Annotated in this window: 103 protein-coding genes, 1 pseudogene and 1 riboswitch; of the genes and pseudogenes, 69 read left to right on the top strand and 35 right to left on the bottom strand. The window is 73.4% G+C overall.

Going from position 1 to position 106,734, the window contains the following annotated elements; all coding sequences use genetic code 11:
* Positions 1–178: 178 nt before the first annotated feature.
* Entirely contained in the window at positions 179–856 is a 678-nt protein-coding gene (locus tag ABZ783_RS30145) for a hypothetical protein (protein ID WP_357444025.1), read from the bottom strand.
* A gap of 69 nt (positions 857–925) precedes the next feature.
* On the opposite strand from ABZ783_RS30145, the gene ABZ783_RS30140 reads away from it, so the two are divergent.
* From ABZ783_RS30140 to ABZ783_RS30130, 3 genes are read left to right on the top strand one after another with little or no spacing between them, the layout of a single operon-like run.
* Positions 926–3,544 (top strand): valine--tRNA ligase, encoded by a 2,619-nt coding sequence (locus ABZ783_RS30140; protein WP_357444022.1) that lies wholly within the window; start codon positions 926–928, stop codon positions 3,542–3,544.
* Positions 3,541–4,875, top strand: coding sequence for a folylpolyglutamate synthase/dihydrofolate synthase family protein (locus ABZ783_RS30135; protein WP_357444020.1), 1,335 nt, complete (start codon positions 3,541–3,543; stop codon positions 4,873–4,875). Before ABZ783_RS30140 ends, ABZ783_RS30135 begins: the two co-directional genes overlap by 4 nt.
* The gene (locus ABZ783_RS30130) at positions 4,872–5,315 is read left to right on the top strand and encodes a DUF4233 domain-containing protein (protein ID WP_357444018.1); all 444 of its coding nucleotides are present in this window, start codon (positions 4,872–4,874) and stop codon (positions 5,313–5,315) included. The genes ABZ783_RS30135 and ABZ783_RS30130 overlap by 4 nt, the downstream gene beginning before the upstream one ends.
* A gap of 30 nt (positions 5,316–5,345) precedes the next feature.
* Here ABZ783_RS30130 and ABZ783_RS30125 read toward each other — a convergent pair whose 3' ends face one another.
* Positions 5,346–6,581 (bottom strand): VOC family protein, encoded by a 1,236-nt coding sequence (locus tag ABZ783_RS30125; protein WP_357444016.1) that lies wholly within the window; start codon positions 6,579–6,581, stop codon positions 5,346–5,348.
* Between the two features lie 142 nt (positions 6,582–6,723).
* Between ABZ783_RS30125 and ndk the strand changes: the two genes are divergently transcribed.
* A complete protein-coding gene (gene ndk, locus ABZ783_RS30120) occupies positions 6,724–7,149 on the top strand; it encodes a nucleoside-diphosphate kinase (RefSeq protein ID WP_357444014.1) in 426 nt (141 codons plus the stop codon).
* 53 nt (positions 7,150–7,202) lie between these two features.
* On the opposite strand, the gene sigJ is transcribed toward ndk, so the two are convergent.
* Positions 7,203–8,090: an RNA polymerase sigma factor SigJ gene (gene sigJ / locus ABZ783_RS30115; RefSeq protein ID WP_357444012.1), complete on the bottom strand. Its 888-nt coding sequence runs from the start codon at positions 8,088–8,090 to the stop codon at positions 7,203–7,205.
* On the bottom strand, positions 8,087–8,527 hold the full coding sequence (locus tag ABZ783_RS30110) for a carboxymuconolactone decarboxylase family protein (RefSeq protein ID WP_357444010.1): 441 nt from the start codon (positions 8,525–8,527) through the stop codon (positions 8,087–8,089). Before ABZ783_RS30110 ends, sigJ begins: the two co-directional genes overlap by 4 nt.
* A gap of 517 nt (positions 8,528–9,044) precedes the next feature.
* On the opposite strand from ABZ783_RS30110, the gene ileS reads away from it, so the two are divergent.
* The gene (gene ileS, locus ABZ783_RS30105) at positions 9,045–12,233 is read left to right on the top strand and encodes an isoleucine--tRNA ligase (RefSeq protein ID WP_357444008.1); all 3,189 of its coding nucleotides are present in this window, start codon (positions 9,045–9,047) and stop codon (positions 12,231–12,233) included.
* A gap of 133 nt (positions 12,234–12,366) precedes the next feature.
* Entirely contained in the window at positions 12,367–13,065 is a 699-nt protein-coding gene (locus ABZ783_RS30100) for a lysophospholipid acyltransferase family protein (RefSeq protein ID WP_357444006.1), read from the top strand.
* Between the two features lie 4 nt (positions 13,066–13,069).
* On the opposite strand, the gene ABZ783_RS30095 is transcribed toward ABZ783_RS30100, so the two are convergent.
* Both ABZ783_RS30095 and ABZ783_RS30090 read right to left on the bottom strand, forming a co-directional pair.
* Positions 13,070–14,539 carry a cryptochrome/photolyase family protein gene (locus ABZ783_RS30095; RefSeq protein WP_357444004.1) on the bottom strand — a complete coding sequence of 490 codons (1,470 nt, stop codon included), beginning with the start codon at positions 14,537–14,539 and terminating at the stop codon, positions 13,070–13,072.
* An 83-nt stretch (positions 14,540–14,622) separates the two neighbouring features.
* Positions 14,623–16,353 (bottom strand): hypothetical protein, encoded by a 1,731-nt coding sequence (locus tag ABZ783_RS30090; RefSeq protein ID WP_357444002.1) that lies wholly within the window; start codon positions 16,351–16,353, stop codon positions 14,623–14,625.
* Between the two features lie 207 nt (positions 16,354–16,560).
* On the opposite strand from ABZ783_RS30090, the gene ABZ783_RS30085 reads away from it, so the two are divergent.
* From ABZ783_RS30085 to ABZ783_RS30040, 10 genes are all read left to right on the top strand, one after another.
* Entirely contained in the window at positions 16,561–18,546 is a 1,986-nt protein-coding gene (locus ABZ783_RS30085; RefSeq protein ID WP_357444000.1) for a TIGR03960 family B12-binding radical SAM protein, read from the top strand.
* A 200-nt stretch (positions 18,547–18,746) separates the two neighbouring features.
* A complete protein-coding gene (locus ABZ783_RS30080) occupies positions 18,747–19,190 on the top strand; it encodes a hypothetical protein (protein ID WP_357443998.1) in 444 nt (147 codons plus the stop codon).
* Between the two features lie 11 nt (positions 19,191–19,201).
* Complete coding sequence (locus ABZ783_RS30075) at positions 19,202–20,641, top strand: hypothetical protein (RefSeq protein ID WP_357443996.1); 1,440 nt, start codon at positions 19,202–19,204, stop codon at positions 20,639–20,641.
* 10 nt (positions 20,642–20,651) lie between these two features.
* Positions 20,652–22,061, top strand: a complete 1,410-nt coding sequence (gene mycP / locus ABZ783_RS30070) for a type VII secretion-associated serine protease mycosin (protein ID WP_357443994.1) — start codon at positions 20,652–20,654, stop codon at positions 22,059–22,061.
* Between the two features lie 260 nt (positions 22,062–22,321).
* Positions 22,322–23,041, top strand: coding sequence for a TIGR03936 family radical SAM-associated protein (locus ABZ783_RS30065; protein ID WP_357444036.1), 720 nt, complete (start codon positions 22,322–22,324; stop codon positions 23,039–23,041).
* Between the two features lie 129 nt (positions 23,042–23,170).
* The gene (locus ABZ783_RS30060) at positions 23,171–26,203 is read left to right on the top strand and encodes an Rne/Rng family ribonuclease (protein ID WP_357443992.1); all 3,033 of its coding nucleotides are present in this window, start codon (positions 23,171–23,173) and stop codon (positions 26,201–26,203) included.
* A gap of 316 nt (positions 26,204–26,519) precedes the next feature.
* A complete protein-coding gene (rplU, locus tag ABZ783_RS30055; RefSeq protein ID WP_073838296.1) occupies positions 26,520–26,834 on the top strand; it encodes a 50S ribosomal protein L21 in 315 nt (104 codons plus the stop codon).
* A gap of 11 nt (positions 26,835–26,845) precedes the next feature.
* Entirely contained in the window at positions 26,846–27,100 is a 255-nt protein-coding gene (rpmA, locus tag ABZ783_RS30050; RefSeq protein ID WP_073838295.1) for a 50S ribosomal protein L27, read from the top strand.
* 87 nt (positions 27,101–27,187) lie between these two features.
* Positions 27,188–28,648, top strand: coding sequence for a GTPase ObgE (obgE, locus tag ABZ783_RS30045; protein ID WP_357443989.1), 1,461 nt, complete (start codon positions 27,188–27,190; stop codon positions 28,646–28,648).
* A 70-nt stretch (positions 28,649–28,718) separates the two neighbouring features.
* Positions 28,719–29,168, top strand: a complete 450-nt coding sequence (locus tag ABZ783_RS30040; RefSeq protein WP_357443987.1) for a GNAT family N-acetyltransferase — start codon at positions 28,719–28,721, stop codon at positions 29,166–29,168.
* A 50-nt stretch (positions 29,169–29,218) separates the two neighbouring features.
* Here the strand turns inward: ABZ783_RS30040 and ABZ783_RS30035 are convergent, their stop codons facing one another.
* Positions 29,219–29,878 carry a DUF6766 family protein gene (locus ABZ783_RS30035; RefSeq protein ID WP_357443985.1) on the bottom strand — a complete coding sequence of 220 codons (660 nt, stop codon included), beginning with the start codon at positions 29,876–29,878 and terminating at the stop codon, positions 29,219–29,221.
* Positions 29,879–29,997: 119 nt separating this feature from the next.
* Positions 29,998–30,480, bottom strand: coding sequence for a DUF4383 domain-containing protein (locus ABZ783_RS30030; RefSeq protein WP_357443983.1), 483 nt, complete (start codon positions 30,478–30,480; stop codon positions 29,998–30,000).
* A 211-nt stretch (positions 30,481–30,691) separates the two neighbouring features.
* Here ABZ783_RS30030 and ABZ783_RS30025 point away from each other — a divergent pair, with 211 nt between their 5' ends.
* The 4 genes from ABZ783_RS30025 to ABZ783_RS30010 all read left to right on the top strand — a co-directional run bounded on the left by ABZ783_RS30025 (position 30,692) and on the right by ABZ783_RS30010 (position 35,518).
* Positions 30,692–31,330, top strand: coding sequence for a cyclase (locus ABZ783_RS30025; RefSeq protein WP_357443981.1), 639 nt, complete (start codon positions 30,692–30,694; stop codon positions 31,328–31,330).
* The gene (locus ABZ783_RS30020) at positions 31,327–32,505 is read left to right on the top strand and encodes a zinc-dependent alcohol dehydrogenase (protein ID WP_357443979.1); all 1,179 of its coding nucleotides are present in this window, start codon (positions 31,327–31,329) and stop codon (positions 32,503–32,505) included. The genes ABZ783_RS30025 and ABZ783_RS30020 overlap by 4 nt, the downstream gene beginning before the upstream one ends.
* A 122-nt stretch (positions 32,506–32,627) precedes the next feature.
* Positions 32,628–35,057 (top strand): nitrate reductase, encoded by a 2,430-nt coding sequence (locus ABZ783_RS30015; protein ID WP_357443977.1) that lies wholly within the window; start codon positions 32,628–32,630, stop codon positions 35,055–35,057.
* A 2-nt stretch (positions 35,058–35,059) separates the two neighbouring features.
* Positions 35,060–35,518 (top strand): hypothetical protein, encoded by a 459-nt coding sequence (locus ABZ783_RS30010; RefSeq protein ID WP_357443975.1) that lies wholly within the window; start codon positions 35,060–35,062, stop codon positions 35,516–35,518.
* Here the strand turns inward: ABZ783_RS30010 and ABZ783_RS30005 are convergent.
* Positions 35,515–36,219: a response regulator transcription factor gene (locus ABZ783_RS30005; protein WP_357443973.1), complete on the bottom strand. Its 705-nt coding sequence runs from the start codon at positions 36,217–36,219 to the stop codon at positions 35,515–35,517. The genes ABZ783_RS30010 and ABZ783_RS30005 overlap by 4 nt on opposite strands.
* Complete coding sequence (locus ABZ783_RS30000; protein ID WP_357443971.1) at positions 36,168–37,475, bottom strand: sensor domain-containing protein; 1,308 nt, start codon at positions 37,473–37,475, stop codon at positions 36,168–36,170. The genes ABZ783_RS30005 and ABZ783_RS30000 overlap by 52 nt, the downstream gene beginning before the upstream one ends.
* A 132-nt stretch (positions 37,476–37,607) precedes the next feature.
* On the opposite strand from ABZ783_RS30000, the gene ABZ783_RS29995 reads away from it, so the two are divergent.
* Entirely contained in the window at positions 37,608–38,342 is a 735-nt protein-coding gene (locus ABZ783_RS29995) for an ABC transporter ATP-binding protein (RefSeq protein WP_357443969.1), read from the top strand.
* Positions 38,336–40,849, top strand: coding sequence for an ABC transporter permease (locus tag ABZ783_RS29990; RefSeq protein ID WP_357443967.1), 2,514 nt, complete (start codon positions 38,336–38,338; stop codon positions 40,847–40,849). Before ABZ783_RS29995 ends, ABZ783_RS29990 begins: the two co-directional genes overlap by 7 nt.
* On the opposite strand, the gene ABZ783_RS29985 is transcribed toward ABZ783_RS29990, so the two are convergent.
* Positions 40,821–42,068, bottom strand: coding sequence for a cytochrome P450 (locus tag ABZ783_RS29985; protein ID WP_357443965.1), 1,248 nt, complete (start codon positions 42,066–42,068; stop codon positions 40,821–40,823). The two genes, ABZ783_RS29990 and ABZ783_RS29985, sit on opposite strands and share 29 nt — an antisense overlap.
* 245 nt (positions 42,069–42,313) lie before the next feature.
* Between ABZ783_RS29985 and ABZ783_RS29980 the strand changes: the two genes are divergently transcribed.
* Positions 42,314–42,709 carry a hypothetical protein gene (locus ABZ783_RS29980; RefSeq protein ID WP_357443964.1) on the top strand — a complete coding sequence of 132 codons (396 nt, stop codon included), beginning with the start codon at positions 42,314–42,316 and terminating at the stop codon, positions 42,707–42,709.
* A 10-nt stretch (positions 42,710–42,719) separates the two neighbouring features.
* On the opposite strand, the gene ABZ783_RS29975 is transcribed toward ABZ783_RS29980, so the two are convergent.
* Complete coding sequence (locus tag ABZ783_RS29975) at positions 42,720–42,938, bottom strand: DUF397 domain-containing protein (protein WP_073838287.1); 219 nt, start codon at positions 42,936–42,938, stop codon at positions 42,720–42,722.
* Positions 42,939–43,004: 66 nt separating this feature from the next.
* On the opposite strand from ABZ783_RS29975, the gene pepN reads away from it, so the two are divergent.
* Positions 43,005–45,521, top strand: a complete 2,517-nt coding sequence (gene pepN, locus ABZ783_RS29970) for an aminopeptidase N (RefSeq protein WP_357443962.1) — start codon at positions 43,005–43,007, stop codon at positions 45,519–45,521.
* 50 nt (positions 45,522–45,571) lie between these two features.
* Here pepN and ABZ783_RS29965 read toward each other — a convergent pair whose 3' ends face one another.
* Both ABZ783_RS29965 and ABZ783_RS29960 read right to left on the bottom strand, forming a co-directional pair.
* Positions 45,572–46,771 (bottom strand): NAD(P)/FAD-dependent oxidoreductase, encoded by a 1,200-nt coding sequence (locus tag ABZ783_RS29965; protein ID WP_357443960.1) that lies wholly within the window; start codon positions 46,769–46,771, stop codon positions 45,572–45,574.
* Between the two features lie 157 nt (positions 46,772–46,928).
* Entirely contained in the window at positions 46,929–47,576 is a 648-nt protein-coding gene (locus tag ABZ783_RS29960; RefSeq protein ID WP_357443958.1) for a PadR family transcriptional regulator, read from the bottom strand.
* Between the two features lie 150 nt (positions 47,577–47,726).
* Here ABZ783_RS29960 and nadD point away from each other — a divergent pair, with 150 nt between their 5' ends.
* The 9 genes from nadD to ABZ783_RS29915 all read left to right on the top strand — a co-directional run bounded on the left by nadD (position 47,727) and on the right by ABZ783_RS29915 (position 56,205).
* Complete coding sequence (gene nadD, locus ABZ783_RS29955; protein WP_357443957.1) at positions 47,727–48,323, top strand: nicotinate-nucleotide adenylyltransferase; 597 nt, start codon at positions 47,727–47,729, stop codon at positions 48,321–48,323.
* Between the two features lie 110 nt (positions 48,324–48,433).
* Positions 48,434–48,838, top strand: coding sequence for a ribosome silencing factor (gene rsfS, locus ABZ783_RS29950; RefSeq protein ID WP_073838283.1), 405 nt, complete (start codon positions 48,434–48,436; stop codon positions 48,836–48,838).
* Positions 48,835–49,464: a histidine phosphatase family protein gene (locus tag ABZ783_RS29945; protein WP_357443954.1), complete on the top strand. Its 630-nt coding sequence runs from the start codon at positions 48,835–48,837 to the stop codon at positions 49,462–49,464. The genes rsfS and ABZ783_RS29945 overlap by 4 nt, the downstream gene beginning before the upstream one ends.
* Before the next feature lie 48 nt (positions 49,465–49,512).
* The gene (locus tag ABZ783_RS29940) at positions 49,513–50,364 is read left to right on the top strand and encodes a DegV family protein (RefSeq protein ID WP_357443952.1); all 852 of its coding nucleotides are present in this window, start codon (positions 49,513–49,515) and stop codon (positions 50,362–50,364) included.
* 131 nt (positions 50,365–50,495) lie between these two features.
* Positions 50,496–51,263, top strand: coding sequence for an SDR family oxidoreductase (locus ABZ783_RS29935; protein ID WP_357443950.1), 768 nt, complete (start codon positions 50,496–50,498; stop codon positions 51,261–51,263).
* A 118-nt stretch (positions 51,264–51,381) separates the two neighbouring features.
* Positions 51,382–52,260 (top strand): ComEA family DNA-binding protein, encoded by an 879-nt coding sequence (locus ABZ783_RS29930; protein ID WP_357443948.1) that lies wholly within the window; start codon positions 51,382–51,384, stop codon positions 52,258–52,260.
* Entirely contained in the window at positions 52,257–54,647 is a 2,391-nt protein-coding gene (locus tag ABZ783_RS29925) for a ComEC/Rec2 family competence protein (RefSeq protein WP_357443946.1), read from the top strand. The genes ABZ783_RS29930 and ABZ783_RS29925 overlap by 4 nt, the downstream gene beginning before the upstream one ends.
* A 131-nt stretch (positions 54,648–54,778) precedes the next feature.
* On the top strand, positions 54,779–55,759 hold the full coding sequence (holA, locus tag ABZ783_RS29920; RefSeq protein WP_357443944.1) for a DNA polymerase III subunit delta: 981 nt from the start codon (positions 54,779–54,781) through the stop codon (positions 55,757–55,759).
* Positions 55,756–56,205 carry a hypothetical protein gene (locus ABZ783_RS29915; protein WP_357443942.1) on the top strand — a complete coding sequence of 150 codons (450 nt, stop codon included), beginning with the start codon at positions 55,756–55,758 and terminating at the stop codon, positions 56,203–56,205. Before holA ends, ABZ783_RS29915 begins: the two co-directional genes overlap by 4 nt.
* 94 nt (positions 56,206–56,299) lie before the next feature.
* Here ABZ783_RS29915 and rpsT read toward each other — a convergent pair whose 3' ends face one another.
* Both rpsT and ABZ783_RS29905 read right to left on the bottom strand, forming a co-directional pair.
* The gene (rpsT, locus tag ABZ783_RS29910; RefSeq protein WP_357443940.1) at positions 56,300–56,566 is read right to left on the bottom strand and encodes a 30S ribosomal protein S20; all 267 of its coding nucleotides are present in this window, start codon (positions 56,564–56,566) and stop codon (positions 56,300–56,302) included.
* A gap of 113 nt (positions 56,567–56,679) precedes the next feature.
* The gene (locus ABZ783_RS29905) at positions 56,680–57,657 is read right to left on the bottom strand and encodes a phosphotransferase (RefSeq protein WP_357443938.1); all 978 of its coding nucleotides are present in this window, start codon (positions 57,655–57,657) and stop codon (positions 56,680–56,682) included.
* A 57-nt stretch (positions 57,658–57,714) separates the two neighbouring features.
* On the opposite strand from ABZ783_RS29905, the gene ABZ783_RS29900 reads away from it, so the two are divergent.
* The 8 genes from ABZ783_RS29900 (at position 57,715) to ABZ783_RS29865 (ending at position 65,487) form a co-directional block, all read left to right on the top strand.
* Entirely contained in the window at positions 57,715–58,320 is a 606-nt protein-coding gene (locus tag ABZ783_RS29900; RefSeq protein ID WP_357444034.1) for a DUF4240 domain-containing protein, read from the top strand.
* Positions 58,317–58,853 carry a DUF4240 domain-containing protein gene (locus ABZ783_RS29895; protein ID WP_357443936.1) on the top strand — a complete coding sequence of 179 codons (537 nt, stop codon included), beginning with the start codon at positions 58,317–58,319 and terminating at the stop codon, positions 58,851–58,853. Before ABZ783_RS29900 ends, ABZ783_RS29895 begins: the two co-directional genes overlap by 4 nt.
* Positions 58,854–58,946: 93 nt before the next feature.
* Positions 58,947–60,824: a translation elongation factor 4 gene (gene lepA / locus ABZ783_RS29890; protein ID WP_357443935.1), complete on the top strand. Its 1,878-nt coding sequence runs from the start codon at positions 58,947–58,949 to the stop codon at positions 60,822–60,824.
* Between the two features lie 312 nt (positions 60,825–61,136).
* The gene (locus ABZ783_RS29885; protein ID WP_073839853.1) at positions 61,137–61,418 is read left to right on the top strand and encodes a GlsB/YeaQ/YmgE family stress response membrane protein; all 282 of its coding nucleotides are present in this window, start codon (positions 61,137–61,139) and stop codon (positions 61,416–61,418) included.
* Between the two features lie 228 nt (positions 61,419–61,646).
* Complete coding sequence (locus tag ABZ783_RS29880) at positions 61,647–62,939, top strand: sugar ABC transporter substrate-binding protein (RefSeq protein ID WP_357443933.1); 1,293 nt, start codon at positions 61,647–61,649, stop codon at positions 62,937–62,939.
* Entirely contained in the window at positions 62,936–63,919 is a 984-nt protein-coding gene (locus ABZ783_RS29875) for a sugar ABC transporter permease (RefSeq protein WP_357443931.1), read from the top strand. The genes ABZ783_RS29880 and ABZ783_RS29875 overlap by 4 nt, the downstream gene beginning before the upstream one ends.
* Positions 63,916–64,746 carry a carbohydrate ABC transporter permease gene (locus ABZ783_RS29870; RefSeq protein ID WP_357443929.1) on the top strand — a complete coding sequence of 277 codons (831 nt, stop codon included), beginning with the start codon at positions 63,916–63,918 and terminating at the stop codon, positions 64,744–64,746. The genes ABZ783_RS29875 and ABZ783_RS29870 overlap by 4 nt, the downstream gene beginning before the upstream one ends.
* Positions 64,747–64,842: 96 nt before the next feature.
* Positions 64,843–65,487 (top strand): MOSC domain-containing protein, encoded by a 645-nt coding sequence (locus ABZ783_RS29865; protein WP_357443927.1) that lies wholly within the window; start codon positions 64,843–64,845, stop codon positions 65,485–65,487.
* A gap of 100 nt (positions 65,488–65,587) precedes the next feature.
* Here ABZ783_RS29865 and ABZ783_RS29860 read toward each other — a convergent pair whose 3' ends face one another.
* Both ABZ783_RS29860 and ABZ783_RS29855 read right to left on the bottom strand, forming a co-directional pair.
* Positions 65,588–66,454: a hypothetical protein gene (locus ABZ783_RS29860; RefSeq protein WP_357443925.1), complete on the bottom strand. Its 867-nt coding sequence runs from the start codon at positions 66,452–66,454 to the stop codon at positions 65,588–65,590.
* Positions 66,455–66,585: 131 nt separating this feature from the next.
* The gene (locus ABZ783_RS29855; protein ID WP_357443923.1) at positions 66,586–67,371 is read right to left on the bottom strand and encodes an enoyl-CoA hydratase-related protein; all 786 of its coding nucleotides are present in this window, start codon (positions 67,369–67,371) and stop codon (positions 66,586–66,588) included.
* 19 nt (positions 67,372–67,390) lie between these two features.
* Between ABZ783_RS29855 and hemW the strand changes: the two genes are divergently transcribed.
* A complete protein-coding gene (hemW, locus tag ABZ783_RS29850; RefSeq protein ID WP_357443921.1) occupies positions 67,391–68,614 on the top strand; it encodes a radical SAM family heme chaperone HemW in 1,224 nt (407 codons plus the stop codon).
* Positions 68,615–68,657: 43 nt separating this feature from the next.
* Here hemW and ABZ783_RS29845 read toward each other — a convergent pair whose 3' ends face one another.
* Positions 68,658–69,296 (bottom strand): DUF4870 domain-containing protein, encoded by a 639-nt coding sequence (locus ABZ783_RS29845; RefSeq protein WP_357443919.1) that lies wholly within the window; start codon positions 69,294–69,296, stop codon positions 68,658–68,660.
* A gap of 259 nt (positions 69,297–69,555) precedes the next feature.
* Between ABZ783_RS29845 and hrcA the strand changes: the two genes are divergently transcribed.
* From hrcA to ABZ783_RS29830, 3 genes are all read left to right on the top strand, one after another.
* Positions 69,556–70,578 (top strand): heat-inducible transcriptional repressor HrcA, encoded by a 1,023-nt coding sequence (hrcA, locus tag ABZ783_RS29840; protein WP_073839846.1) that lies wholly within the window; start codon positions 69,556–69,558, stop codon positions 70,576–70,578.
* A 73-nt stretch (positions 70,579–70,651) separates the two neighbouring features.
* Positions 70,652–71,794, top strand: a complete 1,143-nt coding sequence (gene dnaJ / locus ABZ783_RS29835) for a molecular chaperone DnaJ (RefSeq protein ID WP_198940665.1) — start codon at positions 70,652–70,654, stop codon at positions 71,792–71,794.
* Between the two features lies 1 nt (position 71,795).
* A complete protein-coding gene (locus ABZ783_RS29830; RefSeq protein WP_357444032.1) occupies positions 71,796–72,530 on the top strand; it encodes a 16S rRNA (uracil(1498)-N(3))-methyltransferase in 735 nt (244 codons plus the stop codon).
* A gap of 24 nt (positions 72,531–72,554) precedes the next feature.
* Here the strand turns inward: ABZ783_RS29830 and ABZ783_RS29825 are convergent, their stop codons facing one another.
* A complete protein-coding gene (locus tag ABZ783_RS29825) occupies positions 72,555–73,316 on the bottom strand; it encodes an SDR family oxidoreductase (protein WP_357443917.1) in 762 nt (253 codons plus the stop codon).
* 93 nt (positions 73,317–73,409) lie between these two features.
* Between ABZ783_RS29825 and ABZ783_RS29820 the strand changes: the two genes are divergently transcribed.
* The 8 genes from ABZ783_RS29820 to ABZ783_RS29785 all read left to right on the top strand — a co-directional run bounded on the left by ABZ783_RS29820 (position 73,410) and on the right by ABZ783_RS29785 (position 80,967).
* Complete coding sequence (locus ABZ783_RS29820; RefSeq protein ID WP_073839362.1) at positions 73,410–73,760, top strand: histidine triad nucleotide-binding protein; 351 nt, start codon at positions 73,410–73,412, stop codon at positions 73,758–73,760.
* A gap of 21 nt (positions 73,761–73,781) precedes the next feature.
* Positions 73,782–75,152 (top strand): serine hydrolase domain-containing protein, encoded by a 1,371-nt coding sequence (locus ABZ783_RS29815; protein ID WP_357443915.1) that lies wholly within the window; start codon positions 73,782–73,784, stop codon positions 75,150–75,152.
* Positions 75,153–75,290: 138 nt separating this feature from the next.
* A complete protein-coding gene (locus ABZ783_RS29810) occupies positions 75,291–76,349 on the top strand; it encodes a PhoH family protein (RefSeq protein WP_357443913.1) in 1,059 nt (352 codons plus the stop codon).
* Positions 76,350–76,367: 18 nt separating this feature from the next.
* Positions 76,368–76,841: an rRNA maturation RNase YbeY gene (gene ybeY / locus ABZ783_RS29805; protein WP_357443910.1), complete on the top strand. Its 474-nt coding sequence runs from the start codon at positions 76,368–76,370 to the stop codon at positions 76,839–76,841.
* Positions 76,817–78,223 (top strand): hemolysin family protein, encoded by a 1,407-nt coding sequence (locus ABZ783_RS29800; protein ID WP_357444030.1) that lies wholly within the window; start codon positions 76,817–76,819, stop codon positions 78,221–78,223. Before ybeY ends, ABZ783_RS29800 begins: the two co-directional genes overlap by 25 nt.
* Positions 78,216–78,602 carry a cytidine deaminase gene (locus ABZ783_RS29795; protein ID WP_357443908.1) on the top strand — a complete coding sequence of 129 codons (387 nt, stop codon included), beginning with the start codon at positions 78,216–78,218 and terminating at the stop codon, positions 78,600–78,602. The genes ABZ783_RS29800 and ABZ783_RS29795 overlap by 8 nt, the downstream gene beginning before the upstream one ends.
* Before the next feature lie 91 nt (positions 78,603–78,693).
* A complete protein-coding gene (gene era / locus ABZ783_RS29790; protein ID WP_357444028.1) occupies positions 78,694–79,593 on the top strand; it encodes a GTPase Era in 900 nt (299 codons plus the stop codon).
* 207 nt (positions 79,594–79,800) lie between these two features.
* Positions 79,801–80,967 (top strand): acyltransferase, encoded by a 1,167-nt coding sequence (locus ABZ783_RS29785; protein ID WP_357443906.1) that lies wholly within the window; start codon positions 79,801–79,803, stop codon positions 80,965–80,967.
* A gap of 112 nt (positions 80,968–81,079) precedes the next feature.
* On the opposite strand, the gene ABZ783_RS29780 is transcribed toward ABZ783_RS29785, so the two are convergent.
* A complete protein-coding gene (locus ABZ783_RS29780) occupies positions 81,080–81,853 on the bottom strand; it encodes a DUF4097 family beta strand repeat-containing protein (RefSeq protein ID WP_357443904.1) in 774 nt (257 codons plus the stop codon).
* 102 nt (positions 81,854–81,955) lie between these two features.
* On the opposite strand from ABZ783_RS29780, the gene recO reads away from it, so the two are divergent.
* The 4 genes from recO to ABZ783_RS29760 all read left to right on the top strand — a co-directional run bounded on the left by recO (position 81,956) and on the right by ABZ783_RS29760 (position 84,375).
* On the top strand, positions 81,956–82,831 hold the full coding sequence (gene recO, locus ABZ783_RS29775; protein ID WP_357443902.1) for a DNA repair protein RecO: 876 nt from the start codon (positions 81,956–81,958) through the stop codon (positions 82,829–82,831).
* Between the two features lie 8 nt (positions 82,832–82,839).
* Positions 82,840–83,640: an isoprenyl transferase gene (locus tag ABZ783_RS29770; RefSeq protein WP_357443900.1), complete on the top strand. Its 801-nt coding sequence runs from the start codon at positions 82,840–82,842 to the stop codon at positions 83,638–83,640.
* Between the two features lie 68 nt (positions 83,641–83,708).
* On the top strand, positions 83,709–83,894 hold the full coding sequence (locus ABZ783_RS29765; protein ID WP_357443898.1) for a hypothetical protein: 186 nt from the start codon (positions 83,709–83,711) through the stop codon (positions 83,892–83,894).
* A 250-nt stretch (positions 83,895–84,144) separates the two neighbouring features.
* On the top strand, positions 84,145–84,375 hold the full coding sequence (locus ABZ783_RS29760) for a thioredoxin reductase (protein WP_357443896.1): 231 nt from the start codon (positions 84,145–84,147) through the stop codon (positions 84,373–84,375).
* An 81-nt stretch (positions 84,376–84,456) separates the two neighbouring features.
* Here ABZ783_RS29760 and gndA read toward each other — a convergent pair whose 3' ends face one another.
* Entirely contained in the window at positions 84,457–85,899 is a 1,443-nt protein-coding gene (gndA, locus tag ABZ783_RS29755) for an NADP-dependent phosphogluconate dehydrogenase (protein WP_357443894.1), read from the bottom strand.
* A 440-nt stretch (positions 85,900–86,339) separates the two neighbouring features.
* On the opposite strand from gndA, the gene ABZ783_RS29750 reads away from it, so the two are divergent.
* Positions 86,340–86,582, top strand: coding sequence for a hypothetical protein (locus ABZ783_RS29750; RefSeq protein WP_357443892.1), 243 nt, complete (start codon positions 86,340–86,342; stop codon positions 86,580–86,582).
* A gap of 155 nt (positions 86,583–86,737) precedes the next feature.
* Here the strand turns inward: ABZ783_RS29750 and ABZ783_RS29745 are convergent, their stop codons facing one another.
* Entirely contained in the window at positions 86,738–87,433 is a 696-nt protein-coding gene (locus tag ABZ783_RS29745) for a hypothetical protein (protein ID WP_357443890.1), read from the bottom strand.
* Between the two features lie 154 nt (positions 87,434–87,587).
* On the opposite strand from ABZ783_RS29745, the gene ABZ783_RS29740 reads away from it, so the two are divergent.
* Complete coding sequence (locus ABZ783_RS29740; protein ID WP_357443888.1) at positions 87,588–88,787, top strand: histidine kinase; 1,200 nt, start codon at positions 87,588–87,590, stop codon at positions 88,785–88,787.
* Positions 88,784–89,434, top strand: a complete 651-nt coding sequence (locus tag ABZ783_RS29735; RefSeq protein ID WP_357443886.1) for a response regulator transcription factor — start codon at positions 88,784–88,786, stop codon at positions 89,432–89,434. Before ABZ783_RS29740 ends, ABZ783_RS29735 begins: the two co-directional genes overlap by 4 nt.
* A 9-nt stretch (positions 89,435–89,443) precedes the next feature.
* On the opposite strand, the gene ABZ783_RS29730 is transcribed toward ABZ783_RS29735, so the two are convergent.
* The 3 genes from ABZ783_RS29730 to ABZ783_RS29720 form a co-directional block, all read right to left on the bottom strand.
* On the bottom strand, positions 89,444–90,244 hold the full coding sequence (locus ABZ783_RS29730; RefSeq protein WP_357443884.1) for an energy-coupling factor transporter transmembrane component T: 801 nt from the start codon (positions 90,242–90,244) through the stop codon (positions 89,444–89,446).
* A gap of 34 nt (positions 90,245–90,278) precedes the next feature.
* Positions 90,279–91,694, bottom strand: a complete 1,416-nt coding sequence (locus ABZ783_RS29725) for an ATP-binding cassette domain-containing protein (protein WP_357443882.1) — start codon at positions 91,692–91,694, stop codon at positions 90,279–90,281.
* A gap of 122 nt (positions 91,695–91,816) precedes the next feature.
* A complete protein-coding gene (locus ABZ783_RS29720; RefSeq protein ID WP_357443880.1) occupies positions 91,817–92,401 on the bottom strand; it encodes an ECF transporter S component in 585 nt (194 codons plus the stop codon).
* A gap of 73 nt (positions 92,402–92,474) precedes the next feature.
* A riboswitch (TPP riboswitch) is annotated at positions 92,475–92,581 on the bottom strand.
* 88 nt (positions 92,582–92,669) lie between these two features.
* On the opposite strand from ABZ783_RS29720, the gene ABZ783_RS29715 reads away from it, so the two are divergent.
* The 5 genes from ABZ783_RS29715 (at position 92,670) to ABZ783_RS29695 (ending at position 97,929) form a co-directional block, all read left to right on the top strand.
* The gene (locus tag ABZ783_RS29715) at positions 92,670–93,494 is read left to right on the top strand and encodes an alpha/beta hydrolase (protein WP_357443878.1); all 825 of its coding nucleotides are present in this window, start codon (positions 92,670–92,672) and stop codon (positions 93,492–93,494) included.
* Positions 93,491–94,303, top strand: a complete 813-nt coding sequence (locus ABZ783_RS29710) for an AAC(3) family N-acetyltransferase (RefSeq protein WP_357443876.1) — start codon at positions 93,491–93,493, stop codon at positions 94,301–94,303. Before ABZ783_RS29715 ends, ABZ783_RS29710 begins: the two co-directional genes overlap by 4 nt.
* Positions 94,300–95,049 (top strand): SIS domain-containing protein, encoded by a 750-nt coding sequence (locus ABZ783_RS29705; protein ID WP_357443874.1) that lies wholly within the window; start codon positions 94,300–94,302, stop codon positions 95,047–95,049. The genes ABZ783_RS29710 and ABZ783_RS29705 overlap by 4 nt, the downstream gene beginning before the upstream one ends.
* A 207-nt stretch (positions 95,050–95,256) precedes the next feature.
* A complete protein-coding gene (locus tag ABZ783_RS29700) occupies positions 95,257–95,760 on the top strand; it encodes a DUF6328 family protein (protein WP_357443872.1) in 504 nt (167 codons plus the stop codon).
* A gap of 228 nt (positions 95,761–95,988) precedes the next feature.
* Complete coding sequence (locus tag ABZ783_RS29695) at positions 95,989–97,929, top strand: acyl-CoA dehydrogenase family protein (protein WP_357444026.1); 1,941 nt, start codon at positions 95,989–95,991, stop codon at positions 97,927–97,929.
* Positions 97,930–98,128: 199 nt separating this feature from the next.
* Here the strand turns inward: ABZ783_RS29695 and ABZ783_RS29690 are convergent, their stop codons facing one another.
* The 8 genes from ABZ783_RS29690 to ABZ783_RS29655 all read right to left on the bottom strand — a co-directional run bounded on the left by ABZ783_RS29690 (position 98,129) and on the right by ABZ783_RS29655 (position 102,788).
* Positions 98,129–98,299, bottom strand: a complete 171-nt coding sequence (locus tag ABZ783_RS29690; RefSeq protein WP_357443870.1) for a hypothetical protein — start codon at positions 98,297–98,299, stop codon at positions 98,129–98,131.
* Between the two features lie 9 nt (positions 98,300–98,308).
* Positions 98,309–99,004, bottom strand: a complete 696-nt coding sequence (locus ABZ783_RS29685; RefSeq protein WP_357443868.1) for a hypothetical protein — start codon at positions 99,002–99,004, stop codon at positions 98,309–98,311.
* Positions 99,005–99,068: 64 nt separating this feature from the next.
* The gene (locus ABZ783_RS29680) at positions 99,069–99,461 is read right to left on the bottom strand and encodes a Fur family transcriptional regulator (RefSeq protein WP_073839382.1); all 393 of its coding nucleotides are present in this window, start codon (positions 99,459–99,461) and stop codon (positions 99,069–99,071) included.
* Positions 99,462–99,504: 43 nt separating this feature from the next.
* A complete protein-coding gene (locus ABZ783_RS29675) occupies positions 99,505–99,807 on the bottom strand; it encodes a metalloregulator ArsR/SmtB family transcription factor (RefSeq protein ID WP_073839383.1) in 303 nt (100 codons plus the stop codon).
* A gap of 43 nt (positions 99,808–99,850) precedes the next feature.
* Positions 99,851–100,723 (bottom strand): metal ABC transporter permease, encoded by an 873-nt coding sequence (locus ABZ783_RS29670; RefSeq protein WP_357443865.1) that lies wholly within the window; start codon positions 100,721–100,723, stop codon positions 99,851–99,853.
* A 1-nt stretch (position 100,724) separates the two neighbouring features.
* Entirely contained in the window at positions 100,725–101,480 is a 756-nt protein-coding gene (locus tag ABZ783_RS29665; protein WP_357443863.1) for a metal ABC transporter ATP-binding protein, read from the bottom strand.
* Positions 101,481–101,546: 66 nt separating this feature from the next.
* Positions 101,547–102,485 (bottom strand): metal ABC transporter substrate-binding protein, encoded by a 939-nt coding sequence (locus tag ABZ783_RS29660; RefSeq protein ID WP_357443861.1) that lies wholly within the window; start codon positions 102,483–102,485, stop codon positions 101,547–101,549.
* A gap of 54 nt (positions 102,486–102,539) precedes the next feature.
* Positions 102,540–102,788 carry a DUF6703 family protein gene (locus tag ABZ783_RS29655; protein ID WP_357443859.1) on the bottom strand — a complete coding sequence of 83 codons (249 nt, stop codon included), beginning with the start codon at positions 102,786–102,788 and terminating at the stop codon, positions 102,540–102,542.
* Positions 102,789–102,815: 27 nt separating this feature from the next.
* On the opposite strand from ABZ783_RS29655, the gene ABZ783_RS29650 reads away from it, so the two are divergent.
* The 4 genes from ABZ783_RS29650 (at position 102,816) to dusB (ending at position 106,452) form a co-directional block, all read left to right on the top strand.
* The gene (locus ABZ783_RS29650; protein ID WP_357443857.1) at positions 102,816–103,157 is read left to right on the top strand and encodes an antibiotic biosynthesis monooxygenase family protein; all 342 of its coding nucleotides are present in this window, start codon (positions 102,816–102,818) and stop codon (positions 103,155–103,157) included.
* A 25-nt stretch (positions 103,158–103,182) separates the two neighbouring features.
* The gene (locus ABZ783_RS29645; RefSeq protein WP_241825636.1) at positions 103,183–103,743 is read left to right on the top strand and encodes a hypothetical protein; all 561 of its coding nucleotides are present in this window, start codon (positions 103,183–103,185) and stop codon (positions 103,741–103,743) included.
* Positions 103,744–103,848: 105 nt separating this feature from the next.
* Positions 103,849–105,228 carry a glycine--tRNA ligase gene (locus ABZ783_RS29640; protein ID WP_357443855.1) on the top strand — a complete coding sequence of 460 codons (1,380 nt, stop codon included), beginning with the start codon at positions 103,849–103,851 and terminating at the stop codon, positions 105,226–105,228.
* Between the two features lie 51 nt (positions 105,229–105,279).
* Entirely contained in the window at positions 105,280–106,452 is a 1,173-nt protein-coding gene (gene dusB / locus ABZ783_RS29635) for a tRNA dihydrouridine synthase DusB (protein ID WP_357443853.1), read from the top strand.
* Between the two features lie 191 nt (positions 106,453–106,643).
* Here the strand turns inward: dusB and ABZ783_RS29630 are convergent.
* Positions 106,644–106,734: pseudogene (locus ABZ783_RS29630) on the bottom strand (phytochelatin synthase); the annotation flags it as partial.

The following is a 106,734-nucleotide window of genomic DNA, read 5'->3' as shown; positions in this document are numbered from 1 at the left end:
GGAAGCTAAGCCCTCCAGCGCCGATGGTACTGCACTCGGGAGGGTGTGGGAGAGTAGGACACCGCCGGACAAACTTTCCAGTCAGGGTCACCCGATTTTCGGGTGACCCTGACTGCGTTTCCGGCGCGGGAATCGCCGGCCGCCGGACACGCCGTGAACGGTGTCCCGCAGCCTCTGGTCAGCGGCTCTGAATTCCCTCGCGCAGCTGCCGGAACAGCACGGCCGAACCGTCCACCGGACGGCCCGCGAACATCGCCATCACCACGCTGCCGTGGTCGGCCCAGCCGCAGACCGCGAAGTCGCCGCCGTCGCCGCTGGTCGAACCGCACTTCATCACCCCGCCCAGGCGGCCGGCGTCCACCTCGTGCAGCCCGCTCACCTTGCCGGTCTCGTCGGCCATCAGCCCGAAGAGGGTGTCCAGGTCCCGCTCCGGCTGCCAGAGCAACGTGGTGCCGCCGAACACGAGCACCGCCCGCTTGGCGTCGGCCGGGTCGCTGTAGACGGTGCCGAAGCTCCGGTCCAGGTCGATGTCGGCGGCGAAGCCGTTGCGGAGGTAGTCTGCGGTGGTGCGGGCGCCCTCGCTGTCGTCTCGGGTCAGCCCGGCGACCTTCGCAGGCGTATCCAGCGTGGTGTCCTTCTGGGCCAGCACCCGCCAGCCGCCGACGCCGAGCGCCCCCAGACCGGCCAACCCGACGGCCAGCGCCGCGCCCAGCACGATCCGGCGCCGGCGCGAGGCGGGACGCCGTTCGGGCTCCATCGCCGGATCCCGGCGGCTCAGCTGGATCGGCTCGTCGGTCAGGTCGACCGGCTCGGACCCGTCGTCCACCGGGCGCTCGGTGAGATGTGCGTCGGACATGTCCGCCACCGTACGCGAACAAGAGGTGGCGCACGTCAGGTCTCCAGAAGCGCTCCGTAGACTTTCAGGGTGACCGAGAGACTGGATGCCCGACGCCCCGACGCCCCCACCCTTGCCGGCCAGTACCAGCCCGGCGAGGTAGAGCAGCGACGGTACGAGCAGTGGGTAGCCGCCGGCCACTTCCGGGCGTCGGCGGAGAGCGACAAGCCTCCCTTCACCATCGTCATCCCGCCGCCGAACGTCACCGGCTCGCTGCACATGGGCCACGCGTTCGAGCACACGCTGATGGACGCCCTCACCCGCCGCAAGAAGATGCAGGGCTTCGAGGCGCTCTGGCTGCCCGGCATGGACCACGCCGGCATCGCCACCCAGAACCTGGTCGAGCGGCAGCTCGCCACGCAGGGCCTGTCCCGCCACGACCTGGGCCGGGAGAAGTTCGTCGAGCGAGTCTGGCAGTGGAAGGCGGAGTCCGGCGGCGCCATCCTGGGCCAGATGCGCCGGCTCGGCGACGCGGTCGACTGGGACCGCGAGCGCTTCACCATGGACGCGGGCCTGTCCCGGGCCGTGCAGACCATGTTCAAGAAGCTCTTCGACGCCGGGCTGATCTACCGGGCGAACCGGATCATCAACTGGTGCCCGCGCTGCCTCACCGCGCTGTCCGACATCGAGGTGGAGCACACCGACGACGAGGGTGAGCTGATCTCGATCCGCTACAGCGACGAGGTCGTGGTGGCCACCACCCGGGCGGAGACCATGCTCGGCGACACCGCGGTCGCGGTGCACCCGGAGGACGAGCGCTACCGGCACCTGATCGGCACCACGGTGGCGCTGCCGCTCACCGACCGGCGGATCCCGATCGTCGCCGACGAGCACGTCGACCCCAGCTTCGGCACCGGCATGGTCAAGGTGACCCCGGCGCACGACCCGAACGACTTCGAGATCGGGCAGCGGCACGACCTGCCGGCGCTGACGATCATGGACGAGCGGGGCATCATCACCGCGCCGGGCCCGTTCCAGGGGCTCGACCGGTACGAGGCCCGCCCGGCAATCGTCGCCGCGCTGCGTGAGCAGGGGCTGATCGTGGCCGAGAAGCGGCCGTACCTGCACGCGGTGGGGCACTGCTCGCGGTGCAAGACCACGGTCGAGCCGCGGCTGTCGCTGCAGTGGTTCGTCAACACCGCCCCGCTGGCCAAGGCCGCCGGCGACGCGGTCCGCGACGGCCGGGTGCGGATCGAGCCGGCCGAGCTGGCCAAGCGTTACTTCGCCTGGGTCGACAACATGCACGACTGGTGCATCTCCCGGCAGCTCTGGTGGGGCCACCGCATCCCCGTCTGGTACGGCCCGGACGGCGAGATCGTCTGTGTCGGCCCCGACGAGGAGCCCCCGACCGGCGAGGGCTGGCGGCAGGACGAGGACGTCCTTGACACCTGGTTCTCCAGCGGCCTGTGGCCGTTCTCCACCCTCGGCTGGCCGGAGCAGACCCCCGACCTGGCGAAGTTCTATCCGACCAGCGTGCTGGTCACCGGGTACGACATCCTCTTCTTCTGGGTCGCCCGGATGATGATGTTCGGCCTGTACGCGATGGACGGCGTGCAGCCGTTCGACGTCGTCGCGCTGCACGGCATGGTCCGCGACGAGCACGGCAAGAAGATGTCCAAGTCGTTCGGGAACGTGGTCGACCCGCTGGACTGGATCGACCGGTTCGGCGCCGACGCCACCCGGTTCACCCTGGCCCGGGGCGCCAATCCGGGTCAGGACGTGCCGGTCAGCGAGGAGTGGTGCCAGGGCTCCCGCAACTTCTGCAACAAGCTCTGGAACGCCACCCGGTTCGCCCTGCTGAACGGCGCACACACCGAGGGTCCGCTGCCGGCGGCGAGCGAGCTGTCGACGGTCGACCGGTGGATCCTGTCCCGCCTGGCGCACGTGACCGCCGAGGTGGACGAGCAGTTCGAGGCGTACGAGTTCGCCAAGGTGTGCGACCTGCTCTACCACTTCGCCTGGGACGACGTCTGCGACTGGTACGTGGAGCTCAGCAAGCCGGTGCTCGCCGAGGGCGGGGCGGCGGCCGACGCGACCCGCCGCGTGCTCGGGCACGTGCTGGACCAGCTGCTGCGCCTGCTGCACCCGGTGATCCCGTTCGTCACCGACGAGCTGTGGAGCGCGCTGACCGGCAGGGAGACGGTGCTCATCGCGACCTGGCCGGTGGCCGACCGTACCGGAGTCGACGACGCCGCGGAGAGCGAGGTCGGCACCCTGCAGCGGGTGGTGACCGAGATCCGGCGGTTCCGCTCCGACCAGGGGCTGCGCCCGACGCAGCGGGTGGCGGCCCGGCTCGACGGCCTCGGGCCGGCGGGCCTCGCCGCGCACGAGCCGCTGATCCGGTCGCTGGTGCGGCTGGACGCGCCCGGCGACGATTTCCAGGCCAGCGCCACCCTCGCCATGCCCGGCGAGGTGAGTGTCGCGCTGGACACCCGGGGCTCGATCGACGTGGCCGCCGAGCGGGCGCGGCTCACCAAGGACCGGGCGGCCGCCGAGAAGGAGGTCGCCCAGGCGCGGGCGAAGCTGGACAACCCGGCGTTCGTCGGCAAGGCGCCCGAGCCCGTGGTCGCCAAGATCCGTGAGCGGCTCGCGGTGGCCGAGGCGGACCTGGTCCGGATCGACGCCGCGCTGGAGGCGCTTCCCTCGTGACCGACCGTACCGAATTCGCCGCGGTGGAAGCCGCGCTCGGCGAGCGCGGCTTCACCCGCATGCACTTCGAGCTGGAGAAGATCGAGAGCCTGCTCGACCTGCTCGGCAGCCCGCAGCGGGCGTACCCGTCGATCCACCTGACGGGCACGAACGGCAAGACCTCGACGGCCCGGATGATCGACTCGCTGCTGCGGGCGTTCGGGCTGCACACCGGCCGCTACACCAGTCCGCACCTGGAGACCGTCCGGGAGCGGATCAGCCTGGACGGGGAGCCGGTCAGCGAGGAGCGGTTCGTCGCCACGTACCGGGAGGTGGCGCCGCTGGCCGAGCTGGTCGACCAGCGCTCCGCCGAGCCGCTGACCTACTTCGACATGACCACGGCGCTGGCGTTCGCCACGTTCGCCGACGCGCCGGTCGACGTCGCGGTGGTGGAGGTGGGGCTCGGCGGCGCCGAGGATTCGACCAACGTGATCCAGGCCGGGGTCGCGGTGATCACCCCGATCGGGCTGGACCACACCGAGTGGCTCGGCGACACCGTCGAGGACATCGCGCTGCACAAGGCGGGCATCATCCACAAGGGCGCCACCGTGATCGCGGCGGCGCAGGAGGAGGAGGCCGCCCGGCCGATCCTGGAGCGCTGCGCCGAGGTCGGCGCGACCGTCGCCCGCGAGGGCGCCGAGTTCGGCGTGCTCCGCCGGGCGGTGGCGGTCGGCGGCCAGGTGCTCACCATCCAGGGCCTCGGCGGGGTGTACGAGGAGATCTTCATCCCGCTGCACGGCGCGCACCAGGCACAGAACGCGGCCGTGGCGCTCGCCGCGGTCGAGGCGTTCCTCGGCGCGGGCGCCAAGCGGCAGCTCGACATCGAGGCCGTCCGGGAGGGCTTCGCCTCGGCCACCTCGCCGGGACGGCTGGAGAAGGTGCGTACCGCCCCGACGATCCTGCTCGACGGCGCGCACAACCCGCACGGGATGGCCGCCACGGTCACCGCCCTGCAGGAGGAGTTCGCGTTCAGCAAGCTGGTCGGCGTGCTCGCCGTGCTCGGCGACAAGGACGCGGCCAGCCTGCTGGAACTGCTGGAGCCGGTGCTCGACTCGATCGTGGTCACCCGCAACAGCTCGCCCCGCGCCATGCCCGCCGATGCGTTGGCCGCGCTGGCCCGGGAGGTCTTCGGACCGGACCGGGTGCAGGTCGCCGAGGAGATGCCGGACGCCATCGAGGCGGCCGTCGCCGAGGCCGAGTCCGACGTACCGGGCGAGCTGGCCGGGGTCGGCGTGCTGATCACGGGATCGGTGGTGACCGTGGCCGACGCCCGCCGGCTGCTCAAGCGATGACCGGCCCGGTGGAGGAGCGCCCCGGCGCCGAGGACCACCCGGCCACGCCTGCCCCGTCCTCGCCCGGTGGTCCGGGCGACGGCGAGCCGGGCCCGGGGGAGCGGCGGTCCGGGTTGCGGAACCCGGACAAGGCCGTCCGCGGGCTCGGCGCGGGGACGCTGGCGCTGGAGGCGTTGGTGCTGCTGCTGGCCATCCAGCCGATCCGGGTGGTCGGCGGGCACCTCAGCGGCACCGCGGTCGGGGTGATCGTGGCGCTGGCGGTGGCCTGCGTGGTGCTGGCCGGACAGATGAAACGGTCGTGGGCCTGGCCCGCCGGGACCGTGCTCCAGGGGTTGCTGATGCTGTCCGGGCTGCTGCACTGGTCGCTGCTCGTGCTGGGGGTCATCTTCGCCCTGGTCTGGGCGTACGCCCTGCACGTGCGGCGGGTCGTCCTCGGCTGAGCGCCCCGGCCGGGCCCCGTTCGGCGTGGCTCAGGCGTCGGCGAGGGTGCGCCACTGGGTGAGGGCGACGCCGTGGCCGTCCGGGTCACGGAAGGCCGCCGCCCACACCTCCAGCTTCGTGCCCCGGTTGACCACCCGCGGGGCGTACGTGAAGCGCACGCCGGACCCGCGCAGCCGCTCGTACGCGGCCTGGATGTCGTCGACCTCCAGGTTGACGTGGACCAGCCGGCGGCTGATCGGCGCGGCCCCGCTCACCTGGCGCAGCACCAGGCGGGTCGCCCCGGAGGAGAGGACGGCGTTGCCGGTGCCGCGGTCGAACTCCTCGAAGCCGAGGCGTCGGTAGAAGTCCAGCGACCGGTCCAGGTCGGTGACGAGCAGGGTGATCCCGACCCCGCTGATCGGGGTGGCCAGCTCCGCCGGCTCGTCCCCGGCCGGGCCGAAGATGGCCTCGTCCAGCTCCTCCGGGGTGGGCGGCGCCTCGGCGGCCGGTTCGTCCAGCGGGACGTCGATCGGGTCGACCGGCCCGGTGTCGAACCGCTCATCGGCGGGCGTGCGCGGGGCCGGGGTGGCCCGGCGGGGCAGCGGGCCGGCCGCCGGCTCGACCAGCTGGCCCTCCAGCACCACCGGGCCGCCCGGGCGCTGGTGCACCACTACCGGCTCGCGCGGCTCCGGTGCCGTGACGTCGTCGACCGGGTCCGGCGCGGGCGGGAAGTCGTCCCGGAAGTCCTCCTCCGGGCGGTCCGCCCACGGCGGGGCCTCCTGCGCGATCAGCACCTCGTCGACCGGGTCGGGACCGGCGTACTCGGGCGGGAGGTCGGCGACCGCGGCGGCCGTCTCGGCGTGGGTGGGCACCTCGTCCCACAGCACGCGGACGTGTCGCTGGTCGTCGAGGGCGACCCGGACCGGCAGGGCCTGGCCCAGGGAGGGCCACTTGGCGACCGGGACCCGCGGCTCGATGATCTTCTTGGACCGGGGCGGCAGCCCGGGCGCGTCGATCACCAGCTGGAGCTCGCAGCGGCCGAACGCGTACTGGGTGGGCGGCTCGGAGGCGCTGTGCACGTGGCCCAGGCCGACCACCCAGGTGCGCCCGCCACCACGTACGGTGGCCAGGGCGATCGCCAGCACGAGCAGCGCGATGCCGAGCGCCACGATCGCCCAGCTCGTCATGCCCAGCCCGAACAGCACGATGAAGGTCGCCACGGTGCCCAGCACCGCGCCGATCAGCTTGCGCACCGGCGCGATGGGTCGGTTCCCGCCATTCGCCACAGTGGACCTCCCGGGGTCTAGGGCCAGGCTAGGCCGTGTCGGCGACCGGGGGAAAGAGCGGCCGCCGCGTCGGCGCCGGGACCGGGTCGCTACGCTGACCGTACCCAGCCCGACCCGCTTCCGCGCACAGGAGGAACCCAGCGTGTCCAGCAGCAGCCCGGACGAGCGCACGCTCGTACTGATCAAGCCGGACGCGGTGCGCCGCGGCCTGGTGGGCGAGATCCTCGGCCGTTTCGAGCGCAAGGGCCTGCGGATCGACGCGTTGGTCTCCCGGACGATGGACGGCGACTTCGCCGACCAGCACTACGCCGAGCACGTGGACAAGCCGTTCTACCCGCCGCTGAAGACGTTCATGACCGGTGGTCCGCTGGTGGCCCTGGTGCTCTCCGGTGACCAGGTGATCGAGGTGGTGCGCGGGATGATCGGTAGCACGGACGGCCGCAAGGCCGCCGCCGGCACCATCCGCGGCGACTTCTCCCTCTCCAACCGGGAGAACCTGGTGCACGCCTCCGACTCGGTCGACAGTGCCAAGCGGGAGATCGCCCTCTGGTTCCCCGAGCTGGGCTGACGTCCTCGCCGACGGCCCTCGTCCCCCGCTGGGACGGGGGCCGTCGCGCGTGTTCAGCCGGGGACGCGGGTCAGCTTGTCGGGGTTGCCGACCAGGTAGACGCCGGTGATCCGGCCGTCGGCGGCGGCCACCGCGAGGGTGTAGCGGGTCCCGGCCGGCCAGCGCAGCAGCAGCGCCGGCGCGCCGTTCAGCTCGGCCGGCGTCGTCCGGATGCCGGGGCGGCGATCGTGGGCGTAGATGCCGGCGAAGAAGCGGGCGATCCGGTTTGCGCCGTGGACCGGGTTGCGCGCCGCGCGGACCCGGCCGCCACCGTCGGACCAGGCGGTGGCGTCGGCGGCGACGAGGTCGGTCAGCCGGGCCAGGTCGCCGTCGCGCGCCGCGGCGAGGAACGCCTCCAGCAGCCGCCGCTGCTCGGCCGGGCCCGCGGTGAACCGGCGCCGGTCGTCGGCGATCCGCGCCACGGCCCGGTGGTGCAGTTGCCGGCAGTCCGCCGCCGACCGGCCGAGCAGGTCGGCGATCTCGGCGTACGGCAGGGCGAACGCGGTGTGCAGCACGTACACCGCCCGCTCCGGCGGGGTGAGCCGCTCCAGCAGGTGCAGCAGCGCGGTGGAGAGGGTGTCCCGCAGTTCGACGGTGTCCAGCGGCCCGAACGGCGACGGTGCGGTCGGCACCGGCTCGGGCAGCCACGGACCGACGTACGTCTCCCGGGCCGCCTGCCGGGCGCGTAGCCGGTCCAGCGCCAGCCGGGTCACCACCCGGGACAGGTAGCGGCGCGGCTCGGCGACCGACTCCCGGTCGACGTCCAGCCAGCGCAGGTACGTCTCCTGGAGCACGTCCTCGGCGTCGTGCAGGCTGCCGAGCAGCCGGTACGCCAGCCCGAGCAGCATCGGCCGGTGCGCGGTGAGCGCACCGGCCGCCTCCGCCGCCCCGGTCGTGGTCACACCTCGAGCGGGGGTTCGTTCCGGGTGCTCACCGAGATTCGGTTCCACACGTTGATTGTGGCGATCGCGACGAGCAGGTCGGCCAGTTCCTTCTCCGACCAGACCTTCGCGGCGGCGTCCCACATGTCGTCCGGCACGCCGTGCTCGCCGAGCCGGGTGACCGCGTCGGTCAGCGCCAGTGCGGTCCGCTCCCGCTCGTCGAAGAACGGCGCGTCCCGCCACGCGGCGACCGCGAACAGCCGCCGGCTGGACTCGCCGGCGGCGAGCGCGTCCCGGCTGTGCATGTCGACGCAGTACGCGCAGCCGTTGAGCATCGACGCCCGCAGCTTCACCAGCTCCAGCACGGTGTGGTCCAGGTTCTCCCGGACGTACTTCTCCAGTCCGAGCACCGCCTGGTACGCCCCCGGCGCCACCGCTGCCATGTTGATCCGACTCATCCCGGCCTCCTCGTGTCGTCGGTACGCCTACCCGACGGATCCGGCCCCGGCCGGCGTGACGATGCGGCCCTGTGACGCTGCTCATGCGAGCTGCGCCGGGCCCGCTGACCCTCGTCGATCATGAGGTTGGCGGCCTCGGCGGCCTCCCGCTCCACCTCGCCGGCATCCCGGCTGGCCTCCGGCGGTGACGGTCTCGGGATCCGCCGCCAACCTCATGATCAAGGGGGGTGGGGTGATACTCGGGGGCGGAGCGGCCGCGGGGTCGAGTACGCTTGTCGGGACACAGGCGACGACCCGGCCATCACCGGCGAGCCTCCGGAAGAACGGCCGGGTGACCGGCCCAGTAGAACCGGACGGGACCGGCCCGTCACAGCCGGCCAACGAGCGGGCGGTCGCACCTTGACCGCCAAGCGGGGTGGTACCGCGGGCCTTGCCCGGCATGCCGGTGACGGCGTACCGGAAGGGTTCGTCCTCGCAGACCACACGACGAGTGAGCTGCTGAGGAGAGCGACCCCCGATGGCCTATCCGTTGCACGACCCGACCGCTGCCGGTGTCCCGGCGAGCCCGGACCTGCCCGCGGTGGAGCGCCGGGTCCTGGAGCACTGGACGGCCGACAAGACCTTCGAGGCCTCCGTCGAGGCACGGCCGGCCTCCGGCCGGCAATCGGAAACGGCGGCGGGCTCCGCTGGCGGCGGCGGAGCCGCCGACAACGAGTACGTCTTCTACGACGGCCCGCCGTTCGCCAACGGCCTGCCGCACTACGGCCACCTCTTCACCGGCTACGTCAAGGACGTGGTGCCGCGCTACCAGACCATGCGCGGCCGCCGGGTGGAGCGGCGCTTCGGCTGGGACTGCCACGGCCTGCCGGCCGAGGTGGTGGCCGAGAAGCAGCTCGGCATCACCAGCAAGGCCGAGATCCTCGACCTGGGCGTGGCCCGGTTCAACGAGGCGTGCCGCACCTCGGTGCTGGAGTTCACCCAGGACTGGGAGCGGTACGTCACCCGGCAGGCCCGCTGGGTGGACTTCGCCAACGACTACAAGACGCTCGACCTGGACTACATGGAGAGCGTCATGTGGGCCTTCAAGACCCTGCACGACAAGGGTCTGGTCTACGAGGGCTTCCGGGTGCTGGCGTACTGCTGGCGGTGCGAGACGCCGCTGTCGAACACCGAGACCCGGATGGACGACGTCTACAAGGACCGGCACGACCCGACCGTGTCGGTGTGGTTCGAGCTGACCCCGGACGAGGGTGCGCCGGAGCTGCTGCGCGGCCCGGTCCGGGTGGGCGTCTGGACCACCACGCCGTGGACCCTCCCGTCGAACCTGGCGCTCGCCGTCGGCCCCGACATCGAGTACGCGGTGCTGGAACGCGATGGCGCGCGGTACGTCGTCGGCGCCGCCCGGCTCGGCGCGTATGTCAAGGAGCTGGAGGGGTACGCGCAGGTCGGCACGGTGTCCGGCCGCGATCTGGTCGGGCGCCGCTACGTGCCGCTCTACGACTTCCTGGCCGAGCAGGCCGGGCCGAACGCGTACCAGGTGCTCGGCGCGGAGTTCGTCACGACCGAGGATGGTACCGGGATCGTCCACCTGGCCCCGGCCTTCGGTGAGGACGACCAGAACGTCTGCAACGCGGCCGGCATCCCGACCGTCGTCACCGTGGACGACCACACCCGGTTCACCGCGCTGGTCCCGCCGTACCAGGGCGAGCAGGTCTTCGACGTGAACAAGTCGGTGATCCGGGAGCTGAAGGAACGGGGGGTGCTGCTCCGGCAGGACACGTACACCCACTCGTACCCGCACTGCTGGCGCTGCGACACCCCGCTGGTCTACAAGGCGGTGTCGTCCTGGTTCGTGGCGGTGACCCAGTTCAAGGACCGGATGGTCGAGCTCAACCAGCAGATCAACTGGACGCCGGGGCACATCAAGGACGGCTCGTTCGGCAAGTGGCTGGCCAACGCCCGCGACTGGTCGATCAGCCGGAACCGGTTCTGGGGCTCGCCGATCCCGGTGTGGAAGTCCGACGACCCGAACTACCCGCGGGTGGACGTGTACGGCTCGCTGGCCGACCTCGAGCGGGACTTCGGCGTACGCCTGACCGACCTGCACCGGCCGGCGGTGGACGACCTGGTCCGCCCCAACCCGGACGACCCTACGGGTGCGTCGATGATGCGCCGGGTGCCGGAGGTACTGGACTGCTGGTTCGAGTCCGGCTCGATGCCGTTCGCCCAGGTGCACTACCCGTTCGAGAACCGCGAGTGGTTCGAGCACCACTACCCGGGCGACTTCATCGTGGAATACATCGGGCAGACCCGCGGCTGGTTCTACACCATGCACGTGCTGGCCACCGCGCTGTTCGACCGGCCGGCGTTCCGCAACTGCCTCAGCCACGGCATCCTGCTCGGCTCGGACGGGCGCAAGATGTCCAAGAGCCTGCGCAACTACCCGGACGTGTACCACGTCTTCGACTCGTACGGGTCGGACGCGATGCGCTGGATGCTGATGTCCTCGCCGGTGCTGCGCGGCGGCGACATGTCGGTCACCGAGGCGGGCATCCGGGACGCGGTACGCCAGGTGCTGCTGCCCTTGTGGAACGTCTGGTACTTCTTCTCGCTCTACGCGAACGCGGAGGGCTACCAGGCGAAGCGGCGGGTGGATTCCACCCACCTGCTCGACCGGTACGTGCTGGCGAAGACGAACGAACTGGTGTCGACGGTCCAGACGCAGATGGACACGTACGACATCTCCGGCGCCTGCGCCACCGTCCGGTCCTACCTGGACGCGCTGACCAACTGGTACGTGCGTCGCTCGCGGGACCGGTTCTGGTCGGGTGACGCGGAGGCGTTCGACACGCTGTGGACGGTGCTGGAGACGCTCTGCCGGGTGGTGGCGCCGCTGGCGCCGCTGACCGCGGAGGAGATCTGGCGCGGCCTCACCGGCGAGCGGTCGGTGCACCTGACCGACTGGCCGGCGGCGGCCGAGTTCCCGGCCGACCACGAGCTGGTCACCGCGATGGACGCCACCCGGGCGGTCGCCTCGGCGACGCTGTCGCTGCGCAAGGCCAAGGGGCTGCGGGTGCGGCTGCCGCTGTCGAAGCTGACCGTGGCCTCGTCGCGGGCGGACCAGTTGCGCCCCTTCGCCGACCTGGTCGCCGACGAGGTGAACGTCAAGCAGGTGCAGTTCACCGACGAGGTGTCCGCGTACTGCCAGCAGGTGCTGACGGTGGTGCCCCGGGCGCTCGGCCCACGGGTCGGCAAGGCGGTCCAGCAGGTGATCAAGGCCGTCAAGGCGGGCGAGTGGGAACTGGTCGACGACGCCCCGGTCGCCGCCGGGGTCACCCTCGCCGAGGGCGAGTACGAGCTGCGCCTGGTCGCCGCCGACGCCGAGCACTCCGCGCCGCTGCCCGGCGGCGAGGGCGTGGTCGTGCTGGACACCGAGGTCACCCCGGAGCTGGCCGCCGAGGGGCTGGCCCGGGACGTGGTCCGGGTCGTCCAGCAGGCTCGCCGGGACGCCGACCTGGACGTCTCGGACCGGATCGTGGTGGCGCTGTCGGCGTCCGAGGAGGTGCGCGCGGCGGTGTCCGCGTACACCGACTTCGTGGCCCGGGAGGTGCTGGCCGACACGGTCGACTTCGCCGAGGGGATCGAGGGCTTCGCCGGCGAGGTCGGCGAGGGCGAGCGGGTGACGGTCGCCGTGCGGCGGGTATGACCTGCTGAGGGTGGTGGTCCGGCGGGCTGAGATCCGGCGGGCCACCACCCGGGCGGCCGGCCACCCGAGAGGGCCGGCATGGGGCCGTCCGCTACCGTGACACCGCCTGTCCCGTACGACCGCCGGAGGACCCGTGCCCCTGCTCTACACCATCGGCAAGCTCGCCGTGGCGCCCACGATCCGGTTGGCCTTCCGTCCAACCGTCGAAGGGCTGGAGCACATCCCGGCGACCGGTGGCGCCATCTTCGCGGGCAACCACCTGTCGGTCGCCGACGAGCTGCTCCTCGGCACGGTGGTGCCGCGGCACCTGGCCTTCTGGGCGAAGTCGGAGTACTTCAAGGGCACCGGCGTGAAGGGTGCGTTCTCCAAGTTCGTGCTCACCGGGCTGGGCGCCATCCCGGTGGAGCGGGCCGGCGGCCGAGCGGCGCTGTCGGCGTTCGACGCCGCCATCCCGGTGCTCAAGGCCGGTGACCTGGTCGCCGTCTACCCGGAGGGGACCCGCTCTCCGGACGGTCGGCTCTACCGGGGCCGCACCGGCGCCGCCCGGCTGGCGGTGGCGGCCGGCGTGCCGATCATCCCGGTCGGCGTGACCGGCACCGACAAGGCGCAGCCCATCGGCACGCGGGTGCCCCGGCCCGGCCGGGCCGAGATCGCCATCCGGTTCGGCAAGCCGCTGGACGTCACCGGCCGGTCGGACGACCGGACCTCGCTGCGCGCGATCACCGACGAGCTGATGAGCGAGATCCAGAAGCTCACCGGCCAGGAGTACGTGCCCCGCTACGCCCCGCCCCGCGCCCAGCCGGCGGTCAGCGGCGAGCCGCCGACCGCCTGAGCCGTCACGGCGGATCGTTGCCGCGGCGCTTCTCCTGAACGACCACCGCGGCCAGGTCGCTGAGGCCTTCCAACTGCTTGATGGTCCGGGCCAGCCGGGCGTTGGCCGGGATCCGCGGGCGGTTGGTGGACAGGAACGCCCAGTAGCCGGCGGTGAACGGGCACGCGTTCTCGCCGAGCCGCTCTCTCGGGTCGTAGCGACAGCCGCCGCAGTAGTCGCTCATCCGGTTGAGGTACGCGCCCCCGGCGACGTACGGCTTGGTGGTCATCCGGCCCAGGTCGGCGTACTGGCTCAGGCCGATCACGTTGCCGGTCATCACCCACTCGTAGCCGTCCACGAACCGGGTGTGGAACCACTCGGCCAGCTCCGCCGGGCGCCAGCCGCGCTGCAGGGCGTAGTTGCCGAGCACCATCAGCCGGGGGAGGTGATCCGCCCAGCCGCGGTCGCGGACGCCGGTGAGCACGTCGGACAGGCAGTTCGCATCGACCACGTCGGCGTCCAGCTCGTTCCACCAGGCCGGCAGCGACCGCCGCGTGGCCAGCTCGTTGCGGTTGCGCCGGGCCGGCTCGAAATACCAGTACATGTGCCAGACGTAGTCCCGCCAGCCCATGATCTGCCGGACGAAGCCCTCCACGCCGGCCAGCGACGCGCCCTCCGTGCGGTACGCCTGCTCGGCACCCCGGACCGCCTCCATCGGGTCCAGCAGGCCGAGGTTGAACGCGGCGGACAGCACGCTGTGTGCCAGCCAGGGGTCGCCGGCGAGCATCGCGTCCTCGTACCGGCCGAACGCGGCGAGCCGATGCCGGAGGAAGTGCCGCAGCCGGGCCTTCGCCTCCTTCGCGGTGGCCGGGAAGTGGCGGGGACCGTCCCGGCCGACGAACCGGATGCCCTCCCGCTCCCAGCGGTCCAGGTCGGCCCGGACCTCCGCGTCGATGTCGTCCTCCCTCGGCCTCGGCGGGGCCGGCACGCCCGGCGCGCCGTCCTTCGGCGGCGGCTCGCGGTGCTCCGGGTCCAGGCTCCACCGGCCGCCCACCGGGTCGCCGCCGGCCATGAGCACCCCGTGCCGCTCGCGGGCGAAGCGGTAGAACGGCTCCATCCGCAGCGCGCCCCGGCGGCCGTCGGCCCAGTCGGCGAAGTCCGCCAGGCTGGTCGCGTACCCCCGGGCCGGCAGCACCGTGACCCGGTCCAGCCTGCGGACGAACTCCAGCGCCCGACGAGAGGTCGGGTGGCACACCTCCAGCGGCTCGCGGACCTTGCTGAGCGCCTGCCCGTACGTCTCGGCCCGCAGGAAGATCGCCTGGTCACCCAGTTCGGCGGCCCGGTGCCGCAGCGCGGAGAGGATCAGATGGGCCTTCTGCCGGTGGTAGACGCGACGCCGGAAGACCGCCTTCGACTCGATCAGCAGGACCGGTTGCTTCCGGTCGTCGAGGAAGTGCGGCCCCAGCTGATCGGCGAAGAGCCAACGGCGCGGCATGTCGCGATTGTGAGTCAATCACCCGTTATGGGCGGCGCGACGCGAGCGGCTTTATGTGATCGATACCTTGCACAGCGCGAGATTCACGACTGCTTCGGGGTCACCACCTGCTGTCGTAGGTCGTTCAGCAGGCGGCCGCTGTCGTCCACCGAGAGCCGGGTGAAGACGCCGGTGGTCAGGCTGCCGTGGTCGACCGAGGTGCACACCACCACCGCGTCGCCGTCCGACCGGCCGACCGCGCAGCGCTCGTACCGGCCCCGGACACCGGTCTCCACCGCTACGGCGTCGCCCAGCGCGTACCGGTCCCGGAGGCGGTCGATCTCGGCGTCGGCGTCCGCCTCGGGGCTCAGCCGGAACCCGGTGCCGCCGAAGAGGGTCACCCGCTTGCCGTCCTTGTTGGTGTAGATCCCGGCGAAGGTGTCCTCGGCGAGCAGGTGCGCCTGGCGTACCTGGGTCTCCAGCTCGGCCGCGTCGGCCTGGCTGCGCTGGTCCTGCCGCAGCCGCAGGTCCCTGATCTGGTCCGGCAGGGCCGCGCTGGCCGGGTACTGGGCGCGGAGCGGCTGGGCCCACCAGAGGGGCAGGCCGCAGCAGCAGGCGACGGTCAGCAGCAGCACCCAGGGCCAGCGGCGCCGGCGGCGGACCGGGACGGCCACGTACCCCTTGGGCGGTTGGAATCCGGGCGGCGGTGCGGCCGGGCGGCGGCGCTGCTGCGGCGGCGCGGGTGGCGCGGGCCGGGGCGGCGACACCGGGGCCGGCGACGGCGACACCGGGCGGGCGGCGACCGGCGGCGGGGTGACCGGCGGGCGCGCCTGCGGGAACGGGGCGTGCGGGTGCGCGACCGGTGGGTAGGGGGCGTGCGGGTGGGCGACCGGCGGCGCCGGACTGGCCGGCGGTGCGGCCGAATAGGGCAGGGTGTGGGCCGGCGGCGGGTAGGACAGGGTCGGCGGCAGCGCCGGGAAGTCGGCCGAGTGCAGGTCCCAGCCGGTGGTGTCGACACCCTCCCAGGGGTCGACCGGGACCAGGTGTTCGGGCGAGTCCACCGGCGGCGGCGGGGTGGGCTCTGCGGACTCGCCCCAGGACCGCTTGCGTGGCGGCGGGGCCGGCACCGGCGCGGACCCGCTCCACCGGGGCGCGGGCGGCTCGGCGCGGGTCTCCACCCGGGTCGGGTCCGGTCGGTCCGCCTCCCGCGCCGGGTCGGGGCGGTCCGCCTCCCGCGTGGGGTCGAGGCGGCCGGGGACCGCGGCCGAGCCGGCCGGGCGGTTCGCAGCGGCCGGGCGGGGCGGTACGGCGGCCGAGCCACGCGCCGGGGAGACCGGCGGGTCGGCCGGCGGCGCCGGCACCTCGGTGCCCGCCGACGCGTCGTCGCTGCTCGTTGGCGGCGTCGGCGCCCCGGCGGCCCGGTCGTCGGTGTCCAGGTCGCTCGAGGCGGGCTCGTGCGGGTCGGGCGGCGCCGGTTCGCCGGTGGCCGGCGCCGGTTCGTTGGTGGCCGCCGGGTTGGCGGTCGGTGCCGGTTCGCGGGGGGCCGCGGGCGGCTCGCCGGGTCCCGGCTCGGCAGGGTCGCCGGCCGGGCCGGTCGGTGCCGGTTCGCCGGTGGTCGTGGCCGGGTCGGCCGGGGCCGGTTCGTCGGTGGCCGGGGGTGGCTCGTCGGCGGGCGTGCCGCCGTCCGGTGCCGGCGCCGGCGGCGCAACCGGATCGGTGGCCGGGGTGGCCGCCGGTACGGGGGCGCGGGTCGGCCCGTCGGTGCCCGGATCCCCGCCCGTGGCCGGGGTGCTCCCGTCGGCCGGCCGGTCGGTGCCCGGCTGCGGCTCCGGCATCGCGGCTGTCTCCTCTCGCGCCGGTTGCGAGGCTAGTACCGGCGTGCCACCGCCGACGAATCCGCTCGTCAGCCCGTCCCGTCGCCGATCTCGGACGGCTGCCGTGCGCCCGCGGACGGGGACGTGTCCAAGATCCAGAAGGGCCGGGCGGTGGGCTGCTGCGGTGCGCCGTGGTGGCCGGTGGCGCACCGCGTACCCTTGGGCATCATGAGTGCCCCGTCCACGACGCCGCGTCCCGTCGCGGCTCATTCCGTTTGGCCCCGGCTGGAGCCGCTGCTGCCGCAGGTGACCAAGCCCATCCAGTACGTCGGTGGCGAGCTGGGTGCGGTGGTCAAGGACTGGGACGCCGCGGTCGTCCGGTGGGCGCTGATGTATCCGGACGCGTACGAGGTGGGCCTGCCCAACCAGGGCGTGCAGATCCTCTACGAGGTGCTCAACGAGCTGCCCGACGTGCTCGCCGAGCGGACGTACGCGGTCTGGCCGGACCTGGAGAAGCTGATGCGCGCCCACGGCGTGCCGCAGTTCACCGTCGACGCGCACCGCTCGGTGCGCGACTTCGACGTGTTCGGCGTCTCCTTCGCCACCGAGCTGGGCTACACCAACCTGCTCAACGCAATCGACCTGGCCGGCATCCCGCTGCTCGCCGCCGACCGCACCGACGCCGACCCGGTGATCGTGGCCGGCGGGCACGCCGCGTTCAACCCGGAGCCGATCGCCGACTTCGTCGACGCCGCGGTGCTCGGCGACGGTGAGGAGGCGGTGCTGGAGATCACCGGCATCGTCCGGGAGTGGAAGGCCGAGGGCTGCCCGGGTGGGCGGGACGAGCTGCTGCTGCGGCTGGCCCGCACCGAGAGCGTCTACGTGCCGCGTTTCTACGACGTGGACTACCTGCCGGACGGCCGGATTCAGCGGGTCGTGCCGAACCGCCCCGACGTGCCGTTCCGGGTGCACAAGCGCACGACCATGGACCTGGACGCCTGGCCGTACCCGAAGAAGCCACTGGTCCCGCTCGCCGAGACGGTCCACGAGCGGTACGCGGTGGAGATCTTCCGGGGTTGCACCCGCGGCTGCCGGTTCTGCCAGGCCGGCATGATCACCCGCCCGGTGCGGGAGCGCTCGATCACCACGGTCGGCCAGATGGTGCAGCAGGGGCTGGAGTTCTCCGGCTTCCACGAGGTGGGCCTGCTGTCGCTGTCGTCGGCCGACCACTCCGAGATCGGCGACATGTGCTCCGGCCTCGCCCAGCAGTACGAGGGCACCAACGTCTCGCTGTCGCTGCCGTCGACGCGGGTGGACGCGTTCAACATCGACCTGGCGCAGGAGCTGTCCCGCAACGGCCGGCGTACCGGGCTGACCTTCGCCCCCGAGGGCGGGTCGGAGCGGATCCGCAAGGTGATCAACAAGATGGTGTCGGAGGACGACCTCATCCGCACCGTGGTCACCGCGTACACCAACGGCTGGCGGCAGGTGAAGCTCTACTTCATGTGCGGCCTGCCGACGGAGACCGACGAGGACGTGCTCCAGATCGCCCGGATGGCCCACGAGGTCATCAAGGCCGGCCGGGCGGCGACCGGGTCCAAGGACATCCGGTGCACGGTCTCCATCGGCGGGTTCGTGCCGAAGCCGCACACCCCGTTCCAGTGGGCGGCGATGGAGCGGCCGGAGGTCATCGACGCCCGGCTCAAGCTGCTCAAGCAGGCGATCAACGCCGACCGTTCGCTGGGCCGGGCGATCGGCTTCCGCTACCACGACGGCGAGCCGTCGCTGATCGAGGGCCTGCTGTCCCGAGGTGACCGCCGGGTCGGCGCGGTGATCCGCAAGGTCTGGGAGGATGGCGGCCGGTTCGACGGCTGGAGCGAGCACTTCTCCTACCAGCGCTGGGTGGACGCCGCCGCCGCGGTGCTGCCGGCCTTCGGGGTGGACCTCGACTGGTACACCACCCGGGAGCGCGACGAACTGGAGGTCCTGCCCTGGGACCACCTGGACTCGGGCCTGGACAAGGACTGGCTCTGGCAGGACTGGCAGGACGCCCTGTCCGAGTACGAGCAGGACGACTGCCGGTGGACCCCGTGCTTCGACTGCGGGGTCTGTCCGGCCATGGACACCGAGATCCAGATCGGCCCGACCGGCCGTAAGCTGCTGCCGCTGACCCCGGTCAACGGCCTGAACCTGCCCACCGGCGCCCCGCAGTAGCGCCGCCGACGCGTCCGGAGCGCCGGGACCTCACCAAGGTCCCGGCGCTCCGCCGTTCCCGGCGCCGGTCAGCAGGACCGTCGCCGGTGATCCCATCTGGTGCCGTGACCCCGGGGTGGGGGTGCCTGGATTGGCGGCGACTCGATACGCTGCGTCCGACATGGACCGATCGGCGGGTCGGCAACGGGGAGGACAGCAACATGGGTGACATCAGGCCGCCGGCCACCGGCGACCTCCACGTCAGTGTCGAGGACCTGGACGCCGCGGCGGAGTACGTCGAGCGCTTGAAGCAGTACGTCGACGACACCATCGGCTACGAGATGGAGCGCATCAAGGAGCGGATGAAGGGCGACAGCAACAACGCCCAGACCGTCCCGAACGGCACCCCCTTCGGCGCGTACGAGGACGCCCGCATGCAGTGGCAGGCCCTGACCAGGTCGACGGCCAACATGGAACTCCACCTCAAGGCGATCTCCAACAAGCTCGCCGGGCTCAAGAAGGGCACCGAGGACATCGCCAAGGCGTTCCGGGACGCCGAGGCGCGCAACGCGGCCAACGGCAAGGAGATCGAGCGGATGCTGGAGTCCGCCACCCCGCCGCCCGCGCCCGGCGGCACGCCCACCACCTACCCGTACACGGCCTGAGGGGAACGGTCATGGCAGGAGGAACCTGGGAGAGCTGCGTCCGCGAGGTGACGCTGTCGGCGGACCCGGAGACGGTCGGCTCGGTGAGCGTGGGGTGGAACAACCTCTCCACGGCGCTGGGCCACCTGCGGGACTCGCTGGTCGGGCGGTCGTTCGTCGGCCCGGTCGCGCCGGGCACCGAACGCCCGCACGTCGACGGTCTGCCCGCGATGCTCGCGGGTTGGAAGGGCAGCGGCGGCGACGCCTACCGGGAGCACCTCGGTGACATCGGCAAGGACATCGAGAAGCTGATCACCGACGCGAGCAACGTCAGCGGCGCGCTGTCCCGGATCGAGGGCGACATCCGCAAGGCGGTCGCCAGCATCCCGATCCCGCTGATGGACGACTTCGGCTGGAACGAGTGGAGCCTGCCCAACGGCACCGAGCTCGACGACGCCCGGGACGGCGAGAGCTCGTCCGGCTTCCTCGCCGCACTGCGCAAGGACTACCAGAACAACCCCGCCTCGTACGCCGACGGCGCGTTCCGCGACAAGGCCGACGACCTCGAAGCGACCATGAAGGTCGACGGCAACGCCGAGGACCACAAGCGGGGCGGCTGGTGGGACACCAAGTCCCACCTGGACAACTGGTACCGGGACAACCAGCAGGCGGCCACCACCGCGATGTCGCCGCTGCCCACCGCCGTGGAGACCGAGCGGCCCAGGCTGGTCGTGTCGGCACCCGACGAGGCTGCCTCGGACGGCTACACGCCCGACGACCGGAAGCCCCCGTCCGGATACCCCGGTGGAGGTGGCGGCGGCGGAGGTGGCGGCGGCATCGGTGGCGGCGGCCCCTCCATCGGCAGCACGGGCATCGGCGGCGGTGGCGGCGGTTCGTACGGTGGCGGCCCGTCGTCCATCGCGCCCACCGGTGGCGGCTTCGGGGGCGGCCATGGCGGCGGAGGCACCGGCTCCCTGACGCCGCCGTCGACCGGCTCCGGCTACCCGGGCACCGGCAGCCCCGACTACGGCAGCGGCCTGGCCGGCGCCGGTGGCCCGACCACCACCGCCTACGGCGGCCCGAGCGGCCTGGGCAGCCCGGCGCTCGGCGGTGGCAGCGGCTTCAGCGGGGGCGGACCGGGCGTGGGCTCGGCCGGCGGGTTCGGTGGTGGCGGCGTCGGCGCGGCCGGCGGGATCGGCATGGGCGGCATCCCGGGCATGGTCGGCGGCGGCAACGGCAAGGTGCCGCCGATGACCAGCGCGGCCAGCGCGCTGCGCAACGCGGCCGGCGCCGGCGGCGCGGGTGGCCCGCGGGGCGCGGGGATGATGGGCGGCGGCATGATGGGCGGTGGCATGGGCGGCCATGGTGCCGGCGGGCATGGTAGCGGGGCTGCGGAGCACTCGTCGTGGTTGACTGAGGACGACGATCCGTGGGGCACCGGCGACGCCGGGTCCCCGGGCATCCTGCGATGAGGACGGACGGATGAGGTTGCACGTCGGCGCGCTCCGGCCGGCCGTGGCCGGCCTGCTGGCCGGGCTGATGGTGCTGGGGGCCGCCCAACCGGCGGCCGCCGCGCCGCGCCGGGCCGAGCAGTGGTACCTGGACGAGCTGCGGATCGAGCAGGTGCACAAGCTCGCCACCGGGCGGGGCGTGATCGTCGGGGTGGTGGACAGCGGCGTGGACGCCACCCACCCGGACATCCGGGGTCAGGTGCTGCCCGGTGGCCGCAGCTACGGCGCCTCCGGCGACGGGCGAGCCGACGAGCAGGGTCACGGCACCCACATGGCCGGCATCATCGCGGCCACGAACGCCAGCCGCGACGGCGTGGACGGCGTCGCCCCGGGCGCGAAGATCCTGCCCATCAAGCTCAAGGCGGGCAAGGGCGCCAACCCCAGCGGGGCGTCGGCCCGTGGCATCCGGATGGCCGTCGACGGCGGCGCCAAGGTGGTCAACCTCTCCTACGGTGGGCCGGGCTACGCCGACCCGGAAGTGGAGAGCGCGATCAAGTACGCGCTGGACCGGGACGTGGTCGTGGTGGCCGCCGCGGGCAACACGGCCAAGGGGAGCGTCGCCGTCGACCAGCCCGCCAACGTCCCCGGTGTGATCGCGGTGACCGGCACGACCCGGGGTGGCGCCTTCTGGGGCGGCTCGGTCCGGGGGCCGGAGGCGGTGATCGCCGCGCCCGGCGACGGCATCTACAACATCGGTCCCGAGCACGGCTACGGCTGGGGTGACGGCACCTCGGACGCCAGCGCGATCGTCTCCGGCATCGCGGCGCTGATCCGGTCGAAGTACCCGAACCTCGACGCCCCCAACGTGATCAACCGGATCATCGCAACCGCCCGGGACGCCGGCCCGCCCGGTCGCGACCCGGAGTACGGCTTCGGGCGGATCGACCCGGTCGCCGCGCTGACCGCGAACGTGCCGACCGTCTCCGCGAACCCGCTGCTCGAGGCGGCCGCCCCGGCCAGCCAGGCCCCCGGCCAGGCGGCCGAGGACGACAACTTCGACGTGACCAAGTACGGCGACCGGGGCGGCCCCACCGACCAGCAGGTGATGGTGATCGGCATCGGCATCGCCGTGGTGCTGGTGGTCCTGCTGGCGCTGGCGATCTTCCTGATCTGGAACCGGCGCCGGTACCGGCGCGACGCGGCCCGCGGGGCCGGCGCGGCGGACGAACTGCACGACGGGATCCCGCCCGGCGGCTACGGCCCGCCCGGCGCCCCGCCGGTTCCGGCCGGCTACCACCCGCCGGGCGCCACGGCCGCCCCCGGCTACCCACAGCCGGGTGGCGCGCCCGCCCCGGGCGGCTACGCCCCGCCCCCCGGGAGCATCCCGTCACCCGGGCCGCCCGGGACGTACCCGCCGCCCGGGGGCGGCAACCGCTCCTGATCGGTGCACCGTTCACCGTCGTGGCCGGCCGGGTGACCTGCGCGTCACCGGCCGGCCACCGGCGTGTCCGGGGTGGGCGGTAGGGACCCGGCTGCCCGGTTCGCACCGGCTTTCCGGACTCCTCCGGCCGCCCCGGCTGCGTGCCGCCCGGGGGGCTGCGCCAGGATGGGACGGACACGCAGGCAGCACCCGAGGAGTTCACGATCGCCAGAAAGCCTCAACCCGAGGGCGGCCAGGCGCCGGTCGTCCAGCGGGTCCGGATCCGGTACGCCAAGCGCGGGCCGCTGCGGTTCACCTCGCACCGGGACTTCGCCCGAGCCTTCGAGCGCGCGCTGCGCCGGGCCGGCGTACCGATCGCCTTCTCCCAGGGCTTCACCCCGCACCCGAAGATCTCGTACGCCTCGGCCGCGCCGACCGGCGTCGCCAGCGAGGCCGAGTACCTGGAGATCGGCCTGCGCGAGCCGGTCGACCCGGAGCAGCTGCGGATCGCCCTGGACGCCGCGCTCTCGCCCGGGCTCGACGTGCTCGACGCGGTGGCGGCCACCGGCGGCAGCCTGCCCGACCGGATCGAGGCGTCGCGCTGGCGGATCGAGCTGCCCGAGGTCGACCCGGCCGAGCTGGAGCGGGCGGTGGTGGCCTTCACCGCCGCCGAGGAGATCCAGGTCGAGCGGATGACCAAGCAGGGCCGGCGGACCTTCGACGCGCGGGCCGCCGTCATCAGCATCGATGTGCTGGCCTCGTCCGAGACGCCTTCCGGGGCGACGGCCGTACCGTGTGCGATACTCGAAGTGGTCGTACGGCAGGTCACCCCGTCCGTACGGCCCGATGACGTCCTTTCCGGCCTCCGCGTGGTGGCCGACCTGGAGCCGCCGGTCTCACCGAGGGTGATTCGGCTGGCACAGGGCACGCTGACCGCGCAGGGCGAGATCGTCGATCCGTTGGATGCGGATCGCGACGGGGCAGCCATCGGAGAGCGCTGACCGACGGTCGGCGCTCTGGCAGGCAGACTTCGGCGGTCGCGCACCTGCGCCCGGCGGAAACACCTTTTGCGGCGACCCTGCGTGGCAGCGCTCACCCGCGCCCGGGGTAGCCAGAACTGGAGAACGTCCATGCTCGAGAACGAGCCCGAGGGCGGCGAGCGGACCGGTTCGGAACCGGCCGAGGCAACCGCCAACAGCACCGACAGCACTCCCGAGGCCAAGCCGGCGCGCAAGCGGACCAGCCGGCGCAAGGCCGCCCCGCTCAACCAGCCGGAGCAGATCGACGCACCGGCCGAGGCCCCGACCGGCGCCGGCACCACCAGCGGGGAGGCCCCGCAGGCCGAGGTCTTCGCCCCGGTCGCCGGCGAACTGGACGCCGCGCCCAAGACCACCCGGCGGCGCCGCAAGGCGACCAGCGCGAAGGCGGTCGAGGAGCCGATGGTCGCCACCGGCGTGGAGGCGACCTCCGACGAGGTCGTCCCGCCGGTCAAGGTGACCCGCAGCCGTCGACGGAAGGCCACCCCGCCGCCCCCTGAGACCCTCGAGGAGTCGCCCACCGAGGCGCCGGCCGAGGCCGCCGCGGCCGCCGAACCCGAGCCGCAGCGGGACGAGGAGGGCGGCGAGCCCGCCGAGCCCTCGGCCGTCGCCACGCCGGTCGAGGAGGCCGAGGACGAGGAGGTCGAGGGCGAGCCGGCCCCGGCCCGCGAGTTGGCCGGCGCGCCTACCCCGACCGCAAAGGGCGTGGCCGAGGTGCCGCCGGCCGCCGAGGCGACGCCGGCCCGCGCCGGTGGGCCGGAGGACCGGACCGGTGAGATCGCGCCGGGCGCCGCCGTGCCGGGGGCCGGGCAGCCGGCCGAGGAGGAGCCGGCGCCGACCACGCGTCGCCGCCGGGCCGCGCTGTCCGCGCCGACCGTCCTGTTCATGGCGCCGCAGCCCGAGGAGGCGCCGATCGTCCGGACCACCGCCCCGGCCGTTGAGGAGCCGGCCGAGGAGCCGGTGGAGACCGGCCGGCGGCGCCGGCGCGGCCGCCGCGAGGCGGAGCCGGTCGAGGTCGAGGTCGAGGCCGAGGAGGAGCCGACCGTCGAGGCCGAGGAGGCCACCGAGGCGGAGGAGGACGAGGAGGAGACGGCCGCGGGCCGTCGCCGCCGCCGTCGGGGCCGCCGCGGCCGGGGCCGGGGCAAGGGCGGCGTGGAGGACCTCGAGGAGGAAGAGGCCGAGGAGGCCGTCCAGGCCGAGAGCGCCGAGGCCGAGGCGGACGAGGCCGAGGAGGAGGAGACCGAGGGCGACGGGATGACCCGGCGCCGGCGTCGCCGTCGCCGCCGTGGCGCGGGCGACGTCGAGGTCGCCGCCGAGGACGGCGTCCCCACGGTCGTCAAGATCCGCGAGCCGCGTCGCCCCGTGGACGAGGTGCAGGGCGTCTCCGGCTCGACCCGGCTGGAGGCCAAGCGGCAGCGCCGCCGGGACGGCCGGGAGCAGCGGCGTACCCGGCCGCCGATCCTCAGCGAGTCGGAGTTCCTGGCCCGCCGGGAGGCGGTCGACCGGGTGATGGCGGTCCGCCAGCGCGGCGACCGGACCCAGATCGCCGTCCTCGAGGACGGCGTGCTGGTCGAGCACTACGTCACCCGGAACTCCGCCGGCACCATGGCCGGCAACGTCTACCTGGGCAAGGTGCAGAACGTCCTGCCCAGCATGGAGGCGGCGTTCGTCGACATCGGCCGCGGCCGCAACGCCGTGCTGTACGCCGGCGAGGTCAACTGGGACACCACGGGCCTGGAGGGCCGGGCCCGCTCGATCGAGCAGGCGCTCAAGTCCGGCGACTCGGTGCTGGTGCAGGTCACCAAGGACCCGATCGGGCACAAGGGCGCGCGGCTGACCAGCCACATCGCGCTCTCCGGCCGGCACCTCGTGTACGTGCCCAACGGCAACGCCTCCGGCATCAGCCGGAAGCTGCCGGACACCGAGCGCAAGCGGCTGCGGGACATCCTCAAGAAGCTGGTGCCGGACGGTGCCGGGGTGATCGTGCGGACCGCCGCCGAGGGCGCCAGCGAGGACGAACTGGCCCGGGACGTCAAGCGGCTCCAGGCGCAGTGGGAGGACATCCAGGCCAAGTCGGCCGAGGGCGGCGCCCCGGTGCTGCTCTACGAGGAGCCGGACCTGGTCATCCGGGTGGTCCGGGACCTGTTCAACGAGGACTTCCGCGATCTGGTCATCGAGGGTGAGCAGGCGTACGGCATGGTCGAGTCGTACCTGTCGCACGTCTCGCCGGACCTGGTCGCCCGGCTGCGCCGGCACGCCGGCACCACCGACGTCTTCGCCGAGTACCGGATCGACGAGCAGATCCTCAAGGGGCTGGACCGCAAGGTCTTCCTCCCCTCGGGCGGGTCGCTGGTGATCGACCGGACCGAGGCGATGACCGTCATCGACGTCAACACCGGCAAGTACACCGGCTCCGGCGGCAACCTGGAGGAGACGGTCACCCGCAACAACCTGGAGGCGGCCGAGGAGATCGTGCGCCAGCTGCGGCTGCGCGACCTCGGCGGCATCGTGGTCATCGACTTCATCGACATGGTGCTGGAGTCGAACCGGGAACTGGTGCTGCGCCGGCTCACCGAGTGCCTCGGCCGGGACCGGACCAAGCACCAGGTCACCGAGATCACCTCGCTGGGCCTGGTGCAGATGACCCGGAAGCGGATCGGCGCCGGCCTGCTCGAGGCGTTCAGCGAGACCTGCGAGTGCTGCAAGGGCCGCGGCGTGATCATCCACACCGAGCCGGTGCCGGAGAAGCCGCGCGGCGGCGGTGCGGGGGAGAAGGTCAAGGCGGTGGCCTCGGCCGTCACCACCCCGGCCACCGAGGAGAAGGGCGGGCCCTCCCGGCGCCGGGGCCGCAAGGCCGCGCCGGAGAAGACCGTCGCCGAGGTGACCGACGCCCAGGCGGACGCCGACTACCACGACACGATGGGCTACGACCTGTCCCGGTACGAGACCGAGATGCCGGCCGCCCCGGCCGTGGCGGACAGCCAGGAGGGCGACTCGGCCCGGCTGGCCGCGCCGGACGACCCGGACGCGCTCGGCGAGGGCGAGACCGACGAGGAGGGCGCCGAGACCGGCCTCGGCCGGCGGCGCTCCCGGCGGGGCGGTGCCCGGCGGCGTACCCGCCCGTGAGGCGCTGACCAGCGCGGCGTACGGCAGGGCCCCTTTCCCGAGCAACAGAGTCCGGGAGAGGGGCCCTGCCGTTCCGTCGCCCCGGTCGGGACGGCGCCGAGACGCGTTCGACCGGCTCCGGCAGCGCCGCGATGAGCTGTGTGTGGGCTGACGGGCGGCCCGGTTTGGGTGCCGGGCCTGGTATGGCGTACGCTGGCCTGCGGCGCACTTTGGTGTGCCGAGTTCCCGCGTGCCCGCGCCGCCGGTGTCACAGCTACCCGGCGAGTCGCCGTGGGAACGACCGCCAGCAGCCTCAACGACAGGGAGTCCGCCTCCGATGTACGCGATCGTCAAGACCGGCGGCAAGCAGTACAAGGTCGCCGAGGGCGACGTGATCGAGGTCGAGAAGCTCGCCGGTGTCCCCGGCGACGCGGTGAAGCTCACCGCGGTGCTCCTCGTCGACGGTGACGACCTGGTGACCGACGCGGCGCAGCTTGCCAAGGTTGCGGTGTCCGGCGAGATCGCCGCGCACACCAAGGGCCCGAAGATCCGGATCCACAAGTTCAAGAACAAGACCGGCTACCACAAGCGCCAGGGTCACCGCCAGCCGCTGACCCAGGTCAAGGTGACCGGCATCTCCAGCGGGAAGTAGGTCGTCCTCCAATGGCTCACAAAAAGGGTGCGTCCAGCTCGCGTAACGGTCGTGACTCCGCGGCCCAGCGGCTCGGCGTGAAGCGCTTCGGTGGTCAGGTCGTCAACGCCGGCGAGATCATCATCCGTCAGCGTGGCACCAAGTTCCACCCCGGTGACCTGGTCGGGCGCGGCGGCGACGACACGCTCTTCGCGCTGGCCGCCGGTGCGGTCCAGTTCGGCACCAAGCGCGGTCGCAAGACCGTCAGCATCGTGCCGCAGCAGTAGTTCGCAGGCGTCGCGGGCCGTGGACCTCGGGTCCCGGCCCGCTTCGCTTTTCTCACGCGGGGTGGCCCCGCTGGAAGGATTGAGATCGTGGCGATGTTCGTTGACCGGGTCGTCCTGCACCTGCAGGCCGGCGACGGCGGGCACGGCTGTGTCTCGATCCACCGGGAGAAGTTCAAGCCCTTCGGTGGCCCGGACGGCGGCAACGGCGGCCACGGCGGCAGCATCTCGCTGGTCGTCGACCCGCAGGTGCACACGCTGCTCGACTTCCACTTCCGGCCGCACGTGAAGGCCGAGAACGGCAGGGGCGGCGCCGGCTCGAACCGGGACGGCGCCAACGGCCAGGACCTGATCATCAAGGTGCCGAACGGCACCGTCGTGCAGACCCCCGACGGTGCGGTGCTGGCCGATCTGGTCGGCGCGGGGACCACCTTCGAGGCGGCCCGGGGTGGCCGGGGTGGCCGGGGCAACGCCTCGCTGGCCAACGCCCGGCGCAAGGCACCCGGCTTCGCCGAGCTGGGCGAGCCCGGCGACCGGCTGGACGTGGTGCTGGAGCTGAAGAGCGTGGCCGACGTCGGCCTGGTCGGCTTTCCGTCGGCCGGCAAGTCGTCGCTGATCTCGGTGATCTCCGCCGCCAAGCCGAAGATCGCCGACTATCCGTTCACCACCCTGGTGCCGAACCTGGGCGTGGTCCGGGTGGACAACCACACCTTCACCGTCGCTGACGTGCCGGGCCTGATCCCCGGCGCGGCCACCGGCAAGGGGCTGGGCCTGGAGTTCCTCCGCCACATCGAGCGCTGCGCCGTGCTGGTGCACGTCATCGACACCGCGACGCTGGAGCCGGGCCGGGATCCCCTCGCGGACATCGACGCCATCGAGGCCGAGCTGGCCGAGTACGGCGGCCTCGCCGACCGGCCCCGCCTCGTCGCGCTCAACAAGATCGACGTACCGGACGGCCGGGACCTCGCCGAGATCGTCCGGCCCGACCTGGAGGCGCGCGGCCTGCCGGTCTTCGAGGTCTCCTCGGCCACCCGCGAGGGGCTCAAGGAGCTGACGTACGCGGTGGCCGAAGTGGTTGAGCAGGCCCGCAGCGCGGCGCCGCCGGCCGAGCCCACCCGGATCGTGATCCGCCCCAAGGCGGTCGACGACGCCGGCTTCACCATCGAGGCGGAGGAGGACGGCTCGTTCACCGTCCGCGGCACCCGCCCCGAGCGGTGGGTCCGGCAGACCAACTTCGACAACGACGAGGCGGTGGGCTACCTGGCCGACCGGCTGGCCCGGCTGGGCGTCGAGGAGAAGCTGGCCAAGGCCGGCGCCAACCCCGGCGACCTGGTCCGCATCGGCGACCGGGAGTTCGACTGGCAGCCGACCCTCTACGCCGGCGTCGACTTCGTCCCGGGCAACCGGGGCACCGACATCCGGCTGGAGGAGAAGTCGACCCGCGCGTCGGCGGCCGAGCGGCTGGAGGCTCGCAAGGCCCGCCGGCAGCGCCCGGCCGACGAGATCGAGGCGGCGGCGCAGGACGCGGACGACGACGAGGACTGGGAGTAGTCCCTTTCCGTCCGTGATCGGGTCGTTGGCCGGAAACCTCCGCGAAAGCCGGCCGACCTACCGTGACCGAATGCTGATCGAAGCCCGTCCCGCCAACGATCCCGAGCTTGCCGCCTTGGTCGCCGCCCAGCAGCGTGAACTGCGGGACGTCGACGGGGTGCCGGCCGGCCGGGTGACGGTCACTCACGACGACATTCGTCACCTGGCGGTGGTGGTCGGCGGCCGGGCAGTCGCCTGCGGCGGGATCCAGTCGCTGGATGCCGAGACCGGCGAGCTGAAGCGGATGTACGTCCGGCCGGCGTACCGGGGGCGGGGCATCGGGCGGCAGTTGCTGGCCGCCCTGGAGGAGTTGGCCTTCCGGCAGGGGCACACCATGCTGTGCCTGCAGGCCGGCACCTACCTCCCGGCCGCCATCGGCCTCTACCGGTCCTGCGGCTACCAGCCCATCCCGGGGTACGGGGAGTACGTCCACAACCCGTACCGCGTGTGCTTGGCCAAGCAACTGCCGGTGGCCGCCTGACGGCTGGCGGCGGTGGCCACCGTGCGGCTGGCGGACCTGCGGTGGCCGGGTCAGGCGCCCGTCTCGGCGTGCGCGGCGGTGACCGGCTTCGACTCGGGGCTGGCGTGCTGGCGCAGGAAGACGCTCAGCAGGATCAGCACGCCCACGGCGAGGAACTCGCTCTGCCAGTTCTGCATGGACTGGAACCAGAAGTCGCTGGTGCCGAGGAACTGCCAGGCGCTGATCGGGGCGGCCCCGCTCTGCAACGCCTGCTCCTCGTTGTACTGGGCCACGCCGCCGAACAGGTGGCCGAGGAACGAGCCGACGAAGATCAGCAGCAGGGCGAGGGACAGGCTGTTGCGGTAGACCACGAGTGGGAGGCCCCCGGCGCGGACCGGCCAGGGCGAGTCGGGCGTGGCCCGGCGCTCGTCGTCCTCCGGGCGATCGCCCTGGTCCTCCGGCTTCGACTCGGCCGACCCCTTCTGCACCAGGTACGCGGTGAGCAGCACGTAGCCGCCCATCTGGAGGAACTCCGACTCCCAGTTCTCGAACACCGCCTCGGCGAAGTGCCCGGTGCCCAGGTACGCCCACCAGCTCAGCGGCGCCGCCCCGTACTGGGTCAGCTCCTCATTGTGCGTCTGCCAGCCGAACACGCTCTGCAACAGCAGGAAGATCAGGAACGCGCCGAGCATGGCGACCGTGAGCGAGTTCTCCCGCAACCACCGCGGCATCGCTGGACCTCCTCGTCCCGGGGGCACTCCCCGTGGCGGTCCTCCTGCCCCGGCCAGTGACCGCGCAAACCCCGCGGAGGGTGCCGCGCCAGCCGCCCCCGATCGGGTGAACGCACAGGTCAGGGCCGGTCGAACGGGGTGTCCAGCCGGCCGCCGGTGCCCGCGCGGGGGGACAGCAGCAGCCCCAGGAGCAGCATGCCGAAGCCGAGGAACAGGTGCAGCCAGTTGTCGGCGTCGTTGAACGGCACGAAGTTCGCCGGGCTCTCCCGGTCGACGCCGAAGCCGTACAGCCAGACCACCAGATAGACGGCGCCGCCACCGGCGAGGAACAGCCGCGCCCCGCCGACCCGGCGGGCCAGCACCAGCCCGACCAGGCCGAAGACCAGATGAATGAGGTTGTGCAGGATCGACACCTGGAACAGGTAGAACAGCTTCGCCTGGGAGTGGTGGCCGGCGAACGCCAGGTCGCCGGAGTGCTCGGTGACACCGGGGATGAAGCCGAGCACGCCGACCAGCACGAAGACGGCGGCCACCAGGAGGGCGACCTTCTGGATCGCCGGCCGCTGCCCGGCCGGGGCGGGTCCGCGCACGTCACGTGCCATCGCTGTCACCTCCGTTGCTCAGCCGCCGCCCGCGCGGGGCAGACCCACCATTGTGAGATCGGGGCGGGGCGGCTCCGCAGAGAAATGACGAATCAGGCATGGGCCGGACGCCGGGTGGGTCGATGGCACATCGGCCGCCGTTTCGACGCCTTCTCGCCGGGTAGCGCTGCGGGACGCGGGCGCGCTCCGGCGCCCGGGTGGAGGAGGCGTGATGACCAGCAGTGGGATGAGGTGGGTGCTCGGCGGCGCCGCCACCGTGACCGGGTTCGGGGTCGGCCGGATGGTGGCCCGGCGGCGGCGCCGGCACCAACCCGACCGGGAGGGGGGCTGGTACGTCGTCCACCGGGGGATCACCGTGCACCGGCCGAGGGATGCGGTGATCGGCTTCTGGACGGATCAGGAACGGCTGGACCGCGGGCTGGCCGAGTGGGCGACCCTGGAGCGGCTCGACGACAACCGGTGGCGCTGCGTGGCCAGCGACCCGGCCGGCGGCGGCACCGAGTGGCGCGCCGAGCTCACCGTCGACGGTCCGGGCCGGCTGACCTGGCGGGTGACGGAGGGGCCGGTCGCCCAGCGGGGCCGGGTCGAGCTGGTCCCGGCGCCGCTGGACCGGGGCACCGAGATCCGCGCCGAGCTGCGCTGGCGGTCCGGCCGGATACGCAGAGTGCTCGGCCTGGCCAGTCGGCACGACCCCGACCTGGCCCTGCGCAGCGCACTACGCCGGATCAAGTCGCTGATCGAGACCGGCCAGGTGCTCGACACCCGGCACGACCCGTCGGGACGCAGCCCGAAGCAGGAGCAGGCGACGGACCGGATCCGGGAGACGCTGATGGTGGGGGGTCGCCCGTGAAGGCGCTGTGCTGGGAGGGCGTCCGCAAGCTGGCCGTACGCGACGTGCCGGAACCGACGATCCGCTCGGCTGGCGACATCATCGTCAGCGTCCGGGCGAGCAGCGTCTGCGGCTCGGACCTGCACCTGATCAACGGCTACCTGCCGGCGATGCGGGAGGGTGACATCCTCGGCCACGAGTTCATGGGCGAGGTGGTGGAGACCGGCCCGGATGTCCGCCGGATCAAGGTCGGTGACCGGGTCGTGGTCGGCTCGGTGGTGGCCTGTGGCGGCTGCTGGTACTGCCGTACCGAGCAGTACTCGCTCTGTGACAACTCCAACCCGCAGCCGGTCTTCAGCGAGAAGTTGTGGGGCCACGCGCCGGCCGGCATCCTCGGCTACTCGCACGCGGCCGGCGGCTACTCGGGCAGCCATGCCGAGTACATCCGGGTGCCGTTCGGCGACGTCGGGGCGTTCACCGTCCCCGAGGGGGTGCCGGACGACTCGGTGGTGTTCGCCTCCGACGCCATGCCGACCGGCTGGATGGGAGCCGATTTCTGTGGCCTGAAGGGCGGCGAGGTGGTCGCGGTCTGGGGCGCCGGCGGGGTGGGCCAGATGGCCGCCCGGTCCGCGCAGATCCTCGGCGCCGAGCGCGTGATCGTCATCGACCGGCTGCCGGATCGGCTCGCCGCCGCAGCGCAACGGTGGGGCGTCGAGACGATCAACTACGCGGAAACCGACGTGCTGGAGGCGCTGCGCGAGCTGACCGCCGGGCGCGGGCCGGACGCCTGCATCGAGGCGGTCGGCATGGAGTCGCACGACGTGGGGCCGAGCTACGCCTACGACAAGGGGAAGCAGGCGACCCGGCTGACCAGCGACCGGCCGACCGCGGTCCGGCAGGCGATCATGGCCTGCCGCAAGGGCGGCACGGTGAGCATCGTCGGGGTGTACGGCGGTCTGGTCGACAAGTTCCCGCTCGGCGCGGCCATGAACAAGGCGCTGGTGCTGCGGATGGGGCAGATGCACGCCCAGCGCTACATCCCGATGCTGCTGGACCGGATCGCGGTCGGCGAGGTCGATCCGGGGTATCTGGCCACCCATCCGATGTCCCTGGAGCAGGGGGCCCGGGGCTACGAGATCTTCGAGAAGAAGGAGGACGGCTGCCTGCGTACCGTCCTGCACCCGCGGGCGGCCTGAGCACTTCTTTCGATTCGGCCCCCACGCGGCGGGGTACAGCAGGCGGCATGCCTGCCCAGACCGAAGAGACTCCGTCCCGTTCCGGTAGCGCCAGCAGAGCCCTGCCGAAGGAGGGCTGACCGATGGTGGATCGGATCGCCGACCCGTGGGGGCCGCGCACTCCGTACGGGCCCGGAGAGCGCTGGCCGGTGCGGGTGGACACGTTCCTCGCCGACGGGCACACCGAGGCGGACGTGCAGCGCTGGGTGCCGAGCGCGTCTGTCCTGCACTCCAACGGCGACGCGATGGACATCGCGGTGGTCGACGACCGGATCGCCGGCGTCCGGGGCCGGGCCGGGGACCGGATCAACCACGGCCGGGTCGACCCGAAGGACCTGTACGGCTGGCAGGCCAACCACGACCCGGACCGGCTGCGCCGGCCGCTGGTCCGCGAGGGCGACCGCCTGGTGGAGACCGACTGGGACACCGCGATGGGCCGGATCGTGGCCCGCTCGAAGGAGCTGCTGAAGGGGCCGGGCGGCTGGGGCCACTTCGGCTTCTACACGAGCGGTCAGCTCTTCCTGGAGGAGTACTACACGCTCTCGGTGATCGGGAAGGCCGGGATCGGCACCCCGCACATGGACGGCAACACCCGGCTCTGCACCGCCACCGCCGCCTCGGCACTCAAGGCGTCGTTCGGCACCGACGGGCAGCCCGGGTCGTACACCGACGTGGACCACTGCGACGCGATCGCGCTCTGGGGGCACAACGTCGCGGAGACCCAGACGGTGCTCTGGATGCGGATGCTGGACCGGCGGCGCGGGCCGAACCCGCCCACCATGCTGGCGGTCGACCCCCGCGCCACCCCGGTGGCCCGGGAGGCCGACGTGCACCTCGCGCTGCGCAACGGCACCAACGTCGCGCTGCTCAACGGCCTGCTTCGCGAGCTGATCCAGCGCGGCTGGTACGACGAGGAGTACGTCCGGGCGCACACCGTCGGCTTCGACGAGCTGAGCCAGGTGGTCGAGGACTATCCGATCGCCAAGGTCGCCGAGATCTGTGACCTGCCCGCCCGCGACATCGAGCGGGCCGCCGAGCTGCTCGGGCACTCGGAGCGGCTGCTCTCCACCGTGCTGCAGGGCTTCTACCAGTCCAACCAGGCCACCGCGGCATCCTGCCAGGTGAACAACCTGCACCTCATCCGCGGCATGATCGGCCGACCCGGAGCCGGGATCTTCCAGATGAACGGCCAACCGACCGCGCAGAACAACCGCGAGTGCGGGGCCGACGGCGACCTGCCCGGCCTGCGCAACTGGGAGAACCCCGAGCACGTGGCCCAGCTGGCCCGGCTCTGGAACGTCCAGGTCGACACCATCCCGCACTGGTCGCCGCCGACCCACGCCATGCAGATCTTCCGGTACGCCGAGCAGGGCTCGATCAAGCTGCTCTGGATCTCGGCGACCAACCCGGCCGTCTCCCTGCCCGACCTGGCCCGGATCCGCCGGATCCTGGCGCAGCCGGAACTGTTCGTGGTGGTGCAGGACCTCTTCCGCACCGAGACCGCCGAGCTGGCCGACGTGGTGTTGCCGGCGGCCACCTGGGGCGAGAAGACCGGCACCTTCACCAGCGTCGACCGGACCGTGCACATCTCCGACCAAGCGGTCGACCCGCCCGGGGAGGCCCGCGCCGACCTGGACATCTTCCTCGACTACGCGCGCCGGATGGACTTCCGGGACGCCGACGGGAACCCACTGATCAGGTGGACCGACCCGGAGTCGGCGTTCGAGGCGTGGCAGGAGTGCTCGCGCGGCCGACCCTGCGACTACAGCGGGATCACCTACGAGCGGCTGCGCGCCGGCGGCATCCAGTGGCCGTGCAACGACGCGCACCCGGACGGCACGGAACGGCTCTACCCCGACGGCGTCTTCAACACCGACCCGGACTACTGCGAGACATACGGCCAGGACCTGCTGACCGGGGCGGAACTGCTGCCTGACGAGTACCGCGCCAAGGAGCCCCGTGGGCGGGCGTTCCTGCACGCGGCGCCGTACCAGCCGTCCCCCGAGGTGCCCAGCGACGCGTACCCGCTGCTGCTCACCACCGGCCGCACCGTCTACCACTTCCACACCCGCACGAAGACGGGTCGGGCCACCCAGCTGGTGCATGCCGCGCCGGAGGTCTGGGTGGAGCTCAACCCGGACGACGCCGGGAAGCTCGGCGTGGGGGAGGGGGATCTGGTCCGGGTCGAGTCGCCGCGCGGCCTGGTCCGGGCCCGGGCCCGCATCTGCGGGGTACGCCCCGGCGTGGTGTTCGTCCCCTTCCACTACGGCTACTGGGACGCGGACGGCGACGGGCACACCCGGGCGGCGAACGAGCTGACGATCACCGTCTGGGATCCGGTCTCCAAGCAGCCGATCTTCAAGGTGGCGGCGGTCCGGGTGGTGAGGGAGGCGGACTCGGGTGGCCGCCCCTCGCCCGCGCCCACGGTCGGCGGTCCAGCCCCGGTGGACGGGTCGGACGTCCCGGCCACGGTCGGCGGGCCGGCCGCCGAAGCGTCAGCGAGGGAGGAGTGACCATGCATCTCGCGCACTATCTCGGGCTGCTGCACAAGGCCCAGGCCCGCCTCGGCGACGCGTTCGGCGAGGTCGGCGAGGCGCATCGCGAGGAGCCGGACGTCTTCCACCTCTGCCAGCGACTGGCCGCCGAGTGCCGCCGGCACGCGGACCAGCTGGAGCCGTTCGCCCGCCGGTACGCCGAGGACGCCCCGGCTGAGCCGGACCGGCTGCACTCGCAGCTCTTCTCCGGCACCCGTACCGGCGGGCTCGGGCTGCTGCGGGACCTGCAGGACCTCTACCTGATGGCGGCGGAGTGCGACATCAGCTGGACGGTGGTGGGGCAGGCCGCGTACGGGGCCCGGGACGAGGAGCTGCTGGGGGTGGTGAAGTCCGGCGAGCAGGAGACCGCGACCCAGCTCAAGTGGCTGCGTACCCGGATGAAGCAGGCGGCCCCGCAGGCGCTGGTGGTGGCCGACTAGCTGTGCCGCCCATTGCGGTTGGGGACGCGGCGGGCGGGTGGTTGGCCGCGCAGGTAGGCGAGGACGGCGAGGACTCTCCGGTTGTCCTCCCCGGTCGGTGGCAGGTCGAGCTTGGTGAAGATGCTGGTGATGTGTTTGCCGATCGCGGCCTCGCTGACCACCAGCGTCCGCGCGATCGCCGCGTTCGACCGGCCCTCCGCCATGAGCGCCAGCACCTCACGCTCCCGTTCGCTGAGCCGCTGCAACGGATCCCGGCGCCGACGGAGCAACTGCTGGACCACCTTCGGGTCGATGATCGTGTCACCGGCGGCGACGCGGCGCACCGCCTCGGCGAACGTGGTGACATCGGCGATCCGGTCCTTGAGCAGGTAGCCGACCCCGGCGTCGCTGCCGATGTCCAGCAGCTCCCCGGCATAGGTCAGTTCGATGTACTGGCTCAGCACGAGCACCGCGAGATCCGGGTACGCCGTGCGCAGGGCGATCGCCGCGCGCAGCCCTTCGTCCGTGAAGTCGGGTGGCATCCGTACGTCGGTCAGCACCAGGTCCGGCCGGTAGGCCGAGACGGCGGAGGCGAGCGCGGCGGCGTCCCCCACGGTCCTGACCACGTCGTACCCGAATCGGCTGAGCAGGCCGGCGATGCCCTCCCGGATCAGGACACCGTCCTCGGCGAGGACGACTCGGATCGGCTGGTCCGATGGCATGACAGCTCCACGCGTAGCAGGGTCGGCCCGCCGAGCGGGCTGGTCAGCGTCAGTCTGCCGGCCACCACCGCGATCCGGTCGGCGAGGCCGGTCAGCCCGCTGCCCCGGGCCGCGTCGGCACCGCCGCAGCCGTCGTCGGCCACCTCGACGACCAGCCGGTCCGCCTGCATGCGACCGCTGACCTGGATCCGGGTCGCGCCGCTGTGCTTGGCGGCGTTCGCCAATGCCTCGCAGACCACGAAGTAGGCGGCCGTCTCGACGGCAGATGGTGGGCGGGTCGGCAGCGCGATGTCTACCTCGACGGGGATCGGCGAGCGGTCGGCCAGTTCGGCGACGGCGGCGGGCAGGCCCCGGTCGGTGAGGATCCGCGGATGGATGTCCCGGATCAGGTCACGCAACTCCTCCAGTGCCAGGTTCGCCTGGTCGTGCGCCCGCTGGACCAGCGCTGGCACCTCGGCGGGCGTGGCCAGCCGGGCCAGTCCGAGGGTGATGCCGAGGGCAACCAGCCGCTGTTGCGCGCCGTCGTGCAGGTCGCGCTCGATGCGGCGCCGCTCGGCGTCGAACGCGTCAACGAGCCGCGCGCGTGACCGGGTCAGGTCCTGTACCCGCCGGACGAGTTCGTTGTCGCGGGGTGCCAGCAGCGCCCGGGCGAGCGCGGCGCGTGCCGCACCGTACCCGGTGACCAGATACGCCGCGGGCACCAGCAGAACCACGCCGATCGGCACCGCCGCCCACGCGGCGGCGGGCGAGGCCAACAGTACGGCCTTGAGCAGCTTCACCTCACCGTCTCCGCCGAGGGCCTGCGCGGCGGGCGCGGTGAGCAGTGAACCGGGTACGCCGAGCGCGCAACCGACCACCAGCAGATCGAGCGGCCAGAGCAGGGTGGCCAGCAGGACTGTGTAGCCCAGTTCGCGCCAGGTGGCCGGCTCGCGGTACCGCTGGCGCAGCCAGGCGCGCAGCCCAGGGCGTTCGGGCACCTGGTGCGGGTCGGCGAGCGGCTCGGCCTCGACCAGCCACAGCCGGCGGCGCTCCACCGCTCCTACGGGAAGCCCGACCAGCGTGGCGGCGACCAGCAGCGGCACGCCGACCAGCGCGACGGCCGACACCACACCCAACACGATGAGGGTGGCCAGGACCGCGAGCACGACGACGCCGACCGGCAGCCCGCTCAGCAGGTACGCTGTCGCCCGCCACGGCCAGGTCGACGCCACCAGGTCGCGGCGGTGCATCGCCTTTCCGGCGCTCCGAACGGGCATGCGGGTGACGGTACGGCCGGTCGACGCCGGCCCGGAAGCCGGCCAGCCCGAGGGTGGGGTAGCAGAAGTTCTACCCCGAGAGTCGACCGCGACCTACTGCCCCGGCCCCGGCGAACCGGTGTGCTTGCCGACATGGATGAAACAGTGCGGCTGCGGTGCGTGCGCCGGACGTACGGCACCGGGGCCGGCGCGGTCACCGCGCTCGACGACGTGACGATCGGCTTCGCCGCCGGGACCTTCACCGCGATCATGGGTCCGTCCGGCTCCGGCAAGTCGAGCCTGCTGCAGTGTGCGGCCGGCCTCGACCGGCCGGACAGCGGCAGCGTCGTGGTAGCCGGCGTAGAGCTGACCGGGCTCAGCGAGAAGCGGCTGACCCTGCTCCGGCGGGAGTCGATCGGGTTCGTGTTCCAGACGTTCAACCTCCTGCCGATGCTCACCGCCGCGCAGAACGTGGCACTGCCGGCGCGGTTGGCCGGGCGGCGACCCGACCGTGCCGCGATCGCCCGGGCGCTCGCCGAGATGGGGCTGGCGGGGCGGGAACGTCACCGGCCCAGTGAGCTGTCCGGGGGTCAGCAGCAGCGGGTCGCCATCGCCCGCGCGCTGGTCACCCGCCCCGCGGTGGTGTTCGCCGACGAGCCGACCGGCGCCCTGGACAGCGGCGCCAGCCGGGACGTACTGGCCAAGCTGCGCGACCTCGTCGACACCCAGCGACAGACGATCATCATGGTGACCCACGATCCGGTCGCCGCCGCGCACGCCGACCGGGTCGTGTTCCTCGCCGACGGCAGGCTCGTCGGCGAGCTGACCGCACCGACGGCCGAGACCGTCGCCGCCCGGATGACCCGGTTGGAGCTGGCCGCGTGCTGAGCCTCGCCGTGCCCACCCTCGTCACCCGGTGGGTCACCCTGGTCAGCACCTTCATCGCGCTCGCCGTCGGGGTCGGCCTGGTGGGCGCGACAGGCCAGGTCATCGGGGGTACGCGCGCCGCGCTGCCGCGCCCCGCCCAGCGGTACGCCGCCGCGCCCGTGGTGGTCAGCCCGGTCGACGAGTTGCGGGTGACCACCGTCAACGGCGCCGCCGCCAGGCCCCTGGCCGAGCCGCGCGGATTGCCGGCGGAGCTGGTCGCCCGCCTCGGCGCGCTCGGGCCGGTCGTCGTCGACCGCACGTTCTACGCCCAGCTCCGCGACGGTGGTGCCGACCAGGTCGGGCATCCGTGGTCGGCAGCAAGCTGCACGCCGTACCGGATGATTGCCGGACGCCCACCGGCGGCGGCCGGCGAGATCGTGGTCGCCGAACGGGCCGCCCCGGTCGGAGCCCGGGTGACCGTGCTGACCGGCGCGGGTGCCCGCGCGTACACGGTGGTCGGGGTCACCGCCGCGGTGCCCTTCGAACGCGCCGTCTTCTTCACCGACGCCGAAGCCGCGCGGATCTCGCCCCGGATCGACGCGCTGGTGGTGTCCGCGCCCGCGCAGCGCGTCCGGCAGGCGCTCGGTGCCGCCGACGCGGTGCTACACACCGGGTCGGGGCTGCGCCGGCTCGATCCCGACCTGCGCCGCGACGCCGAGGCGCTGACCGCGGCGAACGCGCTCGCCGGTACGGCCGGCGGGATCGCGGTCTTCGTTTCGATCTTCGTGGTCGCCGGCACGTTCGCGTACGCGTTGGCCCAGCGCCGGCGGGAACTCGCCCTGCTCCGGATGGCCGGTGCCACCCCCGGACAGGTACGCCGGCTGATCTTCGCCGAGGCGGCGGTCGTGGCGATCCTGGCGTCCGCCGCAGGCTGGCAACTGGCCCGGCTCAGCGGCCCTCGGCTGGCCGGCTGGCTGGTCGAGCTCGGCCTCGCACCGCCCTGGTTCACCGCGTCCCGTTCGCTGATACCGCTGGTCATCGCGTTCGCGCTGGGGATGGCCGCCGCGGGGATCGGAGTCTGCTCCGCCGCCTGGCGGGCCGGGCGGATCCGGCCGGTGGAGGCGATCCGCCAGGCCGTGGTCGAATCGGGGGCGATGAGCGTGGGGCGCTGGATCGGCGGACTCGGCGTGCTCGTTGGGGCCCTGGCCATGCTGCTATGGCCGCTGCTCGACGCGCCGGCCGATGCGCTGAAACGCAAGCAGTACACCCCCATGATCATGCTGTTGGTGGTGGCCTTCGCGCTGCTCGCTCCGGTGCTCGTACCGTGCGTAGCGCGGCTGTTGGCCGGCCCGCTGGCGAACCGTGGCGGCGTCACCGGGACAGTGGTGGGCCAGACCGTGCTGACCGCGGCCCGGCGCACGGCCGCGACAGCGGCACCCGTGCTGCTCACCGTGGGCCTGGCCGCCGGACTGCTCTCGGTCACCGCGACCGTGGACCGGGCCCGGGCCGTCGAGCGGCGGGCGCAGCTCGCTGGTGACTACCTGATCCTGCCCGCCGGTACGCCGGGCCTCAACCGCGAGGTGGTCGACCGGGTGCGCCAGATCCCGGGCCTGCGAACCCGGGTGGTCTACCCGACCTCGGTGTACGACGTGGAGGACGGCGAGGCGCTCATCCGACACGCCGCCCACGCGACAACCGGGGACGCCCCGCTCGACCTGCTGGCCCTCCCGGCGCTCGACGGATCCCTCGACGATCTGCGCGACGACACCATCGTGGTCGACCAGGAATGGGGCCGCCGGGTCGGCGAGCCGGTACGGATCTGGCTCGGCGACGGCACGCCCGTGTCGCTCCGGGTCGCGGCGGTGATCCGGGACGGTGCGGGCGGCAACGGCGCCTACCTGACCGGCCGCTACGCCGGCGCCGCGCTCGCCGAGCGCGTACAGGTGCAGCTGCCGACGGACGTTGACCGGGCGGCGGCGGAGCGGGCCCTGCGAGCCGCGATCGCCGGGCTGGGGGCGACCATGACCACGCCGGACCAGTGGTCGACCGCGACCGCCGCGCACCGCAACCGGGCCAGCGCGGTCGGGCTGCGGGTCGTGCTCGGAATCGCGCTGCTCTACGCGATTCTCGCCATCACCGGCACCATGCTCATGGCGGCCCGGGACCGCGCACGTGATCTGGCCCTGCTGCGGCTGGCGGGCGCGACGGCGCGCCAGATCCTCTGGATCGTCGCCGCGGAGGCCCTCCTCGTGGTGGCGTTGGGCGTGGCGCTCGCCGGCGGCGTCGCCGGACTCACCCTCGGCGGCCTGTGGGTGGCACTACTGCAACTGGTCGGCCCGGCCGCGGTCGTAGTGCCCTGGCAGCCGGTCGCGGGGGTGGTGGCGGCCTCGGCGCTGGTCGCGCTGCTCAGCTCGGTGCTGCCGGCCGCGCTCGGACTGAGCGCTCTCGGTCGGCGGCGGCCCGGGCCACGGCGGCCGGCTCCCGCGCGCGGCCGGAGGTTCACTCCGCCCGGCGTACCCCGTCGATGAGGAACCCGCTGGGCGGCTGGGCGGGCATCCGGGTCAGGTCGAGCGCCAGGTCCTGCGGCGGGACCCGGTAGCTCATCGCGCAGGTCAGGTTGGTGACCGCCCGCTTCATCAGCTCGATGGTGAGCCACTCGCCGGGGCAGCGGTGGCCGGTGAAATGGTCGCCACCGCCCTGCGGGATGAAGCTGAACGGGTCGCCCCGCCAGCCGGTGAACCGCTCCGGCCGGAACTGTTCCGGCTCCGGCCACAGCTGCGGGTGGTGGTTGGTGGCATACAGGTCGAGCACCACCCGGCGACCCTGCGGGAAGTGGTGCCCCTGCCACTCGAAGGAGCGCCGGACCCGGGCGATCACCACCGGGAAGAAGGGGTAGTAGCGCCGTACCTCCTGCACGAAGTTCTCGGTGGCCGTGTCGTCGCCGCGGACCCGTTCCCGCCATTGCGGATGGTCGTGCAGGGCCAGCGCGGCGAACATCACGAAACGCCCGACCGCGACGGTCGGGCGGACGACGTTCAGCAGCTCCACCGCGGCGATCCGGCGGGGCAGCGGCTGCCCCTGCTCGTCGCGGTGCCCGGCGACCATCCGCAGCGCGCTGCCCTCCGGCGCGGGCAGGGCCCCCGACCGGGTCCGCTCGATCAGGTCGCCGATCCAGCGTTCGGCGCGGCGGCGGCCCAGCAGGCCCCGCCAGTGCCGCGGACCGACCGCGGCCGGCGCCTCGATCATCGCGTGCAGGTCGGCGCTGCGGCGCACCACGTCAGCGCCGGCCAGCGGCACGCCTGTCCAGGCGCAGACCGCCCGGGTCAGCATCCGGCCGACCTCCTCGCAGAGCGCCACCGGGCCGGCTTCCGCCCAGACCGGGATCCGGGCCCGCCACTCGTCGTCGAAGAGCTGCCCGAGTTGCCGGATGGCGGCGGACGTCATCATCGACATGAGCATCGCCTTGCGTGCCTGGTGCGCCGCACCGTCGAGCCCCTGGACGCCGCCGACCCCGGTGAGGGTGAGCTGCCCCCGCATCGGCATGGCCCCCCGGCGGACGAACCGGTCGTTGTCGTAGAACAGCTCGGCGGCCGGGCGGCCGCGCAGGCAGATGGTGGGCTCCAGCAGCAGCCGGGTCTGGAAGAGGTCGCTGCCGTACCGGTCGCAGCGGTCGCCGACGAACCGGTAACCCTCGCGGAGAAAGGCCAGCGTGCTGTCCGGACTGCGGTCGGTGGGGACGGTGCTCATCTGCTGCTCCTGACGCGGCTCGGCGACGGTGCCCGTCTACCCGTGCCGGGGCGGGCGAATCCCGCCCGTTGGGGCGTTGGTGTAGCAGCTGCGGCGGGCCCTGGGAGGGGCCAGCCGAGAGCACCGGAGCTGGCCCCTCCCAGGGCGCGGAAAAGCTGGTTGGCTCAGCCCGGAGACCGGCGGCGGGCCGGTCGCGGATCCGCCGGGCGCGACCGGCGGCGGTCACCGGCGACGGGGGAGGACGGATGCGGGACAACAGGGCGGCGCACTGGCGGCAGCGGCGGGCGGTGACCGGGCTGAGCGTGCGTCCCGGCGACCGCGAGGAGTCACTGATCGCACCGCCCCGGCGGTCCGGGGCCCGACCGCCCCGGTTCTTTACCGTGCACCTCGGCTTCGAGGCCGTCGATCCGGCTGTCGCCCGGGAGCTGGCCGTCGCGTACGCCGAGGCGCTGGGGCTGCTCCGCCCGGAGCTGGCGCTCGGCGCCGCGGCGCTCTCCCCGGCCGACGCCTGGCACCGCGCGGAGCGGCTGTTCTGCGGGGCGCTCGGGCCCGACGGCGAGCGGTGCGCGGACGTGGCCGGCCACCCGGGCTTCCACCACGCGCCCGGCCCCGGCGGTCTGGGTTGGGGCGACGGTGACTGAGCGCCGGGGCTCACTCCAGGTCGAACTCGCCGTCCTGGGCACCCGCGACGAAGGCGTCCCACTCGCCCTGGGTGAAGACCAGCACCGGCCCGTCCGGCTCGGCCGAGTTGCGCATCCCGATCAGGTCGTCGACGAAGGCCACCTCGACCGCGCCTTCGGAAGCGTCACCCTCGGCCCGCTGCCAGATCGCCCGGGAGAGGTCGAAGTCGCCCTTGGGGTGCTGACCCATGTCGTTCCTCCATCGCCACGCGTCACCGGGGAGCCCGTCCGGATCCCCATCGGGCAGGATAAGCGGATGCCGAGCCTGACCCGTGTAGAGGCGACCGCGCGTGGCGCGTTGATTACCGTCGAGTCCTACCAGGTGGACCTCGACCTGACCGGTGCGGGCGAGCGGTTCCGCTCGACCGTCACGATCCGGTTCCGGGCGACCCCCGGCGCCGACACCTTCGCCGAGGTGAAACCCGTTAACCTCCTCGGCGTACGCCTCAACGGCCGGGACCTCGACCCGGCCGTCCTCGACGACAACCGGTTGCCGCTGACCGGGCTGGCCGCGGAGAACACCCTGACGGTCAGCGCCGAGATGGCGTACTCGAACACCGGCGAGGGCCTGCACCGGTTCGTCGACCCGGCCGACGGCGAGACGTACCTCTACGCCATGTCCTTCCTCGACGACGTGCAGCGCATCTTCGCCGCGTTCGACCAGCCCGACCTGAAGGCGCCGGTGACCCTCTCGGTCACCGCCCCGCCGGAGTGGACCGTGGCCGCCAACGGGCGGCTCGCCGAGCGGCCGGCGCCCGGGCGCTGGGAGTTCGCCCCCACCGAACCCCTGGCCACCTACTTCTTCACGCTGATCGCGGGCCCGTGGCACGTCCGCCAGGACGAGCACGACGGCATCCCGCTCGGCCTCTACTGCCGGCGGTCGCTGGCCGCCCACCTGGACGCCGACGCCGACGAGATCTTCACGGTCACCCGGCAGTGCCTCGACCGGTTCCACCAGCTCTTCGCCGAGCGCTACCCGTTCGGCAAGTACGACCAGGCGTTCATGCCGGAGTTCAACGCCGGAGCAATGGAGAACCCGGGTCTGGTCACCCTGCGCGACGACTACATCTTCCGCTCCGCGGTCACCGACACGCAGCGGGAGCTGCGGGCCACCACGATCGCGCACGAGATGGCGCACATGTGGTTCGGCGACCTGGTCACCATGCGCTGGTGGGACGACCTCTGGCTGAACGAGTCCTTCGCCGAGTACCTGGGCACCCGGGTCACCGCCGAGGCCACCCGGTTCGACCGGGCGTGGACCACGTTCGCGATGCGCCGCAAGGCGTGGGGGTACGCGGCCGACCAGCGCCCCTCCACCCACCCGGTGGCCCCGGCGGAGGTGGCCGACGCCGCCCAGGCCCTGCTCAACTTCGACGGCATCTCCTACGCCAAGGGCGCCAGCGTGCTGCGCCAGCTCGTCGCCTGGGTCGGCGACGACGCCTTCCTCACCGGCTTGAACGCGCACTTCGCCAAGCACCGGTTCGGCAACGCCACCCTCACCGATCTGCTGGAGAGCCTGAGCACGGCGAGCGGGCGGGACCTGGCCGACTGGGCCGCCCGCTGGCTGCGCCGCCCGCAGGTGAACACGCTGCGGATGGTGACCGCGGTGGACGCCGACGGCCGGTGGAGCGAGGCGGCGGTGGTGCAGACCGCGCCGGAGGCGTACCCGGTGCTGCGCCCGCACCGCATCGGCGTGGCCCGCTACGCCCCGGACGCCCCGGTGCACCGCTTCGAGGTGGACCTGGACCCGGACGCCGACGGCGGTCGCACCGAGCTGACCGAGCTGATCGGGCAGCCGGCCGCCGGCCTGCTGCTGCCCAACGCCGGTGACCTCACCTTCGCCAAGATCCGGCTCGACCCCGCCTCCGCGGACGCGGTGCCGATGCTGCTCGCCGGGCTGGACGACCCGCTGGCCCGGGCGCTGCTCTGGGGCGAGGCACTGGACGCCGCCACCGACGGCGAGCGTCCGGTGGCCTCGGTGGTCTCGCTCATCGCGGCGGCGCTGCCGGCCGAGACCGAGGTGATCATCGCCGAGGACGTGCTCACCCTCAGCCGTGGCCTGGTCGACCGATACCTGGAGCCGCTGGCCCGGGCCGCGGCCCTGCTTCGGATCGCGGAGGCGTGCGCCGCGTTGTTGGCCGGCGCGCCGTCCGGGGGCTCGCTGCAGCTCGCCGCGGCCCGGGGCCTGATCGGCGCCACCGCCGACGCCGGGCTGCTCGCCGGTTGGCTGGCCGGCGACGGCGTGCCGGAGGGGCTGGCCGTGGACGCCGACCTGCGCTGGGCGCTGCTGCACCGGCTGGTCGTGCTCGGTGCGGCCGGCGAGCCGGAGATCGCCGCCGAGGCGGCCGCCGACCGCAGCGCCACCGGCGCCGAGCGGGCCGCGAGCTGCCGGGCCGCGCTGCCCGACGCCGACGCCAAGCGGGCCGCCTGGGAGATCATCACCAGCAACACCGAGCTCTCCAACCGGCTCGTCGAGGCGACCGCGGAGGGCTTCTGGCAGCCGGAGCAGGCCGAGCTGACCGCCGGATACGTCGAGCGGTACTTCGCCGACATGCCGGCGGCGGCGCGGCTGCGTACCCCCTGGATGGCCGACCGGGTCGCCACCCTGGCCTTCCCCCGCTACGCCGTGGCGCGGTCCACCCGGGACCTGGCCGCGGCGCTGCTGGCCCGCGACGACCTGACGCCGGGCCTGCGCCGGCAGGTCGTCGACCGGGACGACGATCTGCGCCGCGCGCTGGTGGCGCGCACGGCGGTGGCCGCCGCCTCGGCCTGACCGGTTCGTGGGTGGCGCGCCGAAACGGGCGCGCCACCCACGGCGCGGGTTCAGCGTGCGGCCGTCGTCACGGGGGCGTCCCAGTCGATGACGTACCGCTGCTCGGGGCCGAGCGTCTTCTCCGGGTTCATCGCTATCCGCATCAGCATCGGCATGAGCACCGGCATCAGCGCCCGGGCCACCGGGCCCGGTGCCTTCGTGCGGTTGATCTTCGCCGCTCGCGCGGCGACCGCTTCCACCCGGCTGCGGCGCAGCTGCTCGTAGGCGGCGAACGCGGACGGGATGTCGGGCAGGTCCCGCAGGCAGCGGGCCAGCTGCACGGCGCTCTCGATGGCCAGCGAGGCACCCTGGCCGGAGCTGTTCGACGGCGCGTGCGCCGCGTCGCCGACCAGCACCATCCGCCCGCGGTGCCAGTGCCGCACCGGCGGCATGATGTGCAGCGAGCCCACCACCTGCAGTTCGTCCTCGCGGCTGGTGAGCATGAGCTCGCGACCCGGGTCGTCGTCGGCGTACGCGGCCCGCAGCGTCCGCATCCAGTCGGCCGGTGGCACGGCGCGGGCCTCGGTGAGGCTCATCGGCCGTTGCTGCGGCAGGTTGACGCCCCACCGGGTGCCGCCGCCCGGCTCCGGCCAGTAGAGGTAGTAGCCGCCCCGGCCGAAGGCGAAGGTCATGGTGCCTGGTTCCACCTCGACCTCGTGCCGGGCCACCGCCTCGAAGCCGAGCAGCCCGGTGAACTTCGGCCCGACGGCGTCCGGGTCGATCAGGGCGCGCACCACCGACCGGATGCCGTCGGCGCCGATGAGGACATCCGCCGTCGCCGTGCTGCCGTCGGCGAACCGGGCGGTGACGCCGCTGCCCGTCTCCCGCACGTCAACCAGGCGCTTCCCGTGCTCGATGACCACCCCGTCGGCGTGGGCGCGGTCGTGCAACACGCGGTGCAGTTCGTTGCGGTGCACCACCTGCAACGGCGGCACACCCGCCAGACCCGGCAGGGCGATGCGCTTGCGCCCTACCGCCATCACCATTCGAACCATCGGATTGCCGATCGCGGTCACGGCCCGGTCCGCGTCGACGGCGCGCAGCGCGGCGACGCCGTTGGGCGCGAGCCCGAGCGTGCCGCCGGCGCCGTCGGTGGTGCTCGGGTACGCCTCGTACACGGTCGCGGTGATGCCCGCCCGGTGCAGCGCCAACGCGGTCACCGGGCCGGCGATGCCGCCGCCGATCACGATCGCTGTTCGCACTGTGGTCATGCTTCCCTCCCAGGGATCGTCGGTTGCGATGCGTACGAACCGACCTGGAGGGAGCCCAGCTATCCTCATGGTTGCCGCTTCGGGCCGGGCACCTTCGGGTGTCGGTTCGAGGTAAGGGCCCCGGCCTGGTGTTGGCGCACCGTGCCGGGGCCGTCCATCACGGTGCGGAGCCGCTCCTCTCCCCGGGCCCGTCCGGCTCGGCCGGCAGCACGCCGGTCTCGTGGAAGGCCCGCCACTCGGCCAGGCCCGGGTAGCTGCCCGAGCCGAGCTCGGCCAGCAGGGCGCGGACCCAGGCCACCTCCGCCTCCCGGATGGCCAGGTCGTATTCCGACTCGACCAGGAACAGGCGTGGCAGGGCGCGCAGGTGCTCCGCGAGGGCGGCACGTTCGGCCCCGACCTCCTCCTCCAGCAGCGTCAGCCGCCGGCGCAGCAGGGCCGTCGCCTCCTCGGGATGCAGCACGGCGAGCACCGACAGGCCGGCGCGGAAGCGGGACTGCTCGGCGACCGGGGTCGAGACCAGCTCGCGGGTCCAGTCGACCAGCTCCGCCCGGCCGGCGTCGGTGATGCGGTAGACGGTGCGCTCAGGGCGCCGACCCGCACGGACGCTCTCCACGGCCGCGATCAGGCCGTGCCGCTCCAGATTGCGGACCACCGTGTAGAAGGACCCCCACTTGATGCCCATGTCGTGGTCCTTGCCCCAGCCGCGCAGCGTGGTGGCGATCTCGTACGGGTGCATGGGCCGCTGGACCAGGGCGGACAGCACGGCCAGGGCCAGCAGGTTGCCGACCTTCCGTCGCCCCGACATGCCGCCTCCCATGATGCTCGCTGCCGATTACTCGCAGACGAGTATATGGCCAACCGGACGATCGGGGAAGCCCCGGCCGGAACCGTCCGAAGCGCGGGCGCCGGCAAGGGGCGAGACTGCCGACGCCCCGCACCGGCCTACGATCGCGGGGTGGAGGAAGACATCAGGCGGATCGGGATCATGGGCGGCACCTTCGACCCGATCCACCACGGTCACCTGGTGGCGGCCAGCGAGGTGGCGGACCGGTTCGGCCTGGACGAGGTGGTCTTCGTCCCCACCGGCCAGCCCTGGCAGAAGGCGGACGAGGTGGTCAGCTCCGCCGAGGACCGCTACCTCATGACGGTGATCGCCACCGCCTCCAACCCCCGCTTCCAGGTGAGCCGCGTCGACATCGACCGCGGCGGCCCGACGTACACCGTCGACACCCTGCGCGACCTGCACGCCGAGTACGGCCCGAAGGTCCAGCTCTTCTTCATCACCGGTGCGGACGCGCTGGAACGCATCCTGTCCTGGAAGGAAGTGGACAAGATGTTCGAGCTGGCCCACTTCATCGGGGTGACCCGCCCCGGGTTCGAACTCACCGACAAGCACCTCCCCGCGGACACGGTCAGCCTGGTACAGGTCCCGGCCATGGCCATCTCCTCGACCGACTGCCGCGCCCGGGTGGCCCGCGGTGAGCCGGTCTGGTACCTGGTGCCGGACGGTGTGGTGCAGTACATCGCCAAGCGGCGCCTCTATCAGCGGTGAAATCTTCCCCAACGCGAGCGTTTGTCCGGGTAATCGGCCAGAACTGACAAGTCGTCGCGCGGCCCGGTGTGAGAGGCTTGGAGGATCGCACGGTTGATCGAAGGAGAACGGTGACAGTTTCCGAACGCGCTCACGAGCTGGCGATGGCCGCCGCCCAGGCCGCGGCCGACAAGAAGGCGCAGGACATCGTCATCATCGATGTGGGCGACCAGCTCGCCATCACCGACGCGTTCCTGCTGGCCGCCGCTCCGAACGAGCGCCAGGTGCTCGCCATCGTCGACGCCATCGAGGAGCGTCTGCTGGAGCTGCCGGAGAAGGCCAAGCCGGTCCGGCGCGAGGGCGAGCGGGGTGGCCGCTGGGTGCTGCTCGACTACGTCGACATCGTGGTGCACGTGCAGCACACCGAGGAGCGCGAGTTCTACGCCCTCGACCGGCTCTGGAAGGACTGCCCGCAGATCCCGTTCGTGGACCGAGACCTGGCCGACTCCACCGCAGGCACCGCCAGCGCGGAATGACCCGCCTGATCATCTGGCGGCACGGCAACACCGACTGGAACGCCGCCGACCGGGTCCAGGGGCAGACCGACGTCCCGCTCAACGACCTCGGTCGCGAGCAGGCCCGCGCCGCCGCGTCCGTGCTGGCCGCGCTGCGCCCCGACGCCATCGTCGCCAGCGACCTGCGCCGGGCCGCCGACACCGCCGCCGCCCTCGCCGCGCTGACCGGGCTGCCGGTACGCACCGACGCCCGGCTGCGGGAGCGCCACTTCGGCCAGTGGCAGGGCCTCGCGCTCACCGAGGTCGCCGAGCGCTTCCCCGACGAGTACGCCCGCTGGCGCGCCGGCGACCCCGACCCGGGCGCCGGCATCGAGCACCTCGACGACCTGGGCAAGCGCCTCGGCGCCGCCATGCAGGACGCGGCCGACCTGGCCGTCGGCGGCACCGTCGTGGTGACCACGCACGGCGGCGGCGCCCGGCAGGGCGTCGGCTACCTGCTCGGCTGGGACCACGCCGTGCTGCGCAGCGTCGGTTCGCTGGCCAACTGCCACTGGACCGAGCTGCGCCACAACGACGTCCGGGGCTGGCACCTGCGCGCGCACAACGTCGGGCTCATCACGCAGCCGGCGCTGACCGACGCGGTCTGAGTCATCCGGCCCGGGCGTGCCGGGCCGGCATCGGCTAGCGTGCCGGTCATGCCCGTCGCGGTCGTCACCGACTCCACCGCCTACCTCCCGCCCGAGCTGGTGCGCGCGCACCGGCTCACCGTGGTCCCGTTGACCGTCGTGCTCAACGGCGCCGAAGGGCGGGAGGGGGTCGAGACGTTTCCGGACGACGCCGCCCGGGCACTGAGCGGCCGACGGGTCTCGGCCAGCACCTCCCGCCCGGCTCCGGAGCAGTTCGCGCAGGTCTACCGCGAACGGCTCGCCACCGGCGCCGCCGGCGTGCTCTCGGTGCACCTGTCGGCCGAGCTGTCCGGCACGGTGGAGGCCGCCCGGCTGGCCGCCGCCGAGTTCGGCGACCGGGTCGCCGTGGTCGACAGTCGCTCGACGGGGATGGGCCTGGGCTTCCCGGCGCTCGCCGCCGCCGCGGCCGCCGCCGAGGGCGCGGACCTGTCCGGGGTACGCCAGGCGGCGGTCGACGCCATCGCCCGGACCACCATCTTCTTCTACGTGGACACCCTGGAGTTCCTGCGTCGGGGTGGCCGGATCAACGCGGCCGAGGCCCTGCTCGGCACCGCCCTGTCGGTGAAGCCGATCATGCACATGCCGGACGGCACGATCGCGCTCCGGGACAAGGTCCGTACCGCCAGCCGGGGTGTGGCCCGCCTGGTCGACCTGGCCGTCGAGGCGGCCGGCGACGCCGAGGTGGACCTGGCGGTGCACCACCTCGCCGCCCCGCAGCGCGCCGAGCAACTGGTCGCGGCGCTGACCGAGCGCCTCGGCGCCCGCCTGCACGACACGTACGTCACCGAGGCCGGGGCGGTCGTGGCGGCGCACGCCGGACCGGGACTGGCCTGCGTGGTCATCCACCGCCGCCCCTCCTGACCGACGCCGCCTCCACCCGGGTGCCGGCGCCACCCCGGCGAGGTGGCGGCATCCAGTGCACGCGGACACCGCAGTTTCGTCGATGCGGCTCCGGATAGCGCGCGGCCCTCCGGGCCCGGGAGAATGACGTCGTGTCGTACGTGGTGACCGGCGGGGGCCGGGGCGTCGGACGGGCCATCGTGGAGCGGCTCGCCACCGACGGCGGCACCGTGGTGGTCGTCGAGCAGGACCCGGACGCGCTGCGCTGGCTGGCCGAGCATCCCGCCGCCGACCGGCTGCGGCCGGTGCTCGGCGACGCCGCCGACGAGGAGGTCACCGGGCGGGCCGCCGACCTGGCCGAGGCGGCCGACCCGCTGGCCGGCTGGGTCAACAACGCCGCCGTGTTCCGGGACGCCGCCCTGCACACCGCGCCTGCGGCCGAGGTGTTCGAGTTGATCGCGCGGAACCTGCGCCCCGCCGTGGTCGGCGCCGGCACCGCGGTACGCCGATTCCTGGCCGCCGGCACCGGTGGCGCGATCGTCAACGTCTCCTCCCACCAGGCCCGCCGGGCGGTGCCGGGCGCCCTGCCGTACGCCACGGCGAAGGCCGCCCTCGAAGGGCTCACCCGCTCGCTCGCCGTCGAGTACGGCGTCCGGGGCGTACGGACCAACGCCGTCGCGCTCGGCTCGATCCACACCGAGCGGCACGCCGCCTTCCTCGCCGCACGGGAGCCGGCCGAAGCGGAGTGGATCACCGCGGAGCTGGCTCGGCTGCACCCGCTGGGCCGGATCGGGCGTACCGGGGAGGTGGCCGAGGTGGTGGCGTTCCTGCTGTCGGAGCGGGCCAGCTTCGTCAACGGGGCGACGGTGCCGGTGGACGGCGGCCGGGCGGTGTTCGGCGTCGACCCCGAGGCGAGGTGAGCATGGACCGATAGCACGGTTCGGGCATGATCAGGTCGTCGTCCACAGGGGATCCGCCTGTCCACAGCCTGCCTGGTCCTTCCTGAACACCACCCGTCGTGCGACCTAGCCTCGCGCCGTGTCAGACGACGACGAGAGCGCGGTGCGCCGGCGGCTGTCCCGGCTGTTCACCCGGGACGCCCGCCGCGAGCCGGACTGGCCGACCTTCGACCTGCTCCCGGCGGCACCCGCCACGCCCCGGCCGCGCGTACCCGGGGAGCCGGGCCGGCGCTCCGATGCGGTCGTGCCGCCGGTCACCGGCTCCGCCGAGGCGGACGAGCCGGAGCCCAGCCCGGACCCGCCGTCGCGGCTCTCCCGGCTGCCCGGGCCGGGCGCGTTCGATCCCGGTCGGCGGGGCGTCCGGGCGCTGGCCCTCGTCGCCGTCGTCGTGGTGCTGGTGGCCGGGATCTGGGCCTGGCGGGCCCGCCCGCACGCCGAGCCGGTCCGGCCGGTGTCGACGGTGGCCGCCGCGGACGAGCCACTGCCGTCCCCGGTCGCCTCGTCCGGGGCGAGCGGCGAGGTGGTGGTCGCGGTCGCCGGCAAGGTACGCCGTCCGGGCCTGGTCCGGCTGCCCGCCGGCTCGCGGGTCGGCGACGCCCTCGAGGCGGCCGGTGGCGCGCTGCCCGGCGTGGACGTGGCCCTGCTCAACCCGGCCCGCAAGGTCACCGACGGCGAGCTGATCCTGGTCGGCGTGGCCGCACCGCCCGGCCAGCCGGCGCAGCCCGGCCAGGCGGCGGGGCCGGCAGCCCCCGGTGGGGCGCCCGCCGGTCCGGTCAACCTGAACACGGCCACGCTGGCCCAGCTCGACGCGCTGCCCGGCGTCGGCCCGGTGCTCGCCCAGCGGATCCTCGACCACCGGGAGCGGCACGGCGGCTTCCGGTCGGTCTCCGACCTGCGCCAGGTCGAGGGCATCGGCGACGCCCGGTACGAGCAGCTCAAAGAACTGGTGACGGTGTGAACCCCGCGACCGACACCGGGGCTCGCGAGGTACCCGATCTGCGGCTGGCCGGGCTGGCGGTGGCCGCCTGGCTGGCCGCCCTGGCCGGCCTGCACCTCACCGCGGCGGCGACGGCCACCGTGGCCGCGGTCGCCGGCGGCCTGGCCACCCTCCTCGGTCTCCACCTGTGCGGCCTGCTGGGCCGGCCGGCCGCCCCGGTCCGCCGGCTCGGCTGGGTCGCGGTGGCCGTGCTGCTCGGGGTGGTCTGCGGCGCGACCGCCACCGCGGCCCGGGTCGCGGTCCGCGACGCCGCCCCGGTGCGGGCGCTCGTGCAGGAGCGGCCCCTGGTCACCGTCGAGCTGGTGGTCCGGGACGACCCGCGCCCGATCCGGGGCGTCGCCGGCCGGCCGGCCACCGTGCTCCTCCGCGCCGACCTGCTCCGTCTGACCGACTCCACCGGCCGGCAGGTGGCCGGATCGGTGCGGGGCCTGGTGCTGGCGAGCGATCCGGCCTGGCGGACCCTGCTGCCGGGGCAGCGGGCGACCGCACGGGGAAGGCTGATGGCCCCGCGCGGCGGGGATCTGACCGCGGCGGTGCTCTCGGCGACCGGGTCGCCCACCCTGCACGGCCCACCGCCCTGGGTGCAGCGGGCCGCCGGCGCCCTCCGGGCCGGGCTGCAACGCGCGTGCGAGCCGCTCCCCGACGAGCCGGGCGGGTTGCTGCCCGGCCTGGTCGTGGGCGACACCAGCCGCCTGCCGCCGGCGGTGGAGGAGGACTTCCAGACCACCGGGATGACCCATCTGAACGCGGTGTCCGGCTCGAACGTGGCCATCGTCGTCGGGGCGGTGCTGCTGCTCGCCCGCTGGGCCCGGGCCGGTCCCCGGACCGCCGCCGCGCTCTGCGTGTTCGCCCTGATCGGGTTCGTGATCCTGGTTCGGCCGTCGCCGAGCGTGGTCCGCGCGGCGGCGATGGGAGCCATCGGCCTGGCCGCGCTCGCCGCCGGGCGATCCCGGGCCGCGCTGCCCGCCCTCGCCGCCGCGGTCACCGTGCTGGTGCTGGTCGACCCGGAGCTGGCCGGGGACCCCGGTTTCACGCTCTCCGTGTGCGCCACCGCCGGGCTGCTGCTGCTCGCTCCCGGGTGGCGGGACGGCCTGCGCCGGCGGGGCGTACCGGCAGGGCTGGCCGAGGCGCTCGCCGTGCCGGCCGCCGCCCAGCTCGCCTGCGGTCCGGTGATCGCCGGCCTGTCCGGCACGGTGAGCCTGGTCGCGGTGCCGGCGAACCTCCTGGTGGTGCCGGCCGTCGCGCCCGCCACCGTGCTCGGCGTGCTCGCCGCCGTGGCGTCGCCGGTCTGGCCGGCGGGTGCCGAGTTCGCCGCCTGGCTGGCGAGCTGGCCGGCCTGGTGGCTGGTGACGGTGGCCCGGCAGGGGGCCCGGTTGCCCGCCGGGACGCTGCCCTGGCCGGGCGGGGTGACCGGCGCCCTGCTGCTGGCCGCCCTGAGCGTGGCCCTGCTGCTCGCCACCCGCCGGCCGCTGCTCCGCCGGCTCGTCGCGGTCGGCGCGGTCGCGGCGGTGCTCGGCGCGCTGCCCGTCCGGCTGCTGGCCGCCGGCTGGCCACCGGCCGGCTGGGTGGTGGTGGCCTGCGCGGTGGGGCAGGGCGACGCCGTCGTGCTGCCGGTCGCCGCCGGCCGGGCGGTGGTGGTCGATGCCGGCCCGGACCCGGCCGGGGTGGACGGGTGCCTGCGCCGGCTCGGCGTACGGGAGGTCCCGCTGCTGGTGGTCAGCCACTTTCACGCCGATCACGTGGGTGGCATCGCCGGGGTGTTCCGGGGCCGGCGGGTGACGGACGTGGTGACTCCGCAGTGGGCGGAGCCGCCCTACGGCGTGTCCCAGGTACGCGCCGCCGCGCGCGATGGCGGCGCCGCGCTGCGTGCCGTGCCGGCGGGCTGGCGGTGGCGGGCCGGGGGAGCGGAGCTGGCCGTGCTCGGTCCGCCGTACCCGCTGCGGGGCAGCCGGTCGGATCCGAACAACAACTCCCTGGTGCTGGCGGCCACGGTGGCCGGGGTGCGGATCCTGCTGCCGGGCGATGCCGAGACGGAGGAGCAGCGGGCCCTGCTGGAGAGCCTGCCGCCCGGTGGTGTCCGGGCCGATGTGCTGAAGGTGGCCCACCACGGGTCGGCCTACCAGGATCCGGAGTTCCTGGCGGCGGTCCGGCCCGCCGTCGCCCTGGTGTGCGTGGGCGCGGACAACGACTACGGGCACCCCAACCCGGGCCTGCTGGACCGGCTCACCCGGGCCGGCGCGCGGGTGCTGCGGACCGACACGGACGGGGACGTCGCCGCGGTCCGGGACGGCTCCGGCCTCGCGGTGGTGGCCCGGGGCGTGGGGCCGGGACGCCGGGGTGGCCGGTGACCCTGGCGGATCGAAGCGGATTGCTCGGATAGCAGGCGGATCGACTCAAATGTCTGGATTCGCGCTGAGTGCAGGCTGTGCCGTCACAGTCACCGATGAGCAGGCACGATCCGGTCGGGGGCCGTGCGAATATGGGCGACGTGACCCCCGCCAGCCTGCCTCCTATTCTGCTCGTTCTCGGCGACGAGGAACTGCTCGCCACGCGAGCGGTCTCCGAAGCCGTCGCCCGGGCCCGCAGCGTCGACCCGGACGTGGACGTCCGCGAGTACCAGGCCGGCTCCCTGACGGTGGGCGAGATCGCCGAGATGCTCAGCCCGTCGCTGTTCGGCGGCCGCCGGGTGCTCGTGCTCCGCTCCGGGCAGGACGCCCGCAAGGATCTGGTCACCGCGCTGCTGGCATACGCGAAGAACCCGGACCCGGACGTGCAGCTCGTGGTGTTGCACCTCGGTGGCGCGAAGGGGAAGGCGTTCGCCGACGGGTTGCGTGCGGCGGGCGCGACCGTGGTGCCCGCGGCGAAGCTCAAGGGGCACCGCGAGCGGGTGGCCTTCGTGCGGGACGAGATCCGCCGCAGCGGGGGCAGGTGCACCGAGGACGCGGCCGAGGCGCTGATCGCCGCCGTCGGCACCGACCTGCGGGAGCTGGCGGCCGCCTGCGCCCAGCTCGTCGCCGACACCGACGGCCGGATCGGGGCGGACACGGTGGCCCGCTACTACCGGGGCCGGGTGGAGGTGACCGGCTTCACCGTCGCCGACGCGACCATGGTCGGTGACGTCCCGGCCGCCCTGGAGGCGTTGCGCTGGGCGCTGCACGTCGGTGTCGACCCGGTGCCGATCGCCGACGCGCTCGCCGACGGGGTCCGGACGGTGGCCCGGGTCGCCTCCGCCGGGCGGGGCAGCCCCTATCAGCTGGCCAGCAGCCTGGGCATGCCGGCGTGGAAGATCGAGCGGGCCCAGCGGCAGGGCCGGGGCTGGACCCCGGAGGGCCTGGTGGCGGCCATGCGGGCGGCCGCCGAGTGCAACGCGGCCGTCAAGGGCGGCTCCGACGACCGGGCGTACGCGCTGGAGCGGGCGGTCTTCTCGGTCGTCGCGGCCCGCCAGGGTGGCGCCCGGTGACCCGACCCGCCCGGTCCTGGGCGATGGTCCCGACCGACGCGGAGCGGTACCGCCCGCTCTACGCCCGGGTCCTCGGACTGCGCTTCGTCAACCCGGGCGGGGTGCTCTGCTTCCTCTTCTTCGAGGGGGCGGTGGCGCTCGCCGTGCTGCTCGCCCTCGCCGAACTGGTCACCTGGTGGGCCGTGCTGGTGCTGCCGGCGGCGGTGGCGGTGATGGTGAAGCTCAACGACATGGTCGCCGAGATGGTGATCCGCACCGCCGCCCAGGTGCCGGAGCAGGAACGGGACCGCTTCCGCCGGCAGATCGAACCGGTGGTCGGGCGGGCCCGCGTGCCGTCGACGGCCCGGGCGCTGCCCGGCGCGGCCCACCCGGGCGACCCGGCGCTGCGAGCCGCCCACCCCGGCGACCCGGCGCTGCGAGCCGCCCACCCCGGCGACCCGCGGTGAGATGGGCGGAAGGCCGCCGAGGGCCCGGAACGTAGACAGCCGGAAGCCCCGGGGCGGGTGCCCCGGGGCTTCCGGTCAGGTCTGAAGGCGCTCGTCAGGCCGAGAACGAGGCGACGCGCTGGGCGATCGCCGACTTCCGGTTGGCCGCCTGGTTGGCGTGGATGACGCCCTTGCTGGCAGCCTTGTCCAGCTTGCGGGTGGCATCCCGCATCAGGGTGGTGGCCAGCTCGGTGTCGCCAGCCTCGGCAGCCTCGTGGAACTTCCGGATGGCGGTCTTCAGCGACGACTTGACCGACTTGTTACGCAGCCGGCGCTTCTCGTTCTGCCGGTTGCGCTTGATCTGGGACTTGATGTTCGCCACGCGACAGCCTCGTCTTGATAGCTCGGGTTGGTCTGCTTTCGCGCACGACGAGCATGCGTCATCGCCGCGCGAAAAGCCAGGTTACCAGGTCGGCCGGGACGAGCCAAAACGGCTCAGGTCCAGCCCCGCCGTGCGGCCAGCCAACCGAGTGCCTGCTCGCCGCTCCACAGCTGGTGGGCGCGGATGTGTGGGGAGGCGGTCGACGGCCCGGTGGCGGCGCTGGTCAGGAAGTATCCGGACAGCGCTGCGAGGGTCACGTCCAGCGCGTCGGCGGGGGCGTCGGCGGCCGCCGGGTGGGTGGCGAAGGCGACGTCCACGGCCAGGCCGCTGGCGTACCCGGTGATCAGCAGGCTGACCAGATCGAACCAGGCCGGCCCGTGACACAGCCAGGTCCAGTCGCAGAGCCACGCCCGGCCGGCCGGGTCGATCAGGAGGTTGTCCACCCGCAGGTCGCCGTGGACCAGCCCGCCGGTGGCGGCGTACCCGGGAAGGCGGGACTCCAGCGCGACCAGCTCCGGGAGCGGGGCCCAGGCCGGCAGCTCCGGCGCGGGCTCGCGGCCGGCGGCCACCTCCCCCCACCAGAGGATGTCGTCCCGGGCCAGGTCGGCGAGGCGGGGCAGCCCGAGCGCCACCAGTTCCGCCGGCGGCTCGGCGAGCGCGGCGGCCACCTCGGCGTACGCGGCGAGGGCGGCGTCCAGCTCGGCCGGGTCCCAGGGCAGCCGGGGGGTCCGCCCGTCGACGGCGTCCAGGGCGAGCGCGTACCAGCCGGCCTCGGTCAGCGCCCAGCGCGGGCGGGGGACCGGCAGCCCGGCGGGGAGCCGGGCCAGGATCGCGGCCTCGTGGAAGTACCAGTCGGCCAGCTGCCGCTGGGTGTCCAGCGCCGCCGCCTTGACGAAGGTCCGGCCGCGGTCGGGACCGGTGAGCACCGCGGCGAAGCCTCGGGTGAAGCCGGCGCCGGCCACCCGGACCGCCACCGGGGGCCCGCCGAGCCGGGCGGCCACCGCCGCCCGCAGCCCGGCCGGCAGCCCGGCCCAGTCGGGACGGACGGCGGTCGCCTCGTACGGCACCGGGGGCAGCGAGATCGGTGGCACGTTCCCATGCTGCCGGACGGAGTGTCGTACCGCGCTGGCAGCATCCGGGCCGTGGAGATGGACGAGTTCTGGGCGCTGGTCGAGGCGTCCGCCGACGGCGCTCGGACGCCCGACGAGCGGCTGGCCTGGCTCACCGACCGGCTGGCCGCCCGGCCCGCCGCCGAGGTGGTCGACTTCGCGCTGCGGCTGGACGAGCTGCGGGGTCCGGTCGACACCTGGCGCCTCTGGGGTGCCGCGACGCTGCTCTTCGACGGGTTCTGCTCCGACGACAGCTTCCACTACTTCCAGCCGTGGCTGATCGGCCTCGGCCGGGAGGCGTACCACCGGGTGGTGGCCGATCCGGACGCGCTCGCCGACCTGCCGCAGGTCCGTCGGCTGGCCGGCCGTCCCCGGGGAGACTGGGCCGACGACGAGTGGCCGGACTGGGAGTGCCTCGACTACGTGGCCGACGAGGCGTACGAGCGGATCACCGGCGCGCCGGAGAGCCTGGACGACGCGGTGTCGGCCCGGGGCCGTGAGCTGCGCAGTTCGCCGCAGCCGGGGGACGAGGCGTGGGCCGTGTCGGACCTGGCCGAGCTGAGCCGCCGGTACCCGCGACTCGCCGCGCTGTTTCCGCTGTCCGGCCGGGGCCGGGGGTCGGTCTGGGAGACTGCCACGCCATGAGGACCGACGACTTCTGGCAGCTGATCGACCGCGCCCGCACCGGCGGTGGGGGCGAGCCCGCAGCGGTCGCCGCCCGCGCGGTCGCCCTGCTCGCCGAGCGGGACCCGGCGGAGATCGTCGGGTACGCCCACCACCAGCGGCGGGTGCTCGCCGCCTCCTACCGGGTCGATCTCTGGGGCGCGGCGTACCTGATCAACGGGGGCGCCTCCGACGACGGCTTCGAATACTTCCGGGGATGGCTGATGGCCCAGGGCCGGGCGGTCTTCGCCAAGGCCGTCGCCGACCCGGACTCCCTGGCCGAGCTGCCGCAGGTCCGGGCCGCCGCGCTCAGCGGCGAGGAGTTCACGTGCGAGGACATGCTGGCGGTGCCCTGGGAGGCGTACCGGAAGGCGACCGCGACCGAGCTGCCGACGGACCGTGACCCGGTGCCCGTGCCCGACCTGAACGACTTCTGGGACTTCGACGACGAGGAGGAGGCGCGGCGGCGGCTGCCCCGGCTCGCCGCCCTCTTCGTGGAGCCGCCGGAGGAGTGACGGGGGAGGACCGGCTTTCCCGGCGACGTGGGAGCATAGAGGGGGCCGGCGCCGCGCCGGCCCGCTCACGTCAGCCGACCAGAACGGACCGCTGTGCCACCGACGCTCGATCCCGGCGCGAACGCTCCTGGTGCCACCGACCCGGCGCGCATCAGGAATTTCTGCATCATCGCCCACATCGACCATGGGAAGTCGACCCTGGCCGACCGGATGCTGCAGCTCACCGGCGTGGTCGATCCGCGGCAGATGCGCGCCCAGTACCTCGACCGGATGGACATCGAGCGCGAGCGCGGCATCACCATCAAGAGCCAGGCCGTCCGCATGCCGTGGACCATCCGGGAGGGCGACCGGGCCGGCGAGACCGCCGTGCTCAACATGATCGACACCCCGGGCCACGTGGACTTCACGTACGAGGTGTCCCGGTCCCTCGCCGCGTGCGAGGGCGCGATCCTGCTGGTCGACGCCGCGCAGGGGATCGAGGCGCAGACCCTGGCCAACCTCTATCTGGCCCTCGAGAACGACCTGCACATCATCCCGGTGCTCAACAAGATCGACCTGCCGGCCGCCCAGCCCGAGAAGTACGCCGAGGAGCTGGCCCACCTGATCGGCGGCGACCCGGCGGACTGCATCAAGGTCTCCGGCAAGACCGGCGAGGGCGTGCCGCACCTGCTGGACGAGATCGTCCGGCAGTTCGTGCCGCCGGTCGGCGAGGCCGAGGCCCCGGCCCGCGCGATGATCTTCGACTCGGTGTACGACGTCTACCGGGGCGTGGTCACCTACGTCCGGGTGATCGACGGCCGGATCGAGGCCCGCGACCGGATCAAGATGATGTCCACCGGCGCCGTGCACGAGCTGCTGGAGATCGGCGTCATCTCGCCGGAGATGGTGAAGGCCGGCGCGCTCGGCGTCGGCGAGGTGGGCTACCTGATCACCGGTGTGAAGGACGTGCGCCAGTCCCGGGTGGGTGACACGGTCACCATCAACACCCGGCCGGCGACCGAGGCGCTGGGTGGCTACAAGGACCCGAAGCCGATGGTCTACTCCGGCCTCTACCCGATCGACGGATCCGACTACCCCAACCTCCGTGAGGCGCTGGACAAGCTCAAGCTCAACGACGCGGCGCTGACGTACGAGCCGGAGACCTCGGGCGCGCTCGGCTTCGGCTTCCGCTGCGGCTTCCTCGGCCTGCTGCACTTGGAGATCATCCGGGAGCGGCTGGAGCGGGAGTTCAACCTCGACCTCATCTCCACCGCGCCGAACGTGGTCTACCGGGCCATCCAGGAGGACGGCGAGGAGATCGTGGTCACCAACCCCAGCGAGTACCCGACCGGCAAGATCGCCGAGGTGTACGAGCCGACGGTCCGGGCCACCGTGCTCACCCCGAACGACTACGTCGGCGCGGTGATGGAGCTGTGCCAGGGCCGCCGGGGCAGCCTGCTCGGCATGGACTACCTCTCCGCGGACCGCGTGGAGCTGCGCTACACCCTTCCGCTGGCCGAGATCATCTTCGACTTCTTCGACCAGCTCAAGAGCCGCACCAAGGGGTACGCCTCGCTGGACTACGAGCCCTCGGGCGAGCAGGCGTCCGATCTGGTCAAGGTGGACATCCTGCTGCACGGCGAGCCGGTGGACGCGTTCAGCGCCATCGTGCACAAGGACAAGGCCTACAACTACGGCACGACGATCGCGGCCAAGTTGCGCACCCTGATCCCGCGCCAGCAGTTCGAGGTGCCCATCCAGGCCGCCATCGGCAGTCGGGTGATCGCCCGGGAGACGATTCGCGCCATCCGTAAGGACGTGCTCGCGAAGTGCTACGGCGGTGACATCAGCCGTAAGCGCAAGCTGCTGGAGAAGCAGAAGGAAGGCAAGAAGCGGATGAAGATGGTCGGCCGGGTGGAGGTGCCGCAGGAGGCCTTCATCGCCGCCCTCTCCTCCGACTCAGGGGACGGCAAGCCCGCCGGCAAGAAGTAGGCCCTCGCCGTACGCCGACGCATGGCCGGCGCCCCGCCACGGTGACCCGGATCCGGGTCCCGCGGGCGGGGCGCCGGCCTTTCGCGTACCCGGAGGTGAATTTCGCGCTGCGGACGCCTGCCGTCCGATCCGGTCGGCACCCCGCGCCACCTGCGCGATCGCCCCTGTTGAGGAAGCGGACCGGGGTCGGGCATCGATCGGGTGGCAGCCGTCCGGCGGCGAGTCGGTTTGGGTTTTCGGCCGGTCGGGAATTTAGCGGTCACGACAGACAACACGCGACAACGTGTGACAGATCTTAGGAGGAGAGCGACCATGACCGTCACCGGAATCATCACCGCGCTCATCGTCGGTCTGATCGTCGGCGCGCTGGGTCGCCTGGTCGTGCCGGGCCGCCAGAACATGCCGATCTGGCTGCACATGCTGATCGGCGTGGGCGCGGCGCTGCTCGGCACGGTGCTGGCCCGGGCCCTGGGCATCGCGACCGAGACCGCCGGCGTCGACTGGATGGAGTTGCTGGTCCAGGTGGTGCTGGCCGCGATCGCCGTGGCCCTGGTGGCCGGGATCGGTGGCCGGCGCAGCGTCTCGCGCTACTGACCCACACCCCAACCCCCGAAAAACGCTGAAGCGGGCGCCCGACCTGGTCGGGCGCCCGCTGGCGTGTCCGGCCTGACCTGCCCGGACGTCACCCCTGCCGCCGGAGCCGCGGGCTGCGATACCGTCGCCAGGCCCCCGCCCGCACACTGCCCCCTGTCGTAAAGGAATTTTTCCTACTAAGGTGCGGCGGAGAAGGTTAGTGCCAAACGGCGCGAGGGAGATATAGGCGTGAACAGGTGGAAGCGGCTGGCGCCGGTCACCGCCATCGTGGCCTCGGCCGCGATGGTGCTCGCCGGTTGCGGTGGCTCCGGGGACGACGAGAAGGCCGCGGACAACAGCAAGCTGACGGTCTGGATGATGGGCGAGGGCGGCGACGCCCAGACCAAGTTCCTCGACAGCGTCGAGGCCGAGTTCAAGAAGAAGCACCCCGAGACCGACGTGGTGGTGCAGTACATCCCCTGGCTGGAGGCGCCGAAGAAGTTCCAGGCCGCCCTGGCCGGCGGTGAGGGACCGGACGTCACCGAGCTGGGCAACACCGAGACCCAGGGCTGGGCGGCCCAGGAGGCGCTCGCCGACGTGACCGACAAGTTCAACGGCTGGACCGAGGGCAAGGACATCCTGCCCGACCTGGTGAAGAACGCCCAGCTCGACGGCAAGCAGTACGGCGTGCCGTGGTACGCCGGCGTACGCGCCATCTACTACCGCACCGACTGGTTCGCCGAGGCCGGCGTGCAGCCGCCGACGACCTGGGAGGAACTGGTCGCCGCCGCCAAGACGGTGCAGGCCAAGAAGCCGGGCAAGTACGGCATCGCGCTGCCGGGCAACTCGGAGCTGCCGTTCTACTCCTTCCTCTGGGCCGCTGGCGGGGAGATCGCCACCAAGCAGGGCGACACCTGGAAGTCCGGCTACAACACCCCGGAGGCGCAGCGGGCGGTCAAGTTCTGGACCGACCTGGTGACCGTGCACAAGGTCGCCCCGCCGGCCGCCGCCGGCTGGAACGAGGTCGACGCCCGGACCCAGTTCGCGACGGGCAACGCCGCCATGGCGTTCGCCGGTAGCTGGCAGGGCGGCGCGATGAAGAAGGACAACCCGGACATCGAGAAGGTGTGGGGCACGTTCCCCATCCCGGGTCCGGACGGCAAGCCGGCCCCGGCCTTCGCCGGCGGTTCCGACATCGCCCTGTGGAAGGACAGCAAGCGGCAGGCCCTGGCCTGGGACTACCTGACCGTGCTGCTGAGCAAGCAGAAGGACCAGGAGTTCGCCAGCAGCCTCGGCTTCTTCCCGGTCTACAAGGACCTCGTCGGCGGCGGCAACTACGCCAACGACAAGGTGATGGGGGCGTTCGCCACCGCCATGCAGAACACCAAGCTGACCCCGCTCACCCCGAAGTGGGTCGAGGTCAGCCGGACCAAGACGGTGACCCAGGCCATGAACAGCTCGGTCATCAAGGGCCAGAAGACGGTCGAGAAGGCCACCGCCGACGCGGCCACCGAGATGGAAAGCATCCTCAACGCCAAGTGACGACGCTGACCGAGGCCACCGGGACGGGCGCCGCGCGGGAGACCCCCGCGCGGCGCCGCCGCCGGGTGGACCATCTCCCGTACCTGTTGCTCCTGCCCTGTCTGGCGGTCATCGCGGTCCTGCTGCTCTGGCCGCTCGGTCAGGTCGTGATGATGTCCTTCTACAAGTTGGACAGTGTCCGACAGTTGCGGGGGGACCGCGAGTGGCCGTGGGTGGGCCTGGCCAACTACGCGCAGATCCTCGGCGATCCGTTCTTCCGTACGGTGCTGCGCAACACCGTGCTCTTCGCCGTGGTGACCGTGGTGCTCACGATGATCATCGGCACCCTGGTCGGGCTGCTGCTCAACCGCCTCGGCAAGAAGATGGCGACCTTCGTCGCCAGTTGCGTGATGCTCGCCTGGGCCACCCCGGCGCTGACCGGCACCATCGTCTGGAAGTGGATTTTCGACGACACCAGTGGCCTGGTCACCTGGCTGTTCAACAAGCTGCCGGACGGGCTCTCCACCACGCTCTTCGGGCGCAGTGACTGGACCGGCTACGGCTGGTTCAACGACCCGCTGCTGTTCTTCGCGATCCTGACCCTGGTGGTCGTCTGGCACTCGTTCCCGTTCATCGCGGTGAGCGTGCTGGCCGGGCTGAAGAGCGTGCCGAGCGAACTGCAGGAGGCGGCCCGGGTGGACGGGGCCGGGCCGTGGCGGGTCTTCTGGTCCGTCACCTTCCCGATGCTGCGCCCGGTCTTCGGCATCCTGGTGGTGCTCTCCACCATCTGGGACTTCAAGGTCTTCACCCAGCAGTTCGTGCTGGCCGGCGGCACCCAGGACCGGTCGACGTTCATGCTCTCGATCTACTCGTACGCGGAGGCCTTCTCGCCGCCGCCCAAGTACGGCCTCGGGTCGGCGATCGCGGTCATCCTCACCCTGATCCTGCTCGCGGTGACCGCCCTGTACGTCCGCATGGTGCTCCGGCAGGAGGACGAGTGAAGAAGATCGCCCTCAACGGTGCCGGCCTGCTGGTCGCGCTCTTCGCGGCGTTCCCGGTCTACTGGATGGTCGCCACCTCGCTGAAGCCCAACCGGGAGATCTTCTCGGCGACCCCGCGTCCGGTGCCGGCCGAACCCACCCTGCAGCACTACCGGGAGATCCTCACCGGGAACCTGATCCCGGGCGTGACGTTCACCGACTTCTTCCTCAACAGCGCGCTGGTCGCGGTGGCGACCGTGCTGCTCAGCGGGCTGGTCGCGCTGCTCGCGGCGACCGCGGTGGCCCGGTTCCGGTTCCGGCTGCGGACCACCTTCCTGATCCTGCTGCTCGTGGTCCAGATGATCCCGCTGGAGGCGCTGGTCATCCCGCTCTTCCTGATGATCCAGCGGCTCGGGCTCTACAACACCCTGCCCAGCCTGATCCTCACGTACCTGGGCTTCTCGCTGCCGTTCGCGGTGTGGATGCTGCGCGGCTTCGTGGCCGCGGTGCCGAAGGAACTGGAGGAGGCGGCGGCGATCGACGGTGCCAGCCGGGCCCAGACCTTCCGCCGGATCCTCTTCCCGCTGGTCGCGCCCGGGCTGGTGGCGACCAGCATCTTCTCCTTCATCACCGCCTGGAACGAGCTGATCTTCGCGCTGACCTTCGTCAACGACCAGCACAAGTACACCCTGCCGGTGGCGATGACGTTCTTCTTCGGCCGGGACGACACCGCCTGGGGTTCGGTGATGGCCGCCTCCACACTGTTCACCCTGCCGGTGATCGTCTTCTTCCTGCTGGTGCAGCGCCGGATGGTCTCCGGCCTGGTCGCCGGGGCGGTCAAGGGCTGAGGTGCACCGAACGGCCCCTGCTTGACGCGTCCCGTCGAGCAGGGGCCCGCTCGGCGCGGTTCCGGCGCCCCGAGTGGTGCCCGTAGGCTGACCGCCATGACGGGCAGGCTGGCGGCGGTGAACCTCGGCGTGGTGACCGAGGCGGAGTGGGCGGGCGACCCGAGCGGCCGCAGCGGGATCGACAAGCGGCCGGCCGACGGCCCGGTGCTGGTCCGGTTCGACGGGGTCGCCGGCGACTTCATCGGCGAGCGGGCCCACCACGGCGGCCCCGACCAGGCGGTGTACGCGTACGCCGCGGAGGACGCCGACTGGTGGGCCACCGAGTTGGGCCGGCCGCTGCGTCCGGGTGCCTTCGGCGAGAACCTCACCACCTACGCGGTGGACGTCACCGGGGCGGTCATCGGCGAGCGGTGGGCGGTCGGCTCCGCCCTGCTGGAGGTGACCAAGCCGCGCACCCCGTGCACCACCTTCGCCGGTTTCTGGGGCGTACCTGACCTGATCAAGCGGTTCACCGTCCGGGCCTCGCCCGGGGCGTACCTGCGGGTGCTGCGCGAGGGGGAGATCGGCGCGGGCGACCCGGTGGAGGTGGTGGAGCGCCCGGCGCACGAGGTGACCATCGGCGAGGTGTTCCGGGCGACCACGCTGGAGCCCGAGCTGCTGCCCCGGCTGGCCGACGTGCCGGAGCTGCCCGAGCCGATCCGGGCGAAGGTCCTTCGCCGCCTGGGCGCCGCCGGCCGCTGACCGGCGCGCCCTCGCCGGCCTGCAACCGCTCACCGACTGCCACCTGGCGCTCGCCGGCGGCGTCGGCCCCGGCTGGCGGCCGCGCTGCCCGGGCCCCGGGTCACGTGGCGGCGAAGACCTCCGCCAGCACCTGGGTCGACGCGGCCCGGCTGCCCTTCACCTTGTCCCAGGTGCCGTGCTCGGCGGTCCACTCCAGGTCGCCGAAGCGGACCCGCTTCACCCCGTGGTCGTCGGCGTGGGAGACCAGCCAGTGGGCGTACCGCCAGCCGTTGCGGCTGTCCGCCGCCGGGACGGCGAACCCGGTCAGGTCGGTCGGTGGGGTGAGGCCGGACAGCCCCCAGTCCAGGGTCAGGCTCTCCACCAGGGCCGTCGCCGCGGCCGGACCGCGCATCGTCGGCGTCAGCCCGACGGTGCAGGCCACCGCGGCGGTCGCGTCGCCGAGCAGCGCGCGGGTGAGGACCTCCGACTCGTCGGCCCACTTCTGGTACGCCTCGGGGTAGGCCGACCGCTGCACCCGCTGCGCGGCCTCGGTGACCCGCATCTCCTCCCAGCCCCGGACCTTCTTCAGCGCGGCATAGAACTTCCTCGCCGCGTAGCGCGGGTCCTGGACCTGCTCGGGGGTGCCCCAGCCCTGGCTCGGGCGCTGCTGGAACAGGCCCAGCGAGTCCCGGTCGCCGTGTGCGATGTTGCGCAGGTGCGACTCCTGGTACGCGGTCGCCAGCGCCACCACCACGGCTCGCTCGGGCATCTGCCGCTGCACCCCGATCGCCGCGATCGTGGCCGCGTTGGCCATCTGCTCGGCGCTGAGCACCACCCGCCCGTCGGCCTGCACGGTGCAGGTCCGGCTGGCCATCGGCAGGCGGAGGTGCTGCCCGAACTGCTTCGTGACGAACCAGACGCCGAGCAGGGCGACGATCGCCACCACCACACCGCCTGCCACGACTGCAACCCGAGTTCGCACCCGCACCCCCTGTCCCGACAGTCCGACAAGCGTACGTCCCGCGCCGCACCAACCGGGTCGTCCGACCGGTTGTCTCCCGTTCCGTCACCGCCCCGCCACCGACCGCGTCCGGCCCCACGTGCGGAGACCCGTCGGCCTCAGTCTCCGGTGGGCACCCAGGCGGCGGGCCGCTTCTCCCGGAACGCGGCCACGCCCTCGCGACCCTCGGCCGAGAGGAAGTACCCGGTGGACCGCGTGGCCAACTCGGCGATCTCCGCGCGCAGGTCGGTCGCGGCCGGCCGGCGCAGCAGCTCCTTGGTGCCGGCGAGGGCGTTCGGCGCCCCCTTCACCAACGAGGCGCAGTAGCGTGCCACCGCGGCGTCCAGGTCGTCCGCCGGCACCGCGGCGGTGACCAGGCCGATCTCCGCGGCCCGCCGACCGTCGAAGGTGTCGCCGGTCAGGTACAGCTCGGTGGCGGCCCGGGGGTGCAGCCGCGGCAGCACGGTCGCCGAGATCACCGCCGGGATCACCCCGATCCGGACCTCGGTGAAGGCGAACGTCGCCTCCTCGGCGCAGACCGCCAGGTCGGCCGCGGCGATCAGCCCCAGCCCACCGGCCCGCGCCGGCCCGGCCACCTTCGCCAGCACCGGCTTCGGGCACTCCCGGACCGCCACCAGCACGTCGCCCAGCATCCCGGCCGGCACCGTCCCGCTGGCGTACGCGGCGGCGGTCTCCTTGAGGTCCGCCCCGGAGCAGAAGACCGGCCCGGTGTGGTCCAGCACGATCACCCGGACCGCGTCGTCGGCGACCGCCGCGGCGAGCCCGGCCAGCAGCTCGGTCATCAGCGGGGTGGAGAGCGCGTTGCGGTTGTGCGGGCTGTCCAGGGTGAGGGTGGTCACCCCACGGGCCGTGGCGACCCGCACGAGAGCGTCCGGAGAGGTCATGCCGGGCACACTAGTGGCCATGCCCGGCGTCCTTCCAGAAGGCGAATCCGTCCCGCGTGACGGATCGCTGCCCGCTGCCGCCCGCCGCGCCGTCGGCGCCCGCGGCTTCGGGGTGTACGTGCACGTCCCGTTCTGCGCCAGCCGGTGCGGTTACTGCGACTTCAACACGTACACGGCGGCCGAACTGGGCGGCGGGGCCAGCCGGGAGAGCTACGCCGACACGGTCCTGGCCGAGCTGGCCCTCGCCGGCCGGGTGCTGGGCGACAGCCCGCCGCCCCGGGTGGACACCGTCTTCGTGGGCGGCGGCACGCCCACCCTGCTCCCCGCCGACGACCTGGCCCGGATCCTCGACGGCATCGACCGCACCTGGGGGCTGGCCGCCGACGTCGAGGTGACCACCGAGGCCAACCCCGAGTCGGTCACCCCGGAGTCGCTCAAGACGCTGCGGGCGGCCGGCTACACCCGGATCTCGCTCGGCATGCAGTCCGCCGCGCCCGGGGTGCTGGCCGTCCTCGACCGGCGGCACAGCGCCGGCCGGGCCACCGCAGCCGCCCTGGAGGCGCGGGACGCCGGGTTCGACCACGTGAACCTGGACCTGATCTACGGCACGCCGGGGGAGACCGCCGAGGACTTCGCCGCCTCGCTGGAGCAGGTGGTGGCCGCAGGTGTGGACCACGTCAGCGCGTACGCCCTGATCGTGGAGGACGGCACCCGGCTGGCCGCGCGGATGCGCCGCGGCGAGCTGCCGTACCCGAGCGACGACGTGGCGGCGGACCGCTACCTGGCCGCCGAGGCCGCCCTCCACGCGGCCGGCTTCACCTGGTACGAGGTCTCCAACTGGGCGCGCTCCGCGGCGGCCCGGTGCCGGCACAACCTGCTCTACTGGACCGGTGCCGACTGGTGGGGCCTCGGCCCGGGGGCGCACAGCCACGTCGGCGGCGTGCGCTGGTGGAACGTCAAGCACCCCACCGCGTACGCGCAGCGCCTGGCCGCCGGGGAGTCGCCCGGCCTGGCCCGGGAGGTGCTCACCCGGGACGAGGCGCACATGGAGGACGTGATGCTGCGGCTGCGGCTCGCCGCCGGCCTGCCGCTGGACGTGCTGGACCCGGCCGGCCGGGCCGGCGCCGAGCGGGCGCTGGCCGACGGCCTGCTGGCCCCCGACGCGTACGCGGCCGGCCGGGCCGTGCTGACCCTGCGCGGCCGGTTGCTGGCCGACGCGGTGGTCCGCGACCTGCTGCCCTGAGCGATGCCGGACCCGGCCGACCCGGAGGCCGGCCGGGTCAGGGTCACTTGATCAGGCTGAGGCTCATCGGATACTGGTAGAACTGGCCCTCGTTGGCCTTGACCCCGGCGAGGATGCCGAACACCACCCCGAGGATGACGGCCGCGCCGACGCCGAGGAAGCCGATCAGGATGCAGCTCAGGATCCAGCCGACCAGGCCCACGATCGACCAGAGCAGCTGGAAGTTGAGCGCCGCGACCGCGTGCTGGCGCACGGTCGGGGACTGGTTGCCCCGGGCCAGCATCGAGACCAGCGGCGGGAGCCAACCCAGCACACCGGCGCTGATGAACATCGCCGCCGCGCCGCCGAAGTGCGCGACCAGGGCCCAGGTCTTGTCTTCGTTGTTGGCGTAGCCGGCGGGCGGCCCGTAGCCGCCGCCGGTCGGGTAGCCGGCGCCGGGCGCGGCGTGGCCGCCCGGCGGAGGATATCCGCCCGGCGGTGGGTAGCCACCCGACGGCGGCTGGCCGCCGGAGGGCGGCGGATAGCCACCGGGCGGGGGATAGTCGCCCCCCGCCGGTGCGCCGGACAGTGGTGCGGTGGGGGGCTCGTCCGCCGACGAGCCGAACGGTGCCGACGGCGGGGTCGCCTCCGGCGGCTGGGCGCCGGAGTCCCCCGCTCCCGGAGGGCGAGGAGGTTCAGTCATGGACGTCACGGTAGGTCCCGTGGGCAAGGGCGCGCCAGGGGGAGATCGCCCGGGATGTCCGGCTGTTCGGCCCAGGGGGCGTGACTGCGTGGCGGCCCGCACCGGGGGTCCGTCGCTGATCATCGCGTCGGCGGGCACGCCGACGTAGACTGGCACTCGCTACAGTCGAGTGCCAGACGCTCAGTCGGCACCGCGTGCCGCTGATCCAATCGGGTGGCGACGCGCGCCGGCGGGCCGAGGCGCGTCAGGAGGTGGGGAGATGGGTCTCGACGACCGCAAGCTCGCCGTGCTGCGCGCGATCGTCGAGGACTACGTCGCCACGCAGGAGCCCGTGGGCAGCAAGGCCCTGGTCGAGCGGCACCAGCTGGGCGTCTCCCCGGCCACGGTCCGCAACGACATGGCGGTGCTGGAGGAGGAGGGCTACATCCGGCAGCCGCACACCAGCGCCGGCCGGGTGCCCACCGACCGCGGCTACCGGCTCTTCGTCGACCGGCTCTCCCGGGTCAAGCCGCTCAGCCCCGCCGAGCGCCGGGCCATCGAGCGCTTCCTGGTCGGCGCGGTCGACCTGGACGACGTGGTGCACCGCACGGTCCGGCTGCTGGCCCAGCTCACCCGGCAGGTCGCCGTGGTGCAGTACCCGAGTCTGGCCCGCTCCAAGGTGCGCCACCTGGAACTGGTGCCGATCTCCACCACCCGGCTGATGGTGGTCATGATCGCCGACACCGGGCGGGTCGAGCAGCGGCTGGTCGAGCTGCCCGGGCCGATCCCCGCCGACGACGTCACCGACCTGCGCCGGCTGGTCAACGAGAAGCTGGTCGGCACCCTGCTGGCGGACACCCCGCCGCTGGTCCAGGCGCTGGTGGACGAGTCCTCGCCGCAGCTGCGCCCGGCCATGGCCACGCTCTCCAGCGTGCTGCTGGAGACGCTGGTCGAGCGGCACGAGGAGCGCATCGCGCTGGCCGGCACCGCCAACCTCACCCGGGGTGGTCTGCTGGACTTCCAGGGTTCGCTGCGCCCCATCCTCGAGGCGCTCGAGGAGGAGGTCGTGCTGCTCAAGCTCATCGGTGAGGCCGAGCCGAGCACCACCCGGGTGCTGATCGGCGACGAGAACGAGATCGACAACCTGCGCGCCGCCTCCGTGGTCAGCACCGGCTACGGCCCCGGCAGCACCATCGTCGGTGGACTCGGCGTGCTCGGACCGACCCGGATGGACTACCCCGGCACCATCGCCACAGTGCGGGCCGTGGCACGCTACGTGGGCGATCTGCTGGCCCAGAACTGACCAGTCAGGGCCGCCGGCCGGAAAGTGGCCGACGACCGCGCAACGCGAGACGAACATGAGGACACGGAACGCAGTGGCCAGGGACTACTACGGCATTCTCGGCGTGAGCCGGGACGCCTCCGACGACGAGATCAAGCGCGCCTACCGCAAGCTGGCGCGGCAGTTCCATCCGGACGTCAATCCGGATCCGGAGGCACAGGAGAAGTTCAAGGACATCAACGCCGCGTACGAGGTCCTCTCGGACGACCGGAAACGGCAGATCGTCGACCTGGGCGGCGACCCGCTCGCGCCCGGCGGTGGGGGCGCGGGTCCGGGCGGCCCGGGCGGCGCCGGGCCGTTCGTCGGGTTCCAGGACATCATGGACGCGTTCTTCGGTGGGGCGGCCGGCGGCAGCCGGGGGCCGCGCCCGCGTACCCGGCCGGGCGCCGACGCGATCCTGCGGCTGGAGCTGGACCTGCACGAGACCGCGTTCGGTGTCGAGGCCCCGATCACCGTCGACACCGCGGTGCTCTGCACCACCTGTTCCGGCGCGGGCACCGCGGCCGGCACCCACCTGGCCACCTGCGAGGCGTGCGGCGGCCGGGGTGAGGTGCAGTCGGTGCAGCGGACCTTCCTCGGCCAGGTGGTCTCCGCCCGGCCGTGCACGGTCTGCCAGGGCTACGGCACCACCATCCCGCACCCCTGCCCGACCTGCGCCGGCGACGGCCGGGTGCGGACCCGCCGCTCGCTCACCGTCAAGATCCCAGCCGGGGTCGAGGACGGCATGCGGATCCGGCTGGCCCAGCAGGGCGAGGTCGGCCCCGGCGGCGGCACCGCCGGCGACCTCTACGTGGAGATCCACGAGCGGCCGCACGACGTCTACTCCCGCAAGGGCGACGACCTGCACTGCCGGGTCACCGTGCCGATGACCGCCGCCGCGCTCGGCACCCGGCTGACCATCAAGACGCTGGACAGCGAGGAGACGGTGGACGTCAAGTCCGGCACCCAGCCGGGCAGCACGCTGAGGCTGCGCGCCCGGGGCGTACCGCACCTGCGCGGCACCGGCCGGGGCGACCTCTACGTCCACCTCGACGTGCGTACCCCGACGAAGCTCGACGCCGAGCAGGAGCGGATGCTGCGCGAGTTCGCCAAGACCCGCGGCGAGGAGGTCGCCGAGCTGACCAAGCAGGGCGGCTTCTTCTCCCGGATGCGTGACGCCTTCAACGGGCACGCCTGAGGTGTCGGCGCCGCTGTTCCTGGTCGAGGCGCTGCCCACCGGTGACACGCTGACGCTCGACGGCCCGGAGGGGCACCACGCCGCCACCGTCCAGCGGCTGCGGGTCGGCGAGGAGTTGCTGCTCGCCGACGGCCGGGGCGGCACCGCCGCCGCGGTGGTCACCGCCGTCGGCCGGGGCACCCTCGACCTGGCGGTCACCTCCCGGGGGTACGTCGACGCGTCCGTCCCCCGGCTCGTGGTGGTGCAGGGCATCGCCAAGGGCGACCGGGGCGAGCTGGCCGTGCAGGCGATGACCGAGGTCGGGGTGGACGAGATCGTGCCCTGGGCGGCGTCCCGCTCGGTCGTGCAGTGGCGCGGCGACCGGGGCGTACGGGCCCGGGAGAAGTGGGTGGCCACGGCCCGGGAGGCGGCCAAGCAGGCCCGCCGCGCCTGGCTGCCGATCGTGGCCGGTACGCCCGACGAGTCGACCCCGACGGTGGCTCGGCGGATCGCCGGGGCGGCCGCCGCGTTCGTGCTGCACGAGGAGGCCGAGGAGCGGCTGGCCACCGCCGAGCTGCCGGAGACCGGCGAGATCGTGCTGGTGGTCGGCCCGGAGGGCGGCATCGCCCCGGCCGAGCTGTCCGCCTTCCGCGCGGCCGGCGCGCGTACCGTCCGGCTCGGCCCTGCGGTGCTGCGCACGTCGACGGCCGGCGTGGCCGCGCTGAGCGTCCTCTCCGCCCGCCTCGGCCGCTGGTAGTTCGGGAATCGGGCTCTGCCGCGGTCAGCTGCGCAGGTAGGAGGCGCCGTTGAGGTCGACGATGGTGCCGGAGGCCCACTCGGCCTCGGGGCTGGCCAGCCAGTGCACCGCGGCGGCGATCTCCTCGGGGCGCGCCACCCGCCGGAACGGGCTCTGCGCGCGGATCGCGTCGCCGCGCTCGCCGCTGAGGTGGGTGGTGGTCATGTCCGTCTCGACGAAGCCGGGCGCCACCGTGGCCACCGCGATGCCGTACGGGGCCAGGGCCAGCGCCAGCGACTGACCGAGCGCGTTCAACCCGGCCTTGCTCGCCCCGTACGCGGGCTGCTCCGGCTCTCCCCGGAAGGCGCCCCGCGAGGAGACGTTGACGATCCGGCCACCCCCCGCGCGCATGTGCTGGGCGGCGCACCAGGTGACGTTGGCGGCCCCGGTCAGGTTGGTCTCCAGCACCAGCCGCCACTGCTCGCGCCACTGCTCGTAGGTGTTGCCGAAGACCGGGTGCGGCAGGTCCCGGGGGCCGTACACGCCGGCATTGTTGACCAGCACGTCCAGCCCGCCCAGGCGTTCCGCCGCCGCGTCGACCATCGCCCGGACGGCGTCCGGGTCGGTCAGGTCGGCGCGGACCACCACGTGGCCCTCGCCGGGCAGTTCGGCGCGTACCCGCTCGGCCAGCTCCGCCGAGTCCCGGTGGTGGATCGCCACCCGGTCCCCGCTCGCCGCGAACGCCCGCGCCACCGCACGTCCGATGCCGCGCGAGGCCCCCGTTACCAGTACCGCCCGTCCCGTCATGCGCGCCATCGTGCCGCACCGGGCCGCGCCGGCCGACAACGGGCCCGCCCCAGGCGGAACCCGTCCACCGGGCCGCTTCCTTACACTGCCCGAATGGGAACCGACTGCCTGTTCTGCCGGATCGTCGCCGGGGAGATCCCGGCCACCATCGTGCGGGAGACCGCCACCACCCTCGCCTTCCGGGACATCAACCCCCAGGCGCCGACGCACGTGCTGGTCATCCCCAAGGAGCACTACGCGGACGTGGCCACCCTGGCCCAGGGCGACCCGGGGCTGGCCGGCGAGGTGCTCGCCACGGCCGCCACGGTGGCCGAGGAGGAGGGGCTGCTCGCGGACGGCTTTCGGCTGATGTTCAACACCGGGGCGTACGCCGGCCAGGAGGTCTTCCACGTGCACGCGCACGTGTTCGGCGGTGCGCCGCTCGGCCCGATGCTCTGCCGCTGAGGCCGTCCCTAGACTGCACGCATGATCACGGTGCATGACCGGCTCGACCGGATGGTGCGGCAGGCGCAGGTCCAGGGACGGATCCCGGCGGTCTCGGCCGCCCTGCACCGCGCGGACCGGCCGCTCTGGACCTGCACGGTCGGCGGGACCGGCAACGACAACCCGCTCGGCCCGGAGACGGTGTTCCGGATCGGCTCGGTCACCAAGACCTTCACCGCCGTGCTGGTCATGCAGTGCCGCGACGACGGGCTGCTCGACCTGGACGACCCGATCGGGCGGCACCTCGACCTGCCGGCGCACGGCGAGCTGACCGTACGCCGGCTGCTGTCGCACACCGCCGGCCTGCAACGCGAGCCGCATGGCGACGTGTGGGACAGCCTGCGGGCGCCCGGCGTCGACGAGCTGCTCGCCGACCTGGCCCGGGTGGAGCGGGTGCTGCCGACCGGCCGCCGTTACCACTACTCCAACCTCGGCATGGCCCTCCTCGGCGAGCTGGTCGCCCGGCTGCGGGGCGGCACCTGGGCCGAGGCGCTCGCCGAGCGGGTGCTCGTCCCGCTCGGGCTGACCGGGACCGGCCTCACCCCGGGCGAGCGGGCGGCGACCGGGTTCCTGGTCGACGCGTACTCCGACGAGGCGCACCCGGAACCGCCGACCGACTTCGGCGCGGTGGCCCCGGCGGCGCAGCTCTGGAGCACCGCGCCGGACATGGCGCGCTGGGCCGCCTTCCTGGCCGACCCGGCGGCGCTGGACCCGGCCGGCGCGGTGCTCGCCCCGGCGACCCTCGACGAGATGCGCTGGCCGCTCACCACGACCGACGAGACGGTGTGGGCCGCCGGCTTCGGGCTCGGCCTGATCCTGGTGCCGCAGCCGCAACGGGTGGTGCACGTGGGGCACGACGGGGCGATGCCCGGTTTCCTGGCCGCCGTCTATGGCCGGCGTGGCGGGGACGGCACGGCCGGCGCGATGGGCTGCGCCGTGCTCGGCTCGTCCGGCACGGGCGTGCCGGTGTTCGAGCTGCCCCACCAGCTGCTCGCCGCCGCCGCCGAGCACGACCCGGCGGAGATCGAGCCGTGGCGCCCGGGCCCGCCCGCCCCGGCGCACCTGCGTGGGGTGCTGGGCCGCTGGTGGGGCGAGGGCTTCGAGTACGTCTTCTCCTGGCACGACGGGACGCTGCGGGCCCGGGGCGCGGACGACCCGGCCGGCAAGCCGCCGGCGGTCTTCGCCCCGCTCCCGGACCGGCCGGACGTGTTCCGGACCGTGGCCGGCCGGGAGGTGGGCGAGCTGCTCCGGCTGACCCGCGACGAGCGGGGCGCGGTGGTCCGGATGCACTGGGCCACCTACCGCTTCACCCGCCACCAGGAGACCTTCGACCGGTACGATTTCCGCCGGTAGTTGATCTCCTACCGGCGGAAATGCACGCGGTGCGGCCGGTGTTGACCCGATACGATGGGCGTAACGTCCGACCGCCGTGCCAGCAGGGCCCGGCACCGAGATCGAGAGCAGGTGGCGCAGGGCCCGACGGCCCGACCTATGACCGGCACCCCACCTCCCGGCCCGCCCCGGGTGCAGACCAGGATCACGGTCCCCGACCAGAAGATCATGGTGAACCTGCTCGGCGCGGGCGACGAGATCCTGCGACTCGTCGAACGCTCGGTCAACAGTGACGTCCACGTGCGGGGCAACGAGATCACCATCACCGGCGCGCCCGCGGACAACGCCCTCGCCGAGCGCCTCTTCAGCGAGCTGCTCGAACTGATCGAGAAAGGCGAGACCCTGACCACTGACGCCGTCCGGCGTACCGTCGGCATGCTCGAGCAGGGCAGCGCCGAGCGGCCCGCCGAGGTCCTGACGCTCAACATCCTCTCCCGGCGCGGCCGCACCATCCGTCCCAAGACGCTCGGGCAGAAGCGGTACGTCGACGCGATCGACGCCAACACGATCGTCTTCGGCATCGGGCCCGCCGGTACCGGCAAGACCTACCTGGCCATGGCGAAGGCGGTCCAGGCGCTCCAGGCCAAGCAGGTCAACCGGATCATCCTGACCCGGCCGGCGGTCGAGGCGGGCGAGCGGCTGGGCTTCCTGCCCGGCACGCTGAACGAAAAGATCGACCCGTACCTGCGGCCGCTGTACGACGCGCTGCACGACATGCTCGACCCGGAGTCCATCCCGAAGCTGATGGCGGCCGGCACGATCGAGGTGGCGCCGCTGGCGTACATGCGGGGCCGGACGCTCAACGACGCGTTCATCATCCTGGACGAGGCGCAGAACACCACGCCCGAGCAGATGAAGATGTTCCTCACCCGGCTCGGCTTCGGTTCCAAGATCGTGGTCACCGGTGACGTCACCCAGGTGGACCTGCCCGGCGGGACGACCAGCGGCCTGCGGGTGGTCCGGGAGATCCTGAGCAACGTCGAGGACGTGCACTTCGCCCAGCTCTCCAGCGCCGACGTGGTCCGCCACAAGCTGGTGGGCGAGATCGTCGACGCGTACGCCCGCTGGGACGCCGAGCGGGAGAACCAGCAGGCACAGGGCGTGCACGCCGTGCCCGGGCGGACCGCCCAGGGCGGCCGGGCCGGCCGGCGCCGCTAATCCACCAGAGGAAGACAGTTGTCCATCGAGATCGCCAATGAGTCGGGTGTCGAGGTCGACACCGACGCCGTGCTCGCCGTCGCCCGGCACGCCCTCGACGAGATGGGGGTCAACCCGCTCGCCGAGCTCTCCATCCTGCTGGTCGACATCGACTACATGGCCGAGCTGAACCATCGCTGGATGGGCGGCGACGGCCCGACCGACGTGCTCGCCTTCCCCATGGACGAGGGCAGCGTCGACCACGGTCCGGGGGAGAGCAGCCCGGCCGGCGGCGAGCCGGCCCTGCTCGGCGACATCGTGCTCTGCCCCGAGGTGGCGGCCAAGCAGGCGGCCACCGCCGGCCACTCCGCCGCCGACGAGCTGCACCTGCTCACCGTGCACGGCGTGCTGCACCTGCTCGGGTACGACCACGCCGAGCCGGAGGAGGAGCGGGAGATGTTCGGTCTCCAGGCCCGGCTGTTGGCGAGCTGGCGGTCGACCCGGTCCAAATGATGACCACCCTGGCGGCCGGCACTCCGGCGGGACTGCCCGATCTCCAGCTCATCTTCGTCGCGGCGGGGCTGGTGGTGCTCGCCGGCCTCATCGCGATGACCGAGGCGGCGCTGGCCGCCGTCTCCCCGGCCCGGGCCGCCGAGCTGGCCCGGGACGGGGCGCGCGGCGCGCGTACCCTCCAGGCGGTCGCGGGTGACGTCGTCCGCCATCTCAACCTGCTGCTCCTGCTCCGGCTGCTGGCCGAGCTGACCGCCACCACGCTGGTCGCGCTGGTGGCCGTGGACAGCTTCGGTGCGGGCTGGCGGGCCGCCCTGGTCACCGCCGGGGCGATGACCGTGGTCAGCTTCGTGGTGGTCGGTGTGGCACCGCGCACCCTCGGCCGGCAGCACGCGTACGCGGTGGGCCGCACGGTGGCGCCGCTGGTGCGCTGGCTGGGCCGCGCCCTCAACCCGCTCGCCTCGCTGCTGATCCTGATCGGCAACGCGGTCACCCCGGGCCGCGGCTTCCGCGAGGGGCCCTTCGCCACCCAGGTGGAGCTGCGCGAGCTGGTCGACCTGGCCGAGCAGCGCGGAGTGGTGGAGCACGGCGAACGCCAGATGATCCACTCGGTCTTCGCGCTCGGCGACACCATCGCCCGCGAGGTGATGGTGCCGCGTACCGAGATGGTGTGGATCGAGGAGCGGAAGACCCTGGCCCAGGCGCTGGCGCTCTTCCTGCGCTCCGGCTTCTCCCGGATCCCGGTGATCGGGGAGAGCGTGGACGACGTGCTCGGGGTGCTCTATCTCAAGGACCTGATCCGGCGGATCCAGGGTGCCCCGGAGGCCCGGCAGATGCCGGTGGCCGAGCTGATGCGCCCGGCGACCTTCGTGCCGGAGTCGAAGCCGGTCGACGACCTGCTGTCGGAGATGCAGGCGGCCCGCAACCACCTGGTCATCGTGGTCGACGAGTACGGCGGCACCGGCGGCCTGGTCACCATCGAGGACATCCTGGAGGAGATCGTCGGTGAGATCACCGACGAGTACGATGTCGAACGCCCGCCGGTCGAGCACCTGGCGGACGGGGCCGTGCGGGTGGCCGCCCGGCTGCCGGTGGAGAATCTGGGCGAGCTGTTCGACACCGAACTGCCCACCGACGAGGTGGAGACGGTCGGCGGCCTGCTCGCCCAGTCGCTCGGCCGGGTGCCGATCCCGGGCGCCGAGGCCGAGGTCGCCGGGCTTCGGCTGATCGCCGAGGGCACCACCGGGCGGCGCAACCGGATCGACACCGTGCTGGTGCGCCGGGTCGCGCCGAGCGACGCGTCCGACAGCGGGGGCCGTGGCGAGCACGCCGAGCCCCGTGGCAACCACAACCGTTCCGAGGAGAGGCAACCCGCCGATGCCTGAGTCACCCGCCGTGCCGGCTGCCCGGCCCACCCCGTCCGACCTGGCCGAGCTGAGCGCCGAGGACGGCAAGCTGGTCGTCCTGGCCCGGGGCGCGCGCGGCCGGGTGGGCGCCGTGGAGGGCGCGGCGGTCCGCGACCAGGACGGCCGGACGTACGCGGCGGCCAGCGTGGCACTGCCGTCGCTGGCCCTGACCGCGCTGCAGCTCGCGGTCGCCTCGGCGGTGGCCGCCGGCGCCAGCCGGTTGGAGGCCGCCGTGGTGGTGACCGAGGCCTCGACGCTGGACGGCGCGGGGCACGCGGCCGTCCGGGACCTCTCCGCCGACGCGCCGATCCACGTGGCCGCGCCGGACGGCACCGTCCTCGGCACGGTGGTCGAGTGAGCGAGCGTAGCGAGCGAACCATCCGGCACAGCACCTGGGAGCCGCACGCCGGCGCGGAGCGAAGCGGAGCGGTGGCGTGAGTGCGACCGGGGTGCCGGATCCGGAGGAGCCGCGTCCGTACCGGGCGGGTTTCGCCTGTTTCGTCGGGCGGCCGAACGCCGGCAAGTCGACGCTGACCAACGCGATCGTCGGCACCAAGATCGCGATCACCTCGAACAAGCCGCAGACCACCCGGCACGTCATCCGGGCCGTCCTGCACCGCCCGGAGTCGCAGCTCGTGCTGGTCGACACCCCTGGCCTGCACCGCCCCCGTACGCTGCTCGGCGAGCGGCTGAACGACCTGGTCCGGGAGACCTGGAGCGAGGTCGACGTGATCGGCCTGTGCATCCCGGCCAACGAGCCGATCGGCCGGGGCGACCGGTTCATCACCGGTGAGCTGGCCAGCCTCAAGGCGACCGTGCTGGCCGTGGTCACCAAGACCGACCTGGTGGACCGCGGGCGGCTCGCCGAGCAGCTCCTCGCGGTCAGCGAGCTGGCCGACTTCGCCGACGTGGTGCCGGTGAGCGCGGTCTCCGGCCACCAGGTGGACACCCTGGTCGACGTGATGACCGGCTACCTGCCCGAGTCGCCACAGCTCTACCCGGACGACATGCTCACCGACGACCCCGAGCAGGTGCTCGTCGCCGAGCTGATCCGTGAGGCGGCGCTGGAGGGCGTACGGGACGAGCTGCCGCACTCCATCGCCGTCGTGGTGGAGGAGATGATCGCGGAGGGCCGGCTCACCAAGATCTACGCCGACGTGTACGTCGAGCGACCGAGCCAGAAGGCGATCATGATCGGTCACCGGGGCAGCCGGCTCAAGGAGGTCGGCACCACCGCACGCCGGCAGATCGAGGAGCTGCTCGGCGCCCGGGTCTATCTGGACCTGCACGTCCGGGTCGCCAAGGACTGGCAGCGCGACCCGAAGCAGCTGCGCAAGCTCGGCTTCTGAAAACGGACGTCCGACCGGCGGCCCGGATCTTTCCGGCGCCGCCGGTGCGGCTTTTTGGGGCCTGGTGACCGGTCCTCGACGGCTGGTCCGGATCGGTCGCCTTTATGGGATGTTTCACTTTTGGCCCCGGCGCCTCGCCGTTTCGCCGCCTCGGGTCGGAGGGTAGGGAGAGGTTGATCCCCAGCCCCCGGACATAGATGCAGGCTTATGCGAAACCGATACCTGGACCTGCTCCGCTTCCTGGCCATCGTGCGAGTCGTCGTCTACCACGTGATCGGATCGGCGACCTTGACGCTGATCTTCCCGGCGATGTCGGTGATGTTCGCGCTCGCCGGCTCGCTGATGGCGGCCTCGCTGGACCGGACCGGCGCGCCGGCCGTGGCGCGCCGGCTGCGTCGCCTGCTGCCGTCGCTCTGGGTGCTCGCCCTGGTCTTCGTGCCGGCCATGCTGCTCACCGGGCTGCCGTTCAGCCCGAAGGTGCTGCTCTGGCTCTTCCCGGTCAGCGACCCGCCGGCCAACTACTGGGGCGGCCTGGCCCTGAGCCCCATCTGGTATCTCCGGGACTACCTGTGGTTCGTGCTGGCCTCGCCGCTCGCGTTGTGGCTGTTCCGCCGGGCGCCGCTGCCCACCCTGCTCGCCCCGTACGCGCTGCTCGTGCTGATCGAGATGGGCGTCTACCCGGACGCGCCGGGCGTGCTGCGCGAGTTCGGCCTGTACTTCGGCGCCTGGCTGCTGGGCTTCGCCCACCACGACGGCATGCTGCGCCGGATGAGCAACCGGGTCCTGGTACCCGTGGCGCTCGCCCTCGGCGCCGCCGGCCTGGGCTGGATCTTCACCCACCCCGGCCCGCGCGGCTACGACCTGAACGACATCCACCTCGGCAACGCGCTCTGGTCGGCGGCGTTCATCCTGGTGGCGATCGGCCGGGCCCCGGCCGAGGCGGCCTGGGTCGACCGCATCCCCCTGCTGAGCCGGGCGGTCACCGTGCTGAACCGTCGGGCGCTGACCATCTACCTGTGGCACATGCCGTTCGTGGTGGCGCTCACTCCGCTGGTCGGTCTGGTCGGCTGGACCCCGCGCGACCCGCTCGGCCTGGCGATCCGGGTGGTGCTGGTGTTCGCGCTGGTCGGCGTGGTCACCCTGCTGGTCGGCTGGGTCGAGGACGTGGCGGCCCGGCGTACGCCGGAGCTGGTCCCCGGCCGGCCTCGGCCGGCCCTGGCCGAGCGGGCGGCCACCGCACCGGCCAGCCCCGCCCCGGCCGGGGCGGAGAGCGAGCTGGCGGCGGCCGGCGCGGCCCGCCCGACCGCCCCGCGCCGGGTTCCCGAGCCCCGGCGCGCCGGCGACCGGTCCGGCACCGAACTCGGCGCCGGCTGACCCCGCCGCCCGAAGGGCCTCATTCACGGAAAGAGTGGCCATCACGCGAAAAATGGCCACTCTTTCCGCGAATTTAAGCGGATTTTCGGGTTGGTTCGGCGTGGACGCGCAGTCAGCGTCGGGTGATCGTCACGTTGCCGCTCCCGGTGCTGACGTCCAGCAGCAGGGCGGCGCCCGGGTCGTCGACCACGCCGAGGTCCCGATCGCCCGAGCCGGTGCTGGTCCGCACCCGGTACCGGCCGTCCGGCACGGCCAGCTCGACGTCGCCGCTGGCGGCGTGCACCCGGGCCGATGCCGGCTGGGCCAGCTCGACGGTCACGTTGCCGGAGGACGTCTCGGCGTCCACCCCGGCGGCGAGCCGTTGCGCGGTGATGTCGCCGGAGGCGGCGCGCAGCCGCACCGCACCGGCCGCGTCGATCACGTCGATGTTCCCGGAGCCGGTCTCGGCGCGGACGTCGCCGGTTGCCCCGCTGACCGAGACGTTGCCCGAGCCGAGCTTGAACTCCACCGCGCCGACCCGGCTCAGCTCGACGTCCCCGGAGCCGGTCTCGCCGCGTACCGCCACGCCCTCGGGGGCGGAGATCTCCCAGGAGACGCTGCACCGGGGGCCGCATTCGGTGCGCAGCACCAGTTCGTCGCCGTTGATCTCGTATCGGGTGTCCGGCTGCCCGCCCTGGTAGCGGACCACCCGCTTGATGCGTACCTGGGGGGCGGAGCCGGCGGCGCGGACGGTGACGTCGCCTGAGCCCGGCTCCACGGTGATCCGGGTGATCTTCACCGCCTCGGTGTTGTCGTAGTCGAGCCGGCGGAACGAGATGGTGTCACACCCGCAGAGGAGGATCAGGGAGGCCGCCGCGGCGGCGGCGACGGTCCGGTGCACAGCCATGGTCAGCACGCTACGGGCGACCCCAGGGGCGGCACATCCGGGTTCGACCGCCGATCCACCCCGAACCGACCCTGAGATCGCACCCCGAGGGAGAATGACCCGATGGCCGGGTACCGCCGACAGCTCTACCGCGACGACGCGGTGGTGCTGCGCGTGCAGAAGCTGGGCGAGTCCGACCGGATCATCACCCTGCTCACCCGCCGGCACGGCCGGCTGCGCGCGGTGGCCCGGGGCGTCCGGCGCACCAGCAGCCGGTTCGGCGCCCGGCTGGAGCCGTTCGGGCACGTGGACCTCCAGCTCGCCGGCGATCCCACGGGCAACCTGGGCAGCTCGCTGCACACCGTCAGCCAGGTCGAGGGGATCGACCTCTACGGCAAACGGTTCCTCGGCGACTACCCCCGCTACACGGCGGCCAGCGCGATCGCCGAGACCGCGGAGCGGCTCACCCCGGTCGAGCGGGAACCGTCGCTGCGGTTGTTCCAGCTCACCCTCGGCGCGTTGCGCTCACTGGCCGGTGGCGAGCACGCCACCACCCTGGTGCTGGATGCCTACCTGCTGCGCGGGATGGCGTTCGCCGGCTGGGCGCCGGCGCTGGCCGCCTGCGCCGTCTGCGGCACCCCGGGGCGGCACCGGGCGTTCTCCGTACCGGCCGGGGGAGCGGTCTGCCCGGACTGCCGGCCGCCCGGCGCCGCCCACCCCGCCCCGGCCACCATCGCGCTGATGTCCGCGCTGACCACCGGGGACTGGGCCTACGCCGACGCCACCGAGACCGGCGTACGCCGGGAGTGCAGTGGCCTGGTCGCGGCGCACCTCCAGTGGCACCTGGAGCGCGCGCTACGCTCGCTGCCGCTGGTCGACCGGGGTGCCCCGGCGTCCGGCACGGTCCCACCGCCGAGCGGCACGGGGCCGGGCGCGGTCCCGCCGGGCAGCGGCGTCGGGCCCGCCGCCGCTGGTGTGAACAGGGAGAAGACCGAGTGATCCGATCGATGAGGGCCGTCCGGCGCGAGCCGGTGCCACCGACTCCGCACCCGTCCGGGGCCCGGCCGCCGGCGCTGCCGACGGAGGCCCTGCCGAAGCACGTCGCCATCGTCATGGACGGCAACGGCCGCTGGGCCAAGGAGCGCGGGCTGCCCCGGACCAAGGGTCACGAGCAGGGGGAATACAGCCTCTTCGACACCATCGAGGGCGCGATCGAGCTGGGCATCCCCTACCTGTCGGCGTACGCGTTCTCCACCGAGAACTGGCGGCGCTCGCCGGACGAGGTCCGCTTCCTGATGGGCTTCAACCGGGACGTCATCCGCCGCCGCCGGGACCAGCTCGTCGACCTGGGCGTCCGGGTGGTCTGGTCGGGCCGGGCCGGGCGGCTCTGGAAGAGCGTGATCTCTGAGCTGCAGACCGCCGAGGAGATGTCCCGGGGCAACTCGACGCTGACCCTGCAGTTCTGCGTCAACTACGGCGGCCAGGCGGAGATCGCCGACGCCGCCGCCGCGATCGCCCGTGACGTGGCCGCCGGCCGGCTCGACCCGGGCAAGGTCAACGAGAAGACCGTCGCGAAGTACCTCTACCACCCCGAAGTCCCCGAGGTGGACCTCTTCCTGCGCCCCTCCGGGGAGCAGCGCACCTCCAACTTCCTGCTCTGGCAGAGCGCGTACGCCGAGCTGGTGTTCCTCGACACCCTCTGGCCGGACTTCGACCGGCGCCACCTCTGGTACGCCTGCGAGCTCTACGCCCAGCGGGACCGCCGGTTCGGCGGCGCCTTGCCCAACCCGGTCGCTCCCGCAGTCTGAGCTCACGCTTACCGCCGCGGCCGACGGGGTACCAACCGGACAGCAGCCGATCGCGGAGGTGAACCAACATGCTGCAGAAGCGGATCGCCCAGTGGGCACTCATGGCGGTCGCCGTGCCGCTGGCGGCGGCCGGTGCACGCCGGCTGAGTCACTCCCTGGAGGCCCGTCGCGGCCCGACCGGAGTGAGTCGACTCCTCACCAGGGGCGCCGACCTGCTGCGGCCGCAGAAGGCGCGGCGCCGCCGGTTCTGGTGACGACCGGCGTCGGCGTCGTCCCCCTGCGGTCGCAGCGGGCGCGGTGTCGTCCGTTCTGGTGACGACCAACGTCGGCGCCGTCCCCCTGCGGTCGCAGCGGGTGCGGCGTCGTCGGTTCTGGTGACGACTGGTGTCGGCGCCGTCCCCCACCGGGGCGGCGTCGACGCGTTTCCGGTGAGCGGCGCGGCCTCGGCGCATACCATCGGCGCGAGGGCGCGCCGCCGGGTCGCGTCCGGCCACGGGGGTGGGCATGCGGGATCTCCGGTACGAGATGACGGCCGCGCTGGCCGGCGCGGGCCTGGTTGACGCCGTGCACCGGGAACGGGTCGCGGACCTCTGCGCCGGCGTCGCCGAGCGGTACTGCGCCGAGCTCGGGCACACGCCGGCTGTCCGCTCCGGCGAGATCGCCGAGCTGGCGCAGGGCGAACCGGCCGCGGACTGGGCGCCCACCCCTGCCGACGCCGCCGAACGGGCCTGGTGAGCGCCGCCACGGGAGGCGGCATGCCGCGGCGTCTCGGGCGACGAACGCGACCTGCGGCACATCGAGTGGATCAGGTTGCGCTCAGGCCTCCACTTCGGAGCGGTTCCCGGCCCACAGGGTGTGGAACGTGCCGTCCCGGTCCACCCGGTGGTAGGTGTGCGCGCCGAAGTTGTCCCGTAGCCCCTGGATCAGCGCCGCCGGCAGCCGTTCCGCGCGCAGGGCGTCGAACCAGGCCAGCGACGACGAGAAGGCCGGGGTCGGCACGCCCGCCCGGGCCGCGTCGGCCACCACCCGCCGCCAGGCCGGGATCCCGGCGCTGACCCGGTCGGCGAACCACGGCGCCACCAGCAGCGTCGGCAGCTCCGGCTGCCCGTCGTACGCCTCCCGGATCCGGTCCAGGAAGCGGGCCCGGATGATGCAGCCGCCCCGCCAGATGGTCGCGGTGCCGCCCAGGTCGATGGCCCAGTCGTACTCCCGGCTGCCCGCCCGGATGTGGTCGAAGCCCTGCGCGTACGCGACGATCTTGCTGGCCAGCAGCGCGCGCCGGACGTCCTCGACGAAGGTCTCCCCGTCGTCGACCGACCATTTCGCGCCCGCGTCGGGGAACGCCCGGCGGGCGGCGGCCCGCTGGTCGGCGTGGCCGGACAGCGACCGGGCGAAGGTGGCCTCGGCGATGCCGGTGATCGGGACGCCGAGGTCGAGCGCGCTCTGCACGGTCCACCGCCCGGTGCCCTTCTGCTCGGCCTGGTCGAGCACCACGTCGACGAAGGCTCGGCCGGTCGCCGCGTCGGTGTGCGCCAGCACGTCGGCGGTGATCTCGATGAGGAACGACTCCAGCTCGCCCGTGTTCCACTCGCGGAAGATCTCCGCGATCTCCGCCGGGCTCGCCGACAGGCCCGCCCGCAGCAGGTCGTACGCCTCGGCGATGAGCTGCATGTCGGCGTACTCGATGCCGTTGTGGACCATCTTGACGAAGTGGCCGGCGCCGTCCGGGCCGATGTGCCGGCAGCACGGGGTGCCGTCCACGTGCGCGGAGATCTTCTCGAAGATCGGGCCGAGCTTCCGGTAGGACTCGGCCGAGCCGCCCGGCATGATGCTCGGGCCGTGCAGCGCGCCCTCCTCGCCGCCGGAGACGCCGGTGCCGACGAAGTGCAGCCCGTGCCCGCGCAGCGCCTCCTCCCGCCGGCGGGTGTCGGCGAAGTGGGCGTTGCCGCAGTCGACGACGATGTCCCCCGCCTCGAGCAGGGGCACCAGCTCGTCGATCACCGCGTCGGTCGGCGCGCCCGCCTTCACCATGACGATCACCGCGCGGGGGCGTTCCATCGAGGCGACGAAGTCGGCCAGCGACTCCGCCGGCACGAACCGGCCCTCGTCGCCGTGCTCGGCGACCAGGCTGCGGGTGCGCTGCGGCGAGCGGTTGTGCAGCGCCACGGTGAAGCCGTTGCGGGCCAGGTTCCGGGCCAGGTTGCGGCCCATCACCGCCAGGCCGGTCACGCCGATCTGCGCCGTCGCCTGCTCTGCCATGCGTACCGCCACCTCTCGTCGGGCTGCCCGTCCTGCGACGGTATCGCGGTCGATGCGAGCGCGGGCGGGGACGCCGACGGCGGGTGAGGGCCCGGTCGCGGTCCGGCCTCAGCCCTCCGCGAGGCGGGCCTCCACGTGGGCGACCTTCGCGGCCATCGCGTCGGTCGCCCGACTCTGCCGAGGGCGGGCAGGACGGTCGGTGCCGCCGAGCGTGCCAGTAAATCGGGTGCGCGGGGCGGCGGCGGTCGGTTAGCCTGCCGTCATGCGTAACTGACGCCCTTCTTCCGAGCCCTGGTCCGCCGCCGTTCGCGCCGCGGATCCGTCCCGCTCCGGGCGTCCGCATCCGCACCGCCGTCGTCGTGGTGGCTTTCCTGTCGGACCTGCCGGGGCTTGCCCGCTCGCCGCGCCCACCGGGCGCCCCGACAGTCAGGAGGCAGCGTATGCCCGCCAAGCGCAGTCCGAAGAAATCCCGTAAGCCCGCGTCGACGCGGTCCCTGGTGGACGTCACCCCGCCGGACCTCGACGCGCTGACGGTGGCGTCGCCGGCGCCGGTGACCCTGCCGGGCCGGGCCGACACCCCGCCGGCACCGAAGGCCGGCCCGCCGGTCGGCCGGGAGCCCCGCGTCGCCGGGCGCAGCCAGCGCGCCGGCCAGACCCGGTTCTACGCCTTCCGGCGGAGCTGAGGTCCGGGCGGGCCACATGTCACCGCCACCTCGCCGATGTTGCGGTGTCCCGGCTGCCCGGATGCCGCGAGTTCGCCGAAACGGCGGTGACAAACGGCCCGCACCGGCCGGTTCGGGGCGGGGCGGCACGAGCCGCCCCGCCCCGCTCCCGCGGCTCAGGCCGCAGCGGTCGCCGGGGTCGCCGTCCCGGTCGGCACCTCCGCGGCACGCGACCGCTCGACGCCGAGGGCCAGGCCGACGAAGCCGGCCACCATCAGCACGCTCACCGCCACCTTGACCGGGACCCCGGTGCCGACCAGGTCCAGCACCTGCCCGGCGGTGAGGACCAGCGGCACCCAGAGCGCCACCAGCCGGGCGCGCCAGGCGCCGAAGGCGAGCACCAGGAGGCCGATCAGCCAGCCGAGCAGCCACACCGCGAACGACGCCATCACGAACGGGTCCCCGTCGATGGCGGTGGTCACCGGCCGAGCGGCGTCGGCGTCGACGCCGCCGCCGGCCAGAGCCCCGAAGAAGGCGTTGTACTGCCACAGGTGGACGGTGGAGAAGTAGAGCCCGAGAAGGCTCGCCGCGCCGCCGACGGTGGCCACCACCGGCTTGCGTCGGCCCAGGGTAGCGGCCAGCCCGAGCATCGCCGGCAGCAGCAGCAGGTGGGCCAGGGCGAACAGGACGGTCTCCACCCGCCAGGCGCCCAGGTGCCCGGCGGCCACCGTGACGTTGTCGGCGGTGTCGGCCACGTCGTCAGGGAACATCACCCAGTAGAAGGCGTTCGCGGCGCCGTAAATTACGCCGCCGGTGAGCAGAGCGCCCGCCGTGAGCCGCCGGCTCCGCCGCCGCCCGGTGCTGTCGTCCATCAGTGTCTCCTTCCGAAGTCGTGGCAGGGACGCTAGGAGCAGCACCGGGGCCGGGTCGTCGGCGCGGAAGTTGATCCGCGGGTGGAGTTCCGGCCGCCCTCGCTACACCCGTGGGTGGACGCGGAAGGGCGGCCGCCGTCGCTACCCTTCCGGCATGTCAGCCACCCCCGTCGTCCGGGCCCGGTGGCGCGAGGTGGCCACCTCGCTCGCCGGTGCCGCGTTGCTCGCGTTCGGCCTGGCCGAGCTCTACGTCCCGCTGGCGGGCTACGTGGAGGGGGAGGGTCCGGACCTCGCCGCGCTCTCCGCCGGTTGGCTCGCCGTCCTGACCGTGCTGCTGGTTGGCTACTGCCTCGCGGTGGCCGGCTGCACGGCGTATCCCCGGGCGGCGGCCGTCCTCGCCGGCGCCTGCTTCACCGCGCAGAGCTTCACGCCGGTCCTGCCGGAGTGGCCGGTGGTGCCACTGCTGGCGCTGCTCGCCGCGGCCTTCGGCTGTGTCGCCGTAGGCGGCCGGGCTGCCTTCACGGTCGCCGCGGTCAGCTATTTTCTCCCGCTCGGGATCGAGAACGCGGTGGCCGGCGACTCCGACTGGGTGTTCATCCTGTTCGTCGGGCTCGCCGTGCTCGGCCCCGGTTACGCCGTGCGGATGCGGCGGGCGCAGGCGGCCCGGCTGGTGGCGCTGGCCGCCGAGCGGGAGGCCGCCGCCCGGACGGACGAGCGGCTGCGGGTGGCCCGGGAACTGCACGACATCGTCTCGCACGGGGTCTCGGTGATGGTGCTGCAGGCCGCCGCGGCGCAGGCCGTGCTCGACTCGGACGCGGCGCAGGCCCGCACGTCCCTTGACGCCGTGCAGGACGTCGGGCGTGAGGTGGTCACCGAGCTGCGCCGGCTGCTCATCATCCTCCGCGGCGCCGAGCCGGCCCCGGAGGCGCTGCCCTCGCTACGCCGGCTCGAACCGTTGACCGCCGGGGTACGCCTCGCCGGCGGGCAGGTCGACGTGGATGTCACGGGCGACCTCGACATGATCCCGGCCGCCGCCGATGTCAGCGGGTACCGGATCCTCCAGGAGGCGCTGACCAACGCCGCCCGGCACGCGGCGGGCGCGGCGGTCCGCGTCTCGATCGAGGTGACCGGCGACGCCCTCCGGCTGCAGGTGACCGACGACGGCACCGGCGGGGCCCGGCGGAGCGCCGGCACCGGGCACGGCCTGACCGGCATCCGCGAGCGGGTGGAGCTGTTCGGCGGCACGGTGACCGCCGGCCCGCGCCCGCAGGGCGGCTTCGACGTACGCGTCGAGCTGCCCTTCGACGCCGAGGCGTCGGTCGGCACGCTCGCCCCGACGGGAGTCACCGGATGACCCGGGTTCTCATCGCCGACGATGAGGCGTTGGTGCGGGGCGGCCTCCGGCTGATCCTCACCGCGCAGCCCGATCTCGAGGTCGTCGCCGATGCGGCCGACGGTGAGGAAGCCGTGCAGCTCGCGAACCGGTTCGCACCCGACGTGGTGCTGATGGACATCCACATGGCGCCCATGGACGGGATCGCCGCGACCGAGCGGATCCTGGCCGCGCGTGGCGAGACCCGGATCATCATGCTGACCACCTTCGATCTTGACGAGTACGTGTACCGGGCGCTGCGCGCCGGCGCCTCCGGCTTCATGCTCAAGACCACTCCGCCCCGGGAACTGGCCGAGGCGGTGCGGACCGCGGCCCGCGGCGACGCCCTGCTCTCCCCGTCGATCACCCGGCGCCTGATCGACCACTACACCGCGACGGCGTCGGTGGCCGGCCACCCGGGCCTGGCGGAGCTGACCGCCCGGGAGACCGAGGTGTTGCGGATGATGGCTCTCGGCCTGTCCAACCAGGAGATCGCCGGCCAGCTCTTCGTCGGCGAGGCGACCGTGAAGACGCATGTGAACCGCATCTTCGCCAAGCTCGGAGTGCGGGACCGGGTGCAGGCGGTCGTGCTGGCGTACCAGAGCGGCGTGGCGCAGCTCCGGCGGTAGCGGACGTGGTCAGCCGATCAGGGGGCGGAACGTGCCGAGCGCGACGCTGACCGCCAGCGCCGCGCCGGCCAGCACCGCCGCGCCGGCGACGAGCAACCCGTCCGCCCGGGTGAAGCGCTGCCGCCGGGCGACCGTACGCGGGATGCCGGCGTCGAAGCCGCGGGCGTCCATCGCGACCGCCAGCCGGGTGCCCCGGCGGATCGCCCCGACCAGCAGGGCGAACGCCGTCGACACGAAGAGCCGTACCTTGGCGACCGGGTTGCGGCCGGCGTCCACGCCGCGGGCCCGCCGGGCCATGCTGATCATCCGCCACTCCTGTTCGAGCAGCGGTACCAGCCGGAACGCGGCCAGCGCGCCGATGGCGAACCGGGCCGGGGCCTTCGCGTTCTGGATCAACGCGTCGGCCAGGTCGGTGGGGTCGGTGGTGGCGAAGACGAGGATCCCGGGCAGCGCCACCGCGAGCATCCGCAGGACCAGGCCGAGCGCGGTGAGCAGCACCCCTTCGGTCACCAGGATCGGACCGGCCTCGACCAGCACCCGGCCGGACCGGTCGGCGGCGAAGAGCACCAGGGTGACCAGGATGCCGCCGGCGCTGGCCAGCAGCGGCCAGCCCCGCCGGGCCAGCATCCGGTAGCGGATGCCGAACAGCGGCAGCACCACCAGCTCGATCGCGATGGCGATCGCCGGGGCCACCGGGTCCAGGGTGGCGATGAGGACCAACGAGAAGACCAGCGCGGCGGCCAGCTTCGCCACCGGGTTGCGGCGGGCCAGCGGCGCGCCGGGCCGGGCCACGGGCTCCACGCTGATCATGCGCGCTCCCCGCTATAGGTCGGGACGGCGGCGGTCATCGCCGGTCCAGGGCGAGGGCGCGGTCGGCGAGCGCGGCGACGAAGTCCGGGTCGTGGGTGACCGCGACGATGCCGTGACCGGCGTCGCGCAGCTCGGCGAAGAGATCGACCAGTTCCGACCAGGTCCGCCGGTCCTGGCCGAAGGTGGGCTCGTCGCAGATCAGCAGGCGCGGCGCGGTGGCCAGGGCGGTCGCCACGCTCAGCCGCCGCGCCTCCCCACCGGAGAGGGTGTACGGGTTGGCCCCGGCGAGCCGGGCGAGCCGCAGCCGGTCCAGCAGCCCGTCCACGGTGGCCCGTACCGCCGCCTCGGGCTCGCCGGTCCGGCGCGGGCCGAGCGCCAGTTCGTCGTAGACGGTGCCGGTGACGAACTGGTGTTCCGGGTCCTGGAAGACCGAGCCGATCCGCCGGGCCAGCAGGGGCGCCCGCCAGCGGTGCGGGGGAGTGCCGGCGTCCCGCCCGGCCAGGGCGGTGGTGGCGGTGGCCGTACCGGTGCCGGGGCGGAGCAGGCCGCCGAGGAGCAGGGCCAGGGTGGACTTGCCGGCGCCGTTCGGGCCGAGGACGGCGAGCGCCTCGCCGGCGCGTACCTCGAGGTCGACGGGGGCCAGCCGGGGCGGCAGGCCGAGCCGGTCGGCGGTGAGCAACCGGTCGCCCGGCGGCGCGGTGGCGTGCCGGGGCGGCACGGTGCGACCCGGCACCCAGACTCCGGCGGCGGCGAGCGTATCGCCGTGCGCGGCGAAGATCGTGTCGGGCGGCCCGTCGGCCCGTACCCCGCCGCCGGCCTCCAGCACCACCACCCGGTCGACCAGCGGCAGCGCCTCGGCGACCCGGTGCTCGACCAGGATCAGCGTGGTGTCCGCGTCGAGCGCGTCCGCGACGGCCTGCCGGACCAGCGCGGCGCCGGCCGGGTCGAGGTTGGCGGTGGGCTCGTCGAGCAGCAGCAGCCCGGGCCGCGGGGCGAGCACCCCGGCGAGGGCGAGCCGCTGCTGCTCGCCGCCGGAGAGCGCCGCGGTGGGCCGGTCCCGGTGGTAGGGGAAGCCGACCCGGCGCAGTGCCGCGTCCACCCGGGGCCAGATCTCCTCGGCGGGTACGCCCCGGTTCTCCAGCCCGAACGCGACGTCGTCGCCGCAGCGGGCCATCACCAGCTGGGTCTCCGGGTCCTGGAAGACGATGCCGACCCGTTCCCGGGCTTTGCGCGGGTCGAGCCCGTCGATCTCGACGGTGCCTTCCTGCTCGCCGGAGTCCTCGGGCAGCAGCCCGGCGAGCGCCGCCAGCAGGGTGCTCTTGCCCGCCCCGGACGCCCCCAGCAGCAGCACCCGCTCCCCGCGCTCGACGCGCAGGTCCACCCCACGGACGGCCCACCCCTTCCGCCCGGCGTGCCGCCACCCGAACCCCCGCAGCACCACCCCACTCACACCCACACCCCTCCCACCCGTCCCCGCCCCACCCCACCCGCCCCGTCGATCATGAGGTTGGCGGCGGTTTCAGAGATCCACATCGCCGTCAACCTCATGATCAACATCATCGGATCGGGCGGTCAGACGGCGGCGCGTTCGCGGCCGGCGGGGAAGCGGTCGAGGACGCCGGTGTTCGCCAGGGCGCGGGTCAGCGCGACGCCGCCGAGGCCGGCCACGACCAGTGCGCTGACGGCGGTGATGAGGATGTACGGCAGCCGGAAGCTGCCCCACGCGGTGTCCGGGTACCAGACGAAGACGTCGTAGATCGCGGCGGCGAGGCCGGCCAGGGTGGCGGCCAGCAGCGAGACCGGGAGCCGGTAGGTGCGGTAACCGAAGAGCGCGAAGGCCAGTTCGCCCGCCGCCGCCTCCAGCGGGCCCTGCACCACCAGGGTCCAGCCCCAACTGCTGCCGAGCGCGACCGACACCAGCGCGGCGAAGGTCAGCGTGAAGAACGCGGCGCCGGGCTTGCGGACGATCAGCGCGCCGAGCACGGCCGGCACCAGCCACACGCCGTACAGCGCCGCCCGGCCGGGCAGCGGGATGGCGTCCGCCGGCCCGTTCCAGAGCAGGCCCCACGCCCAGAAGATGACGCCGAACGCCACCCCGAGCACCGAGGCGATGACGATGTCGATGGTGCGCCACCGGTTGGTGGTGGGTTGAGTCATGGTTGCTCCCAGTTCGTCGAGGGTGAACCAGGAGAAGACGCACGCCGCGTCCGGATGCCCGGACGGCGGCGCGGCTGGAGGTCGACCGAACTCCCTGCGCTGGCATTACCCAGATCAGGTTCGAGGGTCTGCGGGCACCGGCCCGCACTCTCAGCGCTGTGCGCTCCCCTGTCGGATGTGAAGTTGTCTGCGGCAGACGCTAGCACCGGTGCCCGCCGCCGGCACAGCAGGGCGAGCGGTGCCGGTCCGGCTGGGTAGGCTGCCGATCATGCGGGTCGAGGCGCGAGGTCTGACGTTCGAGGTACGCACCGGCGGTCCCGAGGACGGCGATCCGATCCTGCTGCTGCACGGCTTCCCGCAGCACGGCGGCGAGTGGGACGAGGTGGTGCCCCTGCTGCACGCGGCCGGGCTGCGCACGTACGCGCTCGACCAGCGGGGCTACTCGCCGGGTGCCCGGCCGGCGGCGGTCGAGGCGTACCGGATCCCGGAGTTGGTGGCGGACGCGGCGGAGGTGCTCGACGCGCTCGGCGTCGAGGCCGCGCACGTGGTCGGGCACGACTGGGGCGCGATCGTGGCCTGGAGCCTGGCGGCGGTGCACCCGGAGCGGGTCCGCAGCCTCACCGCGGTCTCGGTGCCGCATCCGGCGGCGCTGGCCCACGCGCTCGCCACCGACCCGGGGCAGAAGGCCCGCTCCGCCTACATCACGCTGTTCCGCAAGCCCGGCAAGGCGGAGCGGGTGCTGCTCGCCCTCAACGCCGTCGCGCTGCGGCGGATGCTCGGCGGGGTGGGCGACCCCGCGCAGGTGGCCCGCTACGCCGACCCGATGTGCGAGCCGGGCGCGCTGACCGCCGCGCTGAACTGGTACCGGGCGATGACCGGGGCGGACCTGAAGGCCGTCGGACCGGTCAGCGTGCCGACCACCTTCGTCTGGAGCGACCGGGACATCGCGATCGGCCGCACCGCCGCCGCGGCCTGCGCACCCCATGTGACCGGCGACTACCGCTTCGTTGAGCTTCCCGGCGTCACGCACTGGATCCCGGACGAGGCGCCCGCCCCGCTGGCCGCCGCGATCCTCGCCCGGGTGGGCCGATGATCGCCGGTGCCGCACCGGCCCGGCCGCACACCCGCGCGTCGCTCGCCGCCCAGTTCCGCGCCCTCGGCGTACGCCCCGGCGGGACCGTCCTGGTGCACGCGTCCCTGCGCCCGCTGGGCTTCCTCTGCGGCGGCCCGGAGGCGGTGGTGCTCGCCCTGCGCGACGTGCTCGGCCCGGCCGGGACCCTCGTGGTGCCCACCCACACGCCGGACAACAGCGACCCCGCGGGCTGGACCAACCCGCCGGTGCCGGCCGACTGGTGGCCGGTGATCCGGGATGAGCTGCCCGGCTTCGACCCGGCGGTCACGCCGAGCCGGTTCATGGGCGCCCTCGCCGAGCTGGTCCGCACCTGGCCCGGCGCGCGGCGCAGCGACCACCCGCACGTCTCGTTCGCCGCGCTGGGGCCGGCGGCCGACCGGGTCGTCGCCGACCACGCCCTCGCCGACATGCTCGGCGAGGGCTCCCCGCTGGCCCGCCTCTACGAGCTGGACGCCGACGTGCTGCTGCTCGGGGTGGAGCACGACAGCAACACCTCGCTGCACCTGGCCGAGTACCGGCAGCCGGCGCCGCCCCGGCAGCGCTGCGGCGCGGCCGTGCTGGCCGGCGACGGCGGCCGGGCGTGGGTGTGGTGGGACGACATCCGCCTGGACGACGACGGCTTCGCCCGGCTCGGCACCGAGCTGGCGGCCACCGGAGCGGTACGGCTCGGGCCGGTCGGCGACGGGACGGGCCGGTTGATGAGGCAGCGGGTGGCGGTCGACTTCGCGGTGGACTGGCTGGCCCGGAACCGAGGGACGGAGGAATCATGACGGTGAGCGCCGAGGCGTACCTGGCGGTGGTGACCGAGACGATCGGCCGGGTGGCCGCCGGCCAGCGGGACGGGGTGGCGCGCGGCGCCGACCTGATCGCCGAGTCGCTGCGCGCCGACGGGGTGGTCCACGCGTTCGGCACCGGCCACTCGGAGGCGCTGGCGATGGAGATCGCCGGCCGGGCCGGTGGGCTGGTCCCCACCAACCGGATCGCCCTGCGCGACCTGGTCCTGTACGGGGGCGAGCCGGCCGACGTGCTCGGCCCGAAGCTGGAACGCGAGCCCGAGGTGGCGCACCGCCTCTACGAGCTGGCCCCGATCCGCCCGCAGGACGTCTTCGTGCTCGCCTCCAACTCCGGCGTGAACGGCGCGATGGTGGAGTTCGCGTCCATCGTCAAGGAACGCGGGCACGCGCTGATCGCGATCACCTCGGCGGCGCACTCCGCCCGGATGACCTCGCGCCACCCGTCCGGGCGCAAGCTCGCCGACTTCGCCGACGTGGTGCTCGACAACGGCGCCCCGTACGGCGACGCCACCCTGCCGCTGCCCGGCGGTGGCGCGGTCGGTGCGGTCTCCTCGATCACGGCCGCGCTGCTGGCGCAGCAGCTCGTGGCGGAGGTGGTGGCCCGGCTGCTGGCGGCGGGGGAGCGGCCCCCGGTCTACCTGTCGGCGAACATCACCGGCGGCGACGAGCACAACGCCGAGCTGGAGGCCCGGTACGCGGGCCGCATCCGCCGGGGGGCGTGAGCGCGAGGAGTGAGCCGGGTTTGCGAGCCCCGCAGTCGCGAACTGAGGAGGCATCGTGAGCGCGAGGAGTGAGCCGGGTTTGCGAGCCCCGCAGTCGTGCACGAGGGGCGGCAGGGTGAACCGGTTTCGCGACGGTGCGGACCGGGCACCGGCGGTACTGCCGACGGACGCTTCCGCCGGCAGTACCGTCATCCCTGGAGGTAGCGCGTGTCCAAGGAAACCGAGAAGCAGCGGTGGCAGCGCAACTTCGCCGACCTGCTCCAGGAGCTGCGGGTGGCGCAGACCGGCGTGCAGATCCTCTTCGCCTTCCTGCTCACCCTGCCGTTCAGCAGCGGTTTCACCCGGACCACCAATTTCCAGAAGGACACCTACATCGTCGCTCTGCTGGCCGCCGCCGCAGCTACCGCGATGATCATCTCGCCGGTCGCCTTCCACCGGGCATTGTTCCGGCAGGGCCGCAAGCCGGAGCTGGTCCGGTTTGCCCACCGGGTGGCCATCGGCGGCCTGGCCTTCATGCTGATCTCGATGGTCAGTGCGGTCCTGCTGATCACCGACTTCGTGCTGGGCCGGCTGGCGGCCCTGGTGCTGACCGGGATCACCGGGGCGTGGTTCCTGACCTTCTGGCTGGTCCTGCCGCTCGCCGCCCGGCGCAACTGGGGCGACGACATCGACGACGAGGACGACAACCCGCGGGTGCTGCCCGGCGACTGACCGCGCCGATTCCGCCAAATCGGACGTGCACCGAAGGCTACCCCTGGGTAACAACCGGGGGTAGCGTCGTTTTCGTCGCGCACGTCGACGCAGCCGGACCGAGGTCTCCAGGAGGCAGCCGTGACCACGACACAGAACAGCCGACCCGATCCCGCCGGGCACGGCGGCCCGACCGGCCGGGTGGCCCCGATCGACGACACCGATCCGCCGGCCGCCGCGGGCGACCGGGTGGACGGGGTGGGGCCGCTGCCCACCGAGGCCGGCCAGGTCTCCGAGAAGGAGGCCCGCCAGGTCGCGGAGGCGGCCCGCGAAGCGGCCTGGGACCGGCCCAGCTTCGGCAAGGAACTCTTCCTCGGCCGGTTCCGCCTCGACCTGATCAGTCCGTGGCCGCGCGCGAAGCCGGAGGACGTGGCGCGGGCCGAGGAGTTCCTCGGCGCGTTCGGGGCGTACCTGGACGCCGAGGTGGACGGTGCGGCGATCGAGCGGGACGCGCGCATCCCGGACGAGGTGTTCCACGGGCTGGCCCGGCTGGGCGCCTTCGGCATGAAGATCGACCGGAAGTACGGCGGCCTCGGGCTGAGCAATCTGCACTACTGCCGGGCGCTGATGCGGGCCGGCTCGGCCAACCCGGCGATCAGCGCGCTGCTCTCCGCGCACCAGTCGATCGGCGTGCCGCAGCCGCTGAAGATGTTCGGCACCCCCGAGCAGAAGCAGCGCTTCCTGCCTCGGCTGGCCGCCGGTGAGGTGTCCGCGTTCCTGCTCACCGAGCCGGACGTCGGCTCCGACCCGGCGCGGCTGGCGACCACCGCCGAGCCGACCGAGGACGGCACGGGTTACCGGCTCAACGGGGTCAAGCTGTGGGCCACCAACGGCACGGTCGCCACCCTGCTGGTGGTGATGGCCCGGGTGCCGGCGGCCGAGGGTCGGCGCGGCGGCATCACCGCCTTCGTGGTGGAGGGCGACAGCGAGGGCATCACGGTCGAGCGGCGCAACGCCTTCGTGGGCCTGCGCGGCCTGGAGAACAGCCTCACCCGGTTCCACGACGTGTTCGTGCCGAAGGAGAACGTGATCGGCGGCGAGGGCAAGGGCCTGAAGATCGCCCTGACCACGCTGAACACTGGGCGGCTGTCGCTGCCGGCCATGTGCGTCGGCGCCGGTAAGTGGTCGCTGAACGTGGCCCGGGAGTGGGCCGCCGACCGGGTCCAGTGGGGCCGGCCGGTCGGCGAGCACGAGGCGGTGGCCAAGAAGCTGGCCTTCATCGCCGCCACCACGTACGGCATGGAGAGCATGCTCAACCTCTGCTGCCTGCTCGCCGACGACGACCGCAACGACATCCGGATCGAGGCGGCGCTGGTGAAGCTCTACGCCAGCGAGATGGCCTGGAAGATCGCCGACGAGCTGATCCAGATCCGGGGTGGTCGCGGCTACGAGACGGCCGAGTCCCTGGCCGCCCGGGGTGAACGGCCGGCCGCGGTCGAGCAGATGCTGCGCGACCTGCGGATCAACCGGATCTTCGAGGGCTCCACCGAGATCATGCACCTGCTGATCGCCCGCGAGGCGGTCGACGCGCACCTCTCGGTGGCCGGCGACATCATCGACCCCGACGCCGGGCTGGGCCGCAAGGCGAAGGCGGGTGCCCGGGCCAGCGTCTTCTACGCGAAGTGGCTGCCCACCCTCGCCGTCGGCCGGGGCCAGGCACCCCGGGCGTACGCCGAGTTCGGCCCGCTCGCCGGCCACCTGCGACACGTCGAGCGCGCCTCCCGCAAGCTGGCCCGCGCCACCTTCTACGCGATGTCCCGCTGGCAGGGGAAGATGGAGCGCAAGCAGGCGTTCCTCGGCCGGGTGGTGGACATCGGCGCGGAGCTGTTCGCGATGGCCGCGGTCTGCGTACGGGCCACCGCCGAGCGGGCGGAGCACCCGGAGCACGTCGAGCTGGCCGACCTGTTCTGTCGGCAGGCCCGGCTGCGTGTCGACGAGCTGTTCACCGGGCTGTGGTCCAACACCGACTCGGTTGACGTGGCGGCCGCCAAGCGGATCCTCGCCGGCCGGTACGCCGCCCTGGAGGAGGGCGTCGTGACCCCGCCGGCCGACCGGCCCTGGGTGGCCCGCTGGCAGCCCGGCCCCTCCACCGCCGAGGACGTCCGCCGCCGCATCCCGCCGATGGGGTGAGTCCGGTCGCGGGGCGGTGAATTCGGCAGACGGATGTTCGTGCCGAGCACCTCCGCACATGGAGCTAACCGGGTCGAGCGATATGCCTCTGGGGCACAGATATGACTCAGAGGCATACCGCTTTCTGGATATCTGTGGCTGGGGCCAGCCGGCGGCCGCCGGCCGACAGCTGGACCCGGGTCAGCGGGAGGTAGCCGGCTCAGCTGGCGGCGATCGCCCAGGCCAGCACGCCGGCCAGGATGAGCCCGTTCAACGCGGCCAGCACCAGGTACGCGGCCGGCGGGATCTTGCGGCCCTTGCGGACGTAGCTCACCAGGACGCCCGCGTACGCCAGCAGCAGCACGGCGACGGCGATCAGGAAGTACAGCACCGCAACACCCTACCGGCCGGCCCGCAGGCCGAGTCTGCGCAGCTCCAGTGCGGCGAGCGCGTCGACGGTAGCGTCGTCGCCGCGGCGCCACGCCTCGGCCGCGTCCGGCGCGATCCGGGCCAGCCGACCGAGCGGCTGGCCGGCGAGCGCGCGCAGTGCCAGCAGGTCGCGGCCGGCGGGGGCGGTGGCGAGCGCCTGCGCCACGCCGGCCCGGCGCATCCAGCGCACCCGCAGCGGCAGCCAGCCGAAGAGCACGAGCCCGAGCGGGAAGACCAGCACCGCGATGCTCAGTCCGAGGGCCAGCTGGCCGACCAGTTCCTGCTGGTCGCGGCCGGCCTCGGCGACCGCGCGGGCGGCCTCGGCGGCCTTGGTGAACGGGGCGGTCAGCTCGTCGCCGACCAGCGGGACCCGACCCACCTTGCCGCCGGCGTCGGCCAGGTTGTCGGCGAGGCCTCCGCCGGCCCCCTCCAGCTTCTGTCCGGGTACGGCCAGCTTCTCGATCAGATCGTGCAGCCACAGCGCGAAGCGGATCGCCGCGTACACCCAGACGACCACGAGCAGATCGGTGAGGAGCTGGCGGAGGAGGGTCGGAAAACGGTCGGCGTAGATCTTCACGCCGGACAGCGTGCCACGGCCCGGCGCCGCCGGCACGACGGCTCCAGGTCGCGGCGCGGCGACAGACAGGCCGAGGCGGAGTTGTCGCACGACGGCTCCAGGTCGCGGCGCGGCTACAGACGCGCCGAGCTGGAGTTGTCGCAGGGGAGAATTCTCAGCCGGCGCAGGCCGGGCAGGTGCCGAAGATCTCCAGGGTGTGGCTGACCTCGGCGTACCCGTGCTCGGCGGCGACCCGGTCCGCCCAGCGCTCCACCGCCGGCCCGGCCACCTCCACGGTCCGGCCGCAGGCCCGGCAGACCAGGTGGTGATGATGGCCCTCGCTGCACCGGCGATAGAGGTGCTCGCCGCCGGGCGGGCGCATCACGTCGATCTCCCCGGCGTCGGCGAGCCCCTGCAACGTCCGGTAGACGGTGGTGAGGCCGACCCGCTCGCCCCGCTCGCGCAGCATCGCGTACAGGTCCTGCGCGCTGTGGAAGCCCGCCACCTCGGCCAGCAGCGCGCTCACCGCGGTCCGCTGGCGGGTGTTTCTGAGCGCCCCTTCGGTCATGCCGCCACCCGGTGGTCGGCGTGGGCGGTGATGGTCCGCGCGGTCATGCCGGCCCCTCCCCGGCGTGGCTGACCGCGTCCGCCACGATGTGCGCGACGTGCTCGTCCACCAGGGCGTACGCGATCTCCCGGCCGCGCCGGGAGCCGCGGACCACCCCGGCACCGCGCAGCACCCGCAGATGCTGGGAGACCAGCGGCTGCGGGGCGCCGAGCTTCTCCACCAGCTCGTGCACGCAGCGCTCACCCTGGGCCAGCTCGCTCACGATCGCCAGCCGGATGGGTGCCGACAGCGCGCGCAGCAGGTCACCCGCGCCCTCGAAGGCGTCGTATCCGTGCGTGGTGGTCACCCCGTAACGGTAACCAATCCCAGCTGGAACGGCCCGGAGGGGCTCACCGCAGCACCACCTCGTGCTCGTGCGGCTCGACGGCCGGCGTGCCGGCCGGCCGGGCCCGCCGGCGCAGCGCCCGCCAGCCGGCCGCGACGAGCGCGACCACCAGGAACGAGCCGATGGCCAGCAGCACCACCGAGGCGCCGGGCGCGGTGTCGGCGGTGGCGGCCACCCAGACCCCGGCCCCGGCCGCGAAGAGCCCCAGCGCCATCGCCGCCGTCATGGTGCTCCGGAACCCCCGCGTCACCTGCTGGGCGGTGGCCACCGGCACCACCATCAGGGCGCTGATCAGCAGCACCCCGACGGCCCGCATGGCGATGGTCACGGTCACCGCGGTGGTCACCGCGAGCAGCAGGTTGAGCGCCCGGACCGGTAGGCCGGAGACCCGGGCGTACTCCTCGTCGTGGCAGACCGCGAAGAGCACCGGGCGCAGCGCCAGCATGGCCACCAGGATCGCCACGCCGAGCACCAGGATGGTGATCAGGTCGCCCGGCGACGTCGTGGTCAGCGACCCGAAGAGGTACGAGTTCAGCGACGCGCTGCTGGCGTCGGAGAGCCCGACCAGCAGCACGCCGCCGGCGATGCCGCCGTAGAAGAGCAGTGCCAGGGCCAGGTCCCCGGAGGTACGGCCGCGCGCGCGGACCAGTTCGATGGCGATCGCACCCAACGTCGCCGTGATCACCGCCACCAGCACGGGAGAGCGGTTGAGCAGCAGCCCGGCACCCACGCCGGTGAGCGCCACGTGGCCGATGCCGTCGCCGATCAGCGCCAGCCGCCGCTGCACCAGGTAGATCCCGAGCGCCGGGGCGGCCAGCCCGATGACCAGCGCGCCGACCAGGGCGCGCAGCATGAAATCGTACTGGAAGAGGTCCATGTCACATGCTCCACAGCCCGGCGGGCTCCTCGTCGCAGTGCGGGTGCACGTGCTCGTGGTCGGGGTCCGCGTGGTGGCCGGCCGGTTCCGGCACCGCGCCGTCGTGGGCGATCCCGCCCTCGTGGACCACCACCGCCCGGCTGATCAGCGGGCGCAGCGGCCCCAGCTCGTGGGCGACCAGGAGCACCGTGCCGCCGCCGTCGACGAAACCGCGCAGCGCCCCGGCGAACGCCTCCTGGCTGGTCGCGTCCACCCCGGCGGTCGGCTCGTCGAGCACCAGCAGCTCCGGCCGGCCGGCGAGCGCCCGGGCGATCAGGGTGCGCTGCTGCTGGCCGCCGGAGAGGGTGGCGACCGGGTCACCCGCCCGGTCGGCGAGCCCGACCGCGCGCAGCGCCGCGGCGACCGCCTCCCGGTCGGCCCGTCCCGGTGGGCGCAGCAGGCCCCGGCGGGCGAGTCGGCCCGACGCGACCACCTCGGCCACCGTGGCCGGTACGCCGCTGCCCGCGCCGAGCCGCTGCGGGACGTACCCGATGCGGTGCCACTGCCGGAAGCGGCGCTGCGGAGTGCCGAAGAGGGTGACCGACCCGGCGCTCAGCGGGACGAGGCCGAGCACGGCGCGGATCAGAGTCGACTTGCCGGAGCCGTTGGCGCCGAGCACGGCGACCACCTCACCGGCGGCCAGGGCCAGCGAGACGTCCCGCAGCACGGGGCGGCCGTCGTAGCCGACAGCGGCATGCTCGACCTGGACGACGCTCATGCCGTCACCTCGCTTCGCTCGGCGCCGTCATGAGGCTTACCGGCGCTGTGCTGATGATTCGCTCGCTCATGAACAGTCCAAGGCGGTGCGCAGGGTCTGGAGGTTGGCCCGCATGGCGGAGAGGTAGTCGCCCTCGGCCGGCGGGCCCTCGATCGGGTCGAGCACGGCGGTCTTCGCGCCGACCTCGCGGGCGACCGTCTCGGCCACCTTCGGGCTGACCAGCGTCTCGAAGAAGATGGTGGTGGCCCCGTGCTCCCGAGCCTCCCGCGCCACCTCGGCGAGCCGCTGCGGGGCGGGCTCGGCGTCCGGGGTGAGGCCGGTGATGCCGACCTGCTCCAGGTCGTAGCGGGCGGTCAGGTAGCCGAACGCGGTGTGGCTGGTCACGATCTCCCGGCGCGGGCAGGTCCGCAGGCCCGCAACGTAGTCGGCGTCGAGCTTCTCCAGCGTGGCGCGCAGGGTCTTCGCCCGGGCGGTGAACTCGGCGGCCCGACCCGGGTCGGCCTTGCCGAGCCGCTCGGCCAGCCGGTCGCCGATGGTGGCCAGCCGGGTCGGGTCGAGCCACACGTGCGGGTCCTTGCCGCCGCTCTCCTCGGCGTGACCGGACTCGCCCTCGTGCTGGTGACCGCCGTCGGCCGCGTCGCGCAGCGGCTGCACGGTGGCCACGTCGAACGCCCGGTCACCGCCGTTCTGCTGGACCGCCTCGTCGACGGCCGGCTGGAACCCGGCGAGGAAGACGACCAGCTCCGCGTCGCTGACCTGGCCGACCTGGCGGGGGTTGAGCTCCAGGTCGTGCGGCTCGGCGCCGGGCTTGGTCAGGTTGGTGACCTTGACCGCGTCCCCGCCGATCTGCTCGGCGAGGAACTGGAGGGGGTAGAAGGCGGCCACCACGTCGACCCGCTCCGGGTCGCTCCCACCGCCACCGCCCTCCGAGCAGGCGGCGACGCCAAGGGTGAGCAGGGCTGCGGTGGCTGCGGCGAGGGCGCGTGGGGCGGAGCGGACGGTCATGTGACCAACTGTCCGCGATAACGAAATTGATTGTCAAAAACGCATGATTGCATGTCAGAGCAGCTTGGCCAGGGCGACCGCGAGCAACAGCGTCAGCATCAGGAGCCGCAGCACCCGGGTCCCCGGGCTCTGCACCGGCCAGGTGACGCTCATCAGCCAGACCAGCCCCGCGGCCAGGGCGAGCAGCAGGACGCCGCCGACCGCGCCGGGCGTGAACAGGGCGACCAGCACCAGGACCAGCGTGGCCAGGAACACCGCGGTCGGGTTGAGCCGGGCCGGAAGGGGACGCTGCGTACGCTGCATGGCACAGACTCTACGAGGAGGACCCGGGTGCTGGTCACCAACCGGTTCGTGGTCGACGCCGATGTCGCGTCCGAGTTCACCGAGCGGGCGCACGCCGCGCTCGCCGCGCTCGCCGCCCGCCCCGGCTACCTGCGGGGGGAACTGCTGCGGGCGCTGGACGACCCGACGTACTGGTGCCTGGTCACCGAGTGGGAGTCGGTCGGGGCGTACCGGCGGGCGCTGGGCGGCTTCGACGTCAAGGTCACCGCCGTGCCGCTGCTGGCCCAGTCCGTTGACGAGCCCTCGGCGTACGAGACGCTGGCCAGCGCCGCGCCCGAGGGCGAGATCGTCGTCGTCGCCAGTGATCGGGCCGCAGGTCCTTACCGCTGAGGCCGGGGGCACTACCCTCTGGCGTATGACCGCTCCCGGACCGGCCGCCCCACCCCCGAATCCCGTGCCGTCCGGCGCGCCGCCGGTATCGGGCCCGCCAGCCGAGCCCGGCGTCCCCGCGCCGCCGGCCGGCCCCGGGGTCGCCCCGCCGTTCGCCGCCCCGCCCACCGAGGGGGGCCGGGCCCGGCTCTGGCTCGGTCTCGGCGTCGGCGCGCTCGCCGTGCTGCTCTGCTGCGGTGGGGGCGGCGCCGCCATCGTCGGGCTCGCGGTCAGTAACCTGCAGGCCGTCCAGGAGCAGGGCCGCGCGGTGACCGACAACTACTACCGGGCGCTGGTGCGGAAGGACTGGTCCAAGGCGTACGACCAGCTCTGCGACGACGCCCACCGGCGGGAGTCCCGGTCGGAGTTCGAGCAGCGGGCGGCCACCGAGCCGCAGATCTCCGGCTACCGGGTGGGCCAGGTCGACGCCCAGACGCTGACCGTGCCGGTGGACGTGACCCTGGCCGGCGGCAAGCGGGAGGCCCAGACGGTGACGCTGGCGACGGACCAGCAGACGGGTGCCGTGGAGGTGTGCGGGGTGAGCTGACCGGCCCCGGCTGGGCTCGGCGGCTCCGGTGGTCGTACCGTTGTCCGGGACCGTCCGGTTCAATCCACTCACCCCCGCCGACCGCCAGCCGGCGTAGGAGGAAACATGCCAGCCGACCGTATCGACGCCGTCGTCAGCCTCGCCAAGCGCCGGGGCTTCGTCTTCCCCTCCAGTGAGATCTATGGAGGCACCCGATCGGCGTGGGACTACGGGCCGCTCGGCGTGGAGCTCAAGGAGAACGTCCGCCGGCAGTGGTGGCGGACCATGGTCCAGCAGCGCGACGACGTCGTGGGCCTGGACTCGGCGGTCATCCTGGCCCGCCAGGTCTGGGAGGCATCCGGCCACATCGCCGAGTTCGTCGACCCGCTGACCGAGTGCCAGTCCTGCCACAAGCGGTTCCGCGCCGACCACCTGGAAGAGGCGTTCGAGGCCAAGCACGGCCGGCCGCCGACGTCGCTGTCGGAGATCAACTGCCCGAACTGCGGCAACAAGGGCACCTTCACCGAGCCGAAGATGTTCAACGGCCTGATGAAGACCTACCTGGGCCCGGTGGAGAGCGAGGAGGGCCTGCACTACCTGCGCCCGGAGACCGCCCAGGGCATCTTCGTCAACTACAAGAACGTGGAGACGGTCGCCCGCAAGAAGCCGCCGTTCGGCATCGCGCAGACCGGCAAGTCGTTCCGCAACGAGATCACCCCCGGCAACTTCATCTTCCGGACCCGCGAGTTCGAGCAGATGGAGATGGAGTTCTTCGTCGAGCCGGGCACCGACGAGCAGTGGCACGAGTACTGGCTCCAGGAGCGCTGGAACTGGTACCTCGACCTCGGCCTGTCGGAGCAGAACCTGCGCTTCTACGAGCACCCCAAGGAGAAGCTCTCCCACTACTCGAAGCGCACCGTCGACATCGAGTACCGGTTCCAGTTCGGCGGCAGCGAGTTCGCCGAGTTGGAGGGCATCGCCAACCGCACCGACTTCGACCTGTCGACGCACAGCAAGCACTCCGGCGTCGACCTGTCGTACTTCGACCAGAGCAAGGGTGAGCGCTGGATCCCGTACGTGATCGAGCCGGCCGCCGGCCTGACCCGTGCCGTGCTCGCCTTCCTGCTCGAGGCGTACGACGAGGACGAGGCCCCGAACACCAAGGGCGGCGTGGACAAGCGCACCGTGATGCGCTTCGACCCGCGGCTGTCCCCGGTCAAGGTGGCGGTGCTCCCGCTGTCCCGCAACGAGGCGCTCTCGCCGAAGGCCCGGGGCCTTGCCGCGGACCTGCGCAAGCGCTGGGTGGTCGAGTTCGACGACTCGCAGGCGATCGGCCGCCGGTACCGCCGGCAGGACGAGATCGGCACGCCGTTCTGCGTCACGGTCGACTTCGACACCCTCGAGGACAACGCGGTGACCGTCCGGAACCGGGACACCATGGCCCAGGAGCGCATCTCGCTGGACCAGGTCGAGCGCTACCTGATCGAGCGCCTGCCCGGCTGCTGAGCTGGTCACGGGGCCCCGGCCGCGCCGGTCGGGGCCCCGTACACTTGTCCGGTGACCGCCCCGACCCTGCCCGCGCTGCGCCCGTTGACCCTCGGGCCGCACCAGGTGTGGCCGCCGGTGGTGCTCGCGCCGATGGCCGGGATCACCAACGTCGGCTTCCGCCGGCTGTGCCGGGAGCAGGGCGGCGGCATCTACGTCTGCGAGATGATCACCACCCGGGCGTTGGTGGAGCGCAACCCGAAGACGCTGCGGATGATCGCCTTCGGCGCCGAGGAACAGCCTCGCAGCCTCCAGCTCTACGGCACCGACCCGGAGATCACCGCCGCCGCCGTGCGGATCGTGGTCGAGCAGGGCCTCGCCGACCACATCGACCTCAACTTCGGCTGCCCGGTCCCCAAGGTGACCCGGCGGGGCGGCGGGTCCGCCCTGCCGTGGCGGCGCCGGCTCTTCGCCCGGCTGGTCAAGGCCGCGGTGGATGCCGCGTCACCCGCCGGGGTGCCGGTCACCGTCAAGATGCGCAAGGGCATCGACGACGACCACCTGACGTACGTCGAGGCGGGGCTCGCCGCGCAGGACGCCGGCGTCGCCGCGGTCGCCCTGCACGGGCGTACGGCCGCGCAGCGCTACTCGGGCACCGCCGACTGGGATGCCATCGCCACCCTGAAACAGGCGCTCGACGTGCCGGTGCTCGGCAACGGCGACATCTGGGAGGCCGACGACGCGCTGCGGATGGTCGCCCACACCGGGGTGGACGGCGTGGTGATCGGGCGCGGCTGCCTGGGCCGGCCCTGGCTCTTCGCCGACCTGGAGGCCGCCTTCAACGGCCGGTCCGACCGGCGGCTGCCGACCCTCGGCGAGGTGGCGGTGACCATGCGACGCCACGCCGAGCTGCTGGTCGACCAGTTCGTGGCCGGCGCCCGCAACCCCGTCCGGGGTGAGCGGGACGGCTGCACCGACTTCCGCAAGCACGTCGCCTGGTACCTCAAGGGCTTCCCGATCGGCAGTGAGCTGCGCCGGTCCCTCGCGATGATCGACAGCCTGGCCCAGCTCGACGACCTGCTCGGCAAGCTCGACCCGGCCGTGCCGTTCCCGGTGGAGGCCCTCGGTCAGCCGCGTGGCCGGACCAACTCCCCGGGCAAGGTCTTCCTGCCGGACGGTTGGCTGGCCAGCCGGGACGACGACACCCCGCCAGACGGCGCCGAGCTGGACGACTCAGGCGGCTGACCGAATCGGTCCGTCCGGGGCCTGGCGCCCCTCGCGGGCGAGCTTCAGATCCCAGCGCGGCAGCGGTGTGCCGACGAAGAACGGCCGGCCCCTGGATGGAGGCCGGCCGTTCTGTGGTCGGTTGCGGGTACGGCGAAGGCCGGCCCCGTGTGGGGGCCGGCCCTCCGTGGTTCCTGCTGTCACCTGGTGTGTCAGGAGGCCGAGTAGCCGCGGGTGGCGATCCAGTCGGCGAGGTTGTCGACGGTGATCCGGTAGGAGGCGGTGTTCGGGTTGGCGGAGTCG

Source organism: Micromonospora sp. NPDC047738, assembly GCF_040642675.1.
GTDB lineage: Bacteria > Actinomycetota > Actinomycetes > Mycobacteriales > Micromonosporaceae > Micromonospora.
The sequence above is the reverse complement of the archived record's forward strand: the minus strand, read 5'-3'. Positions and strand labels throughout refer to the sequence as shown.

Coding starts and splice junctions, on each gene's coding strand:
- ABZ783_RS30145 (WP_357444025.1), bottom strand. CDS start 856: ATGTCCGACGCACATCTCACCGAGCGCCCGGTGGACGACGGGTCCGAG.
- ABZ783_RS30130 (WP_357444018.1), top strand. CDS start 4,872: ATGACCGGCCCGGTGGAGGAGCGCCCCGGCGCCGAGGACCACCCGGCC.
- ABZ783_RS30110 (WP_357444010.1), bottom strand. CDS start 8,527: ATGAGTCGGATCAACATGGCAGCGGTGGCGCCGGGGGCGTACCAGGCG.
- ileS (WP_357444008.1), top strand. CDS start 9,045: ATGGCCTATCCGTTGCACGACCCGACCGCTGCCGGTGTCCCGGCGAGC.
- ABZ783_RS30095 (WP_357444004.1), bottom strand. CDS start 14,539: ATGCCGCGCCGTTGGCTCTTCGCCGATCAGCTGGGGCCGCACTTCCTC.
- ABZ783_RS30090 (WP_357444002.1), bottom strand. CDS start 16,353: ATGCCGGAGCCGCAGCCGGGCACCGACCGGCCGGCCGACGGGAGCACC.
- ABZ783_RS30085 (WP_357444000.1), top strand. CDS start 16,561: ATGAGTGCCCCGTCCACGACGCCGCGTCCCGTCGCGGCTCATTCCGTT.
- ABZ783_RS30080 (WP_357443998.1), top strand. CDS start 18,747: ATGGGTGACATCAGGCCGCCGGCCACCGGCGACCTCCACGTCAGTGTC.
- ABZ783_RS30075 (WP_357443996.1), top strand. CDS start 19,202: ATGGCAGGAGGAACCTGGGAGAGCTGCGTCCGCGAGGTGACGCTGTCG.
- mycP (WP_357443994.1), top strand. CDS start 20,652: ATGAGGTTGCACGTCGGCGCGCTCCGGCCGGCCGTGGCCGGCCTGCTG.
- ABZ783_RS30060 (WP_357443992.1), top strand. CDS start 23,171: ATGCTCGAGAACGAGCCCGAGGGCGGCGAGCGGACCGGTTCGGAACCG.
- rplU (WP_073838296.1), top strand. CDS start 26,520: ATGTACGCGATCGTCAAGACCGGCGGCAAGCAGTACAAGGTCGCCGAG.
- rpmA (WP_073838295.1), top strand. CDS start 26,846: ATGGCTCACAAAAAGGGTGCGTCCAGCTCGCGTAACGGTCGTGACTCC.
- ABZ783_RS30040 (WP_357443987.1), top strand. CDS start 28,719: ATGCTGATCGAAGCCCGTCCCGCCAACGATCCCGAGCTTGCCGCCTTG.
- ABZ783_RS30035 (WP_357443985.1), bottom strand. CDS start 29,878: ATGCCGCGGTGGTTGCGGGAGAACTCGCTCACGGTCGCCATGCTCGGC.
- ABZ783_RS30030 (WP_357443983.1), bottom strand. CDS start 30,480: ATGGCACGTGACGTGCGCGGACCCGCCCCGGCCGGGCAGCGGCCGGCG.
- ABZ783_RS30025 (WP_357443981.1), top strand. CDS start 30,692: ATGACCAGCAGTGGGATGAGGTGGGTGCTCGGCGGCGCCGCCACCGTG.
- ABZ783_RS30015 (WP_357443977.1), top strand. CDS start 32,628: ATGGTGGATCGGATCGCCGACCCGTGGGGGCCGCGCACTCCGTACGGG.
- ABZ783_RS30010 (WP_357443975.1), top strand. CDS start 35,060: ATGCATCTCGCGCACTATCTCGGGCTGCTGCACAAGGCCCAGGCCCGC.
- ABZ783_RS30005 (WP_357443973.1), bottom strand. CDS start 36,219: ATGCCATCGGACCAGCCGATCCGAGTCGTCCTCGCCGAGGACGGTGTC.
- ABZ783_RS30000 (WP_357443971.1), bottom strand. CDS start 37,475: ATGCCCGTTCGGAGCGCCGGAAAGGCGATGCACCGCCGCGACCTGGTG.
- ABZ783_RS29995 (WP_357443969.1), top strand. CDS start 37,608: ATGGATGAAACAGTGCGGCTGCGGTGCGTGCGCCGGACGTACGGCACC.
- ABZ783_RS29985 (WP_357443965.1), bottom strand. CDS start 42,068: ATGAGCACCGTCCCCACCGACCGCAGTCCGGACAGCACGCTGGCCTTT.
- ABZ783_RS29980 (WP_357443964.1), top strand. CDS start 42,314: ATGCGGGACAACAGGGCGGCGCACTGGCGGCAGCGGCGGGCGGTGACC.
- ABZ783_RS29975 (WP_073838287.1), bottom strand. CDS start 42,938: ATGGGTCAGCACCCCAAGGGCGACTTCGACCTCTCCCGGGCGATCTGG.
- pepN (WP_357443962.1), top strand. CDS start 43,005: ATGCCGAGCCTGACCCGTGTAGAGGCGACCGCGCGTGGCGCGTTGATT.
- ABZ783_RS29965 (WP_357443960.1), bottom strand. CDS start 46,771: ATGACCACAGTGCGAACAGCGATCGTGATCGGCGGCGGCATCGCCGGC.
- ABZ783_RS29960 (WP_357443958.1), bottom strand. CDS start 47,576: ATGTCGGGGCGACGGAAGGTCGGCAACCTGCTGGCCCTGGCCGTGCTG.
- ABZ783_RS29945 (WP_357443954.1), top strand. CDS start 48,835: ATGACCCGCCTGATCATCTGGCGGCACGGCAACACCGACTGGAACGCC.
- ABZ783_RS29940 (WP_357443952.1), top strand. CDS start 49,513: ATGCCCGTCGCGGTCGTCACCGACTCCACCGCCTACCTCCCGCCCGAG.
- holA (WP_357443944.1), top strand. CDS start 54,779: ATGGGCGACGTGACCCCCGCCAGCCTGCCTCCTATTCTGCTCGTTCTC.
- ABZ783_RS29900 (WP_357444034.1), top strand. CDS start 57,715: ATGGACGAGTTCTGGGCGCTGGTCGAGGCGTCCGCCGACGGCGCTCGG.
- ABZ783_RS29895 (WP_357443936.1), top strand. CDS start 58,317: ATGAGGACCGACGACTTCTGGCAGCTGATCGACCGCGCCCGCACCGGC.
- ABZ783_RS29885 (WP_073839853.1), top strand. CDS start 61,137: ATGACCGTCACCGGAATCATCACCGCGCTCATCGTCGGTCTGATCGTC.
- ABZ783_RS29865 (WP_357443927.1), top strand. CDS start 64,843: ATGACGGGCAGGCTGGCGGCGGTGAACCTCGGCGTGGTGACCGAGGCG.
- ABZ783_RS29855 (WP_357443923.1), bottom strand. CDS start 67,371: ATGACCTCTCCGGACGCTCTCGTGCGGGTCGCCACGGCCCGTGGGGTG.
- hemW (WP_357443921.1), top strand. CDS start 67,391: ATGCCCGGCGTCCTTCCAGAAGGCGAATCCGTCCCGCGTGACGGATCG.
- ABZ783_RS29845 (WP_357443919.1), bottom strand. CDS start 69,296: ATGACTGAACCTCCTCGCCCTCCGGGAGCGGGGGACTCCGGCGCCCAG.
- hrcA (WP_073839846.1), top strand. CDS start 69,556: ATGGGTCTCGACGACCGCAAGCTCGCCGTGCTGCGCGCGATCGTCGAG.
- ABZ783_RS29825 (WP_357443917.1), bottom strand. CDS start 73,316: ATGACGGGACGGGCGGTACTGGTAACGGGGGCCTCGCGCGGCATCGGA.
- ABZ783_RS29820 (WP_073839362.1), top strand. CDS start 73,410: ATGGGAACCGACTGCCTGTTCTGCCGGATCGTCGCCGGGGAGATCCCG.
- ABZ783_RS29815 (WP_357443915.1), top strand. CDS start 73,782: ATGATCACGGTGCATGACCGGCTCGACCGGATGGTGCGGCAGGCGCAG.
- ABZ783_RS29810 (WP_357443913.1), top strand. CDS start 75,291: ATGACCGGCACCCCACCTCCCGGCCCGCCCCGGGTGCAGACCAGGATC.
- ABZ783_RS29795 (WP_357443908.1), top strand. CDS start 78,216: ATGCCTGAGTCACCCGCCGTGCCGGCTGCCCGGCCCACCCCGTCCGAC.
- ABZ783_RS29785 (WP_357443906.1), top strand. CDS start 79,801: ATGCGAAACCGATACCTGGACCTGCTCCGCTTCCTGGCCATCGTGCGA.
- ABZ783_RS29780 (WP_357443904.1), bottom strand. CDS start 81,853: ATGGCTGTGCACCGGACCGTCGCCGCCGCCGCGGCGGCCTCCCTGATC.
- recO (WP_357443902.1), top strand. CDS start 81,956: ATGGCCGGGTACCGCCGACAGCTCTACCGCGACGACGCGGTGGTGCTG.
- ABZ783_RS29770 (WP_357443900.1), top strand. CDS start 82,840: ATGAGGGCCGTCCGGCGCGAGCCGGTGCCACCGACTCCGCACCCGTCC.
- ABZ783_RS29765 (WP_357443898.1), top strand. CDS start 83,709: ATGCTGCAGAAGCGGATCGCCCAGTGGGCACTCATGGCGGTCGCCGTG.
- ABZ783_RS29760 (WP_357443896.1), top strand. CDS start 84,145: ATGCGGGATCTCCGGTACGAGATGACGGCCGCGCTGGCCGGCGCGGGC.
- gndA (WP_357443894.1), bottom strand. CDS start 85,899: ATGGCAGAGCAGGCGACGGCGCAGATCGGCGTGACCGGCCTGGCGGTG.
- ABZ783_RS29750 (WP_357443892.1), top strand. CDS start 86,340: ATGCCCGCCAAGCGCAGTCCGAAGAAATCCCGTAAGCCCGCGTCGACG.
- ABZ783_RS29745 (WP_357443890.1), bottom strand. CDS start 87,433: ATGGACGACAGCACCGGGCGGCGGCGGAGCCGGCGGCTCACGGCGGGC.
- ABZ783_RS29740 (WP_357443888.1), top strand. CDS start 87,588: ATGTCAGCCACCCCCGTCGTCCGGGCCCGGTGGCGCGAGGTGGCCACC.
- ABZ783_RS29735 (WP_357443886.1), top strand. CDS start 88,784: ATGACCCGGGTTCTCATCGCCGACGATGAGGCGTTGGTGCGGGGCGGC.
- ABZ783_RS29730 (WP_357443884.1), bottom strand. CDS start 90,244: ATGATCAGCGTGGAGCCCGTGGCCCGGCCCGGCGCGCCGCTGGCCCGC.
- ABZ783_RS29720 (WP_357443880.1), bottom strand. CDS start 92,401: ATGACTCAACCCACCACCAACCGGTGGCGCACCATCGACATCGTCATC.
- ABZ783_RS29715 (WP_357443878.1), top strand. CDS start 92,670: ATGCGGGTCGAGGCGCGAGGTCTGACGTTCGAGGTACGCACCGGCGGT.
- ABZ783_RS29710 (WP_357443876.1), top strand. CDS start 93,491: ATGATCGCCGGTGCCGCACCGGCCCGGCCGCACACCCGCGCGTCGCTC.
- ABZ783_RS29705 (WP_357443874.1), top strand. CDS start 94,300: ATGACGGTGAGCGCCGAGGCGTACCTGGCGGTGGTGACCGAGACGATC.
- ABZ783_RS29680 (WP_073839382.1), bottom strand. CDS start 99,461: ATGACCGAAGGGGCGCTCAGAAACACCCGCCAGCGGACCGCGGTGAGC.
- ABZ783_RS29670 (WP_357443865.1), bottom strand. CDS start 100,723: ATGGACCTCTTCCAGTACGATTTCATGCTGCGCGCCCTGGTCGGCGCG.
- ABZ783_RS29665 (WP_357443863.1), bottom strand. CDS start 101,480: ATGAGCGTCGTCCAGGTCGAGCATGCCGCTGTCGGCTACGACGGCCGC.
- ABZ783_RS29660 (WP_357443861.1), bottom strand. CDS start 102,485: ATGACCGTCCGCTCCGCCCCACGCGCCCTCGCCGCAGCCACCGCAGCC.
- ABZ783_RS29655 (WP_357443859.1), bottom strand. CDS start 102,788: ATGCAGCGTACGCAGCGTCCCCTTCCGGCCCGGCTCAACCCGACCGCG.
- ABZ783_RS29645 (WP_241825636.1), top strand. CDS start 103,183: ATGACCGCTCCCGGACCGGCCGCCCCACCCCCGAATCCCGTGCCGTCC.
- ABZ783_RS29640 (WP_357443855.1), top strand. CDS start 103,849: ATGCCAGCCGACCGTATCGACGCCGTCGTCAGCCTCGCCAAGCGCCGG.